Below are 113,775 nucleotides of genomic sequence, written 5' to 3' on the forward strand. Positions count from 1 at the left end.
CCGGCAGGCGCTCGAGCGCGGTGCGCACGACGATGCCCTCGTCGAGCGCCGGGTCGGACCCGGAGTCGCCGCGGGCGTCGAGCAGGTCGAGGACGGGTCGACCGCCGTCGGCCGTCGTGGCGTCGAGGGAGGCGGGGCGCAGGTTGGTAGCCGCGACCTGGGCCTCCTTGACGGCCTCGAGGGTGATGTCGAGCTCGTGGGCGAGCTCGCCGGCGTCCGGGTCGTGGCCGAGCCGCTGCTCGAGCCGTGACCGGGTGTCGGTGACGAGCTGACGTCGTTCCTGCAGCTCGCGGGGCGGCCGGACGAGCCACCCGTGGTCACGGAAGTGACGACGGAGCTCCCCGGTGATGGTGGGTGTGGCGTAGGCGCCGAACTCGGTCGGCTTGGACAGGTCGAACCGCTTGACGGCCTTGAGCAGCGCGAGGAACGCGACCTGCTCGAGGTCCTCTCGGTCGAGGCCCTTGCCCGAGTAACGATGGGCGAGAGAACGGGCGAGCGGCATGTGCAGCACGGTCACGGTCTCGAGGGCGGTGGCGCGCTCGGACGCGGAGTCCGACGTGCGCAGGGTATGGATCAGCTCTCTGGTTCGCGCATCCTTGCGCGGACCCGCGGACGGGTCGGTCATTTCAAACTCCGATGGATCGGATCCCCGATGCGGCACTGGCTTGACCGACTCCTAGTGACGCTAGGCCGTTGGCCACATATACACAAGGTGGACTTCGGCCCCTCAGAGGGGCTCCGAGGTGTATACGCGGGCGCGAGCAGCGCTCAGTGGGTGACGACCACGAGAGCCTCGAGAACCTTCCGGGCGATCTCCTCGTCACCGGTGACGGTGTAGTGGATCTCGTCGACGCCGCGACGTCCGGCGGCCCTGCGGGTCAGGGCGTCGGTCGTGAGGTGGATCGACGTGACATCGAGCTGCTCCTCGCCCTCGGGTCGGTCGATGCCGCTGAAAAGCGCTTCCCCGTAAGGCCGCCCGTCGTTCCCGGTGATGATGCGCACCCCGCCACGGGCAACGACGGGACCGCTGACGTCGAGCACGACGGCGTGTCCGGCGCCGATGCCGGCGACCCGGGACGCGATGCGCGGGAGGGCGGCGAGGATGTCGGCGGTGAAGACCGCGGCGCTCGCGGAGTCGAGGTTGCCGGGTCGGTCGAGGGCGGCCCGGAGGTCCTGCTCGTGCACCCAGGCGTCGACGATCCGGCGGTGCAGGTGGTCGCCGAACGTCGTCTCGGGGCCGAAGAAGCCGCCGATCACGGTGTCGATGTCGGCGTCGGACGCGCGCAGGTCGGCCACGCGCTGCGGGTGGAACTCGGCCAGCTCGGCCACGACCTCACGGCCGGAGAGGCTGCGTCGGGCCTCGACGTCGACCTCGACGAAGCGGGCGAAGTCGCTGTGGACATGCGGGTAGTCCGGCACCTCGACCTGGGGGCGTGGCATGCCGGCGAAGGACTTCTCAGCCCCGACGACGTGGGCGATCTGGTCCTTGACGGTCCAGCCGGGGCACTCGGTCTGGAGCTCGAAGTCCTCGTCTCGGCAGGAGTGCCCGAGGTCGATGATCGACTGCACGGAGTGGTCGAACGCGTCGATCAGTCCGTTGCGGTCGTCGGGGGCGGCCGGGTGCATGGGCATGTCATCAGACTACTTACCCTTGAGGCATGCCAACCCTGCAGCGAGACGGTCTCGCCGGTCCGCGGACGGGTCCCCGCGTGTGGGCCGAGCGTGGCTCCGGCGTGTTCAGTGCGCTGGTCCTCGCCGCCGTCGTCGTCGTCGCGCTGCTGGCGAGCGTCGTCGCCGCGCGCTACACCGGTGCGGCCGACCCGCTGCCGGGCGGCCTGTCCGACGCCGGCCCAGTCGTGCGCTGGTCGCTGCCGCTCGTCCGGGTCGTCCACGACGTCGCCGCCTCCCTCGCGATCGGCTCGCTGCTGCTCGCCGCGACGATGATCCCGGGCCGTACGCGTGCCGAGAGCGCCGCGCCCGACGAGCCGCGCCGCGCCGCCGCCTTGCGTGTCGCCACGGCCGCGGCGTTCGTCTGGGCGGTCGCCGGCGCCGTCGGGGTCGTCTTCACGTTCGCCGACGCCGCGGGCATGCCGCTCAGCGACCCGCTCTTCGGCCAGAACCTCACCGGGTCGATCTGGTCGATCGAGCCGCTCCGGGTGGGGCTCATCAGCACGGTCGTGGCGTTCGTCGTCGCGTCCGTCGCCGCCGTGGCGCGCTCCCGCGCGGTGGCGCTGGCGCTCACCGTGCTCTCGGCGTTCGCCCTCCTCGTCCTCGGCCTCGCCGGCCACGCGGGTGGCTCGGCCGACCACGAGACGGCCGTCAACGCGATCGCCGCGCACCTGCTGAGTGCGGCCGTGTGGGTGGGTGGGCTGCTCGCTCTCGTCGTCCTGCGCCGACCCCTCGGTGACGCGCTCGGCGTCGTCGCCCGCCGCTACTCGAGGGTCGCCCTGTGGTGCTTCGTCACCCTCGGTGTCTCCGGCGTCATGTCGGCGACCACCCGGCTCGGGTCGTGGTCCGACCTGGCCACGCCGTACGGCGTCCTCGTCCTCGTCAAGGTGCTCGCCTTCGTGGCCCTCGGCGTCGCCGGTGCGTGGCACCGTCGCATCACGCTCGACCGCATCGACGCGACCGGCGCCACCAGCTCAGGGGCCACCGGCTCCGGCTCGACCGGCGGCCCCCGGGGCCGGCTCTTCGTCCGTCTCGCGGTCGCCGAGTCGCTCGTCATGGCGCTCGCGTTCGGGGTCGCGACCGCGCTCGCGCGCAGCGAGCCCCCCGTCCCCGAGACCGTGGCCGACCCGAGCGCTGCGCTCTCGCTGACCGGCTATCCCGTGCCGCCCGCGCCGACCGCGCTGTCGTGGCTCACCGCCTGGCGGGTCGAGTGGCTCTTCCTCGCCACGGGGCTGCTCGCCATCGGGCTCTACGTCGCCGGTGTCGTCCGTCTCCGCCGCCGGGGGGACGCCTGGCCGGTGCTGCGCACGCTGAGCTGGGTCGTCGGCTGGCTGCTCTTCGTCTATGCCACCAACGGTGTGCTCGGCATCTACGGCCGGGTCGCCTTCTCGTGGCACATGACCCTGCACATGCTCGAGGCGATGGTCGTCCCGATCTTCCTCGTCCTCGGTGCGCCGGTGACCCTGGCGCTGCGCACCGTGCGGCCGCGTCGCGACGGCACGCTCGGCCCCCGCGAGATGCTCCTCGCGCTCGTCCACTCCCGCTTCCTCGCCGTCGTCGGCAACCCCGTCTTCGCGGCCGTGCTCTTCTTCATGAGCCTCGTCGTCTTCTACTGGACGGGCCTGTTCCAGCTGGCCCTGCAGACGCACACGGGGCACCTGCTCATGACCGCCCACTTCGTCCTCACGGGCTACCTCTTCGCGTGGGTGCTCGTCGGGGTCGACCCCGGTCCCAAGCGCTGGAGCCCGGCGCTGCGCCTCGTCGTCCTCTTCGCGACGATCTCGTTCCACGCCTTCTTCGGCGTCGCGATGATCAGCGGCACGACGCTCCTCGGCGGCGACTTCTTCCCGACGGTGGCCATTCCCTGGGTGACCGACGCCCTTGCCGACCAGCGCTACGGCGGCGGCGTCGCGTGGGCCATCGGCGAGCTGCCGAGCCTCGTGCTCGCGCTCACGGTCGCGATGCAGTGGTTCCGCACCGACAGTGCGGAGTCCGTGCGGCAGGACCGCCGGGCCGACCGTGACGGCGATGCCGAGCTGAAGGCGTACAACGAGCGGCTGGCCGCGCTCGCGCGGCGCGACGAGGGCTCCCAGCGCTGACCCGGTGCGTCCGAACCCTGCTACTACGGGCTGTAGTATTTGGGTCGGAGGAGGGAACATGCCGCAGCGAACGTCGAACCCCCGGTGCCCGATCAGGCTCGGTGAGCCGTGCACCCTGTGCTTCCCGGGGGCGAGCGGACCGCAGGACTGCGGCCTCGTCTACCTCGTCCGGAGCGACCCGGAGCTCCGCGAGGAGCTCGCGGCCCGACGCCGCGAGCGCCACGCGGCGCAGCTCAGCGCACCGGCTGCTGCAGCTCCGTGACCCACGCGTCGGCGTCGTCCGTCGGCGTCTCGAGGTAGACCTCCCGACAGGGGCCGTATGCCGTGAGCCCCGTCGCGTCGACCTGCGTCGCGAGTGCCTGCCAGGTGTCCCCGATCGTCGCCACGGACCCGCGGTGGATCACCGTGACGGCCTGCTCGACGGCCGGCAGGTCGGCCACCTCGGCGCCCTCGACGTCGACGGCCTCGAGGGTGGTCGGCACCCCGACACCCCACGTCGTGCCCTCGGTGTCGCCGTCGTACCAGGCGATCGACGGCGTGCGTGGCGGCACACCGGCCGCCGCGAGGCCCCCGAGGAGCCGGTCGAACGCCGGCCCGATCGTCATCCCCAGCTCGCTCACGTCGGCGACGCGACCCGTCACCTGCGCCAGCCGGACGCCCGGCAGCTCCTTCTTCACGTACTCCAATTCGGACATCGTGCCCTCCTTCTCGATGGTTCGGAGTCTCGCCTCGATGGCCTGCAGGCGACCGCGGTCGGCGGCCATCTGGTCCTCGATCTGGGCCCGACGCAGGGTCAGCATCCCGCGCAGCTCCTCGGCCGAGACCTGGGCGTCGAGGACGGTCCCCACCTGTTCGAGGGTGAGGCCGAGGGCCTTGAGCGCACACAGGCGGTTGAGTCGCGGCAGCTGCGTCGCCGCGTACCTGCGGTAGCCGGTCAACGGGTCCACGTGGGCCGGGACGAGCAGGCCGAGGGAGTCGTAGTGGCGCAGCATGCGCACCGTCACTCCCGCCAGGCGGGCGAACTCTCCGATGATCAACATGATGACCATGGTCTACGGCCTGACACGGTGTGAGGGTCAACACCTCGGGTCCCCGGGGTGCCCGCGTGACGGAACCGCGGGCCCGGCACCCCCGTGACCGTGTGAGAGTTGGACCATGAAGGTTGCGCTCATCCAGCTGGCCTACGGCGACGGCGAGTCGGTCGCCGACCGCACCGCCCGCGTCGCGGATCTCGTGCGAGCCCAGGCCGGCCACGACCTCGTCGTCCTCCCCGAGCTGTGGCCGGCCGGTGGCTTCGACTACACCGCGTGGGACGAGCGGGCCGAGGCCGTCGACGGGCCCGTCGCGCAGGTGCTCGCTGCCGCCGCCCGCGGCGCCCGTGTCACGCTGCACGGGGGCTCGATCGTCGAGCGGGCCGAGCCCGCCGAGCCCGGCGGCCGAGGGCTCTGGAACACGAGTCTCGTCTTCTCGCCCGACGGCGAGCTCGTCGCGACCTACCGCAAGATCCACCGTTTCGGCTTCGGCGAGGGTGAGCCGAGCCTGATGGACGCCGGCGAGGACCTCGTCGTCGTCGACGTGCCCGTGGCGGGCGGCGGGGCCGTGCCGGTGGGGCTCTCCACCTGCTACGACCTGCGCTTCCCCGAGCTCTACCGACGCCTCCTCGACCGCGGCGCCGAGGTCTTCGTCATCCCGGCCGCGTGGCCGCGCAAGCGGGTCGCCCACTGGACCCTGCTCGGCCAGGCGCGAGCCGTCGAGGACCAGTGCGTCGTGCTCCAGTGCAACACCGCTGGGACCCATGCCCGGCACGAGATGGGCGGTCACTCGCAGGTCGTCGACGCCACCGGGAAGGTTCTGGCCGCCGCGGGGCTTGACGAGGAGGTGCTGAGCATCGAGATCGACACCGCGGCGACGCCGGAGTGGCGCCGCACCTTCCCCGTCCTGTCCGACCGGAGGCTCGCGTGAGCGCCGGCGTCGACGCCGGCACGCTCCGCTCGCGCGTCAGGGTCAGGGCCCCCGAGCTCGTGGGCCGCGGCTGGCTCAACACCGGTGGCCGGTCGCTGTCCCTCGCCGACCTGCGCGGGCGCGTCACCGTCCTCGACTTCTGGACCTTCTGCTGCGTCAACTGCCTCCACGTCCTCGACGAGCTGCGGCCGGTCGAGGCACAGTTCCCCGACGCCCTGACGATCATCGGCGTGCACTCGCCGAAGTTCGAGCACGAGGCCGAGGCCGATGCGCTGGCCGCCGCCGTGGAGCGGTATGCCGTCCACCACCCGGTGCTCGACGACCCCGAGCTCGTGACGTGGAAGGCGTACGCGGCACGGGCGTGGCCCACCCTCGTCGTCCTCGACCCGGAGGGCTACGTCGTCGCGTCGATGTCCGGTGAGGGGCACGGTCCCGGTCTCGCCTCGCTCGTGGCCGAGCTCATCGAGGAGCACCGGGCCAAGGGCACGCTCCAGCCGGGCGACGACCCCTACGTCCCGCCGCCGGCCCCCGACACCGCGCTCCGCTTCCCCGGCAAGGCGGTCGCCCTGCCGGACGGCTCGTTCGTCGTCAGCGACACGGCCGACCACCAGGTCGTGCACCTCGAGGACGACCTCGAGACCGAGCGGGCCCGGTGGGGCGGCGACGGTCAGCTCAACGAGCCGCAAGGCGTCGTCCTCGCGACCACCGACGTGGCCGAGCGGCTGGGCGTCGATCTGCTCGTCGCCGACTCGGTCAACCATCAGGTCAAGGGAATCCGCTTCTCCGACGGCTCGGTCCACGTCGTCGCCGGCACCGGGTCGCAGCTCCGAGAGCGCACCGGTGGCGGTCCCGCCCTCGAGCAGCCGCTCTCGACGCCCTGGGACCTCGCGTGGCTCGGCGACCGGCTCCTCATCGCGATGGCCGGCACCCACCAGCTGTGGGCGTGGACGCCGGGCAGCACCCTCGAGGACGGGCGCGTCGAGGTCGTCGGCGGCACGTCCAACGAGGGTCTCGTCGACGGGCCGGCGACCGAGGCCTGGTTCGCGCAGCCCTCCGGGCTCGCCACCTCCGCCTCCGGCGACCGCGTGTGGGTGGCCGACTCCGAGACCTCCGCCCTGCGATCAGTGACGACGACGCCCGAGGGGGCCCTCGTCGTCGAGACCCACGTCGGCACAGGCCTGTTCGACTTCGGTCACCGCGACGGCGATGCCGTCGAGGCGCTGCTCCAGCACCCGCTGGGCGTCACCGAGCTGCCTGACGGCTCTGTCGCGGTCAGCGACACCTACAACGGCGCGATCCGCCGCTTCGACCCGGCGACCGGCCAGGTGTCGACCCTCGCGCAGGGGCTCGCCGAGCCGAGCGACGCCGTCGTCGAGCACGACCCCGAGACCGGCGAGGTGCGCCTCGTCGTCGTCGAGTCCGCAGCCCATCGACTGACCCGGGTCGCCCTGCCCGAGGCCGCCCAGCGCGTCGACGGACCCGCCCACCGCACCCAGCGTCCCGCGACGCCGCTCCCCGCCGGGGAGGTCGCGCTCGAGGTGACGTTCGTGCCGCCGACCGGGCAGAAGCTCGACCTGCGGTGGGGCGACCCGACGCGTCTCGACGTGTCTGCGACGCCCGACGCCCTCCTCGTCTCGGGAGCCGGTCGCGCCGAGGGCCTGACGCGGACTCTCGTGCTGCGCGACGGCCTCGGGTCGGGCACGCTGCACATCTCGGTGCAGGCAGCCGCGTGCGACGGCGACCCCGAGACCGGCGAGGTGCCCGAGCACGCCGCGTGCCACCTCTTCCAGCAGGACTGGGGGATCCCGGTCATCCTCGACCCGACCGCCGATGCCACACTGGCTCTCGACCTGCGCGGGGTCCAGGCCGGGAACTAGCCGGTTCGACCCGTCCGGCAGGTCGTGACGAGACCAGCGGACGACAAGGCGGCACACGTGGCACGGCAGGCATCTGGTGGCAGCGGACGTTCCGTCCTCTCGGCGGTGTGTGGGCTGCTGGCCATCGTGCTGCTGCCCGTGTCGCTCGTCGGCTTCTGGGCGTCGGTCATGCTGACGCGCACCGACGTCTTCGTCGACGAGCTGCGGCCGGTCGTGACCAAGCCCCAGGTCCAGGAGGCCCTCACCGATGGCGTCGTCCAGGGCGTCCTCGGTGCGGTCCAGCTCCAGCCGGCGATCGAGAAGGCGCTCGAGGCGCCGATCCGGACGCAGGCCGCGGCGCTGGTCGCGAGCCCTCAGGTGACCGCCGCCTGGACCACGGGCATCCGGGCGCTCCACACGCAGTTCATCGCCGTCATGGAGGGCCGGGCCGACACGAAGCTCGACGACCAGGGACGCGTCTCCGTGCGCCTGACGATCCCCGTCCCGGCCCTGACGTCGACGCTCGAGCAGGCAGGAGTGCCGGACGCGGGGTCGATCGCGCCGGTCGTGACGATCCCCCTCGTCAGGGCCACCGACCTTCAGAAGGCGCAGGCGGCATACCGCATCGCCGACGCGTGGGGCCCGTAGGGACCGCTCGTCGTGGGCGCCCTGGCGCTGCTGTCGATCGCCCTCGCCCGGCGCTGGCGCACCGCGACGACGCTCGTCGCCATCGGCTGGATCGCGACCTCCCTCGCGCTCGCCCTCGTCGTCATGGTGTCGCGCGAGCCGCTCATGCGCCGCGTCGACCCCGAGGTGGCCCGCACGATCGCCGACGCCGCCTACGGCCTCGCCGCGCGGAACCTCTACTACGAGATCGCGATCGCCGTGGGCGTCGGCGTGCTCATGCTCGTCGTCTCCGCCGTGACGCTCGCGTTCGGTCGGCGCCGGGCTCGCTGACCGAGGCCGGGGCCGGCCTGTGACTCGTCGCGCTCCGGCGGGTATGTGGCGCCCAGGCACGCGTCCAGGCGTGCCCCCAGCCAAGGAGACCTCATGGGTATCGGACTCGGGATCTTCCTGCTCGTCGTCGGAGCGATCTTCTGCTTCACCAACATCGACTCCAGCGTCCTCAACATGAGCAGCAGCACGGGCAACACCATCGGCATCATCCTCATGGTCGCCGGCGCCCTCGCCATCATCCTCGCGCTCGTCCTCAACGCCCAGCGCGCGCGCACGCAGCACACGGTCGTGACCGAGCGCCGTGGAGCGCCCGACGTCGTCGAGCGCCGGGTCGACGGCGACGAGGTCGTCGAGCGCCGCGTCGAGCACCGCGACGAGACCATCTAGAACCGTCGAAGGGCCACGAACCGGGCCCCCAACCGTCGAAAGGCCACGAACCGGACTCCGGTTCGTGGCCTTTCGACGGTTGGAGGCGGGGCGCGGGGAGCTGAGCCGCGGACGGCGGCCTGAGCAGGAGAACTCACCTGCCGGGACCGCCGTTCGTGCTTCGATGAGACGTGAGCCAGACCCGATCCGGCGCGGCGCCCCGCACGGCGGCCGAGATCGATGCCGCGACGCCTGCCGACCGGGACCGCTGGGTCGACACCCTCCGCGTCGGCTCGCTCCTCGTCGTGGTCCTCGGGCACTGGCTCATGGTCGCGATCACGACGGACGGGCAGATCACCAACGCGCTCGCGGTCGTGCCGGCCCTCCAGCCGCTGACCTGGCTGCTCCAGGTCATGCCGCTCTTCTTCCTCGTCGGTGGCGTGGCCCACGCGCACACGCTCGAGTCGCTCGAGCGGCGGCGGCCGCAGCACCGGGGGAGGTATGCCGCGTTCTTCCGGGCGCGCGCCACGCGCCTGCTGAGCCCCACCCTCGCCTTCCTCGCCGTCTGGGTCGCCCTCGGGGTCGTCGCCGACCTGTCCGGTCTGACGTCGAGGCCCGGCGACGCCGGCCGCATCGCGCGCGACGCGCTCGTGATGGTGCCCCAGCTGCTGTGGTTCGTCGGGATCTACCTCGGGGCCTGCGCCTTCGCGCCGCTCATGCGTGACCTGCACCGGCGCTGGGGCCTCGGCGTCGTCGTCGTGCTCGTCGCACTGGCGTGCGCCGTCGACGCCGTGCGGTTCGGCGGCGGACCCGAGCTCGTCGGCAACCTCAACTTCGCGTTCGTCTGGCTGGCCCTGCACCAGCTCGGGTTCGCCTGGCGTGACGGGCTGCTCACGACCGGCCGCGGGTGGGTGATGGCCGTGTTGGGCTTCGGGGCGATGGGCGTGGCCGTCGCTTTCGGGCCCTACCCCACCTCGATGGTGGGCCTGCCCGGCGAGTCGGTCTCCAACATGGCGCCGCCCACGGCAGCCCTTCTCGCCCAGGGCATCGGCATGTGCGGACTCGCGGTGGTGCTGCGGCCGGTCATGGCTCGCGTGCTCGCGCGACCCCGCGCCTGGCGGATGGTCGTCGTGGCCGGCCCGTTCGCCATGACCGCCTTCCTCTGGCACCTCACGGCGCTCATGATGGTGCTCCTCGCGATGCGGGCCCTGGGCATCGCCCAGCCGGCTGTCGCGTCGTGGCAGTGGTGGTTGACGCGGCCGATCCTCTTCGCCGTGCTCGCAGTCGTCACCGCACTTCTCGTCGCGGTGTTCGTGCGCTTCGACCGAGGACGGCGCTCGGTGGACGTGGCGTTCGACGAGCAGCGCGGCTGGGTCGACCCCGTCGCCGCCGTGTCGGCGGGCGTGCTCTTCCTCGGGATCCTCATGGTGTCGATCGTCGGGGTCGACGTGCTGGGCAACCGGCCCGTCTTCTTCCTCGTCGGCGACGTCACCCCGATCGTCGGCTTCGCGGTCCTCGCCGCCGGACTGCTCCTGCTGCGCGCGACCCGCCCGCGCCCACCCCGCACCTGACCCGCCCCCACCTCCTCGTCGAGTGAGCCCCCCGCCCCACTCGAGTGCGCGCCCCGTCCCACGGAAACTCGATGGCACGCCCTCCGCGCGGCCCCCTACCGTCGAGCCATGGAGACGACGCTCATCGACGTGCACGACGACGCGGTCTGCGCCCGTGCGTACGACGTCATCATCGCGAGCAAGGGTCACGAGCGGCCGTGGCACGAACCGCCCTCGTTGGCCGAGACGCTGGTCGAGTGGCGCCACGTCGACGAGGCCGAGCGCATGGAGATCTGGGGCGCCCACGACGGCGGAGAGCTCGTCGGGGTGGCGACGCTGTGGCTGCCGCTGACGGACAACACGACGATGACCTGGTTCGACGTCCAGGTCGACCCGGCCCACCGCGGTCGCGGCGCGGGCTCGGCGCTCGTCGAGCGGCTGGTCGCGAGGGCCCGCGAGGCGGGTCGGGTCACGATGGTCGTCGACTTCCTGGTGCCTCCCGCCTCCGAGGGCCACGGCTACCGACGCTTCGCCGAGCGGCACGGCTTCCACCTCAGCAACACCGAGATCATGCGCCACCTCCGGCTGCCCGTCGACGAGGAGCTCCTGGCCCGTCACGGCGAGCACGCCCGCCCGCGCTGGGAGGGCACCTATCGCCTCGAGACCCACGTCGGGGGAGTGCCCGAGCACCTCCAGGAGTCGCTCTGCGCCGTCATGAACCAGCTCGCCGTCGACGCGCCCACGGGTGACATCGAGTTCGAGGAGGAGTCGCTGACACCCGTCCGCTACCGCGAGTACCTCGAGGTCGCCAGGGCTCAGGGGCGCGTACGCCTCACGACCGTGGCGGTCCACGAGGACAGCGGCGACGTCGTGGCCTACACCGACCTCCTGCTGCCCTCGGGGGCGCCGGGCGTCGCCTGGCAGTGGGGGACCCTGGTCCACCGCGACCATCGGGGACGCCGGCTCGGGATGGCCCTCAAGGTCGAGAACCTCCGACGCCTGCAGGCCGACCACCCCGAGCGGCGGCGGATCGTGACCGGCAACGACGACACGAACTCGTGGATGGTCTCGATCAACGAGGACCTCGGCTTCCGGATCGTCGAGCTGTGCCCCGCCTACCAGCGGTCGCTCGCCTGACCGTCACCCGCCGGCCCACCGCCTCGACCCCTGAGTCGGGGCCGGTGGCCGGCGCCCCTCTCGTCGTTGGTGTAGCGCGGGACGAGCGCGTCGGCTCAGGTCTGCACGCGGGGCAACCATTCAGACGTCACTAACCGGTTAGCGACACCGATCTGGTTGGCATGCGGACCCGTCGATCGCCTTGATCGTCTCCTGTACACGTACGACGTCGACGGACGGGAGCTCCCGGTCCGCATCGCGGGCAACCCGACGCTCGAGCTCGTCAACACCCCCGCGGGCTGGTCGGCCGCCACCGCAGAGCAGGTCGACTACCTCGACGACTACGACGACCTCGTCGTGTGGGCCCGGGAGTGCGGCCTCGTCGACGAGGTGGCCGCCGCTCGCCTCCGGCGTACCGCCCGACGCGACCGGCTCGCCGCCGGCGCCGTCCTCCGGGAGGCCCGGCGCCTGCGCCGCGACGTCCATGACCTCGCGGTCGGCGTCGGCAGGCGCACTGCACTGACGCGGGTGTCGACGCTGGCCGTCGAGGCGCGTCAGGCTCAGATGCTCACGGCCACGAGCGATTCCGTCGCCTGGCTCTTCACCCGCGACGCCGGCGTCCACGAGCCGTTGTATGCCGCCGCGCTGGCTTGCCGCAGCCCTGCTGACCTCCGAGGGCGGCGGGCACGTCTCCGCCGGCCCGGGCGACGGGTGCGGGTGGGTCTTCCTCAACCCGTCGGGCCGTCGGCGCTGGTGCATCATGTCGGTCTGCGGCAACCGGGCCAAGGCGCGGGCCTACGCCGAGCGGCGCCAGCGCACCGGCCCGACCTCCCCGACCGCCCTGCCCTGAGCGACGGCCCCAGCCGCAACACACCGAGCAGGTCACAACGCACCCGAATCGGATCCGGGTGCGTTGTGACCTGCTCGGTGTGTTGCAGTGGAAGCGAAGGGGGTACGCGTCAGAACGCGGACTCGGGGACGTCCATGAGGTCGTTGTCGGTGGCCTCGGCGATGGCGCGCTCGGCCGCGATCTTCGGCAGGACGTTCTTGGCGAAGAACGAGGCCGCCGCGACCTTGCCACGGTAGAAGTCGGCGTCCTTGCCCGAGGCGCCGCCGTCGAGTGCAGCCTGGGCGACCTCGGCCTGGCGCAGGAGCAGCCAGCCGACGACGAGGTCGCCGGCGGCGAGGAGCAGGCGCGTCGTGTTCTGGCCGACCTTGTAGAGGTTGGCCGTTTCGCCGCCCGTGCGCGGGTCGCTCTTCATGAGGTCGCCGATCATGTGGCCGACGATGCCCTGGACGTCCTCGAGCGCCCGGCCGAGCAGCTCGCGCTCGGTGTCGAGCGAGCCACCGAGGTCCTTGGCGAACTCCTGCACCTGGCCGGCGACGTACTGCAGGGCCTGCCCCTTGTCCCGGACGATCTTGCGGAAGAAGAAGTCGAGGCCCTGGATGGCGGTCGTGCCCTCGTAGAGCGTGTCGATCTTCGCGTCGCGGACGTACTGCTCGATCGGGTAGTCCTGCAGGAAGCCGGAGCCGCCGTAGGTCTGGAGCGACTCCGTGCCGAGCAGCACCCAGGCGCGCTCCGAGCCGAGCCCCTTGACGAGCGGCAGCATGAGGTCGCTGATCCGGTTGGCGACCTCGGCGGCCGAGCCCTTCTCGAGCGGTGCGGCGGGGTTGCCGGCCTGCGCCTGGTTGACGGCGTCCTGCTGGCTCGCGGTGTAGATGACGAGCGCGCGCAGGCCCTCGGCGTACGCCTTCTGGAGCATGAGCGAGCGTCGGACGTCGGGGTGGTGCGTGATGGTGACGCGCGGCGCGGCCTTGTCGGTCATCTGCGTCAGGTCGGCGCCCTGGACGCGCTCCTTGGCGTACTCGAGCGCGTTGAGGTAGCCGGTCGAGAGCGTCGCGATCGCCTTGGTGCCGACGAACATCCGGGCGTTCTCGATGACCTTGAACATCTGCGCGATGCCGTCGTGGACGTCGCCGAGGAGGGTGCCGACGGCCGGCTCGTGCTCGCCGAAGGTGACCTCGCACGTGGTGCTGACCTTGAGGCCCATCTTGTGCTCGACGTTGGTGACGTGGGCGCCGTTGCGCTCGCCGAGCTCTCCGGTCTCGAGGTCGACGTGGAACTTGGACACGATGAAGAGGGAGAGGCCCTTGGTGCCCGGGCCGGCGCCCTCGGGGCGGGCGAGGACGAAGTGGACGACGTTGTCGACCATGTCGGACTCGGCGGAGGTGATGAAGCGCTTGACGCCGGTGATGTGCCACGTGCCGTCGGGCTGCTGGACGGCCTTGGTGCGGCCCGCACCGACGTCGGAGCCGGCGTCGGGCTCGGTGAGCACCATCGTCGTGTGCCAGGCCCGGTCGACGACGTGCTTGGCCAGCTTCTTCTGGTCGTCGGTGCCGAGGTGCCAGAGGAGGTTGGCGAAGGAGTAGCTCGCCGTGAACATGTGGATGGCCGGGTTGGCGCCGCAGACCATCTCGGCGACGGACCAGCGGAGCGAGGCCGGCACGACCATGCCGCCGAGCTCGGCGGGAACGTCGAGGTTGCCCCAGTCACCGTCGACGTAGGCCTTGAACGACTTCTTGAACGACTCGGGCATGGTCACCGACTGGCTCACCGGGTCGTAGACGGGCGGGTTGCGGTCGCTGTCGAGCAGGCTGTCGGCCAGCTCGTGCTCGGCGAGGCGCGAGACCTCCCGGAGGATGTCCTTCGCCGCGTCGACGTCGACGTCGGCGTAGATCCCCGTGCCCAGGACGTCCTGACGGTTGAAGACCTCGAAGAGGTTGAACTCGAGGTCTCGCACATTGCTCTTGTAGTGGCCCATCCGGGGACCCTCCACGTTCTGTCGCTCGTCGTGCGTCCGCACTGTCGTCGGCGGGCGCGCCAAGTTACTGGCCGGTCACTTCCATGATGCTACTGACGGGTAACGATCGCAAGGGGGAGAGGTCACGGTTGCGCCACGGGCCGGGCCGAGGGCGTATGCCGCCGGGCCGGCGCGCACCGCCGGGACCGGGCGACCTGGCATACGGCATCGGACAGCAGAAGGGCCCGGTCGCGATGACCGGGCCCTTCTCATCTGGAGCAGGCGGCACGAATTGCACGTACGTCTTCCTTCTGGAAGAAGGCTGTTCTGCTACTGAACTACGCCTGCGAGGCGACGCCAACCGTAGCAACTCCGGGCCGCCGGAGTCCAAACGGACGCGCCGGGAGCCTCGACCGAGCGCCGAGCGAAGGTCCTCCCAGTGCGGCCCACGGGCTCCGCTCGGTCCGCGCCGTGCCCGGTGGCATGGTGCGCCACACCACCGGGCCGGCGTCGCTCGAGGTCGCGGGCTGAGCCACGTCCAGCGACCGGGCGTCAGCGGACGCTCACGACCCGTCGCGCAGGCGGCGGGCGAAGGCCGACGACCTCGCCCGGAGCTCCTCGATGCGCCGCTCCACGAGCGCGAGCGGGTCGAGGCCGCCCTCCATGCCGTTCGGCAGGCGCCGGACGTGGGTCGAGCAGCTGAAGTCGGCGTGCACGAGGGTCCCGAGGCTGTTGCCCTCGCGCCCGGCGGCGCCCGCCCGGCGTGCCACGAAGAGCGTGACGTCGCTCGTCGCGAAGACGTCCTCGCACCACGCGCACATCGTGCTGGCCTTGCGGGTCCGCTCGGAGGCCCGCAGGAGCAGGCCGACGGGTTCGTCGTCGACGGGGATGACGGCATACGCCCGCTGCGGGTTGCTGCGGTCGACCCAGCCGAGGTAGTCGAGCGACTCCCAGCGGAGGCCGAGGTCGAGGTCGGCGGGAAGGTTGGCCTGCTTGGCCTCGCGCCGCGACGCGTTGACGAAGGAGGCGCGAATCTCTTTGTCTGTCAGTGGTTTCACGGTCTGTTCCTGTCAGTCGGGCAGGACCGGATGGCCCGGTCAGCCGGGGTGGGGGAGGTGGCGCGGGACCGGGACCGCTGAGCAGGCCATGACGGCCACCCACCTCTCCGCGGGCCTCCCCGCTGACGACTGACGTGCCCCGACGGAGCCGCGTCCATGGTGCGTGGTGGGGGGTGCGCCGGTCCACCCGATAACGGCGCGGGCCACCGCCGAGAGGCGTATGCCGTGGGGTCACGGCGCGCCTCACAGGCGCCCTGAATGCCCCTGATGTCCGCTTGAATACCTTTTGACTTGTCATTCATTGCCATAATCTGACGTTCCACGCACTTTTCGTGACCTGTCTGTCACCGTCGATGGATGCTCATCGCCCGGGGTCCTCCCCGAGCGGCCCACCGGACGCCGAGTCCTGTCCACCGGTGGGGCAGCCACGCAATAACGGACAGGAGTGGGGGACCCACTTTCGGGCCGGTCAGCCGGTCCTTGGGGTGAAGCCGCATCTGCGGCCGGGCATCTTCCGCCCGAACCCGACAGCTCACCTCACAGGCGTGGGAAGGAAGTCCACCATGTCCATTTCTACCCTTGCACGCCGAATTCCCTTGCAGTCCTTGGCGATCACGCCACTACTAGCAGCCGCTCTCCTCGTCGGGACCGGAGGCGCACCGACATCGTCGGTCTCGCCCCACGCGGCAACAGGCTCAGCGCAGGGTCCGGTCACCATCAAGGCCAGGTCGGTCGCCTACGTCTCCGCCTACGCGCGAGCCGTCCGAGGAAGGGCGGCGGTGAAGATCGCCGCCGCACAGCAGGGCGACCCGTACCGGTACGGCGCCGCGGGTCCGTCGGCGTTCGACTGCTCCGGCCTCGTCTACTACACCTATCGCACGCGCCTCGGTGTCGGTGTGCCGCGCACGGCCAGCGCGCAGCGGCTCGCCAGCGTCCGCATCAGCAAGTCGAACCTCCAGCAGGGAGACCTGATCTTCTTCCTGTCCGGAGGACGCGTCTACCACGTCGGGATCTACGCCGGCTACGGCAAGGTCTGGCACTCGCCCAAGCCCGGTCAACGCGTCCAGCTCTCGAGGATCTGGACGACGAGCTGGGTGGCGGGCCGCATGCCCTGACGGCTTCGGTGTCGGCCGTCGCCTGCGGCGTCGGAGTCGATCCAGACCGGGAACGAGCGTGCCACGTCGCGAACTGCGACCTGTATCACTGGTCCGGTCGTGGACCACTTGTCCGTGCGTCGCCTGACGCAAGGAACAGGGAGATCCCATGACCATGTCACTACCCGTCTTCGAGCTGGGTCGACCCGAGCTCGACCCCGGCCGCGTCGCAGCTCTCGCAGCCGACCTCTTCGAGCTCGAGGGTGAGGTCACCGAGGATGGTGAACGACTCTCTGTCTCCGACGAGAACCTGCTCCTCGAGGTGTTCGTCGCCTCGGGGGACCTCTTCGCTGCGGACCGCGCCCAGCTCTGGAACCCCTCACTGCGGCCCTCGCTGCCGAAGCCCGAGGAGGCCTACGACCGGGCCCGCGAGCTGATCCGGCGTCACGACCTGTGGCAGACGCAGGGGGACCTGGTCGAACTCGTCGAGCTCGGCGCCGGGGCCACCCATGTCGCCGCCCGAGGGCGTCGACGCGCTCGGGCGGACCGTCGAAGCCGTCAGCTCGACGTGCAGGCGCGCTTCGTCCTCGGCATCCGCAATCCGGGGGTCGACTCGGAGTCGAAGGTCCTTCCGGTCATCGGAGGTGGCGGGAAGCTCACCTTCACCTTCGGCGACGGCGGCCGGCTCATCGGCGCCAACGGAGGCTTCCGCCCGATCGGGGAGCCGCACGTCGTCGATGCCCTCGACGTGGACGAGGCCTTCGCGCGGCTCGGCGCCGACGGCGACCTCGGCGAGGTCAACCGCCGCGGCGCCTACCTCGCCTACTACATGGCTCCCGGCGATGTCGTCCAGGAGCTGCTCACACCGGTCTGGGTCTTCACGAGCGACTTCGAGGTCGAGCACGCCGGCGGCAAGGGCAGCTCGACCGTGCACGCCCGCCACACCTTCGTCGCGGCGACCGACCACGGACCGGTCTTCCCCGAGGTCGAGGTGCAGCCCGAGCGATCCGACCGCGCGCCCGCAGGACGGGCACCGCGATCCGAGCGTGCTGCGCGCGCGCTCAACCCGAGCGAGGCCGGGACGAGCTGGGTCAAGCAGATCGACCAGAGCCAGCCGCTCAACGGGAGCCCGGCGAACGCCCAGGGCTTCGTCGACGGGCTCTCGGCCGACGGCTGGCAGACGAACTTCAACTGGGGAGACCTCAACGCGTGGGAGTCCGACTGGCACTCCGACGACGACACGTGGGTCGATGCCGCCGACTTCGTCTTCTACACCGGCCACGCCAACCAGAACGGCTGGGTGCTCTGCGTGCCCGGCAAGAAGCAGTCGGTGCTCCTGACACCCAGCGCCGTCGGCGCTGCCCCGGCCTCGCCCGGGGACCTGTACGGCCAGAACGACCTCGAGTGGTTCGCCGTCGCCGCGTGCGGCCCGCTCCAGGACGACGTCATCTCTCCCGGAGGTGGCGACGTGCTGAGCCGCTGGGACGGCGCCTTCGACGGCCTGCACACGATGCTCGGCTACGGCGCCATCACCTTCGACAACACCGACGAGGGCCGCAAGCTCGCCCGCTACACGCGGGACGGGATGAGCGTCATCGACGCCTGGTTCAGGACCGCCAGGGAGGTGCAGCCCGCCACGAACAACCGGGGCGCGCCGGACGGGCCGGACATCTGGGTCGGCGCGATGTGGGTCACCAAGGCCGGCGTCGACCCCTCGAGCGACCACATCTGGGGGCACGGGTCCGTCTCCGCCGACCCGGCAGCCCCCTCCCAGCTCGTCTGCATGTGGACGACCTGCTAGCCGGAGCGGACGCACGAGGGCCCGGACCGGCACACGGTCGGGGCCCTCGCGCTGCTGCATCCTTCGTGGCGTGGAGCGAGCGACGGGAATCGAACCCGCGTATCCAGCTTGGGAAGCTGGCGCTCTACCATTGAGCTACGCTCGCACGGCCGCCCGGAGGTGCCCCGCGAAGGGTCCGCAAGGCGGCACGCGGCGTCAGTGTAGCCGACACCGCGCCAGTGCCAGGAACGCGACCCCAGGGGCCGAAACCGTCATGGATCTCGCCAAGCAGACCGCCTTCGTCGACCACGTCCGCGAGCGCGGCGGAGCGAGTGCCCAGGTGGCCGTCACCCTCGAGCAGTTCTTCGAGGGCAACGACTGCGAGTGGTGCATCGCACCCAACCGTCCCGAGGACATGCCGCTCGACACGGTGCGCCGGGTGCTCTTCGAGCTGCGCGAGCACCCGGAGGTCCACGACGTCCGGGTCGAGCTCGACGTCCTCGAGTTCCAGGACTTCCCCGACGACGAATGGCCCTACGCGAGTGGGGTGGCCGTCGTCACGACCTTGCTGCCGGAGGAGGTCGACGCGATGACGATCGACGCAGACACCGAGTCGAGCGGTGGTCCGGCCGCGAGTGCCGAGTGGCTCGTCGACGGTCCCGTCGTCCCCCAGGGCCACCACTACGTCGGCGTGTGGTGGGACTGATGGCGGCCGCACCCGGTCCCGGCCCCGTCGTCACGGGAGAGCTCGAGCAGGTCACCGCCGCCCTCTGCTACCACGGCGAGGGTCCCGTCTGGTCGCCCACGTGGGGCGGCCTGCGCTGGGTCGACCTCCTCGCCGGTGACGTCCTGACCCTGCGTCCCGACGGGTCCGTCGACCGGATGCACGTCGGCGACGTCGCCGCGTTCGTGCGGCCGCGCACCACGGGCGGGTGGGTCGTCGCGACTGAGCGCGGGCTGGCGCGCGCGGACGAGCCGGACGGCATACCCACCCCGTGGTTCGACCTCTGGGACGACCCGTCCGTCCGGATGAACGAGGGTGGCGTCGACGGCGAGGGCCGCCTCTGGGCGGGGACCATAGGCTACGACCGGGTGCCCGGCAGCGCGCTGCTCTACCGCGTCGACGCGACGGGCCACGTCACGACGCTCCTGCCCGACGTGACCATCTCCAACGGCATCGACCTCTCGCCCGACGGCCGGCTCGCCTACTACGACGACACCCCGACCGGCCGCACCGACGTCTTCACGGTCATCGACGGCGAGCTCACCGAACGGCGCCCCTTCGTCACCCACGACGTCGGTCACCCCGACGGGCTCACGGTCGACAGCGCCGGCAACGTCTGGGTCGCCCTCAACGGCGCGGGCCGGGTCCGCTGCCACTCGCCGGAGGGCGAGATGCTCGCCGAGGTCGTCCTCCCCTTGCGCCTCACGACGGCGTGCACGTTCGGCGGCGACGACCTGCGCGACCTCTACGTCACGACGTCCCGCGAGAACCTCGACGACCCCGAGCCGCAGGCCGGCGCCGTCTTCCGCGTCCGCGTCGCCGTGCCGGGCCTGCCGGTGCGCGCCTTCGCCGGTTGACGGAGCCCCCGAGGGCGTATGCCGTGTGCCCGGGTCCCGCGGTCAGCCGGAGTGGGTGACCCCGCCGTCGGGGGAGTAGCCGAAAGACGCGACCGAGCGGCTCGGCCGCGGCAGCCGGCCGGACGGCATACCTCGCAGGTCGCCGTCCGCGCCGTCGTGCGCCCCGACACCGAGGAGGCTGCGGGTCAGCGCCTGCGCGTCGGACAGGAGCTCGTCGAGTGCGACGCCGAGGTGGTCGTCCGCCGGGGGCTCGTCGGCGACCGCCGCCGCGAGCACGGCTCGGCGCACGAGCTCCTTGGCGAAGGATGCCGTCGTGCCCTCGGCCCGGGCGGCCGCCGCCGAGATCGCCTCGGCGCCGAAGAGGTGTCCGCCGTAGAGGCGGAGCAGCTCGCGCCGTCCCTCGGCGTCCGGCAGCGGGATCTCCGCAGCCAGGTCGACGCGGCCCGGCCGCTGCGACAGGGCGACCTCGAGGTCCTCGACGCGGTTCGTCGTGAGCACGAAGGCGACGTCCGAGTCCGAGTCGAGCCCGTCGAGGGCGTCGAGCACCTCGAAGAGCAGCGGCGACGCCCCCATCGGCGCGAACGACCGGTCCTCGGCAACGAGGTCGCAGTCCTCGAGGACGACGATCGCGGGCTGGTGCGCGCGGGCGACCTTCGCGGCGTCGTGGATGAAGCGGAGCGAGCCACCGCTCAGCAGCACCGCGGTGGTGCCCGGGGTGGCCGAGAGGAGGTAGCGCACCGTGTGGGTCTTGCCGGTGCCGGGCGGGCCGTAGAGCAGGACGCCGCGCTTGAGGTGCTGGCCGTGCGCGACGAGCCGCTCGCGGTGCTCACCCATCCCGATGACATGGTGCGCCACGCGGTCGAGGACGCCGTCCGGCAGCACGACGGCGGCCGCGTCGACGGTCGGACGCTCGATGAAGGTGACTCCGGCCATGCCGGGGCCGTAGGGGTCCGAGCCGAACGTCACGACCTGTCCGCGGATGACGCTCCGCTCGTCCATCAGCTCCTGGACGCGGGCCATGAGCGCGTCGGACACGTCCCGGTCCTGCGCGACGACCTCGATGGTCCCGGACTCGCGCCCGAACTGCCGGTTCATGCCCTGCTGCCGGACCGCGACCGGGTGGCCGTCGAAGTGGAAGAGGCGGATCCCGGACGTCACGACCTGCCTCTGGTCGTCCTTGCCGGGGCCGGTCGGCATCCGGTCGTAGTCGACCTGCCCGACCGACATGCCCGGGCCGTGGAAGCGCTGCACGAGGTCGCCGAGCGACATGTGGTGGCGCGCGTCGCCGGCGATCCCGATGACCGTGGCGTCCCGGTCGTCGGCCGAGACCTCGGACAGGGCGATGTCCGCGTCGACGAGCCGGTGGGGTGGCACGGGCGCCGAGACGACGGCGAGCAGGTGCGGCTCGGCGCCCAGGTGCTCCCGGAGGGCCTCGGACAGCCGCTGGCCGCTCTCGTCGGCCGGCAGCGCCTCGAGGATCCGCCGCACGACGGAGTGGAAGTCGGCGAGCAGGGCGTCGTCGGCGACCGGGGCTTCGCGGGCGAGCAGGGCGTCGGAGGCGAGCGGGGCGTCGGAGGCGCGTCGGGCGCCCGTGTCCGAGGGGTCCATGAAGCGACGATAGGTGCCCCGCGGCGCACGTAGGGCGTCCGCGGGTCAGGAGAGTCCGGGCGAAACCGGTCCGGCGTTATAGCCTCGTCCCGTGCTGCTCTCCGACAAGGACATCCGGGCCGAGATCGCCGCCGAGCGGGTCGTGCTCGACCCGTGGGACCCGCAGATGGTCCAACCGTCGAGCGTCGACGTCCGGCTGGACAAGTTCTTCCGGCTCTTCGACAACCACAAGTACCCCTACATCGACCCGGCGGCGGAGCAGCCCGACCTGACGCGTCTCGTCGAGGTCGGCCCGGAGGAGGACCGCTTCGTGCTGCACCCGGGGGAGTTCGTCCTCGGATCGACGCTCGAGACCGTCACGCTGCCCGACGACCTCGCCGCGCGGGTCGAGGGCAAGAGCTCGCTCGGCCGCCTCGGTCTGCTCACGCACGCGACCGCCGGCTTCGTCGACCCCGGCTTCTCCGGCCACGTCACGCTCGAGCTGTCCAACGTCGCGACGCTGCCGATCATGCTCTACCCGGGCATGAAGATCGGCCAGCTCTGCTTCTTCCGCCTCAGCTCGCCCGCCGAGAACCCTTACGGCTCAGCGGCGTACGGCTCGCACTACCAAGGCCAGCGCGGTCCGACCGCGAGCCGGTCGTTCGCCAACTTCCACCGCAGCCAGGTGTGAGCGCCGAGCCGGCTCCCGCAGACGAGGTCCCGCTCGCGTCGCTCGTCTGGGACGCGCAGCCCACGGACGCGACCGTCGTCGCCCTCGTCATGCACGGTGGGGCCGTCGACGGGCACGAGCCCAACCGGCCGTGGTCGCACAACGTCGCCCGCCTCGTGCCGTTCGCGCGTGCCCTCAAGAAGGTGCCCGGCCCGATGGCCGTCGCCCGGCTCCGTTTCCGCGTCCGCGGCTGGAACGGCGACGCGATGCCCGTCGAGGACGCCAGGTGGGCGCTTGAACAGGTGCGGGCGGCATACCCCGGCGTCCCGATCGCCCTCGTCGGTCACTCGATGGGCGGACGGGTCGCGATGTTCGTCGGTGACGATCCCGACGTCCGGCTCGTCGTCGGGCTGGCGCCCTGGGTCGAGCCGGGCGACCCCCGCCCCGGCGCCGGCAGGCGCACCGTCCTCGTCCACGGCGACCGTGACGTCATCTGCTCGCTGGCCCGCACTCGCCACGCCGTCGAGCAGATGCAGGCCGACGGTCTCGACGCGTCCCTGATCCGCGTCGCCCGCGCCGACCACGCCATGCTCGTGCGCGCCCGGCTCTGGACCGCCCTCGTCAGAGAGGTCGTCGAGGCCAGCTTCGCGCGCGAGCTGGGGGGCACCGGCGAGCCGCGATCCGGACCGATCGGGGCCGTCGTGGCCCGGGTCGTGCACGCCGGGGGCGTCACGGTCGACATCTGACCCTCGACGAGGTCCGAGGTGCGGTCGGCGCAGACGGGTACGTTGAGGAGCATGATCCGCTTCGAGGGCGTGACCAAGCGCTATGCCGATGCGTCCGGCACCGACGGGGGAGCCGGGTCGGTCGCCGTCGACGACCTGACCCTCGAGGCCCCGACCGGCAAGATCACCGTCCTGGTCGGGCCCTCGGGCTGTGGCAAGACGACGACCCTGCGGATGGTCAACCGGATGATCACGCCGACCTCCGGCACCATCTCCATCAATGGGCGCGACACGGCCTCGCTCGACGTCGCCGAGCTGCGTCGCGGCATCGGCTACGTCATCCAGCACGCCGGGCTGTTCCCGCACCGCACCGTCCTCGACAACGTCGCCACCGTGCCGCGCCTGCTCGGCACCGACAAGCGCACCGCGCGGTCGCGCGCGATGGAGCTCATCGAGCGCGTCGGCCTCGACCCGGCCATGGCGAAGCGCTACCCCGCCCAGCTCTCCGGCGGCCAGCAGCAGCGCGTCGGCGTGGCCCGGGCGCTTGCGGCAGACCCTCCCGTCATGCTCATGGACGAGCCGTTCTCGGCCGTCGACCCCGTGGTGCGCGAGCAGCTCCAGAACGAGTTCCTCCGCCTCCAGTCCGACCTCGGCAAGACGATCCTCTTCGTCACCCACGACATCGACGAGGCCGTCAAGCTCGGCGACCAGGTGGCGGTGCTGCGCGTGGGCGGCGTTCTCGCGCAGCTCGACTCGCCGGCCAAGCTCCTCGCCGACCCCGTCGACGACTTCGTCGCCGGCTTCGTCGGTCGCGACCGCGGCTACCGCGCCCTCTCCTTCGCCGCGGCTCCCGAGCTCTCGCTCACCGACGAGCCCACGGTGCGTCTCGGGGCCGGTGCCGACGAGGTCCGTGCGATTGGTACACCCTGGGTGCTGTGCGTCGGCGACGCGGGCGAGCCGCTCGGCTGGGTCCGTGCGGCCGCCGTCGAGTCCGAGGTGACGCGCTCCGTGCTGCACCGCGGCGGCACCGTGGCCTCGACCACCGGGTCGCTGCGGGCGCTGCTCGACGCGGCCCTGTCCTCGCCCAGCGGACGCGGCGTCGTGGCCGACGCGGACGGCCGTCTCGTCGGCACCATCCGGGCCGCCGAGGTGATCCCCGCGATCGAGGCCCGGCGCGACGCCGCCTCGTCGGGCGCCGCCGCCCCGTCAGGTGCTGGCACCGGTGCCACGACCTCGGCCGCCGACCGCCCGGCCGAGGAGGCGACCGCCCGGTGACCTGGGCCCTCGACCACATCGGCGACATCATGTTCCGCGCCGGCCAGCACGCCTGGCTCGCCGGGCTGCCGCTCGTGCTCGGCCTCGTCATCGCCCTGCCGCTCGGCTGGCTCGCCGCGCGCCGGCCCAGGCTGCGCGCCGTGCTCCTCACGACGACGGGCCTGCTCTACACGATTCCGTCGCTCGCGCTCTTCATCCTCCTGCCACCGCTGCTCGGCACGAAGATCCTCGACCCCGTCAACGTCATCGTCGCCATGACCGTCTACACCGTCGCGCTGCTGACCCGCACCGTCGCCGACGGCCTCTCCTCGGTCGACGGGTCCACGCGTCAGGCCGCCATCGCCATGGGCTACGGGTCGTTCGCCCGGTTCCGCGCCGTCGACCTCCCGCTCGCGGTGCCCGTCATCGCGGCCGGCCTGCGCGTCGCGGCGGTGAGCAACGTCAGCATCGTCAGCGTCGCCTCGCTCATCGGCATCTCGCAGCTCGGCTACTTCCTCACCGACGGCTACGCGCGCTCCTTCCCGACCGAGGTCTGGGTCGGCATCGTCGCGTGCCTGCTGCTCGCGCTCGTCTTCGACCTCGTCATCCAGGTCGTCTCGCGTTTCCTCACCCCCTGGACGAGGGTGGTGGCCGCATGAGCTTCTCGGCGATCTGGGGCTGGTTCACCGACCCGGCCAACTGGCAGGGCACCGACGGCGTGCCCAACCGCGTGCTCGAGCACCTGCTCTACACCGGGCTGACGCTGCTCATCGCGCTCGTCGTCGCTGTGCCGCTCGGCGCCTGGGTGGGCCACTCCGGGCGCCTGCGCTGGCTCGTGACCGGCGCCAACGCCGCCCGCGCCGTGCCGACCCTCGGCCTGCTCTTCGCCGTGTCGATGTTCGTCGGGCCCCTCATCCAGAGCGACCTCGCCTTCGTCATCCCGAGCATCACCGTCCTCGTGCTGCTCGCGATCCCACCGCTGCTGTCGGGCACGTATGCCGGCATCGACAGCGTCGAGCCCGCCGCGCGCGACGCGGCCCGCGGGATGGGCATGACGGGTTGGCAGGTGCTGACCAAGGTCGAGGCGCCGTGTGCGCTGCCGCTCTTCCTCAGCGGCCTGCGCAGCGCCACCCTTCAGGTCATCGCCACCGCCACCATCGCGGCCTCCGTCAGCCTCGGAGGTCTCGGCCGCTACCTCATCGACGGGCTCGCCTCGCGCGACTACGTCCAGATGGTCTGCGGGTCGATCCTCGTCGCCGCCCTCGCGCTCGTCGCCGACGGCCTCCTGGCCCTGCTCGAGAAGAGGGCCGTCTCACCGGGAATCAGCGGGCGGGCCGCGCGTGTTGCCCGTTCACGCGCACGAAACTCCGATCCCCACCCCGAACCAGACTCCGACGGTGCAGACCGCTCGGACCCCGACCCGCGGCAGGCCGCGCTCGTGGGCTCCGGCAGCACCGGCCCCGTGCAGGCGACCGCCACCACGGGCACCCCATCCGAAAGGGACCGAACATGACACGCACGCGCTTCCTGGCCGCGGGCCTGCTCCTCGCCGCCGTCGTGCCGCTCGCCGCCTGCGGGGGCGGTAGCGACCCGCTCGCCCCGGCCACGAGCGCCGGAGCCGGCTCGACCGGGGGATCGACCGGCGCCGCCGGCTCGGTCAAGATCGGCTCAGCCGACTTCCCCGAGGCCGCCCTGCTCGGCGAGATCTACGCCCAGGCGCTCGAGGCCAAGGGCATGACGGTCACCCGCCAGTTCAACATCGGCAGCCGCGAGACCTACCTCAAGGCCATCACCGGCGGCGAGGTCGACGTCCTCGCCGAGTACACCGGCTCGCTGCTCAACTTCTACGACAAGAACGCCAAGGTCACCCAGCCCGACGAGGTCTACTCCGCCCTCCAGAAGGTCGTGCCGCAGGGCCTCACGGTGCTCGACAAGTCCGCGGCCGAGGACAAGAACTCCCTCGCCGTCACCAAGGACACCGCGAGCCAGTGGTCGCTCAAGGCGATCCCCGACCTCGCCGCGCACCAGGCCGAGCTCACCATCGGCGCCCCGCCGGAGTTCAAGACCCGCCAGCAGGGCCTCGTCGGCCTCAAGTCGGTCTACAACATCACGCCCAAGGAGTTCCGCCCGCTGCAGAGCCAGGCGACGGTCGAGGCCCTGAAGAACGGCCAGGTCAAGGCGGCCAACATCTTCAGCACCGACCCGTCGATCTCGGCCAACGGCTTCGTCGTGCTCGACGACCCGGCGAGCCTCTTCGGCTCCGACAACGTCGTGCCGCTCGTCCGGTCCGAGAAGGCCGACAGCGTCAAGGCCGCCCTCAACGCGGTCTCGGCCAAGCTCGACACGACGTCGCTGGCCGACATGGTCAAGCAGGTCGTCGTCGACAAGAAGGACACCAACGAGGTCGCCAAGACGTGGCTCGCCAGCGCGGGTCTCGCCTGACCCGACCCGTCGTCCGCCCAGAGGCCCCCGCGTCGGACGCGGGGGCCTCTGGCGTGCCCCGGCCGGACTGACTCGGCCGTGGAGGGAATGTAGCACCGTCGAGAATGGTTCTCATTACGGTTGCGGAAACTCGTGACCCCGAGACCGAAGGAGCCCCCATGGCCAAGCGCACCGACCTGCGCCCCGTCGTCACCCTGCGTTCGACCGCCGGCACCGGCTACGCCTACGTGACGCGCAAGAACCGTCGCAGTAACCCCGACCGCCTGGTGCTGCGCAAGTTCGACCCCGTCGCGCGCGAGCACGTCGACTTCCGCGAGACCCGCTGACGGCAGCGGACCGTCGCGTGACCGCGACGACTCCAGTGGCCACGTCCGACCTCGGACGTGGCCACTGCCATGTGCCGTATGCCGTCCGGCGCGGTGCCGGACCGCGCGCCGGGGGGGGGGGGGGGCGGGGGGCCGGCGAAGCGGTCGAGGGCCGCGACGAGGATCCGCTCGCCCTCGCTCCCCGGTCCGTGCAGGTCGTCCTCGACCACGTGCAGCTCGGCGAGCGGCAGGGCCTGCGCCAGCTCGTGGGCGACCCGCAGGGGAGAGGCGATGTCGAGCCGGCCGCGCACGAGCACGGCGGGGACGCCCGCGATCCGGTCGAGGCGGCCCGTGATGGCGTCGTCCGACAGGAAGGCGTGGTGACCGAAGTAGTGCGTGACGAGCCTCGCGAAGCCCAGCCGGAAGCGCGGGTCCGCGTACCGCGGGCTCGGCCGCACCGGCCCCGAGAGGGTCGCGATGCGGTCCTCCCACGCGCACCAGGCGCGCGCGGCTGCGTCGGCCACGAGCGGGTCGTCGTCGAGGAGCAGCCGGTTCACGGCCAGCGGCACGTTGGCCCGGTCCGCCTCCGCGGGCAGCGACGCGAGCAGGGCGTCGAACTCGGCGGGGTAGACCGCGCCCATCGTGTGGGTCAGCCACTCGACCTCGTGGCGGCGCGTGGTGACCACGGCCCACAGCACGAGCGCGCTGACCCGCTCGGGGTGCTCGACGGCATACGCGAGGGAGAGCGTCGAGCCCCATGACCCGCCCAAGAGGACCCAGGACTCGATGCCGAGGTGCTCACGGAGCCGCTCGAAGTCGCCGATGAGGTGGCCGGTCGTGTTGTGCTGCAACGCGGCCCGCGTGTCACCGGCGTGCGGTCGGCTTCGGCCGGCGCCGCGCTGGTCGACGAGCACGACGCGGTAGCGCTCGGGGTCGCAGAACTGCGTCCACCACGGCGAGGCCCCCGACCCCGGACCGCCGTGCACGACGAGGAGCGGCGTCCCGTCGGGCCGGCCGGACTGCTCCCAGTGCACCTCGTGACCGTCGTCGGTGGGGAGGATGCCGGTCTCGTAGGGCTCGTGAGCGGCATACACGGCTGTGTCCTCCCGGGAGTAGGGCTGGTGACTGCCGCGGTCGGGTGTCGGCGGTCGGGTGTCGGCGGCCGGCGGCCGGGGGCCGGGGGCGCGGATCGGCCCCGGCGTCGGACGCCGGGGCCGGATCAGGATGCCACCGAGGTGGTCAGCGTGCGTACGTCCCGACCTGTCGGGCGCGGTCCGTCGCGACGGGTGTGGGCGGAGGGGCTGCCCAGGCGACGGGCACCGGCTCGGGCGCCAGGGGTGCGAAGGTGGCCACGACGTCGATGCCGTCGCGCAGGAGCTTGACGAGGCGCTCCTCGGGGTCGTCGACGCAGGCGCGGGCGATGCCGTCCACGGCCAGGGCGACGACCTTGGCGGCGTTCGCCGGGCGGACGGCTGCGGTGTTGAAGCCCATGCGTGCCAGGTGGATTCGTGCCCACCGCTCCGCCGCCGGCGCGGCGGTGAGGGCGGCCCGTGAGGCCTTGGACAGCTGCCCGGGGGATCGACCGTCCTGCTCGGCGAGGATGCCCTCGGCGTTGAGGATGGCGAGGGCCATGACGTTCTGCCGCTCCTCAGCGGCGACGGGCAGCGCGGCCCGGGCCGTCGTCAGCACGAGCGCCGTCGTGACCCGCGGGTCGTCCGGGTTGAGGCCGACGACCTCGGGGATCATCGTGACCAGACGCTGGCGGTGCGTCTCGTCGAGCATGTCGTTGACGCAGCGCGCGAGGGTCGCCAGCACCGGGTGGGTGCACTCCGGGTGGTCGCTCCAGCGCTCGCCGGCCAGGAACGAGGCCATCTCCATGAAGCACGCGCCCTTGCGCGAGCTGCGGTGGCGGCCGCGGGACAACACGGGCACGCCGTCGGGCACGAAGGGGGCTCGTCGAGACATCGTCGCTCCTCGGACTTCCATCAAAGATCCTGCGCGGGTTCCTTCATGGTGCGCCTGAATCGGCTGCTTGACCACCCCTTCTGTCCAACCTGCCGGGCGCGCTCGACGTTGTGGGATTGCGCGCAGTCCTGTCGCCCTGGGCGGAAGTGTGTGCACAATCGGCCCATGCCCGTCGACGCGCACCCCGAGTCCGAGAGCAGCGGGGTCCGCGCACACGTCGCCGACTCGTGGCTGCGGTCCGCCGCGGCCGGCGTCCAGGTCGACACCGTCGACGCGCCGATCACGCTGCCCGCGGACGCGCTGCGCGACCACCGCGAGGCGCACCCCTTGGCGCGCGTCTTCCCGTTGCTCGACGACGTGCTCGGCCAGGCGGCGCGCGACTGTGACGCCGTCATGGCCGTCTCGGATGCCTCGGGCCAGCTGCTGTGGGTGTGTGGGACGCCGAGCGTGCTCCGTCGTGCCGAGTCGATCGGCTTCGTCGAGGGCAGCAACTGGGACGAGCGCCTCGCCGGCACCAACGCACCGGGGATGGCCCTGCGCCTCGACCAGTCCGTCAACGTCATCGGGGCCGAGCACTTCCGGCACTCCGTCCAGCGCTGGAGCTGCGCGGCGACGACGATCCACGACCCGGCCGACCAGTCCGTCCTCGGGGTCCTCGACATCACCGGTGGCGACGACATCGTCGTGCCGCAGACCATGGCCATGGTGCGGGCGGCCGCGCGGATGGCCGAGTCCGAGCTGGCGCGCGAGCTGCTCGTGAGCGGCCGGGGCGCCCAGCCCGAGGGGACCGCGCGCGGGCTCTCGGTGCTCATGGAGTCGCTCGGCCGCAACGACACCCTCCTCACCGTCGACGACGGCAGGGGCCACCGCCGAACCGTCCGCCTCAGTCCGCGCCACAGCGAGATCCTGCTCCTGCTCGCCTCGGCGCCGCGCGGGCTCTCGGGCGACGAGCTCGCCGTCCTGCTCTACGAGGAGGACAGCAGCGCCTCGACGCTCCGGGTCGAGATGGGCCGGCTGCGCAGCCTGCTCGGTGAGGACCTGCTCGCATCACGCCCGTACCGGCTCGTCGCCGAGCTCTCCGGGGACTGGCTCGGGGTAGAGGCGCACCTGGCGGCCGGTGACGTCGCGAGCGCGATGCGCGCCTACCGCGGGCCGCTCCTGCCGCGGTCGACGGCGCCGGGGGTGGTCCGCCTGCGCGCGAGCGTCGAGGGCGACCTGCGCCGCGCGGTCATCGGGAGCGGTCGGGCCGACCTCATGTCGGCCTGGACGCGCTCGGCGTCCGGGGCCGACGACTACGAGATGTGGCAGGCGCAGGCGCACGTCCTCGGCCCCGGGTCGGCGCTCATGCCGCTCGTCCAGAACCAGATCCACCGCCTCGACCGCGAGCTCGGCCCCGCCTGACCCGCCCGGGTTGGTGGCCTCTCGACGGTTGAGACCCGGCCACAGCTGGCCCCTCGACGTTTCAAGCAACCGTCGAGAGGCCACGTCGCGCCCCGCCTCCCCCGTCGAGAGGCCACGTCGCGCCGCCCCCCACCCGTCGAGGGGCCACAAACCGGGCGTATGCCGTGACGTCGCCACCCCGCACACGGCACGCAACGTGGTTGCAACGTTGCCCTGCCTACGGTCACGCCAACCCCTGGGAGGGGCACCACCAAGGATGTTGGGAGATCAACCATGACCGTCTACGCACCGCCCGGCTCGCCCGACTCGCTCGTCACCGTCCTCGACCGCTACGGCCACTTCATCGGCGGCAACTGGGTCGACCCGAAGAAGGGCCTCTGGTTCGAGAACATCTCGCCGGTCAACGGCAAGCCGTTCTGCGAGGTCGCCCGGGGCACCGAGGAGGACATCGAGGCCGCGCTCGACGCAGCGCACGCCGCCGCCCCCGCCTGGGGCCGCACCAGCCTCGGGGAGCGCTCGCTCATCCTCAACCGGATCGCCGACCGCATCGAGGCCAACCTCGAGGCGCTCGCCGTCGCCGAGACGTGGGAGAACGGCAAGGCCGTCCGTGAGACCCTCGCCGCCGACCTCCCGCTCGCTGTCGACCACTTCCGCTACTTCGCGGGCGTCCTTCGAGGACAAGAGGGTTCGAGCAGCGAGATCGACGAGAACACCGTTGCCTACCACTTCCACGAGCCGCTCGGCGTCGTCGGCCAGATCATCCCCTGGAACTTCCCGATCCTCATGGCCGTGTGGAAGCTCGCCCCGGCCCTGGCCGCCGGCAACTGCGTCGTGCTCAAGCCGGCAGAGCAGACCCCGTGGTCGATCCTCAAGGTGGTCGAGCTCGTCGGGGACCTGCTCCCCCCGGGCGTGCTCAACGTCGTCAACGGCTTCGGCGTCGAGGCCGGCAAGCCGCTCGCCAGCAGCCCGCGCATCGCCAAGATCGCCTTCACCGGCGAGACGACGACCGGTCGCCTCATCATGCAGTACGCCTCGCAGAACATCATCCCCGTCACGCTCGAGCTCGGCGGCAAAAGCCCCAACGTCTTCTTCGAGGACGTCGCGCAGGAGCGGGATGCCTTCTACGACAAGGCTCTCGAGGGTTTCACGATGTTTGCCCTCAACCAGGGCGAGGTCTGCACGTGTCCGTCGCGCGCGCTCGTGCAGAGCTCGATCTACAGCGACTTCGTGCCCGACGCCGTGGCCCGCGTCGAGAAGATCGTGCAGGGCAACCCGCTCGACACCGCCACGACGATGGGCGCCCAGGCGAGCAACGACCAGCTCGAGAAGGTCCTGTCCTACATGGACATCGGAAGGCAGGAGGGCGCGAAGATCCTCACCGGCGGTGAGCGCAACGTGCTCGACGGCGACCTCGCCGAGGGCTACTACGTCGCGCCGACCATCTTCGAGGGCGACAACTCGATGCGGATCTTCCAGGAGGAGATCTTCGGCCCGGTCGTCTCGCTCACGAGCTTCGACGACGAGGCCGACGCCCTCTCCATCGCCAACGACACGCTCTACGGCCTCGGCGCCGGGGTGTGGACCCGCGACGGGTCACGCGCGTACCGGATGGGCCGTGGCATCAAGGCCGGTCGCGTCTGGACGAACTGCTACCACCAGTACCCGGCGCACGCCGCGTTCGGTGGCTACAAGCAGTCGGGCATCGGCCGCGAGAACCACAAGATGATGCTCGACCACTACCAGCAGACGAAGAACCTTCTCGTCTCCTACTCGCCCGACGCGCTCGGGTTCTTCTGAGCGGGTCGGCCCCCGTGGCCCACACGCCCCCAGAGACGGTCGCACCCGGTGAGCCAACGGCTTCCCCCAGCCGGGTCGACCTCACCGGTGAGGCGGCGGACCTGCTCCGTCGCCTCACCGGGATCCACGGTCCGCTGATGTTCCACCAGTCGGGTGGCTGCTGCGACGGCAGCTCTCCCATGTGCTTCCCGGCCGGCGACTTCATCACGAGCGAGGCCGACGTGCACCTGGCCGACCTCGCCGTCGACGGGGTCGAAGCACCGGTCGGCTTCTGGATGTCGGTGTCGCAGTACGAGTACTGGAAGCACACGCACCTCACCGTCGACGTCGTGAGGGGTCGCGGGAGCGGCTTCTCCGTCGAGGCGCCCGAGGGCGTGCGGTTCCTCATCCGCTCGCGCCTGCTCACCGCTGAGGAGCTGACCGCCTTCGGCATCACCGCTCGGACCGTGGGCCGGGTCGGCTGAGCCCGACCGGACCGTGGAGGTTCGCACCCCTGTGCGGGGGTGCGAACCTCCACGGTGTCGTATGCCGTCCGCCGCGCCCGTCGTATGCCGTCAGGCAGGCGGCGCGACCGCGGCGCCCGACTGCCCCGACCGCGCCAAGGCGTCGGCGACGAAGCCGCTCGCCTTCAGCTCCTCGACGAGCTCGTGCAGGAACGCGACGGTGTCGGCCGCACGCGTCCGCGTCGTGCCGACGGCCTGCTCGATCTGCATGAACGCCTCGTCGACGACCCTCACGTCGTCACGGCCGGCGGCGAAGGCGGTGACGGGCTCCCGGATGCCGGCACCGACCTCGAGGCCCTCGGCGGCGAAGACGTCGACGCCCTCGTCACCGCGCACGATGCTTGCGTGCGCCAGCGTGCGGGTGAGGAAGAGGTCGTAGGCCGAGCCGTGCTTGACCCCGACCCGGACGCCGCCGCGGTCGACGTCGGCGACCGACCGCACGGGGGAGTCGACGGGCACGACGTAGACACCCTCGATGACGACGTAGGGCGCCGTGAAGGCGACCTCAGTCGCCCGGGCCGGGTCGACGGCGAGGAAGCACAGGTCGGCCTCGCCCGTCGCCATGGCCTCGAACGACCGGCGCGCCGCGTCGAAGCAGACCAGCTCGACGGGCACGCCGAGCCGCTCCCCGACGGCATACGCGAGGTCGACGGTCACCCCGCTGGGTGCGTCCGGCGTGCCCTGGGCGAGCACGGGGTTGCCGAGGTTGATCGAGGCGCGCAGGACGCCCGTCGGCGCGAGGTCCTGGGCGATGGCGGGCGTCGGGGTCGCGGTCACCCGGTCAGGCTACGGCGTCCTTCCCGCGGGTGGGCTTGCGGTAGAAGGCGATCCCCGGCACGGGCCGCTCGGCCTCGATGACGGCCGTGTCGGTGACCGAGATGCCGGGACCGGCGACGACGGCGAAGAATACCGTCTGGCCGAGCACGACGTCGACCTCGGGGGGCTCCGCCTGGCCGTCCTTGACCATGACGAGGACGCCCTGCCGCTGCTGGCTCTGCCAGGCCCGGATGCCCTCGTCCGAGCTCGAGTCCGGCGCCGAGACGCGCACGACGCCCGTGGCGCCGGAGCCGTGGGCGTCGGCCCACTCGTAGGTCCCGGTGCACGTGAAGGCGTGGGAGTAGCCCGACTCGTTGACGAGGCGGTCGCTCGAGAAGAAGTCCTTCTCGCCCGAGACGGCGAAGGGTCGGGCGTGCGGGTCGGGGCAGTGCCACATGACCATGTCGCCGGCGTTGACGGTCACCTTCTCGACGTCCGGCACGAAGGCCTTGCCCTCGGCCCGCACGGTGACGAGCGTCTGGGCCATCTCGCCGCGCTTGGGTGAGTCACCCTCGACGACGACGACGTACGGGTGGTCCTGGGCCATGGCGGCGGTGCCGGCGTGGCCGATCGCGTAGGCGTAGGTGCCGGGCTTCATGAACCGCTGCCCGTAGCAGTCGGTCTGCCGCAGCGCCCTGCTGTCGAAGTGGTCGCTCATGGTCGTGCCCTCCTCAGGCGCTGATGTCGGCGCTGAGGACGAGCTCGTCCTCGGGCGCGTTGTGCTGGACCTCGGCGCCGATGGCGTCGATGTGGACCGAGACGGCCGGGTCGATCGCCGACGTCGCCGGCAGCACCTCGAACCACTCGGGCTGGTCGTAGATCGGGAAGCGGGTGCCCGAGATGAACGGCGTGATGATCGGCCCGAGCCAGCCGGTGAGCCCGGCGATCCCGATGGCGGCGGTGACGGCGATGGCGAGACCGGCGAGGAACGGGCCGATGAGCGGCACCCAGGCGACGGCCGCCGCGACGGCCAGCCCGATGCCGGCGACGATCGCGGCGGTCCCGGGCCCGAAGGCCAGGCTCGGCACGCCCTGGACGATGCCCTCGACCTTCCACATACCGCCGACGAGCGCGACGGACAGCCCGAGGTCGACCGTGGCCCGCACGAAGTCACCGAACGACACGGGCACCGAGACCGTGGGCCACGTGATGTCGATCCGCGGCGTGCAGACGGTCCCGACGCACGGGATGTCGATGCAGACCTGGGGGATGTGGATCTCGGGGAGGAAGTCGCCGAGGTCGAGCGACAGCGTGGCGCTCGCACTCCAGTCGAGGCGCAGGTCGGCGATCCGGATGGTGTCCGGCGGGATGAGGTCGACGGAGCCGTTGCTCAGGGTGCCGCTCACGGAGTAGCTGACCGCGAAGGGCCCGAGGCTGGACGAGCCGCTCGTCGACTGCGGGCCGAGCCCGGCGACGACGGTGTCGAGGAAGTCGTTGGCCGCGCCCTCGTCGATGGCGGCGATGATCTCGGACATGGAGGTCTCCTAGAGGTTGCCGCGCGCGAGCACGCGGTCGATGTCGATGAGCGGGCCGACCGTCGGGGTCAGGGTGAAGGCGCCGACGCGCAGCGCGGAGACGGGGATGCGGATCGTCGTGAGGACGGCGCGGAGCATCTGGCCGATGAGGCACTCGAGCACCGACTCGAGGTCGTCCGGCGAGACGTCGACGAGCTCGACGGCGTCGACGGCGAAGCCGAGGGCCGGCTGCCCGTCGAGCGTCGTCCCGACGAGGTGCCCCACGGCATACAGCTCGATGGCCGTGCACACGGGGTTCTGCGCCTTGCCCGGCTTGTCGTCCCAGCGCGGGTCGTCCGGCTCGTTCGGGTGGTCCCCGCCGTGGTCCCCGTGCGGGTCGTGCGGGTCGTCCTTCGGGTCGTGCCGGTCCTTGGGGCAGTCGACGCAGATCTGCACCTTCGTCGACACGCTGAACTGCCCCGGCCCGAGCGTGAGCTGGGGCGGCAGCAGCGCGTCCTCGTCGAAGAGGTCGAGGTGGGGCACCGAGAAGCGCACGTGCCACTGGATGCCGCCGGTGCCCGGGAAGAGGATCGGCGGCATCTGGGTGTCGCCCACGTCGGAGACCGGCACGAAGGCCGGAGACCCGTACGACAGCAGGTGTGGTCTGGCGGTGCACAGCGCCGTCACGAGGTCGTTGAGGGCCGTCTCCTCCACGGAGACGAAGACCTCGGAGGTGTCGGTCAGGCTCATGGGTTCCCCCGGTGCTCGGGCCGGCTGCGGTGCGTCGGCTGCAGGAAGTCAGTGGTGTGCGCGCGACCCGCTGATACACGCCGACGTCGCCGGACGGCATACGCAAAAGGCCCCCTCCGCGGGTGCGGAGAGGGCCTTCGACAGCGAGCGGGCGTATGCCGTCCGGCGCGGTCAGGCGACCGGTGCGGGCTCCGGGTCGGGCTGGGGCTCAGGCGTTTCCGCCTCGGCGGGCTCGCCGCCACCGTCGCCGCGGCGCACGGCCGCGAGGAGCATCTGGGCGACGTCGACGACCTCGACGGCGTCGGTGGCCTTGCCGTCCTGGATCGCGGCGTTGAGGCCGTCGGAGAGCATGACCTTGCAGAAGGGGCAGCCGACGGCGATGCGCTCGGCGCCCGTCGCGAGGGCCTCCTCGGTGCGGTTGGTGTTGATGCGCGTGCCGAGCTTCTCCTCCATCCACATGCGCGCGCCACCGGCGCCGCAGCAGAAGGACTTCTCCTTGCTGCGCTCCATCTCGGCGTACTCGACGCCGGGCAGGATCTGGAGCAGCTCGCGCGGCGGTGCGTAGACCTGGTTGTGACGACCGAGGTAGCAGGGGTCGTGGTAGGTGACCTTGGCGCCGGTCGACGCCGCTCCAGTGAGGGTGCCGGTCGCCACCGCGTCACCCGGACGCGCGACGGGGGTCAGGCGCTTCTCGCGGACGAGCCGGTTGAGCAGCTGTGTGTGGTGCAGCACCTCGTACTGCCCGCCGAGCTGGGGGTACTCGTTCTTGATGGTGTTGAAGCAGTGCGCGCAGGTGACGACGATCTTCGTCGCGCCCACCTCGTTGAGGGTCTCGACGTTCTGCTGGGCGAGCATCTGGAAGAGGAACTCGTTGCCGGCGCGGCGGGCCGAGTCGCCGGTGCAGGCCTCGCCGTCACCGAGGACGGCGAAGGAGACGCCGGCGGTGTCGAGCAGCTCCGCGACGGCGCGCGTCGTCTTCTTGGCGCGGTCCTCGTAGGCCCCGGCGCAGCCGACCCAGAAGAGGTAGTCGACCTCGGAGAGGTCCTCGACGTCCTGGCCGACCTGCTTGACCTCGAAGGGGAGGTCCTTGGCCCAGTCCATCCGCAGCCGCGGCGCGAGGCCCCAGGGGTTGGAGTTCTTCTCGAGGTTCTTGAAGAGGCCGTTGAGCTCGGCGGGGAAGGCCGACTCGATGAGGTTCTTGTAGCGGCGCAGGTCGACGATGGCGTCGACGTGCTCGATGTCGACGGGGCACTGCTCGACGCAGGCGCCGCACGTCGTGCACGACCAGAGGACGTCCTCGTCGATGACGGCGTCGGGTCCGTGCGGGTTGTAGGCCGTGAGCGGGTGCCGGATGTCGTAGCCGGTCTCGCCGACGAGCTGCTCGGTGGCGACGGCGCCCTTCGTGGCCTCGCTGAAGCCCTCGGCCGACTCGATGCCGTCCTTGAGAGCAGCCGCGCGGACCTCCTCGGAGGCGAGCAGCCACGGCGACTTGGCGTACGCGTGGTCGCGCAGCGTCATGACGAGCAGCTTGGGGGAGAGCGGCTTGTCGGTGTTCCACGCCGGGCACTGGCTCTGGCAGCGCCCGCACTCGGTGCACGTCGTGAAGTCGAGCAGGCCCTTCCACGTGAAGTCCTCGACCTTGCCGACCCCGAGTGCCGCGTCCTCGTCGAGGTCGTCGACGTTCTCGAAGTCGAGCACCTCGCCGCCGACGCGGATCGGCTGGAGCTCGCCGAGGCTGGTGCGGCCGTCGGCGTGGCGCTTGAAGAAGATGTTGAAGAAGGCGAGGAAGCGGTGCCAGGCGACGCCCATCGTGGGCTGGAGCGCGATGGTGATCATCCACGCGAACGAGATGAGGATCTTGATCGCGGCGATGACGACGATGAGGTTCTCGATGGCGCCGACCGACAGGCCGGTGAAGAAGTTGCCGATCCAGCCCGTCAGGGGGAAGTGCAGGGCGTTGTCCATGCCGGTGCCGGTCTTGCGAGCCAGGGTCCACTCGAGCGCGCGGAGCAGGCCGATGCACAGGGTGACGCCGAGGATCGTCAGCTCGACGTAGTAGGCCTGCCACCAGGTCGAGCCGAAGAAGCGGCTGCGGCGCCCGTCCTCGCCGGCGGCCGAGCGCGGGTGGTTCTTCTGCCGGATCGCCATGAGCAGCAGGATGCTGAGGAAGCCCGCGAAGGCGAAGAAGTCGGTGACCCACTCGTAGGGGAAGAAGTGGCCGATGACCGGCAGCACGAACGCCGGCTGGAAGAGCTGGCCGAACGCGTTGAGCAGCGTGAAGAAGAGGACGCCGAAGCTGACCATCGTGAACCAGTGCGCGACGGCGACGACCGGCAGGCGCGACATGCGCGTGTGACCGAGGAACTCGCGCAGCAGGGTGCGGGTGCGGGCTCCCTTGTCGTCACCGCGGTCCTCGGGCTGGCCGAGCCGGAAGGTGGCGAGGAAGAGGTTGACCGTCTTGACGAGCAGGGCGACGGCGACGGCGGTCACGCCGAGGCAGACGACGACGGCGACGATCTGGAGCGCACTCATGCCGGGAGTCTACTGACGAGTTAGCAAGCGCTTAGCGATTGTGACGGCCGTCGCGGCGTGACGCTCGTCCCCTTCGTCCCCGGCCACACGGCATACGCCCTCGGGGTGTCGTATGCCGTCCGGCAGGCCCCGCAGGACCGCCCGGATCATGGGCGACCCCTTGGCAACAGATAACAACGTGTTGGAATATGCATAACGAGAACTCGGTTGTCGCAGACAATCGAGGCGACAGACGTCCCACCGCACCCGGCCGAAAGGGCTCCAGCAATGCCGATCTACGACGACGTGACCAAGCTGATCGGCAACACGCCGCTCGTGCGCCTCAACAAGGTCACCGACGGCGCGCAGGCGACCGTCGCCGCGAAGCTCGAGTTCTACAACCCCGCCAGCTCGGTCAAGGACCGCATCGGCGTCGCGATCGTCGACGCGGCCGAGGCGAGCGGTCAGCTCGAGCCCGGCGGCACCATCGTCGAGGCCACCTCGGGCAACACCGGCATCGCGCTCGCCATGGTCGGCGCGGCCCGCGGCTACAAGGTCGTCCTGACGATGCCCGAGTCGATGAGCAAGGAGCGCCGCGCGCTGCTGCGGGCCTTCGGCGCCGAGCTCGTCCTCACCGACCCGTCGACCGGCATGAAGGGCGCGGTCGCCAAGGCCGACGAGATCGTCGCCGAGCGCGGCGGCGTGCTCGCCCGCCAGTTCGCCAACGAGGCCAACCCCGAGATCCACCGCAAGACCACCGCGGAGGAGATCTGGAAGGACACCGACGGCGAGGTCGACATCGTCGTCGCCGGCATCGGCACGGGCGGCACCATCACGGGCGTCGGCCAGGTCCTCAAGGCCCGCAAGCCAAGCATCCAGATCATCGCCGTCGAGCCCGAGGAGTCCCCGATCCTCAACGGCGGCCAGCCCGGTCCGCACAAGATCCAGGGCATCGGCGCCAACTTCGTCCCCGAGATCCTCGACACCGAGGTCTACGACGAGGTCATCGACGTCAACGCCGAGACCTCCGTGAAGTGGGCCCGCCGTGCCGCGACCGAGGAGGGCCTGCTCGTCGGGTTGTCGTCGGGCGCCGCCATCGCCGCCGCCGTGCAGGTCGCCCAGCGGCCCGAGAACGCCGGCAAGACGATCGTCGTCATCATCCCCTCGTTCGGCGAGCGCTACCTGTCCACGATCCTCTTCGAGGGCCTCGTCGACTGACGTCCCTCCGATCGCCCGCCCCACCTGCATCGCCACCAAGGAGTTGTGCATGAGCACCGCACCACAGATCGACCACGGGCCCCGGCCGGCCGAGACGCCGCTGACGCTCGTGCGCGGTGACCGCGCGGCCGAGGTGGTCAGGGTGGCCGGGGAGCCGGCGGCGACTGCGTCCTCCCACGCAGCCGCCGTCGTCCCCGGCGAGCGGTCGTATGCCGGCCCGCTCGGCTTCGCGCGCAAGGTCGCCGAGCGCGCCCGCGAGGACGTCGACGGCGCGATCGAGCGCGACCCCGCGGCCAACTCCCGGCTCGAGGTGGTGCTGACGTCGCCAGGCCTGCACGCCATCTGGGCGCACCGCGGACTGCACGAGCTGTGGAAGCGTCCGGGTGGGCGGTTGCCGGCGCGGGTGCTCGCCACGGTGGCGCGCTCGGTCACGGGCGTCGAGATCCACCCGGCGGCCCGGCTCGGACGGCGGTTCTTCATCGACCACGGCATGGGAGTCGTCATCGGCGAGACGGCCGAGGTCGGCGACGACGTCATGCTCTACCACGGCGTCACGCTGGGTGGCCGGTCGATGGAGCACGTCAAGCGCCACCCCACCGTCGGCAGCCGCGTCACGATCGGCGCCGGCGCCCGTGTGCTCGGCCCGATCCGCATCGGTGACGACGTCCAGATCGGCGCGAACTCCGTCGTGGTCAAGGACGTCCCGGCCGGTGCGGTCGCGACCGGTATCCCGGCGGTCGTCCGCTTCCCGAAGCGCGACGCCGCCAACCAGTGGCTCGACCCGGCGATGTACATCTGAGCCTCCGGCTCAGCCGTCATGACGCGCACGGTAGGGCGAGGGTCTTCGCCGTGCGGCCAGAGCCGATCGGTGGTCTGCTGACGTCCGACAGGTGTCGGCGAGCGTGGGCTCGCCCGGACGTCAGGGGAGCTCGGATGCGCAGGTATCTCGTCGCGGCAGCGGTGCTGGCGGTTCTGGTCTGGTCCGTCGTCTCGAGCGGTGGCCCGCGGCTCGCGGCCGGTGACGGCGACCTCGAGCCGTCGTTCGGCTTCGGTGCGGCCGTGTCGTCCGCCGACGAGACACGGAACGTCTTCGTCACGCCGCTGTGCCTGACCGGTGGACGGGGCGCGACCATCAGCGACGTCCGGTTGGTCGAGCCGCACGGTCTGGTCGTCCGGGACTTCGGGCTGCGGGTCTACCCGACGGCGGCGCCCGTCACGGTCGACCCCGGGACCGGAGTCCTCGCGTCGGCGGCCTTCGTGCGATCGCCCGTGACGTCTGCCTGCGGCGGGGCCGACCCGTCCATGCTCGCGGTGACCCTCCAGGTCATGGGCGCCGAGCGCGGCTGGTCTCGTGGCCTCGTCGTCGCCTACGTCATCGACGGCCGGCCGGAAAGCATGGTCATGCCGCACGTCGAACTCGCGATGTGCGTCCAGGAGACGGCCGAGGCGACCTGCCAGCCTCCGGAGCAGGACGATTCGGACGGGTGAGCCGGCCGCGGATAGACTTCCGCGGACACTGGAGGGCTCGCATAGTGGCCGAGTGCGGCGGTCTTGAAAACCGCTATGGGTTCATAGCCCATCGTGGGTTCGAATCCCACGCCCTCCGCAAACTGCTCCGTCGGTGCGGAGCGCCTTCGGATCAGCTGCGGAGGCGTGAGATGAAGGGGAGCGCTGGGCCCAGGCGAGGAACGAGCTCGGTACCAGCGCGGCGTCCCACGCCCTCCGCGCTCGCACGCCGGTATCAGCGCTTGGCCATGCCCTCCGCCACGGGTGCATCCAGATCGCGCGGCTGATCGCGCGCCTGGTGTGGCCGGGACGCACCTGTCGCACGTCCTCCAGCCCGATCTCACGCCCGAACGGCGCCGCGCGCAGCGCCTCGACCCGGATCCGGGCATGAAAAAAGGGCCTCCGGAGATCCGGAGTCCCTTTTGTCTCATGCGCCGGCTCGACGGTGAGCTCGGCGGTGCACGCGCACTCTCAGAGCAGGCCGAGCCTCTCCTCGTAGGTCGTGCTGGAGTTGTACTGACCGACCGGCATGGACGTGGACGGACGGTTCATGGCCGCGAAGAACGACACGATGTACGACATCTCTGTATTCAGTTTCCTTGATGGCAGAACCCTCGCCGACGCGTCGTCGAGAGGGCTCGGTGGTCGATCGTCATTGCGGGACGATCAGGACCGGCAGACCACCCGCGACCCGGCCGGGAGCGTGGCCGGGCCGTGGGCGATGTCTGCTCCACAATGGTAACAGTTCCGCAACCATGCCCAGTCCACTCGTTGACCTTTGTGGATCCTCGTGAGATACGACAGTGTGACCAGAGATTCCGGCTCGGATCCCGCGCCCGACACCGCCGAGATCCTGAGCCGGCTGGCCCCGCTCCAGCTCCCCGAGGCGAGCCCTCTCGTCCTGCGTGGCCGGCGCTTCGACGCGGCCGCGCCCGCGGTGATGGCGATCGTCAACCGGACCCATGACTCCTTCTTCAGCGGCAACCGGCACGCCGACCTCGAGTCCGCCAAGGCTGCCCTCGTCGAGGCCGTCGAGCTCGGCGCCGACCTCGTCGACGTCGGCGGTGTGCGTGCCGGTCAGGAGGGCGAGGTGGTCGACGCCGACGAGGAGATCCGACGCGTCGTCCCGTTCCTGCAGTGGGCGCGCACCGAGCACCCGGACGTGCTGCTGAGCCTCGACACCTGGCGGTCGGAGGTCGCCCGTGAGGCGGCCGGTGCCGTCGACCTCGTCAACGACACGTGGGCGGGTCACGACCGGGACCTGGTTAACGTCGCGTCGGACGTCGGCGCCGGCTACGTCATCTCACATACCGGCGGCCTTCCGCCCCGGACCGATCCGGTCGACGTGACCTATGGTGACGACCCCCTCGACGTCGTGCGCGACGTCGTGCGCACCCTGGCCGACGGTGCCCGCGCGGCCGAGCAGGCCGGCATACCTCGTGAGCGCATCCTCGTCGACCCGACGCTCGACTTCGGCAAGACCACTGCGCACTCGCTCGAGGTGCTGCGGCACACGGCTGACGTCGTTGCCCTGAACTACCCTGTGCTGCAGGCGATGTCGCGCAAGGACTTCGTCGGGGAGACCCTCGACCTGCCCGCCGATGAACGCCTCGAGGGGTCGCTCGCAGCCACGGCCGTCGCGGCCTGGCTCGGTGCCACCGTCTTCCGTGCCCATGACGTCCGGGCCACGCGACGGGTCCTCGACATGGTGGCCACGATCCGCGGCGACCGGCCACCACGGCTCGCGCTCCGTGGCACGCGCCGTGACGGCATGGCGAACGGTTCCTGAACGGACAAAATACGGTCCGATCCGACGGGCCGACCGGCCGGTATTCTGCTAGGTTCGTCGCGGTTGCAGTTGCAGTTCCTCGCAGTCGAGCAGGTGCCCGTCATCCGCAACGGTGACGGGTTTCTTTTCGGCTTCGGTGGGTTCGCGCCCGTCGAGTGGAGTCAAAGCGGCAGCTTGGGATGCGCGAGGTGCGTTGTCCCACACGCTAAAGAAGGAAGAGTTACCCGTATGGCACAGGGCACCGTCAAGTGGTTCAACGCTGAAAAGGGCTTTGGCTTCATCGCCCAGGACGGCGGCGGCCCCGACGTTTTCGTCCACTACTCGGCCATTCAGTCGAACGGTTACCGTTCGCTGGACGAGGCGCAGCGAGTCGAGTTCGAGGTCACGCAGGGTCCCAAGGGCCCGCAGGCCGACGCAGTTCGCCCGCTCTGATCACTCGAGATCAACAGCAACGAGCGACACCAACCTCAGTCGTTTGTGACAAAGCCCCCGGCCATCGGCCGGGGGCTTTGTTGTGTGTCGGTGGTTCTGGTCCCGCGCCTCAGCAGGTCTCGTACGAGTCGGTGCTCGACGTGGACGGCGTCTTCGTCTTCGTCGGCGTGCTGGTCGGGGAGGAGGTCGAGGACGGCTTCGGCGTCGCCTTCGGGGGCGCGATGCCCTTCTGGACCAGCTCGCGGATGAGGTCGTAGTCGGGATCGTTGGAGTAGACCCCCTGCTTCTGCGTCAGGGCGACGCTCGCGATCTTCGACTTCTGGACGCGCTCGACGAGCTCGACGAAGGCCGGGAGGTTCTGCACCGGGATGTCGGTGTAGATGTTGTCCTTGAGGATGCTCGCGACCTCGGGATACTTGGTGACCATCTGAGCCGGGTTGACCTGCTGGACGATCGCCTGGACGACGCAGCGCTGACGCATCTGGCGGAAGGTGTCGCTGTCGGCGGCGCGGGTGCGGGCGTACCAGAGGGAGTGGTAGCCGTCGAGGTGCTGGCGACCGGGCTCGAAATAGCCCTTGACCCCGACGATGCGGCCGTCGGGGGCGTGCTCGCCGCCGATGGTCAGCTTCGTGCCGTAGCCGCTGCGCTTGACGTTGATGTCGAGGCCACCCATGGCGTCGATGAGCCGCGAGAAGCCCTTGAGGTCGATGACGACCATCTGGTCGACCTCGAGGCCCGTGATCTCCTGGACGGCGCCGCGCAGCTCGACCCGACCGGGCTGGTCGCCGACGGGGTAGGCGCCGGGGTGTGCCTTGGCGTAGTTCTCGGCGTCGACGTAGAGGTTGGTCAGCATGCACTGGCCGGCGCCCTGGTCGCAGGAGCTGTCAGGGGACCCGAACTTGCCCGAGGGGTAGATGGCGCGCAGCGGGCTCTTCGGTGCGAGCGGCGCGTTGAGCAGGTTGCGGGGCATCGAGACGAGGGCGGTGCGGCCGGTCTTGGTGTCGATGCTCGCGAGGATCATCGAGTCGGTGCGGATCCCGATGCGGTCGGCGCCGGCGTCGGAGCCGAGAAGCAGGATGTTGACGCGCGCCTGGTCGGCCCACGGGTCCTCGCCCTCGGAGACCTGGGCGCCGGCCCCCGGTGTCGTGGGGGTCTTGCCGAAGACCTGCGCCACGGTGCTCTGCGTGATCGTGGCGTACTCGGCGACCTTGAACGACGAGCCGGCGACGAGGAAGACCATCAGGGTGGTGAACCCGGCGAGCAGACGCGTGCGGGTGCGGTCGAGCCTCGTGGGGCGGGACTGCACCGCCGTGAGGATGATGGAGCCGCACCAGAGGATGCCGCCGACGACGAAGGCGACGGCGAGGGACTGCAGGACGGTCGGGCGCGCGACGATGGACAGCGCGGTGTTCGTCACACCCGTCTTCATCACGTAGTAGGCGCCGACGCTCAGGCTGACGACGGCGAGCGCGATCAGCAGCCAGCCGAACTTGCGGCTACGGGTCTGGGTCAGGCCTGCTCCGGGGACGACGGTGCCGAGGGCCGTGAGCCCGACGGCGCGACGGAAGCCTGACTTGAGCTCGCGTCGCAGCGCCTCGCGGGTCGGGGGCGCAGCCGGACCTCGCGCGTTCGGGTAGGTCATGGAGTCCTCTCTGCATCGGCCCGTGCGCACGAGCCGATGCACATTGTGCCCTGCCAACCTGATATATGCCGCATCGAGATGGGTAAGGCGCTCGCGGCCGTCCACCCCCGGTTTGGGTCGGGCGCACCCGTGCCGGTAGCCTGTGCTCGCCCGTGCATCCGACGCCGCCTCGGCGGCCTCGTCGCGGGCACGGAGGCGTCGCATAGTGGCCTAGTGCGCCCGCCTGCTAAGCGGGTTGAGGATAAAACCTCTCGCGGGTTCAAATCCCGCCGCCTCCGCCAGCACAAGACAGAAGGACCCCGACACGCTTTTCGTCGGGGTCCTTCTGTCTTGTGCTGGTCGAACGCGTGGGATTTGGGAGGAGTTCAGGAGTCCCCGAGGGACGAGGGGCCTCGTGAACGACGGCTCCCGCCGCCTCCGCTCCAGGTGGGGGGGCGGCCAGAGGTGGCCTTTCGACGGGTTGGGGGCGGCCAGAGGTGGCCTTTCGACGGGTGGGGGGCGGCCAGAGGTGGCCCTTCGACGGATGGGGGGCGGCCGGACGTGGCCTTTCGACGGGTGGGGGGCGGCCAGAGGTGGCCTTTCGACGGGTGGGGGGCGGCCGGACGTGGCCTTTCGACGGTTCAGGTGGGGGAGGAGTGGGTCCCGTCCGTGCTCGCGTCGTCGTCGCGGGTCTCGAGGTTCTGGCGCGCGCTGCCCTTCTTCGACAGCGGCACGCCGACCCACAGCGCCAGCCCGAGCACGAGCAGCGCCCCGCCGAACCAGAACGCCGCGGTGTGCGACATCAGCACGTCGAGTACGAGCACGACCCCGCCGATGATGCCCAGCCCCAGCGTGAACAGGCCCACACCCATCAGCCGGTCGGTGTAGGTGACGATGAAGTCCTTGAGCCCGTCTCGGAACAGCGTGCGGTGCAGGGCGACCGGCGCCGTGAAGACGATGACGCTGACGGCGGCGGCCATCAGCGTCACGACGTAGATGTCGCGCTGGAGGTCCGTGAGGGTCGTGAAGCGCTGCTGGAACGGGATCGTCAGCAGGAAGGCGAAAAGGATCTGGACGCCCGCCTGGGCGATGCGCAGCTCCTGCAGCTGCTCGCCGAAGTTGCGATCGATCCGTTCGGCCTCGGTCTCGTCGCGGGTGTACTGGTGTGAGTTGCTCATGGGCCACCTGTACCCCACGGACGGCACCGAAGGACAGGGGACGTGTGCCGCGTGCCGGGCGACACGGCATACGCCCTCGGTCCCGGGCGGGCACGACGACCCGGCGATGACGGAGGGCCCGGCACCGTGAGGTGCCGGGCCCTGCATCACGTCGTCCTCCGCCCGCCGGCCAGCAGGCGGTGGACCGACCTCTCAGTGCTCGCTGACGCGGGCCTTGAGGCCATCGAACTCGGCCCACAGCTCCGCGGGGAGCTGGTCGCCGAACTTGTCGAACCACTCCTGGATGAGGGGCAGCTCCTTCTCCCAGTCGGCCGCGTCGACCCGGATGGCCTTGGCGACCTGCTCGGGCGTCATGTCGAGCCCGTCGATGTCGATGGCGCCCTCGGTCGGCACGAACCCGATCGGGGTCTCCACGGCATCGGCGTCGCCGTCGAGGCGCTCGATGACCCACTTGAGGACGCGGCTGTTCTCGCCGAACCCGGGCCACAGGAACGAGCCGTCCTCCTCGTCGCGACGGAACCAGTTGACGCCGAAGATGCGGGGGAGCTTGGAGGCGTCCGCGCTCTTGCCGATCTCGAGCCAGTGGTTCATGTAGTCGCCGGCGTGGTAGCCGATGAAGGGCAGCATCGCCATCGGGTCGCGGCGCACGACGCCGACGGCGCCGGTCGCGGCTGCGGTGGTCTCCGACGAGAGCGTCGCACCGATGAAGGTGCCGTGCTGCCAGTCGCGCGACTCGTAGACGAGCGGCACGGTCGTCTTGCGGCGGCCGCCGAAGAGGATCGCGTCGATCGGGACGCCGTCGGGGTTGTCGTACTCCGGGGCGATCATCGGGCACTGCGAGGCGGGGGTGCAGAAGCGGCTGTTCGGGTGGCTCGAGAGCGTCCCCGCCTTGCCGTCCTCGGGCGTCCAGTCATTGCCGTGCCAGTCGATGAGGTGGGCCGGTGCCTCGTCGGTCATGCCCTCCCACCACACGTCGCCGTCGTCGGTCAGGGCGACGTTGGTGAAGACCGAGTTGCCCTTCTCGATGGTGGCCATCGCGTTGGGGTTGGTCGACTCGCCCGTGCCGGGGGCGACGCCGAAGAGCCCGAACTCCGGGTTGACGGCGTAGAGCCGACCGTCCTCACCGAAGCGCATCCAGGCGATGTCGTCGCCGACCATCTCGGCCTTCCAGCCGGGGATGGTGGGCGTGATCATCGCGAGGTTCGTCTTGCCACAGGCCGACGGGAAGGCCGCCGCGATGTAGTGGACGGACCCCTTGGGCGAGGTGAGCTTGAGGATGAGCATGTGCTCGGCCATCCAGCCCTCGTCGCGGGCGATCGCCGAGGCGATGCGCAGCGAGTAGCACTTCTTGCCGAGCAGGGCGTTGCCGCCGTAGCCGGAGCCGTAGCTCCAGATCGTGCGCTCCTCGGGGAAGTGGACGATGTACTTCGTGTCGGAGCACGGCCACTGCACGTCGGCCTGGCCCTCGGCGAGCGGCGCACCGACCGAGTGGAGGGCGGGGACGTAGTCGGCGTTCGTCTCCTCGATCTTGTGGAGCACCTTGTCGCCGCAGCGGGCCATGACGAGCATCGAGACGACGACGTAGGCGGAGTCGGTGATCTCGACACCGAACATCGGGACCTTGGCGTCGAGGTGACCCATGACGAACGGGATGACGTACATGGTGCGGCCGTGCATGCTGCCGCGGTACAGCTCGGTCATCCGAGCCTTCATCTCGTCGGGTGCCATCCAGTTGTTGGTAGGCCCGGAGTCCTTCTCGTCGACGGAGCAGATGTAGGTCTGCCCCTCGACGCGCGCGACGTCGCTGGGGTCGGAGGCGCAGTAGAAGGAGTTCGGCTTCTTGCTCTCGTTGAGCCGGACGAACGTGCCGGCCTCGACGAGCTGGTCGGTCAGCTCCGTCCACTCCTCGGGGGAGCCGGTGATCCAGCGGATGTCGCGCGGCTGCGTCAGCTCGGCGACCTGCTCGACCCATGCGGACAGTCCCGCGTGCGTCGTGTGTGTCTGTTTTTCGTGGGTCGTAGTCAACTCGGGGCCCATCCCTTCGCGCGCGGTGCCGCCCGGCACCACGTCGTGCCGGTGTGAAGCTGTCCGTCACGTGGATCCTGGGCGAGCCCGGATCGGGCTGCAGGTGTCCACATGCTGAACAGATGACGTGATGACTTCAAGGTACGCGCAGCCACGGGCGCCGTTGACCGCATGCGGGCGCGGGGTCGGTGAGACGCCTCACATGGCCTCGTCGCCGCAAGAAAAAGGACGACCTGTTGTCGGTTTCTTGCAGGAATTTCAGTACTCCCCGGTACCCCGCAGGGCTGGATCGCAGGCTCCTGCGGAGACCGTCGCGTATGCCGTCCGCGCGCCTGCATGCGTCGGCACCGGCCGGGTGCCGGGTCGGTGCCGGGTCGGTGTCGGGTCGGTGTCGGGTCGGTGTCGGGCCGGTGCCGGGCGCATGTCGGGCGGTGTGCCCGAGCCTCGGCCTGGGCCGATTTCGTGGATGAGGACCCGAGGCGCTAAGGTAACTTTTCGTTCCTCCGAGTGACGGAACGACGCACCCGTAGCTCAACGGATAGAGCATCTGACTACGGATCAGAAGGTTAGGGGTTCGAATCCCTTCGGGTGCACTCTGTGTTGAGACAGAATACCGGCCCTGACCTGCAGCAATGCAGGTCAGGGCCGTTGTGTTTCAGGACGTTACGTCGTCCTCAGCCATCGCTTACCCATCGGAATCCCCGTACTCGGCGAAGGCGGAGAGCGAGGCTCGCGCGTCCGGTCCCTCGTGAGTTCGGGCTATGTAGTAGTACCGCTCAGTGACTCCGGAAGAGGCGTGTCCCAGCCGGGACGGGGCGGTCAGTGCGTCGAACCCCCTGGAGAGGACCGTGGCGACGGTCTTGCGGACGGTGTGAGGTGACGCCCTTCCACCGCTTGTCGCGCTCTTGGAAGTCGCGCCACTGTCGACTCACGTTCCGGGAGTCCCGAAGCATGCCGGTCGAAGAGGGGAACACCACGTCGTGCGCATTGGGTTGCTGCTCGACGCTTCTCCTCAAGAGCATCTCCACCGCGAAGGCAGGCAGCTTCAGACTGCGTTTGCTTGCGTCGGTCTTCGGATGCGCCTGCAGGACCAGGCCACGGCCTCTCAGCCGCATCACTGGTCGCCATGATGCTGACGGTCGGTACCTCGCTCTTGTCGACTTGACCCCGGGGGACCGCCAAGGCCTCGTTGATTCGGCAGCCCGTCGTAAGCATGAGGCCGACCAGATCGGGCAGTTCGGCCCTCACGGCGGCGTCTTCATTCCGTAGCGCTCGTCGCAGGCTCATTGCGTCGTCAACGGTCAACGCCACCATGTTCTTCTGCGTTGCCGGAGCGGTCGAGAAAGCGGCTCTAGCCAGTCCTCGTTTCGCTCCAGTCCCGTCCTCTACTCGGTATCGCCACGCAACGGTTGGGCCGGGCGGCTCCACGGGTTGCCGAGCGCCCGACCTCCCATGAACTTCCGCGGGATGTGCGTACCCGAGGGCTGGGCAGACGACCCGTTCTGGAGTAGGCGGTTGCCCTGAGGGCCGCACCGGGCGGCGCGGTCAGGAAGGGGGCGCCGGTTGAGACGCTCTACACGTGTGGCCTGTGGCATGACCGGGCGAGCGCAGCCGCCCCTCAACGCGGCTACATGAGCGTGCGGCGGGATCGGGACACGCCTGAGCACCGGCTCCGCCCGGACCGCCGTCCCGCTCACACCCGTTCGACGCGGTCGGCCTGTGGTCCTCGATCGCTCTGTCGCACCTGGTACCGGACCCGATCGCCCTGGTGCAGCTCCTCGGCGCCTCTGAGGACCGACACGTGCACGAACAGGTCCGCGCCTCCGGCGTCCGGGGCGATGAAGCCGAACCCCCGCTCCGCGTCGTAGCGCGCGACCACTCCCTCGCCGCCGCGCGCCGGGACGTCGGATGCCTCCAGGTGTCCCGACCGAGCGCGGGTCGTCGACGCCGCGCGTGCGCCCCGCGGTGTCGAGCTGCGTGCGAGGCGCACCTCGCGCGCCTGCGGGCCCCTCTCGCTCACGACGATGTCGTACGTCACCCGGTCCCCCTCGACCAGCTCGGGGAGCCCGTCGACCAGCGCCCGGACGTGGACGAAGACATCGGGGCCGCCCGACTCGGGGGTGATGAACCCGAAGCCTTTGTCCGCGTCGTACCAGGACACGGTGCCGTCCGCCCCGTCGGATGCCACGGCCTGCTGGGCGGCATGGGCTCCCAAGGGCAGCACATGGTCAGCCTGCGGTCCCTTCTCCCCGTCGACAACGAGGAACGCCACCCGCTGCCCCTCCGAGACCACGCCGCCCGCCACGATGGCCGAACTGTGCACGAAGATCTCGGCACCAGTGCCATCGGGCGTGATGAAGCCGTACCCCTTGGCCGGCTCGTACCAGGCGACGGTGCCGAGCACGCCCAGCGGTGTATCGGCGGCCTGGTCGGCCGTGACCCGGACTCGGCGCGCCTGCGGGCCGCGGTCCCCCTCGCCGATCTCGAACTCAACCACCTGCCCCTCCCGGAGCAGCTTCATCGCGTCGTCGCTGACGATCTCGGACGCATGCACGTACAGGTCCTCTGCCTCCTGCCCGAGGGCGATGAAGCCAAACCCCCGGTCGGCATCGAACCAGCGGACGGTTCCCTCGGTCACGGCGACTCCTTGTCGAAGCTACGGTCGGTGTTCTCCTAGTGTCCCCGACGGGACTTAGACACGCGCCCGGCGCCAGACGGTGCCCGCACTGCCGTGGCAAGGGCCCGACGGCGACATCCACGACACCCGGCGCCGCGCCGACAGCGGCATAGGAAGGCGTTAAGCGTCTTCGGTCTGGCGTGGCGAACGTCCTCCTGATGCGCTTGTCGGGCTTGGTGTCCCATCGCATCGAAGGAGGACGTTCATGTCTCACGGTAGTGGTGTTTCGCGCGGGGATCGGAACCGGAACGCGAGGTTGTCGCGGCTGCGTCAGGCGGTCCCGATCACGAACGCGATCATCGGCATCGACCTTGCCGACCGCAAACAGATGCTCGTGGTGACCGACCACGACTCGAAGGTGCTCGCTCGGCGGACGTTCCGGTGTAAGGCGTGGGACCTCGGCGCGGGATGCAGCGCCTTGCGCACTGCCCACTTCCAGTCCTCCCAGCGGGCCGGGTCCGACTGTAGGTACTGGTGGAAGAGCACCAAGCCGTCGTCCGGACTGGACTCCATGCCGACGTAAAGGTCGGTCATGAAGAAGCAGCCCGAAACGCCTCATCGAGTGTCAGGGTCTCGGGCACATTCGAGTCGTCCATCACCGTGCGATGTTCTCACTGTCGCTCCCGAGGGGCCGGCAGCAGTTGTGAAGGTCCATCTGACCGGTTGGCTGACTCCTCGCCCACCGCGGAGTCCGAGTCGGTGACGCACCTGCAAAACCTATCGGGAGCGTTCGACGCCGTCGGGCCTATCGTCAGGCTTGAGTGCCACTCCGGGTGGCGCGCACCAGCATGAGACGAGTCATTTCGATACGACCGCTCGGCGGCAGTTCAGTGCGTCGGCGGCGCTGTCGTGGGTTCGGAGACCTCAAGAACGAGGCCGGCGAGGCCGAGAGCGACGAGTAGCACCGATGGCGGCAGCAGAGGAGAGCGCCAGGGGTCGCCATAGCTTTGCACCGCGACAATCACCCCTGAGGCCAAGGCCGCTCCGGCTACCAGTTCGACGATGCTGAGGATCAGCGAGGGGCCGTGACGATCCCTTCGTCCACGCCGTAGGACCGTCGCTGCCGTGTACGTGAAGACTCCCGCGGCGAGCGCGAGCAACAGCGCCAGTGGGAGAAACACTCCGCCCAGTTCGGCGCCGGAGTCTGCACCCGCGACGATCATCACGCCGGCGAAGACCAACGCCGCCCCACCCACCAGCAGGTGGCCGACGCCGATGATGCCTCGTGCGGCGCGTGGGGACCGCTGGGCGGTTGCCATGACTCATGGAAGCACAGGGGTACGACGGCGACCATGAGCACGCGTACTTGCCGTCCGTGCGAAACGAGACGGCTACTGGCTTCCCAACGACGATGCGTCGGCACAACGGGTCGCGGACAGCGGCACGAGTGGACGTTCACCGCAGCACGTCGGCAGGTTGCACGACCGGAAACACATTGCGCTTTTGGTTCAACGCGAACCATACCCGCAAGTAGTGCGAACCGGACTTAGTGGTTCCGCTGCGCAATCGCACCATGGCGAGTATGCCGGAACGAGGGCCATCGCCGATTTGGCCCCAAAAACCACCCTCAGGAGGTGGACTCATGATCCGATCACGGGGCATGGCCCTCGCGGCGGCTATGGTGGCCGGCTTGACCCTTCCGGCGCTCGCGCTGGCGGCCCCGGCTTCCGCGGCCCCCGCCGGGAACGGCCCGTGGCACACCTGGTACGACGAACCGTTCACCGACACGATCCAGGACTTCTGTGACGTCCCTGGCCTGACGGTCGCGTACACGTTCGGGGGCGCCACCTACCAGGAACGGGATTTCCGCACCCTCGGCCCTGACGGCTTCCCCTACGGCACCTACTGGTACACCGCCGACGAGCTCTACACCAACGTCGCCACCGGGGAGACAGTCACCGATGCCCTCACAGCCGTAAGCCAGGACGTCCGCCTCATTGACAACGGAGACGGCACCTTCACCCGCTACGTCTCCAACAAGGGCCACCACGTCCTGTCCTCCGACGACGGCGTCGTGCTTGCCCGCGGAGACGGCATATTCAGCTACAACGTGGTCTACAACTACGCGGGCACCCCCTCCGACCCGTCCGACGACTTCAAGGTAGGACGGCCCTTCAACTTCAAGGACAAGGGCCTCAACATCGACTACTGCGCCGTCATCGTCGGCGCGATCGGCTGATCAGGAGGGTCACTAGGCGCGTCGGCCAGCCCACATCGGATCGCCCGATGCGCGGCGGGCACGGCGTGAAACTGATCAAGTGTCCGCTCGGGACTGAGGGGCGATGGGAGCGACGCGAACCCAACAGGTTGTTGGGGCCCACGGGCACGACCTCGACGTCCTCAATTCGGCTACTTAGAGACTGGTTGCAGGATCGACGTCCGGCCAGACTCGGTCCAGGTGCTCGACGGGACGCTCTCTCAATGCGGCTGCCCACCGGTGTCATTGGTGTGGCTCTCTCATGGCATGCGCTCTCGTCGGGCACCGCGCGAGGAGAGGCTCGAAAGGGGTTTGTTCCGCTCGAAGTAGCAATGCCCTCCCCGCTTTCACATCACTGAGTGAAGGAGGAGGTGCAGGGCGATGGGCGTGATCATCGGGATGGACCCGCACAAGCGCTCGGCCACGATCGAGGTCATCGACCAGACCGGTTGAGTTCTTGAGGTGCGGCGGTTCGACACGGACAAGGCCGGCTACGCGGCGATGCTCGCTGCCGGCCGCCGGCACGGTGTGGTCGGTGAGCGGGTGTGGGCCGTCGAGGGTTGCAACGGCATCGGCCGACACATCGCGCACCGGCTGGTTCACGACGGGGAGCGTGTGGTCGACGTGCCGCCGAAGCTGTCGGCGCAGGTACGGATCTTCGCCACCGGCAACGGGCGCAAGACCGGCCCGGTCGACGCGCACTCCGTCGCGTTGGCGGCGCTGTACGCCCCGGCCGAGCCCGGGCTGCGACCCGTGGTCGTCGAGGATGGGTTTCGAATCCCTGCGCGTGCACTCGGTGTTGAGACAGAGAACGGCAGGTCGCAGCCCCGGGTCGCCCCAGGCGACCGGGGCCGCCTGCACCCGGGTGGCCGCCGCGCATCACGCCCCGCGTCGGCCCGGATGACCTCGGCCGTCGTCCGTGGCTCGTGCGTGGGCTGAGGTGTACGTGGCGGGGTTGGGGAAGCGATGCCGACGAGCTGGTTGGTGCCGCCGTTGACGAGATCGAGGTCGCCGCTGGAGTGGCACTGGTCCTGAGACTCTGGCACGCAGATCCCTGGCAGTCCTCGTCCAAACGACGTAGTCGCCGGCGCGAGACATCCGATTTGCGAGGTCATGTCTCTCGATGCGGCTTCGCGGCCAATCGCGCCGTTACGAGGGACTTGTGCTGTGAAATCTTGCGGCGAATCCCGTGTTCTTACTGAAAACCATGCGCCGACTCGTAGCGAACATACGATGGCGACGCCGGTACAGGTCTAGTCGCCCGGGGGGCGCGACGGTGACTGTGGGGCAACAACTTCGGTGACCACGACCCGTGTTCCCGAGGCGATCCACCATGAACTCCTTGGGTAGGGGAGGGGCAAGAAATGTGCGACAACATCAAAATGGGGGGCGTCGGCACGAGCCTGGAGGTTCCAGAACCTGACACCGTTCGTGTCCTTCTTCACGACCTCAGGGGGCCGCTGTCCGCGATCCTCCTGCTGTCCGAATCCTCGAGGGGTGACGTCGAGGAAAAGCTCGAGCGGATCACTGAGCAGGCGTCGTGGCTCCTCGCTCTGGTGGAGTCCAGCCTCGAGCAGACCACCGCCGACGACGTCACCATCGTCGATGCGCTCGAGGTCGCCGAGTTCGTCGCCGGCCTGGCACGCGTGGCGGTGACGACCTCGATCGCGGTGGAGTCGTCGACTGACGTCTGGGCCCTGGCTCGTCCGATCGCACTTTCCCGTGCCCTCGGGTGCGTCGTGGACAACGCGGTGCGCGCCGCCGGTCCCGATGGTCATGTCACGATCAGCGTGCGCGACGTCGCCGGTGCGGTGCACCTGACGGTCGTCGACGACGGGCCAGGCCTGGGGCGGGTGACCGGACGAACCTCCATCGGGCTCGTGGCGACCCGCGCCATGGTGGCCTCGTGCAAGGGCAGCTTCCGGCTGGCGAACGGCCCAGACGGTGGCGCCACCGCGGACATCTCTCTGCCCAGCGGCAGAGGCGTCTCGGCCGCGTCCTGAGCTGGTGGAGTCATGAAGCTGGTGGTCTGCGATGACCACGCGCTGATCCTCGATGCCCTCGCGACGGCGCTGGGCGACCTGGGCTACGAGGTGACGACGGCGTGTCGGCCCGAAGAGGCGGTCGAGGCGGCCCGAGCGGTCCAACCCGACGTGTGCCTGCTCGACGCGAACTTTCCCGAGGGCTCGGGCCTCGACGTCATCCCCAGCATCCGGGAGGCCTCGAGCGGCACCAAGGTGGTGATCTTCTCGGGCGACTTCTCCGACGACCTGGTGAGACGAGCCATCGCCCTGGGGGCCTCCGGTTACGTGCGCAAGGACCGCGGGCTGCCGCAGCTGGTCGAGGCGATCGACCTGGCCATCAGCGGACACATGGCCATCGAGCCGAGTGCGCTGCAGAGGGCGCTTCGCTCGGGCGATCCGAGCGAGCACCCGACGTGGGTGCTGTCCTTCCTCACCGACCGGGAGTGGCAGGTCCTCAAATGCGTCAGTGACGGCCTGAGCACCGAGGAGATCGCGATCCAGCTCAACGTCCGTCGCAGCACCGCACGCACCCACGTCCAGAACGTGCTCACCAAGCTGGGGGTGCACTCGCGACTCCAGGCGGCCGCGCTCGTCTCTGCGAACTCGCTGGCCTTCAGCTGGCCGAGGCACGTTCGATAGAGGGCGTCATCCGTTTGACGTACGGTGCGGTCCCTCCGGCGTCGGGTCCGCCGTCGGGAGTCCGGCGGCAGGCTCGGGGACATGAAACAGGCAACCCGCGTCGTCATGGTGGACGGCCGCCAAGGCTTTCTCGACGCCGTTGCGCTCGTGCTCGCCCATGAGGATGCCATCGACCTCGTCGGGACGGCACGGACCGTCCGGGACGCGCTCGCCCGGCGCCTCGTTCGCGGCTGCGACGTCATCGCGGTCGGCCTCGGCGACGGCGTTCGGGTCGAGGACCTGGCCGCTGTTGGTGATGAGGCACCGGATCTCCGCATCCTGGTCATGGCCGGTCCGGGGGACGACGCGCGGTTCGCCGACGCGCTGGAGCTCGGTGTCCGCGGGTGGGTCTCTCGCAGCGACGGCGTCAACGAGCTGATCGCCGCGCTGGTCGACCTGGGCGAGGGAGAGGCCCACCTGCCGGCCGAACCGCTTCACATCCTCTTCGCGGCCATCGTCGCCCGCAGGCCACAGCTTGCCGAACGTGCCACTCGGTCACTGACCCAGCGGGAGTCGGAGGTGCTCGCCTGTCTGGCATCGGGGATGAGCCGCCAGGACATCGGTGTCGCGCTCGAGCTGTCGGACAACACCGTGCGGACCTACGTGCGGCGGATCCTCAGGAAGATGCACGTCCATTCGGCGCCGGCCGCGGTCGCCCTCGCGCGGAGCGGCGGTGAGGGCGGTGCCTGAGCTCGCGACACGCGCCCCCGCCCGGCGGCGGATGGACGACGCGCGGCCGATTGCCGTGCCTTTCACCCGGACCCGGATCTGCCCCGAGGTGAGCCAGGGGGTGCTCGACGTGCTCGCATCCGGCTGGGTGACGTCGGGCCAGCACGTCGTCGAGTTCGAACGGGAGTTCGCGGCATACCTCGGGGTCGACCATGCCGTCGCCGTGAGCTCGTGCACCGCCGCCATCGAGCTGTCCCTGCGCGCTCTCGACCTGCCACCCGGCTCCAAGGTGCTCACGTCGACGATGACCTTCTGCGGGGCGGCCTCAGCGATCAGCCATGCCGGGCACGTGGCCGTGCTCGCCGACGTCGACGAGCTGACCGCGATGCCGAGCCCCGAGACAGTCGCCGCGTCCGTCGCCGAGTGCGGCGGCGTCGACGCCCTCCTCGTCGTGCACCTCGGAGGCCTGCCCACGGACGTCAGGGAGCTCGCGGCAGCGGCAGGCGTCGACCTGGACCACGTCATCGAGGACGCCGCCCACGCGCTCGGGACCCGTTCGGGTTCGGCCGTGGTCGGCACGATCTCGCGCGCGACCTGCTTCAGCTTCTACGCGACGAAGAACCTGCCGATCGGCGAGGGGGGCATGGTGACCACGAACGACGCGCAGCTGGCCGCGCGCCTCCGCGAAACCCGCCTGCACGGCATGTCGGCCGACGCCTGGCGTCGCTATCTGCCGGGTGGCGGCTGGAGGTACGACGTCGCCGTCGACGGCCTGAAGGCCAACATGACCGATGTCCAGGCGGTGATCGGCCGGGCCCAGCTGCGGCACTTCGACGAGTACCAGGCCCGACGAGCGGAGGTGGCTGACCGCTACGACGGCGCGTTGGCCGCCATCGCCGGGATCCGGCGCCCGCCTCGGCCCACGACAGGACGTCATGCCTGGCACCTGTATGCCGTCCGGGTCCTGCCCGAGTACGGCGTGCCGCGAGACGAGCTGATCGATCTGCTGCGCGCCCGCGGGATCGCCACCTCCGTGCACTTCATCCCGGTCCATCGACTGAGCTGGTTCCGCCGGAGCTGCGTCCTGTCCGCGGGTGGGCACCCCGGTGCCGACGCGGTATTCGACCGCACCCTCTCGCTGCCGATGGATCCCGTCATCAGTGATGCCGAGGTGGACATGGTCTGCGCGGCGCTGGCCGAGCTGGGAGGAACACAGTGAGCACGTCACTGCAGTACGAGTGGACACCGGCCGATCTGGGCTTCATCCCCACGATGCAGAAGGGGCTGAGAACCCTGATCGTGGGCGCTGGGGAGGCGGGCCGTGCCCTGGCGCGCGATCTCGAGAACGTCCCGGACCTGGGTCTGGCCCCCATCGGCTTCCTCGACGACGACACGCACAAGCGGGTGGTGCGACGGCTTCCCGTCCTGGGGATGCTCTCCGACCTGCTCGCCGTGGTGACGGTGCAGCGTGTCGACGTCGTGCTCCTCGCCATACCGGGGCTCTCCTCGGCCCAGGTCCGCACCTTGGCGACGACGGCGTCGCGCGTCGGCGCGAGCGTGCGCCACCTGCCGTCGTTCGTCACCATGATGCAGCGCGACGTGGTGGGCACCGACCTGCGCTCGCTCGAGATCGGAGCCCTCATCGGTCGACCGGAGATGCACGTCGTGTCTCCCGAGGTCCAGGCGACGATCCGCGGCGCGCGGGTCCTGGTCACCGGGGCGGGTGGCTCGATCGGGAGCGAGCTCTGTCGTCAGGTGAACGGCTTCGGACCCGAGCGACTCGTCATGCTCGACCACGACGAGTCGAACCTCCACCGTCTCCAGCTCGAGCTCACCGGCGAGGGGTTGCTCGACTCAGACGACCTGGTCGTGGCCGACATCCGCGACGCGCAGCGCATGGACCAGATCATCGGGGACATGCGGCCGGACGTGATCTTCCATGCGGCGGCCCTCAAGCACCTGCCGATGCTCGAACGGCACCCGTGTGAGGGCGTCAAGTCCAACGTGCGCGGCACGCTCAACGTCGTCACGGCCGCGGTCGTCCACGAGGTCGGGCGGTTCATCCTCATCTCGACCGACAAGGCGGCCGACCCGACGTCGGTTCTCGGTGCCACGAAGCAGCTCGCGGAGCTCGTGACGAAGCATGCTGCCGCGTCACGCGCGACCACCACGGTGGCTGCTGTCCGCTTCGGCAACGTGCTGGGCAGCCGCGGGTCCCTGCTGCCGGTGCTCGCGGAGCAGCTGCGCAACGACGAGCCGTTCACGGTGACCCACCCCAACGTCACGCGCTTCTTCATGACGATCGAGGAGGCGGTCGGCCTCGTCCTGGAGGCCGCCCATCTGGCGCGCGGCGGGGAGACCTTCGTCCTCGACATGGGCAAGCCGGTTCGCATCGTCGACCTCGTCGCGAACTACGCCCGCCAGCTCGGCCTCAGCGACGTCGACATCCGGTTCACCGGACTGCGCCCCGGCGAGAAGCTCCACGAGAGTCTGTTCGCCGGCCACGAGGCCCGTGAGGCGACGACCCACCCGCGCATCTACAGCACGTCGTCCGCAGCGCCGGGCCCCCGTTTCCTGTCGGGTCTCGAGGACCTCTTCGAGGCGTCGTCGCGCAACGCGGTCGATGAGGTCACGTCGATCATGGCCGCGCTGCTAGGCAACTACGTCCGCTCCAGCCCCGCCGACAGCACATCCTGTTCGGCGCTCTACCCCGACGACTTCTGAGTCGGTCGGCCGCCTTCAAACGAACCTCCAGACGAAGCGAGGAACAGCGTGCAACTCACGGTCATCGCAGCAGGTCGCCGCGGCACCAGGCAGCAGCCGGGCCGGTCAGCGCCCTCGTCACCCCCGGCATACCCGTCACCCCCGGCAGCGAGGGCCACGGTGCTCGACGGGCCCGGGCTGCGAGCCGACGAGGCGGTGCTGCACTCGCTCGAGCTCGGCGCCGCCGGGCTCGACCTGGCCGCGCCTCCCGTGGTGTTGCCGGACTTCCACCACAAACGCAACATGGAGATGCCGTCGAGCATCGCGGTGGCCACTCGCGGGACGATACGTCCGACGTTCACCAGCTCCTCGGTGAACTGCGGCATGGCGCTCATCGCACTCGGGACCGACCGACCGGACGACCGAGCGATCCACGAGTTCTACCGGGCGGTCAAGGAGAAGTATCCCTACCCCACCCGCGGAGCCCGCGAGCTGACGTCCGGAGAGGTGGTCGCCGCCGCTGTCGACGGCGCCGGCTTCGCTGCCGACCGATGGGGGGTCGACGCGAAGGAGCTCGAGCGGATGGAGGAGGGCGGCCGGGTCGACCTCGAGCAGTGGGGAGGGGCGGAGCGGCTCCGTCGGGAGATCCCAGCGCTGGCCTGGCACCTGGCGCGCCTGCGGTTCGGGACCGTAGGCCCCACCAATCACTTCGTCGAGCTCCAGCAGGTGGAGGAGATCCTCGACCCTCACCTCGCCGAGCTGCTCGGTGTCCGCCAGGGACAGGTCACGCTCCAGTACCACGCGGGGGGAGGCGTGCTCACGGGTGAGATCGGCCACCTCTTCCAGCGACGTCGGGACACCGCTCGCGTCATGCGTGCCGTCATGTCGGTCCAGAAGCCACTGTTCCACCTCGCGACGGCGCGATCGGCGGCTCAGCTGCGAGAGCGGATGCGGCTCTACTTCGCCAAGGGATGCGCCCCCGTCGACCTCGCCAGTGACGAGGGGCAGCGCCTCATGCTCGCGAATGCCGCGGCGATGAACTACGGCTACGCGTTCCGCCTGGCGACGTACGCCGCCCTGCGAGGTCTCGCAGCCCGGGTCTTCGGAGGCGACATCGGCAGCCTCGTCGTCGACTCGCCCCACAACTCGATATACGAGGAGCAGGTCGCCGGGCGACCTGCGGTCGTGCACCGTCACAACTCGTGCAGGGCCTTCCCAGCGAGCCGTATGCCGGAGGGGACGGTCTTCGGCACGACCGGACAGGCGGTTCTTCTGCCCGGCACCAACCGGACGTCGTCGTATCTCGCCGTCGCCGGGGACCGCAGCGCGGACAGCCTCCACTCCGCGTGTCACGGCGCGGGGACGGTCATCGACCAGTTCGAGAAGGACGGGCGTTCGCTGCTCGATCCATCGGGCCGAAACACGCTGCGCTTCAGCTACTCGGACGCGGCGCCGACCACGGTCGCGCACCTGGACGACAACGGCGTGAACGCGGCGATGTCGGTGCTCACCCAGCACCGCATCGTGCGTCCCGTCGCTCGGATGCGGCCGTTCGCCGTCCTGAACTGACCCCCACCACACCACCGGATCCGGTCCACCAGGACCAGACCAGACCAACCAGCCGCCAGACCAACGAGTCGAACAGACCACACGCCGACGTGAGGAGCCGACGATGCACGCACGAGGGCTGACCGGAACACTTGCCGCCTTCACGCTCGCCCTGACCGGGCAGCTCGTCGTCGCCGGTCCCGCGTCGGCGGCAACCTCGTGGTGGGTCGACAACACGACGTCCAGCTGCGCAGACACCGGGCCCGGCACGGCCGCCACTCCCTTCTGCACCATCGGCGCCGCAGCCGGCCATGCGCTGACGGCAGGCGACACCGTCACGGTCAACCCCGGGGCGTACCCCGAACAGGTCACGGTCGGCGCCTCTGGGGTCGGCGGAGCGCCGATCCGGTTCGTGGCCTCGGGCCCCGGTGTGAACGTCGTCGGCACACGTGACCTCTCGGCGGCCACGTGGTCGAGCCAGGCGGGCGGCATCTGGAGCACCGCCTACGCCCCACCGAGCTCGCCGAAGCAGGTCTTCGTCGACGGTGCACGACTCGCGACGGGAACGAGCGCGACGGCCCTGCCGAGCGGGTCCTTCTACTACGACGCGACCGCCAAGGTGCTCTACGTCAACACGGGTGGCCAGTCGCCGACGGGCCACGCGGTCCTCGCCGGCGCCCAGACCTACGGGTTCAACGTCGTGGGTCGCAGCAACGTCAGCATCGAGGGCTTCGACACGACCGGCCAGAACCTCGCCGGTCTGCGCGTCAGCGGCAGCAGCACCGTGTCGCTGACGAACGTCTCGAGCACGTCCAGCGGCAGCTACGGCATCCTCGTCGAGTCCTCGAGCTCGGGCATCACCGTGGCGGCGTCGACGGTCACGGCATCGGTCTCCGTGGGCATCAGGCTGAGCGCCACGACGGGCTCCACGGTCTCGGGGAGCTCAGTCTCCGGCGCGGGGAACCACGGGATCTCGCTCCAGGGCTCGTCGGGCAACGTCATCGAGCACAACGAGTCGGCACAGAACCGCGTCACGTCGGGAAGCGCCACGGCGGCCGGCATCGACGTCAACGCGACGTCGACCGACAACGTGGTCAGGGCGAACGTCGTGCACGACAACCAGGACAGCGGCATCCAGATCTACAACGGCTCGGCCCGCGCCCTCGTTGTCCGCAACATCAGCTACGGCAACGGGAACCACGGCCTGGACACGCTGGGGTCGACGGGCGTCCGCTACGTGTCCAACACCGCCTACGGCAACCACGACGACGGCATCTCCGTGGAGGGGCAGAGCACCGGTGCCATGTTGCGCGACAACATCTCCGTCGACAACGGCCTCACCACCGCAAGCTCCGACCTCTACGTCGAGCAGACGTCGATGACCGGGTTCTCTGCCGACAGCGACCTCATCTGGAACAGTGTGTGGACCCCGTCGGTCCGCATCGGCCTCACCCGCTACCAGACGGTCGAGAGCTTCGCCGCAGCCACCGGGCAGGAGCAGGCCGGACTCGGGCGCGACCCGCAGTTCGTCGCCGCAAGCACCCACGACTTCCGGTTGGCGGCGCAGTCGGCGGCCATCGACGCCGCCGACACGAGCGCGAGCGGCTTCGAGCCGCTCGACCGTGCGGGCACCGCCCCGACCGACGACCCGACCGTCGTGGACCGTGGGACGGGTACGCCGGCCTACGCCGACCGAGGCGCCCTCGAACGGATGCCGCAGGCGGGGGACTCGGGCACGAACCCTCCGCACGCCGTGCTCGTGCTCTCGGCGACCAGCGGCCAGGTGCCTCCCGCCCTCAACGTGACCGCGGACGCTCGCGGCTCGAGCGACGTCGACCTCGAGGGCATCAGCACGTACACGTTCGACTTCGGGGACGGGACCGTGGTCGGTCCCCAGACCTCCGCCGTCGCGCAGCACGGCTACGTCACGAGCGGCACCCACGTCGTGACCGTCATCGTCAGGGACACCGGTGGATCGTCGGCCACGGCCGAACACCCCGTCGTGCTCACCGACCGGCCCCTCGTGACCTACCACGTCGACCGAGGCGCGGCGTCCTGCTCGGACTCCGCTGACGGCACGAGCACCCCGTTCTGCACGATCAGCCGAGGGGCGTCGGTCGCCCTGGCCGGTGACACGGTCGTCGTGGAAGCGGGGGACTATCCGGAGCAGGTGACCCCCGCCCACACCGGGATGCGGACCGCTCCGCTGACGTTCCGCGCGAACGGTGGAGTGCGGGTCATCGGGACGACAGACCTGTCCGCCGCGTCCCTGTGGACGGCGACGGGGACCAATGCCTGGCGCACACCCGTGTCATCGGCCTCGGCGGTGACCCAGGTCCTGCGCGACGGCAGTCGGCTCGCGGTCGCCACCGGCGTCACCAGCACGACCTCCGGCACGTTCTTCTACGACGCCGCCGCCGGGCTGCTCTACGTCGACGTGGGCGGCGCCAGCCCGGGATCGTCGGGAACGACCGCGGCATCCACACGAACCTACGGATTCAAGCTCTGGAGTGCGGACTCCGTCGTCGTCGACGGGTTCACGACCGTGGGGCAGAACGGCGTCGGGATCAGCATCCAGGACTCGTCGGACGTCGTCGTCTCGTCGGTCCTCGCGCAACAGGCCTCGAGCTACGGCATCTCCTCGGACCGCTCGGTCCGGACCCGCGTGTCCGGGGCGACCAGCACCGGCAACGGCTCCATCGGCATCCGCATCGCCACGAGCGCGGACGCGGTCGTGTCGTCGAACTCGGTCTACGCCAACGGATTCCACGGAATCAGTGTGCAGTCGAGCACGGGTGCAACCGTCTCCGGCAACACCGCGCACGACAACGTCCACCCGACGCAACGACTGGCCAACGGCATCGACGTGAGCGCGGGCTCCACGGGAGCCGTCGTCGAGCGCAACACCTCGTACTCCAACCAGGACTCGGGGATCGAGGTCTACACCGGCTCCGACAACGCGACCGTGCGCCGCAACATCGTCCGCGACAACGGCGACCACGGGCTCGACTGCCTGGGCTCGGTGGGCGACCGCGTGATCGGCAACACGGCCGTGGGCAACGCGACCGCGGGGATCAACCTCGAGGGTGGCTGCTCCGGTGCCGTCGTGGCGGACAACATCAGCGTCGACAACGCCATCGGCAGCACCCGGACGATCGGGGACATCCGGCTCGACGAGAAGTCGAGCCCCGGATCGACCGTCGACCGCAACCTCGTCCACATGAGCAACGGCGGCCCGCTCTACGAGTGGTTCTCCGTGGCCTACCCGACCGTCGCCGGGTTCCGTTCGGCGAGCGGTCAGGGCGCGAACGACATCGCGGCCGCAGCCGGATTCGTCGACCAACCCGGACGCGACCTCGCGCTGACGCCGCAGTCGCCCGCGATCGACAGCGCCGACCTCGGCGTGGCAGGTGCCGTCTCCGACGACCACGACGGGGTCTCGCCCGTCGACGTCCTCGGAGTCCCGGACACCGGCGCCGGCACACCGCCCTACGGTGACCGTGGAGCGCTCGAGTACCACGGCGGGGCGGCAGGTGCGAGGGGCCCGACGGCAGCAGTCACGGCGACGCCGCCGAGCGGAACCGTTCCCTTGTCCGTCACGCTCTCGGCCGCGGGTTCGTCGGCCGGTGACAACGCCATCAGCACCTACATGTTCGCGTGTGGGAACGGGACATCGGTCGGTCCGCAGACCCTCGCCACGGCGACGTGCACCTACCCGCTCGCGGGGACCTACACGGCGTCGGTGCGGGTCGTCGACACGGCCGGTCTGGCCTCGACCGCACCCGTCGCGATCGTCGCGTCGGCGCCGGCCCTTCCCCCAGCGGCCGCGCTGACCGCCACGCCCACCTCCGGAGCCGTGCCGCTGCCCGTGGCGCTCGACGCGTCCTCGTCGACCGACCCGCAGGGCAGCGCCCTCTCGTTCGTCTTCGACTGTGGCAACGGGGCGCCCAAGGTGGGTCCGCAGTCATCGCCGTCGGCGAGCTGCACGTATGCCGTAGCAGGCACGTTCACCGCATCCGTGACCGTGACCAACGCGCTCGGTCGGACGTCGCAGGCAACGAGGACCGTGACGGTGGCGGTGAACCAGCCGCCTACCGCGAAGCTGGCGCTGACGTCGCCGCCGGGGTCCCTCGCGCCCACCACCGCGCGGTTCGACGCCTCGGCCTCGTCCGACCCCGAGGGTCGCCCGCTCACCTTCACGTTCACGTGCGGCAACGGCACGAAGGTCGGACCCCAGGCGTCCGCCGCCGCCACGTGCAGCTATCCGGCCGGGGGCACTTTCAAGGCCCGGGTGACCGTGACCGACGACGCGGGCAACCAGGCGAACAGCCCGTTCACGACACTCGTCATCGCCTCCAACCAGCCGCCCGTGGCCGTGCTCACCGTGACCGTCGCGGGGAAGGTCGCCACGCTCAACGCGTCTGGTTCCAGCGATCCCGAGCACGGTGCGCTCACCTACACCTACCGGTGCGGGAACGGGGCTCCCGACATCGGCCCGACCACCTCGTCATCAGCACAGTGCACCTACTCGACGTCGGGCACGTACACCCTCCGCCTGACGGTGGCGGACGCCGGCGGCCTGTCCGCGTCGACGACGACGAAGCTCCGGATCTAGCAACCACCCAGCTCGGCGCCGCGACCGAGGACAGCAGCACGACGGCGCCGTTTAACGCGGCCGGGACGACGCTCCAGCACCCCCTCCCCCCGGGATGCAGTCGCCCCGGCCGCCCGTCGTGTCCGGTGACCGGCGTAGGCATGCAGCACGGTGGCCCGGATCCCCGCGGATCGGCAGCACTGCCTGCCACGAGGGGGTCGGTCGTTTGACGTAGTCGGGGGTCGTGTCGGCGAGCGATGTCGTGCCTCTGCGGCAGACCTAGCGTCGGTACACGAGAAGGCAGCTCGAGACACAGAGTGTGGGGACATGACGATCGACGAGGCATTCCATCGGATACTCCGGGGACACTGGCTGATCATCCTCAGCTGCATCGTCCTTCCGTTGTCTGCGGCAGTGCTGCTCGGGAGGAACGACGCCGACCTGTACGAGGCCGTGGCCCGGGTGCAGATGGGACGAGACCTGGCGGCATCCAACGTCCAGGCCGACGCGACGAGCCAGCGGGTCCTCGGCATCGCCACGAGTCCCGGGGTGGTGCGCGTCGCGCTCGACAAGGCGGGCCTGCAGGCAGACGTCGCCGGCTTCGCGGCGAACCACATCGACGTGCGCCGTGTCGGAGTGTCGCCGGTCATGGAGATCGCGGTCACCGACACGTCGCCGGGCCGGGCCGCCATCATCGCCGGCTCGCTGACCTCGGACGTCATCCAGTTCTCCAACGTCGGCGACCAGCAGACGGTCGAACAGCGCCGCAAGGAGGTGAAGTCGCAGCTCGACGGACTGACCAAGCAGCGCCAGCAGCTCGTGTCCAGGCTCTCCCACGCCTCGCCGGGCGACGTCCTCGCCATCCAGGCCCAGCTCAGCGCGCTCACCGCGAGCCAGACCGAGTACGAGCGTCAGCTCTCGGACCTCGACCTCGCCTTCCTGTCGAGCTCGAGGGCGGTCCTGCTCGACCCCGTTCGCCAACCGACGGTCGCGCTTCCCAAGGACACGCCGCAGAAGGGGATCCTCGTCGCGCTCATCGGTGCCCTCGTGGGGCTCGGCCTCGCGGCGACCCTCGAGACCTTCCGGCCGCGACTGCCCACTGCCCGCGCGATCGCCCGCGCGCTCGATGTGCCGCTCGTGGGCCACCTCCCTGCACGCGACGTCTCTCCGCGCACCGTCGCCGCTGCGGTACAGGCTGCAGACCGGCTGGCCCTGTTGGCACGAAGGTACGAGGCGGGGCACCTCTTCGTCGTGCCGGTCCTGGCGCGGGACGAGGACTGGGCGCGTCTGCTCGCGCCACACGTCGGCCCGTCGGCTGGTCCTGGCTCCCACCGCCTCGAGTGCTCCGTACTGGGGAGCGAATGGGTGGACCCTGGTGAGAACCCGGTGGCCGTCATCCTCACGCCGAAGCAGCTCCTGGCTCGTGACCTCGCCCGAACGAGCGCTCTCGTGGAGGCCCTCGGGTGGCCGGTCCTCGGTGTCGTCAGCTATGAACCCGGCAGGCGCAGGCTTCGCCGCGCACCTGCCGGCGACACCGGCCGGACCGGGTCGCATCACGCCGCCGAGCACGCCGAGCACGCCGAGCACGCCGAGCACGCCGAGCACGCCGAGCACGCCGAGCACGCCGAGCACGCCGAGCACGCCGAGCACGYCGAGCACGTCTCGAGCACGCCGAGCAGGCCGAGCAGGCCGAGCGGGCCGACGTGGGTCCCGTCGGGGGGCCGATCCCTGTCGACGACGAACGTGCTCTGGCCCGGGTCGAGACCGAGGAGGTGCTTCGACGATGAGCGAGCACATGCGTACCGCTGGGGTGGTCGTCGACGTCGACGCCGACACCGAGGACTGGTTGGAGGTCGTGCACGAGGCCTGGGGCGGCCCGGAGCCCTCCGACGCCGACAGCCGTGCACCGCGGGACGGCGGTGCGGCAGCGGCAGTCGCCGACGTTCGCGTCACCGTGGCGCGCACGGGGACGACCGAGCCCGGGCCGCACCACCGCCCGCTGACGCGGGGGGCCTGGTCCGACGGCCGGGAGGTGATCCTCCTCGACGCGTGTGCGAGTGGGCTCGACCTGACGATCCGCCCGTCCGACTCGGGGCTCGACATCGTTGCCCGGGCTCGGCCGGGGTGGCGCCACCGAGCCCTCGGTGCGCTGGCTCCCGATCGTCGCGTGCTGCTCCACCGAGCCGTCTTGGTGCAGTACCCGGCCATGTGGTGGGCCGGTGTCATGGGCCATGTGCCGTTGCACGTGTCTGCCGCCACGGTCGGCGGATCCGCCATCGTCCTGGCGGGTCCGGGTGGCGTGGGCAAGTCGACGTTGGTCGCCACCCTCGACGGAGCGTCCGACGTGCCCGTGAGCGACAACCTCTGCGTCAGCGACGGACACACGGTGCACGGCCTGCTGGAGCCGGCCCGCGCCCTCGGAGGCTCGGGACGTCGGATGCCGCACGGCCGACGCGAGTCGTCGTGGGCGCGTCGAGTCGAGTCCGTGGTGCCCGATGCCGTGGTCGTGCTGCGCCGTGGTGACCGGGCAGACCCGGTGGTCCGGCGGCTGGACGCGAGCAGCGCCGCTCGTGAGCTCGTCGGTGGCACCTACGCCGCAGGCGAGCTGCGTCGCTACTGGGCGTTCGCTGCCACGCTCGCGCTCGGGACGGCGCGCGGCCCGGCCCATCCTCCGGTCGCGGGCGTCGCCGAGTCCATGGCTCGGACGCGTCCCGCATACGAAGTCCTGCTTCCCTCGTCGCCCGGGGTCACCCTGCGGGAGATCGCTGCCCAGCTGCGCGTGACGGCGGAGCCGGCTGTCGACGGAGCACATCGCCCATGAAGCGGCGGGTCGTGCACGTGGTCACCCGGTGCGTCGCCGGCGCCGGAGGCGTGGCGGTGCGGGGCGCCACCGCCCTGGAGCCGTCGCGCTACGACAGCGTCCTCGTCACCGGAACCAGGGATGGACCCCTGCTGGACCGCGCCCGAGCCGGCGGGGTGGAGGTCGTGGTCGTCCCCGAGCTCGTCTCCCCGATCAGCCCTCGGGCCGATGCCGTGGCGCTCGACCGGCTCACCGACCTCGTGCGCACCCGCGAGGCCGACATCGTGCACACGCACAGTGCCAAGGCGGGGGCTCTGGGTCGGCTGGCGGCCCATCGGGCGGGCGTGCCCCTCATCGTCCACACGCTCCACGGATTCCCCTTCCACGAGTTCCAGAACCCCGTGTCGCGCGCCGCCTACATCGGCATCGAACGCCGGCTCTCGAGGATCACCGACGCCTACCTCGCGGTGGGCACCGGTGTGGCGGTCGAGGCGCTGCGGCGTGGACTGGCCCGGCCGGAGCAGATCCACACGATCGGCCCGGCGGTGGACGACCCGAGTGTCGTCCTCACCCCGGAGACGCGGGCGCGGGCCCGGGAACGGCTGGGTCTCGGGCCCGACGTGCCCGTGGTCGGAACCGTCGGTCGACTCGACTACCAGAAGGCTCCCGAGGTGATGCTGCGCGCGCTGAGCCGGCTCTCCACGCCGGCGACCCTCGTCTGGATCGGGGACGGCGAGCTGGCCGCGCGCGCTGCCCGTGAGGTCCAAGCGCTCGGGATCGGCGATCGGGTGCTGCTGCTCGGCAACCGCTCGGACGTCCCCGAGCTGCTGCCCGCCTTCGACGTCTTCGCGTTGGCCAGCCGTTACGAGGGGCTCCCGTGCGTCGTCGTCGAGGCCCAGCAGTGCGGCATACCCGTCGTCGCGACTGCCGTGAACGCCGTCCCGGACGTGGTCATCCCGGGTGACACGGGGCTGCTCGTCCCACCCATGCGCCCGGACCTGCTGGCCGCCGCCCTCGACCATGCCCTGACGCACCCGGTCGAGGCGCGCGAGTGGGCCACCCGCGCTCGTGAGCGCCTCGGCGCCCGATACGACCAGACCACGGCCGGGTCGGTGCTCGACCAGATCTACTCCGACGGGGCTGCGCGTCCGCGCGGTCGCCTCGTCGGGGCCGGAACGCGGGGGACGTCGTGAGCGTCCCCGATCCCGCCCACGTCCTGCTCTCCGCCGACACCCAGGTGGCATGGCCCACGCGGCCGGAGGACGTCGCGCGGGTCATGGTCCTCCCGCGCGGCGCGACGGTCGCCCTGGCGGATCGGCGGCCGGGTGGACGGGGCCGTCTCCGGCGGGCCGCCGGACGACTCGGTGTCCGGGTCGACGCGGAGTACATCGTGCTGCCGACCTGGGGGCATGCCACCTTCGTGGCGGCCGACGACCCCGCAACGGTGCGGTGGCTCCTGTCGACCTTCACCACGACTCCGCCGCGCGTGACGCGTGGCACGTACCTCATCGAGGCGCTGCAGCGCGCGACCCAGCGGGCCGGCGGCACGAGGGCGGGGGCGGTCGTCATCCTCCGGGTGACCGGTGCCCTCGTACCGGGTCGCATCCTCGTCGGGACCCGGCGATGACCACGACGTTGCTCGGGACGAGTCCCGGAGACCTGCTTCGCTCGACGCTGCGCGACCACCTCGGGACGGAGTCGCCGCCGCTCGTCGTGGTGGCGCTGTCGAGGGACGAGAACCCCAAGGCCATCATCGTCGCGTTCTCCCCGACGGACTCGACACCGCGCCTCGTCGTCAAGGCGGCGCTCACCGAGGGGTCCGTCGCTGCCGTGCGCGCCGAGGCCGCAGCGCTCCGATCCGTTGAGGCGCTCGATCCCGGCATGGTCGGTGGCACCGTGCCGCGGCTCCTCGACGAGCGCCGGGACGAGACCGGAGCCCTGCTCGTCACGGAGGTCCTTCCGGGCGTGCCGATGTCCGTGGACTACCACCGGTGGCGGCACACGGCGAAGGCTGATGTCGTCCGGGAGGACTTCGCCGGTGCGATCTCGTGGCTGCGAGAGCTCGGACGCCTTCCGGTGGACCGGGTCCCCGGCCCCTCCGGGGACTGGCAGGCGCTCGCGACGCGCCTGCGCGAGCGGTGGCCGGCGGGCGAGGCCTCCTCGGACGTCGCCTCCGATGTCGCCCCCGATGTCGCTGAGAGGGTCACGGACCTCGACTCACGACTCCTGATGCCTCCGGGGTCGCCGCTGTCGGTGGTGCACGGCGACTTCTGGTGCGGCAACGTCCTGCGCACCGGTCGTCGCGTCACCGGGGTCGTGGACTGGGAGCATGCGGTCATCGGCGGCGACCCGGTCAGGGACCTGGCCCGTTTCGTCGTGAGCTACCTGCTCTACCTCGATCGGCACACTCGGCCGGGACGCGCGGTCCGTGGACACCCCGGCCTGACGGCGGGCGGCTGGGGGGAACCGATCCGGTATGCCGCCCACGGCGTCGGGTGGCTGCCATCACTCGTCGGGCAGGTCCTCTCCGAGGCGCTCGTCGCAACAGGGCGAGACGGTCACCTGTGGCGCGACGTGCTCGCGCTCGCCACGGTCGACGTCGCGGCGCACAGCGACCACGCCGACTTCGCGGTCCAGCACCTGCTGCTTGCCGAGGAGCTGCTGCGATGGCCGTGACCACGCGTCCAGCGCCGCCCCTGACGCCGACGTCCCGTGCGGGCCGGCGACCGTCGCCTGCCCGTCGCGCGGACGCGGGCAGCACGAGCGGCGTGCCGACACGAGCCGTTACCGGGCATCCGGCCGACCGGCTCGCGCTCGACGACCCGTACTTCGCGCGCGGGCCACGCCACGTCGGATACGTCCTCGCCGCATCCGTGGTGATGCTCCCCCTCCTCGTGCCGAGCGGTCCCGGCAACACGGCACTCGCCGATGTCGGGATCCTCGCGCTCGTCGTGGTCGTCGTCCTGTGGTTGCGGCACGAGCACGTCCCCGTCGGGGTGCCGTACCTGCTGCCCATGGGCCTGCTCGTGACGGCGGGCGCCACGTCGGCCTTTCAGTCCGGTGCCGAGTCGGCGGTCCTGGCGGTCCTCCAGGACATCTTCTGCCTGCTGTGGGCTGCTGCGATCGCGAATGCCGTCCGTCGCCGGCGGTGGCTGCTCGACGTGCTGCTCCGCGCCTGGGTGTGGTCCGGCGTCTTCTGGGCCGGCGTGCTCTGTGCCGGTCGCATCGCCGGCATCTCGTGGATGGCCGGTCTCAGCGCCAAGGACGGCGGGCGTGCCTCGCTCACGTTCGACGACCCCAACCTCGCGGCCAACTACTTCCTCGTGTGCATCGCCCTCATCCTCGCGACGTCCGTCATCCAACACCGGGTGGCCCGGGGCCTCGCCGTCCTCCTGGTCCTCCTGGCCATCGTCTTCACGGGGTCGAACGGCGCCGCCGTCGGCCTCGCGGTGATGGCCGGTGTGGGAGTGCTTCTGCGACTCCGACGACGGCAAGGCGTCCTGGCGGCCCTGGCAGCCGCGTTCCTGGCCGCGGCCGGTGTGGCCCTCGTCGCCCCGCAGGTGAACCTCTCCGCGATCGGGCAGAAGGCCGCCGACAGCGTCCAGATCCTCAAGGACTCCCTGGGTCGGTCGGACGAGTCGAGTGGATCGCGCGAGGCACTGGCCTCGGAGACCCTCGGCCTCTACCTCGGCGGGGACCTCGTGGGCGTGGGGCCGGGGCGGACCAAGGCCGCCCTGAAGGGGGAGGCCGCTCCGTACGTCAAGGAGGCCCACAACGACTACCTCGCCACGCTCGTCGAACGAGGCGCGCTCGGAGGGCTCGGGCTGGTCGCCCTCATCGCGGTGACCGCCGTCAGGCTCGGGCGGGTCGCGACGTGGACCCAGTCCCGCTGGGTGAGCCACGTCGTGCCGCGCCCCGAGTTCCTGCTCGCGCTCGGCTGCGCTCTCGCCGCGGCTGCCCTGTTCTACGAGGTGCTGCACTTCCGTCACATCTGGGCCCTGCTGGGCCTCGTCGCCGGGATCGACCCAGCGGCGTGGGGCTTCGAGCGCCGAAACCCGGGGCCGGTCCGATGAACCGGGGTCGGCCCGGCGTCCTGCGCCGTAGGGCGTTCCGGGGCACGGCGGCGCGATCCGTGGTGGGCAACATCGGCGCCCGGCTCGTGGCGCTGGTCTCGGTGGCGCTGGTGACCGTGCTCGTGGCCAGGTCGGGCGGCGCCGAGGACGTCGGGCTGCTCGCCCTGATGCGTGTCCTCCCAGGCCTTGTCGGCGTCGTCGCGGCATGTGGGTTGCCCGGGTCGATGGGGTTCTTCGTGGCGGGCCCCGAGGCGGCACACCCACGGCTGTGGCCGACGATTCACGCCGCGCTGCTTGCCGGCGCTCTCGTCGGCACGGCCGTGTGGCTCGTGCTGACGCCCGTCATCCACGACCACCTCATGAGCTCGACCTCGTATGCCGTCGTCGCCGTCACCGGCATCACCGTGGCCACCCAGCTCCCTGTCGCTGTCGGGAAGGCATGCCTCCAGGCCCTCGACGACTCACGCGGTTCGAACATCGTCACCGCCGCGGAAGAGGCCGCCTTCGTACCCGTCTACCTGCTCCTCTGGGTCTGGGGAGTGCGCGGTGGATGGCTGCTGCTCCTGTCCCTGCTGGTCGCAGACGTCGTCGTCGCGGCACACGCCTGGGTGCGCATCGGTCGCAGGGTGCACCTGCGAGGAGCCGCGCTCATCGGGCGCCCGGACCTGGCGCTCGGCCGGCGGATGGCTGCCTTCGGGCTCCGCAGCCAGGTGGGCGGCATCCTCAACCTGCTCAACCTGCGTCTCGACGTCGTCGTCCTCGGGGCGATGGCCGGCCCTGCCCAGGTCGGTGTCTACGTCGTGGCCTCGAAGTACGCGGAGCTGTTGCGCCTGCCGGGTCTGGCGCTGACGTGGGTCACGTATCCGAACTTCTCTCGCCGAGCCGCATCGGTCGCGTCGGCTGGCTCTGTGGCTCCGGCGGCTCGGGCGCCAGCCCCTCCGGCGCGGCGGCCGTTCCCGACCGTCGGCCAGCTCCTCGCGTTCGGCGTGCTCGCCGGGGTGCTCCTGGCCGCCAGTGCCTTCGTGGTGCTGCCGGCCGTCTACGGGGAGCAGTTCAGTGCCGCCGCGTTGCCGGCGGCCGTCATCTCGCTCGGCCTCGTGGCCGAGCCCGCGGCAGGAGTCGCGTCCGGGTTCCTGCTCGGGTCGGGTCGACCTGGGCTCAACTCCGTCATCCTCGGCGGCGGCTTCGCGGTCACGCTGGTGCTGGACCTTCTGCTCATCCCGCGCCACGGCTCGTTGGGTGCGGCCTGGGCAAGCGCCGTGGCCTATCTGACGACGGACGTGCTCCTCATCCGGGCCTGGAGACGACTTTCACAGGAGCAGCCATGAGCAGCAGGATCCCGCGCTCCCTCCGCGCCGCTCTGCGCGGGGGCCTGCTCGTCCTCGTCGTGTCCTCGGCCGCCTGCACGACAGCCGGGGGCCAGGCCGGTCCGGCCGCCCCGATCCCCGCACCGTCCACCGTGCGACCTCAGTACGTCGCCCTGGCGCAGGCCGTGGTCGCCCAGCACGCCACCGCCTGGGTCGAGACCGACCTGCTCGCGGCCTGGGTCAAGGGACCCTCGCGCTACGAGGCGGTGCTCGCCACGGTCATCCAGCTCGCCGACCGCCCGGGCGTGGCCGGAGTCAAGATCGCGGACGAGCTGGGCTACGACGACGGGACGGACCCGGCCACTGCACTCGCCTTCCTCAAGGCGACGACCGCTGCGCTGCACGCGCGGCTGCCCGGCCGCAAGGTGCTCATCGACGTCATCGTGCCGCAGCTCGGCTGCCTCGGGTGGCAGCGCGACACCGTGCCTTCGGTGTCCACCGAGTGCGCCGCTCGGGAGGTATCGAAGAACCCGGCGACCTCGCTCGCGGCCGTCGACTCGTACGTCGCACAGGGTGGCCTCGACGTCATCGACCTGAGCCCGGGCCTGCGGTCGAGCGCGGAGTATGCGGCCTGGGGCACGACGCGGGACGAGGCGATGGCCGCGGTGTGGGACGAGGCGACGCGTCGTTGGGGCGGCACGGTGCGGTTGCAGGCGCGCAAGGCGCTGGCCCATCCCGGGCGCTATGACGGCACCGCTGCCGATGCCGCCGCGGACGTCCACACCTTCGTGGACATCCCGCTCGCGCACGGGGCGAAGGCCGTCGACATCTGGGCGTGGAGCCAGCCCTACAAGGGTGGCACCTACACGATCACGGACCCCGGCCTCCGGACGAACCCGCTCGTGGAGGCCCTTCGCGCCCGTCGTGCTCGTGGAGCCCAGCTGTGGACCCACATGACCCCGTCGTCGCTCCAGGTGGGGCTCGAGGCGGACGTCGCGTCGATGCGGACCATGTTCGGCACCGTCTTCGTCGCGTCAGGGACGGGGTGACTTGTGACTGGATTGACCCGGCACGCCGCGCTGCGGACGCCGCGGGTGGGAGCCATCTCGACGGGACGACGAGCGCTCGACCTCGTCGTGGCCCTGACCGCTCTCGTCCTGCTGTGGCCGGTTCTTCTCGGTCTCGCCCTCGTCGTGCGTCTGTCGAGCCCGGGGCCCGTCATCTTCCGCCAGCAGCGACTCACGAGGGGGCACGCGGCCTTCACCATGTACAAGTTCCGCACGATGCGGGTGGGTGTCGGCGGCCCTGAGGTCACGAGGGCCGGCGACTCACGAGTGACCGGGCCGGGTCGTCTCATGAGGCGCACCAGCCTCGACGAGCTCCCGCAGCTCATCAACGTCCTTCGTGGTCAGATGACCCTCGTCGGGCCGCGTCCGGAGACGCCGGCGCTCGCGGCCAAGTACCCCGCCGCGCTCCAATGGGTCCTCGACGAGACGCCCGGCCTGACCGGTCCGGCCCAGATCACCCTGCGTGACGACGTGACCATCTCGGGGTCGGCGGACGACGTCGAGCAGTGGTACATCGAGCGCCTGGTGCCCCGACGGGTCGCGGCCGACCTGACCTTCCTGTGCCGCCCGACGCTGCTGGCGACGCTGCACGTCATCGCGATGACGGTCCGCTACCTGCTCAGGGGACGACGGCCGGGGATCCGAGCGGGCGCGTGACGAGGGGATCGCAGCGGGCGTTGAGACACTCGCCCGTCGCGAGGTCGAAGTCGAAGTTGTGACCCAGACACCGCAGCACACCGTCGCGGATGACCGCGCCGTGCGTGAGGTCCTCTCCTGCATGCGGGCAGTACCTGCTGACCTGCCACCCGTGGTCGCCGTCGGTGAGGACGACGCTGTCGTTCGGGTTCCGCTCGGCCTCGAACGACTCCACGGCCGCGAGGGCGCCGGCATCCGCGTGCTTGAGCAACCCGACCAGGTAGTCGTTGTAGCGGTCCGGATCGCGCCACGCGGAGATGCGGAGGGAGAGGAACAGGTCCTCCCAGCGCACCCGGCCCATCAGCACCGCGTCGAGCCAGCGGGCCTCGACCGTGATCTGGTAGCCGGGGTGCGACGTGCTGCCGGTCAGGTCGACCCGGCACTCCGACGGTCCGAGCTCGACGTCCCACGTCCCGCCGTCGTCGCCCGTGACGACGAAACGGACCGTCATCCCGATGCGGTGCAGGAAGTAGTCAGAGAGCGTCCCGAGCTCGGTGAAGTGGTCGGCGAAGCGTTGCGAGAGCCCACTGCCCCGGGGCGGATCGGGGTTGGCGGCATACACCGCGGCCACCTCGTGCGCCCGCCGCTCCGCATACTCACGCAGGTAGTCCCGCAGGGGGTCGGGCAGCCCCGCGTCGAGCGTGCCGTCGAGCGTGCCGTCGTGAGCGCCGCCCGCGAGGCTGAAACCGTCCCAGCGCGGGTCTCGGTCGACCACGCCGGTGCCCACGTCGATCCGGTCGCCGGGCATGAGCGGCTCGACGGCCATTCCGGGGAGCCTCGACCGGAGGAAGGCGGCGGCCTGGGCGGTGTCGGGGAAGATGCCGGGCGGTGCCATGCGCTCGTTGTGGTGGACGAGCACGGGATCGAGGAAGCAGGGCGGCCCGGCATACGGCATCACGGTCCGGGGCGGTGCCGCCCGCAGGAGCCGACTGACGGCCTTGAACTTGCCCATGCGCTTGTCCGCGCTGATCGAGGCGACGACCTCGGGTGGGTACTCGTAGCAGATGGGGTGCCACGACGCGCCCGACATCTGCACGCCCATGAGGTCGAGGGGGCGTCCAGCCTCCTGGGCGGCCCGCCGCAGCTGCGCCACCGAGAGGCGCGCGTCGTTCGTGTGGAGGATCGCGTGGCCGGCCGCGACGACGAGGATCGCCGAGTCGTGGCACATCGGCGACAGCTCCTGGATGACGGTGACCCAGTCCCCGCGGTCGTTGAGCGCCAGCCGCTCCCAGCTGCGGAGCTCGATGAGGACGTTGCGGATGCCGGCCGCGCGGATGCGTTGGACCATCTCCGGCGCGGGATAGCGAGGGACGACGATGCGCACACGCTCGGGAAGCTCCCGGAGGAGGTCGAGATCGAGGTGGTCGAGGTGCTCGTGCGAGATGGCCACCCAGTCGGCGTTCAGCACATCCGCTCGTCGCAGGTGCGAGTTGTCGGGGAACGGGAACCATGAGCCGAGGAAGGCCCCTCCGGGCGACATCCACGGATCACACAGCATGGTGAGGTGGGGAGCGTCGATCCGCAGCCCAGCGTGCCCGAGAGAAGTGACAACAGGTGCGACCACGCGGCCATCGTCACGGACGGCGGGTGCAGCGGCCACCGTCCCCTGTGTGACTCGCTTCTACGGCAGGTGCTGTACGCGACGCCTCGACACCTGTGCCCACGCCCGAGCCCGCTGGCGGGTAGGCACCGGCGTGGGTCACCCGGTCACGTGGTCACCCGGGTGACCCGGGTGACCCGGGTGACCAGGGAACGGTCGGAGGAGCACTCGGGTGCGCGCGGCGGGTGGTCGAGGGCAGTCGCTCGGTCGCGAGCAGGCCGATGGCGAGCGAGATCGCGACGGACGCCATCTGGACGAGGAAGTCACGCAGGTCGCCGAACCCGGAGACGACGTCGTCGCCGAGGAGCGCGGTGGCGCCGCGCAGGCCCAGGCCCCCGACGGTGAGCACGAAGAAGCCACCGAGGAGCAGCACGAGACGCGGTGGCCGGCCGGCCGGCCGCGACGCGATCCCCGCGAAGGTGCCGAGGGCGATACCGGCCAGGAGGGTGCCGGTGATGTCTCCCACGAGCCGCGTGGCGCCCTGCTGGACCAGGTAGGTGCCGATGATGGTCGGGACGAGCCAGGGCAGCGTCGAGAGCGGGGCGAAGGCGCCGCCGAAACCACGCGAGTCCGGGAAATCTCGGTGTCTATGCCCTGGATTCCCACGCTGGTCGATAGCGTGCGAGGCACCCTGAGGTGAGGAGAGTCCATGTCGAACCAGTCGCATACGGACCGGCACGGGCACGGTTCTCGTGTTGATCGCCCGTTGACGGCCGGCGCGCCGTTCTCCACGGCGCGCGGGGAGGTGTGACGCGGTGACCACCTCCGGGCTGGCCGAGCGATGGACGTCCAACGACGGCGTCAAGGTCTTCTACCGCGAGTCGTCGGGGCCGCCGGGTGCGGCCCCGATGATGCACCTGCACGGCTTCGGGCTCTCAGGTCGTTACCTGCTCCCGACGGCCGAGCTGCTCGCCGGCGAGTTCCGGACGCTCGTGCCCGACCTCCCGGGCTTCGGGCGCAGCGGACGGCCGCGTCAGCCCCTAGACGTGCCCGAGCTGGCCCAGGCGGCAGCGGAGTTCCTCGACGACCGGGGCATCGAGAAGGTGACGCTCGTCGGCAACTCGATGGGCTGCGCCGTCATCTGCGAGTTCGCGCACCTCTACCCGGAGCGGCTCGAGCGGGCCGTGCTCGTCGCGCCTGCGGGTGGGCTCCACAACCAGCCGCTGCCCCGGGCGCTCCGACAGCTCGCGCGGGACGGCATACGCGAGCCGTTGGGGCTCATGCAGGTGGCGGTGCCGGACTACTTGAGGTTCGGGGTGCCGAGCACGCTGCGGATGTTCCGCGCCCTGACCCGCTACCCGGCGCTCGACCGGCTGCTGCAGCTGCACATCCCGACCCTCGTCGTGCTCGGGAGCGCCGATCCGCTCATGCCCGCGCCGCCGAGGGTCAAGGAGGTGGCTGGGCAGATCGACAACTCGGTCCTGCTCGTCGTCATCCACGGAGCCGCCCACGCCATCAACTTCAGCCACCCGGGCGAGCTGGCCAACGTCATCCGGCAGTTCATGTCCGACGAGCCGATCGTCGACGACCCGGACTCACCGGGGCAGGCCCGCGTCTACGAGATCCACCGGGGTGTCCACCTGCCCGGCCCGACGGACGGGCAGGTGGACGACGGCTCGGCGTGACTCAGGCGCGCGGCCTGCGCAGGCGGAACGAGTCCGAGTCGGTCGCCTGGACCTGCTGACCGGTGAAGGCGTCGTTGGCCGTCGCCGTCGTGCTCACCGTGACGCTGCCGGCCTGGAACCGCTCGGCGCCGACGTAGACGGGGAAGTCCCAGGTATACGTCCGCCCCACCCAGCAGTCGACGTACACCGAGGCGGAGCCGGCCACGGTCGTCTTGCGGACGGTCTGCGAGACGACCCCACCGACGACGGTCGGTGCGTCGGAGGAGCACGTCAGCGTGCCGGTGACGACGACGCCGCCCTCCTGGGTGAGGGTGGCCTCGGTGTTCGCGACGGTGAGCTGCAGCAGCGGCGCGGCGGTGGCCAGCCCGACGTCGATCTGGCCGCGGGCCGCCGGCGTCTGGTCGTCGCAGTGCTGCTCGAAGGTGGCCGCGAACCGCGTCACCGCGCCCGAGGTGTCGGTGGTGATCGTCTGGACCGTGAAGGTCGAGGACGACGTGTTGCACCCACGGCCGTTGCCGCCGTAGTCGAACCCGGCCACCCCGACGTCGTTGAACGGGTATCGGGTGGCCGTATAGGTCGTGCCGGACGTCAGCGCCTGGCCGGTGGGTGCGGCGGCGTCGATGGTCCAGCCGTCGCCGTTCGCGGCCTGGATCGTGACGGCGACGTGCTGGGCGTCGCCGGACAGTGAGATCCGGTCACCGGGGGTGCTGTACGCGTACGACAGCCCTTCGGTGATGTAGTCGCCGGCATCCCCCTGGATGGCGACGGTGCCCGCCCCCGGAGCGGCGTGGACCGGAGCGGCCAGCGTGACCGCTGCGACGACGGCGAGGCTGAGTGCGGATGTGAGTGTGCGCAGCAAGAGGTGCTCCCCTGCTCGGTGCCCGTTGGGGCTGATCCGTCCGACCCCTGCTTGATCGGTGGACGAACGCTATGCCTGTGACGGGTCTCCGTGGGGCCTTGTGGGGTCGCCGTCTTCGAACGGCCCGCGTGTCGTCCGGGTCGGCTCACGCGTCGTCGCGGTAGGGGTCGGTGATCTCGCGCAGGAGGGTGAGCGCGTCGCGCAGCTCCCGCATGCGCCTCGGGCCGAGGTGGCGCTCCCACTCCTGCTCGATGCGTCGCTCCTCGGCGCGGGCGATCGGCAACAGGGCCTCGGCCTTCCCGGTGAGCCGGACGAGGCGGGCCCGGCCGTCCGTCGGGTCAGGCACCCGCTCGACGTAGCCGGCGTGCTCGAGCCGGTCGACGATCGCGGTGGCCGTCTGCTTCGTGACCTGTGCCTGCTCGGCGAGGTCCGTGAGGCGGGTCCCGTGTGGTCCGATGCGCGCGGCGACGCGCGCCTGGGCCAGGGTGATGTCGTCGATGCCGGCGCGGCGCATCGCCGCGACGACTCGCGTCTCGACGTCGCGCGACGCGATGAACATGAGGAGGCCGACGAACGGCTCGGATGTCATGACACCTCTTGAAACTAGTCATATAGTCGAACTATATTGGTCAGGCTATCGAACTAGATGATAGCGAGAGGAGTAGAGCGATGAGCGCTCGACCTGCCGTCGTCGACCTGTGGTTCGACCCCGTGTGCCCGTACTCGTGGACCGCGTCTCGCTGGCTCGAGGAGGTCCGGGCGCGCCTGCCCCTCGAGGTCCACCACCACGTCATGAGCCTCTACCTGCTCAACGAGCGCCGCACCGACGTCGCTCCGGAGTACCGCCGGAACGTGGAGGACTCGCGAGGGCCGTCACGCGTCGCCACCGCGCTGGTGGAACGCTGCGGCGAGGAGGCCCTGGGTGCCTTCTACACCGCGTTCGGCACCCTGGTCTTCGACGTGTGGCGCCGCCCCACGAGTGCGGAGTACCACGTCGCGGTGCGGTCGACGCTCGCCTCGCTCGGTCTCTCCGCCGACCTCGAGGACGCCATGGAGACCGACGAGCACGACGAGGCCATGCGCCGCAGCCACGACGCGGGACTCGCCCGGGTCGGTGGAGAGGTCGGCACTCCGACGATCCACCTCGACGGCACGGCCTTCTACGGGCCCGTGCTCAACGCGATCCCGCGCGGCGACGACGCGCTGCGTGTCTTCGAGGGTGCTCGGCTGCTCGCCGGCTACCCCGAGTTCTTCGAGCTGAAGCGGACCCGGTCGCGGCCGCCCGTCTTCACCTGATCCAGACCATGCCGCGCGCGCAGCTGCGCCACGATGACAGACAGGAGGGATCGACATGGGACCTGACGTCACACGACCGGACCTCGACGAGATCTGGACCGCGATCGACGACCAACGCGTCCGCACCGTGGAGATGCTCGAGGAGCTCACCGACGAGCAGTGGGAGCATCCGTCGCTCTGCGAGGGCTGGACGGTGCGGCACGTCGCGGCGCACCTGACCCTCCAGCGCCAGCACCTGTCGGACGTCGTCCGTCTCCTGGTCGAGCACCCGCGCCTGCTGCGCAGCGTCGGTCTCAACCGCATGATCCGCGACTCGGCCGTGGTCCGGGCCGCGCTGCCGACCGACGAGATCGTCGCGCGCATCCGGGCCGGCATCGGGTCACGACGGCACAACTCCTTCGTGACGCCACGCGAGACCCTGACCGACAGTCTCGTCCACGCCCAGGACATGGCGATCCCGCTCGGCATCGACCTCGAGATGCAGACGGGCGGCGCGCTGATCGCCCTCGACCGCACGTGGGCGACCCGACACACCTGGCTCGGCATGGTGGTCCGACAGCTGCCGATCGACGGCTACCGACTCGTGGCCACCGACGCGGACTGGACGGCAGGCAGTGGTCCACCGGTCATCGGACCCGTCGCCGCGCTCCTACTGCTCGTCACCGGTCGTCCGGTCGCGCTCGCGCGACTCGAGGGGGACGGCGCCGCCCAGCTGAAGATGCAGGCGCAGCCCGCCTGACGGCATACCTCCGGGGGTGGCGACGGCCACGGCGGACATCCCTTGCGCCCGCGGGGACGCGGGCGGTTGGGTGTGGTGAGACCGTCCACCGCCGCACGCCGGGAGGCCACCGATGACCGCCGCACCGCCCGCCACGCTCGACCCGAGCCTCTCGCACACGCGGGGCGAGACCGACACCCCACTGCTCGAGACGACGATCGGCGACAGCTTCGACGCCACGGTCGAGCGATTCGGCGAGCGTGACGCCCTCGTCGACGTCACGCAGGGCCGTCGCTGGACGTACGCCGAGCTGCGGGGCGACGTGGACCGGCTGGCTCGCGCGCTGCTCGCCGTGGGCGTCGTCACGGGGGACCGCGTCGGCATCTGGGCCCCCAACTGCTCCGAGTGGACGCTCGTGCAGTACGCGACCGCGAAGATCGGCGCCATCCTCGTCAACATCAACCCGGCCTACCGGTCCCACGAGCTGCAGTACGTCCTCGGCCAGGCCGGCATCTCGACGCTCGTCGCGGCCGAGTCGTTCAAGACGAGCAACTACCGGCAGATGATCGACGAGGTGCGCGACGAGGTCGGCGGCCTCGAGCGGGTCGTCTACATCGGCACCTCGGACTGGGACGAGCTCGTCGCCCGCGCCGACGAGGTGGCGCCCGAGGAGCTCGCGCGCGTGCAGGCCGGGCTCGCGAACACCGACCCGATCAACATCCAGTACACCTCCGGCACAACGGGATTCCCCAAAGGCGCGACGCTGAGCCACCGCAACATCCTCAACAACGGCTACTTCGTCGGCGAGCTGTGCGACTACACCGAGGCCGACCGGGTCTGCATCCCCGTGCCCTTCTACCACTGCTTCGGGATGGTCATGGGCAACCTCGCCTGCACGACGCACGGCGCCTGCATGGTCATCCCGGCACCCGGCTTCGACCCCGCCCTGACCCTGCAGGCGACCCAGGACGAGAAGGTCACCTCGCTCTACGGCGTGCCGACGATGTTCATCGCGGAGTGGAACCTGCCGTCGTTCGCCGACTTCGACCTGTCCACCGTGCGCACCGGCATCATGGCCGGATCTCCTTGTCCCGCAGAGCTGATGAAGAAGCTCATCGCGGCCGGCATCGAGGAGATGACGATCTGCTACGGCATGACGGAGACGTCGCCGGTGTCGACGCAGAACCGCACCGACGACTCGTTCGAGCAGAAGGTCGGCACGGTCGGCCGCGTCGGACCGCACCTCGAGATCAAGATCGTGGATCCCGTGACGGGAGAGACCCTTCCGCGGGGCACGGCCGGCGAGTTCCTGACCAAGGGCTACTCGGTCATGCTCGGCTACTGGGAGCAGCCGGACAAGACGGCCGAGGCCATCGAGGACGGGTGGATGCACACCGGCGACATCGGCGTCATGCACGACGACGGCTACGTCGAGATCACCGGCCGCATCAAGGACATGGTCATCCGCGGCGGCGAGAACGTCTATCCCCGAGAGATCGAAGAGTTCCTCTACACGCACCCTGACATCCTCGACGCCCAGGTCATCGGCGTCCCGGACGAGAAGTACGGCGAGGAGCTCTGCGCGTGGGTGCGGATGAAGGACGGTGCGACGCCGCTCACCGCCGAGTCGCTGCGCGAGTTCTGCACGGGTCAGCTCGCCCACTACAAGATCCCGCGCTACGTCGAGATCGTCGACGAGTTCCCGATGACGGTGACCGGCAAGATCCGCAAGGTCGAGATGCGTGAGACCACCGCCAAGAAGCTCGGCCTCGGCTGAGTGCCGGGGTCGGCCTGCGGGCGCGTCCGTGGAGCAAGCGGATTCGCGGACGCAGGCGTCTCGGGAGGTCGTGCCGCCCGGCGATGGCGTATGCCGTCGGGCCGGCCGGACGGCATACGCCCGCTCGCGAGGGAGCGAACCCGGGCAGCCGCGCGCGGCGGATCGGGGTAAGTCCGTGACGAGGGCGGCGCGCTGGGTGCCACCGGGGTCCCTCAGCGCAGTAGGTTTCGGGGGAAGCGGTCGTGAGGGCCCGTAATCCGTAAGGGGATGGCATGTCCGACTCAGGCAAGACGATTCTGTGGATCGTGGTGGCGATCGTCGTCATTGCAGTGATCATCTGGTTGTTCGTCTCGGCAGGACGGCGCCGCGAGGTCGAGGCGCGCCGCTTCGAGGCCGGCGAGCTCCGGGCCAAGGTCGAGGAGCGCCTGCCCGAGGTGCAGGACACCGAGGACCGCGCGTCGGTGACGGCGGCCATGGCCGCCGACGCGCGCGCCGAGGCCGAGCGGCAGGCCGCCGAGGCGAGGCGCCTCGAGGAGCAGGCCCAGGCGCACCGGGCCACCGCCGAGTCCGCGCGTGTCGAGCACGCGGGCCTCGAGCGCGAGGCCGACCGCGTCGACCCCGACGTCCCGACCGACGACGAGGGCTACCGCGTCGACGACGCCGGCAACCGCCTGCCCGGCCAGGAGCCGCCACGCGCTGCCGGGGTCGCTGCTGGTGCCGCCGGCGCTGCAGCCGTCGGTGCGGCGGCATTCACGCACGACGACGACGAGGACGACCTCGCCGACGCCGAGAACCCCTTTGCGCCCAGCGGTGCGGTCACCGACGACGAGCAGGCCGACGAGACCGCGGACACCGAGCCCGTCGCGTCCGAGGACTCTGAGCCGCCGCTCGTCGAGGGCACGGACCTCGCGAGCGACGCCGACCGCCAGGCCGACGTCGAGCAGTCGTCCTACGCCGCCGAGGAGTCCGACGTGGCGGGCGAGCCGTCGACGACCGCGGTGTCCACCGGTGCCGATGCCGATGCTGGTGCCGATGCTGGCGCGATCGCGTCAGAGGAGACGGGCGACCACGACTGGTCCACGACCGACGCTGACGCCGACGCTGACTCGGGCGCTGACGCCGGTGCCGACGGTGGTGCCCACGTCGGCGAGGAGACCGGCGACCACGACTGGTCCGCGACCGACGCGGATGCCGGTGCCGACGCGGGAGCGGATGCGGGTGCCGATGCCGGTGCCGGTGCGGGCACCGATGACCGTGGCGAGGCACCCGAGCCCGGGAGCCCAGCGCTCGGCGGGGCCGCGGCCGGAGCGGCCGCCGTGGGTGCGGCGGCGTCGCACCACGACGACGATGACGAGACGGCGGACGGTGGCGCGCCTGCCGACGCGTCGACCGACGACCTGCCGGGTACGGGGGCTGCGACGCACGAGCCCTCGGACGAAAGGCCCACGACGGTGGACGACACGCAGACGGACGACACGACCGACGCCGCTGGAACCGCCGACACGTCGGAGGTGCAGGAGACGACGCCGCCCGTGGCGGACGAGCATGAACCGCACGACGTCGCCGTGCCCGCCCTCGACGAGCGCGACGAGGTGGTGACGGACGGAGGCACGCCGACCGAGGACCCCGGCGACCACCGCGGCCAGCCGTGGGCGACCACGCCGGGCGAGCCCGGACCCGATGAGGGCACTGACCTCGACGACGACACCGTCGACGACGGCCTCGACGTCGACATGGCTCCGCACTCGCACGCCAGCGAGCAGGACGACGAGCTCGCGGAGCCGGCGCACGAGCCCGACACCGAGCCCGAGACGGCGACCGCCACCGACACCGAGCCCGAAACCGCGACCGCCACCGACACCGAGACCGAGACCGAGACGGCGACCGCCACCGACACCGAGACCCCGGACTCCGCGGACGAGGAGGAGCCGGCCACCTCGGGTCGACGGGTCTCCGGCTTCGACGAGGTCGTCGACGGCGGCTTCGGACTGGGCTCGGCTGCCCCCATCGAGGACGGCGCGCAACCGCTCGGCCACGCCGTCAAGGGCACGCGTGAGGGGACGGCCTTCGTCCGTCCCGACGACGCCGGCTACGACGACGTCGAGCCCGACGTGTGGTTCTACAGCGAGGAGGCGGCCCGCCGAGCGGGTTTCCACCGACACGGGGAGTGACCGCTCCCTGACGGACAGTGGCCACGTGCACAACGGTGTGCGCGTGGCCACGCTCCTGTCCGGGGGCTCGTCGCCGCCGGCGCACACCGGCGCCGGCGCGCGGTCCGGGGCACACGGCATACGCCCTCGGTCGGCCCCGGACGAAACGGTGGCGCGGGCACCCGGTCGGCGCAAATAGACTTGCCGGCATGGTTTCCCCGCTCGTCGCGCTCACGCCCAAGGTCCAGTCCGCGATCGCCACCGCCCTCGGTGACGACTTCCGCGAGGCCGACCCGGTGCTGCGTCCGTCGCAGTTCGCCGACGTGCAGGTCAACGCCGCGCTCGCGCTGGCCAAGAAGGTCGGGCTGCCGCCGCGCGAGGTCGCCGCCAAGATCGTCGACGCCCTCGAGCTCGACGGCGTGTGCGACGCCGTCGAGGTGAGCGGGCCCGGCTTCATCAACCTCACCTTCTCCGACGCCTGGATCGCCGGCCTGCTGCAGGACGTCGAGGCCGACGAGCGGGGCGGTGTCGCGCTCCAGCCGACGCAGAACATCCCGATCGACTACTCCGCGCCCAACGTCGCCAAGGAGATGCACGTCGGCCACCTGCGCACGACCGTCGTCGGCGACTCGCTGGCCCGCACGCTCGAGCACCTCGGGCACCAGGTCATCCGCCAGAACCACATCGGTGACTGGGGCACGCCCTTCGGCATGCTCATCGAGCACCTGCTCGACGTCGGCCGCGACTCCGAGGAGGCCGACCTCCTCGTCACCGACCCCAACGCCTTCTACCAGGCGGCCCGTGTCAAGTTCGACCGCGCCGACAAGGCCGAGCCGGCCGGCAGCGAGGGCGACTTCAACGTGCGGGCGCGCACCCGCGTCGTCAAGCTCCAGGCCGGCGACCCCGACACGCTCGCCCTGTGGCGTGAGCTCGTCGACCTGTCGAAGATCTACTTCAACAAGATCTACTCGACGCTCGGCATCACGCTCACCGACGACGACCTCGCCGGTGAGTCCACCTACAACGACGTGCTCGCCGACCTCTGCGCCGAGCTCGAGGCCAAGGGCATCGCGACCGTGTCGGACGGAGCGCTCTGCGTGTTCCTCGACGGCTACACCGGCCGTGAGGGCAAGCCCGTGCCGCTCATCATCCGCAAGAGCGACGGCGGCTACAACTACGGCACGACCGATCTCGCGACGATCCGGCACCGCGTCGAGGACCTCAAGGCGCACCGCGTGCTCTACGTCATCGGCGCCCCGCAGGCCCTGCACCTCAACATGGTGTGGGACACCGCCCGCAAGGCCGGCTGGCTGCCCGACGACGTCGTGCCCGTCCACGTCCAGATCGGCAACGTGCTGGGCGACGACCGCAAGATCCTCAAGACCCGCTCCGGCAAGCCGCTGCGGCTCATGGCCCTGCTCGACGAGGCCGTCGAGAAGGCCCGCACCGTCATCGACGGCACGCGCCCCGACCTCGACGACACCGTGCGCGCGACGATCGCCCGCCAGATCGGCATCGGCGCCGTGAAGTACGCCGACCTGTCCGTGGCGCACGACAGCGAGTACGTCTTCGACCTCGACCGCATGGTGGCGCTCACCGGCAACACGGGCCCGTACCTCCAGTACGTCGTCGCGCGCATCCGGTCGATCTTCCGTCAGGTCGGGCTCGAGCCGGTGGCGCAGCACGCGCCGATCCTGCTCGGCGAGCCCCACGAGCGCGCCCTCGCGATGCACCTGCTCGGGTTCGGCGACGTCGTCGCCGAGGTCGGCGACACCTACGAGCCGCACCGGCTCGCCGGCTACCTCTTCGAGCTGGCGCAGGCGTTCTCGGCGTTCTACGAGAACTGCCCCGTGCTCAAGGCCGAGCTCGACGAGGTCAGGGAGTCGCGGCTGACGCTGTGCGCGTTGGTCTTCCGGGTCATGACCACGGGCCTCGACCTGCTCGGACTGGAGTCCCCCGAGCAGATGTGACCGCTCGCGGGGAGCGACGACCCCGCGACCGGGCCGGAGCCTGCGACAATCGAGCGTGCGGTTCACGTTCGGGGAGCACGTCCTCGACACCGACAGGTACCTGCTCGAGCGGGGCGGCGAGTCGTTGCACGTCCAGCCGCAGGTCTTCGACGTCCTCAGCCACCTCGTCCTGAACCGCGAGCGGGTCGTCCCGAAGACCGAGCTGCTCGACACGGTCTGGGGTGACCGCTTCGTCAGCGAGTCCACGCTGACGAGTCGCATCAAGGCCGCCCGGCAGTCGGTCGGAGACGACGGCATCCTGCAGACCGTCATCCAGACCGTGCACGGCCGTGGCTACCGCTGGGTGGCCGCCGTCGACGTCGACACCGACCAGCCCGCGACCACACGCGAGGCCGCGGGCGCCGGCTCGGCAGCCCCACTGCTCGAGCAGAAGATCCACTTCTGCCGGACACCGGACGGCGCGCGCCTCGCGTACGCCACCGTCGGCGACGGGCCCCCACTCGTCCGGGCCGCGCACTGGGTGACCCATCTCGACTACGAGTGGGAGAGCCCCGTGTGGAGGCACTGGATGGAGGGGCTGTCGCGCGGCCGGATGCTCGTGCGCTACGACGAGCGCGGCTGCGGTCTCTCCGAGGCCGACCCCGAGGACATCTCGTTCGAGGCGTTCGTCCGTGACCTGGAGACGGTCGTCGACGAGCTCGGCCTCGATCGCTTCCCGCTCATGGGCCTGTCGCAGGGTGGCCCGGTGGCGATCGAGTATACCGTTCGCTACCCCGAGCGGGTGAGCCGCCTCGTGCTCGTGGGCGCCTTCATGCAGGGCCGGATCGTGCGCGCCCGCACGGAGGAGGAGAGCCGCGAGGCCGAGCTGCAGCGCGACCTCATCCGGATGGGTTGGGGGCGCGACGACCCGTCGTTCCGGCTCTACTTCTCGTCGACGTTCATGCCCGACGCGCCGCCCCAGCTGTGGAGCGACTTCGCCGAGCTCATGCGGCGCACCACCTCGGCCGAGAACGCCCTGAGACTCAATGACGTCTCCGTCCGGTTGGACGTGTCGGAGTCGGCGACCCGAGTCGACGTGCCGACGCTGATCCTGCACGGGCGCCACGACACCCGCATCCCGTTCAGTCAGGGCGTCGAGCTCGCGACCCGGATCCGGGGCAGCCGACTCGTGCCCCTCGACACGCGCAACCACCTGCTCCAGCCCGACGAGCCGGCCTGGCACGACCTCCTCCGCGAGCTGGAGACGTTCCTCGCCGAGGATGAGTAGCCGCTGTCCCACTTTGTCCATGTCACCCGGCGGGGCGGCCCTGTCACAATCCGTCGTATGCGGTTCACGTTCGGGGACGTGGTCCTCGACACCGACCGGTTCCTGCTCGAGCGGGACGGGCAGCCGGTGCACGTCCAGCCGCAGGTCTTCGACGTGCTGAGCCACCTCGTGGCGAACCGGGAGCGCGTCGTCCCGAAGACGGAGCTGCTCGACTGCGTCTGGGGCGACCGCTTCGTCAGCGAGTCGACCCTGACGAGCCGGATCAAGGCCGCGCGCCGGGTCGTCGGTGACGACGGTGTGCTGCAGCGGGTGATCCAGACGGTGCACGGGCGTGGGTACCGATGGGTGGCGACCGTTGCCACGGAGCCCGGCCCGACCGAGCGGGCAGGCTCCTCCGCATCCGCACCGGCATCCGCGGCGGACGGCCGGCTGGAGCAGCGCCTCCACTTCTGCCGTACTCCCGACGGGTCGCGGATCGCCTATGCGACGGTGGGCGAGGGACCGCCGCTCGTGCGGGCCGCGCACTGGCTCACACACCTGGTCTACGAGTGGGACAGCCCCGTCTGGCGGCACTGGATGGAGGGTCTGTCGCGCGGCCGGATGCTCGTGCGCTACGACGAGCGCGGGTGCGGACTGTCCGACCAGGATCCGACGGAGGTCACGCTGAACGCCTTCGTCGAGGACCTTGAGACCGTGGTCGACGACCTGGGCCTGGAACGCTTTCCCCTCATGGGAGTTTCGCAAGGTGGCGCCGTGGCCGTCGCGTACGCGCACCGTCACCCCGAGCGGGTCAGCCGCCTCGTGCTGGTGGGCGCCTTCGTCAAGGGAGGCCGGCTCGCCACGTCACCCGAGAAGCGCGCCGAGTTCGAGATGGAGCGGGACCTGATCAACGTGGGGTGGGGACGCGACGAGCCTTACTTCCGGCTGTTCTTCTCGTCGCTGTTCATGCCCGACGTGCCACCCCAGCTGTGGTCGGACTTCGCCGAGCTGATGCGCCGCACGACCTCCAGCGAGAACGCGGTGAGGATCTTCGACGCCCACCTCGCGATGGACGTCCGCGAAGCCGCTGCCGAGCTCGATGTGCCGACCCTCATCCTCCACGCGAGGGACGACCAGCGCGTGCCCTTCAGCCAAGGGGTCGCGTACGCCTCGCTCATCCGCGGCAGTCGGCTCGTTCCGCTCGACACGCGCAACCACCTCATGCGCCCCGACGAGCCGGCGTGGGGCCAGTTCCTCCACGAGGTGGACAGCTTCCTCGGCGAGGACGTGTCCACGCAGGGTCCACGGGAAGTCCACGACTAGTCCAAGGTCAGCTCGCCGCCCGGGGCGATCGTGGTCCTCACAACTCATCTGTGAGGAGGACGACCGTGCCTGGGACCGCCACGACACGTGAGACCCACCGACCCGACGGGAGGATGCAGACACACGACGTCGACGTCGTCGTCGTCGGAGCCCGCTGCGCCGGGGCCGGGACGGCCCTGCTGCTCGCGCGAGCGGGTCACGACGTGCTCCTCCTCGACCGGGCGACGTTTCCCAGCGACACCGTCTCGACGCACGTCATCGCCCGGTCCGGCATGGTGCAGCTGCACCGTTGGGGTCTTCTCGAGGCCGTCGTCGCCAGTGGGGCACCGCGACTGTGCCGGGTCGAGTTCACGAGCGAGCTCGGCTTCATGGCGCGTGAGGTGAAGGACCGCTACGGCGTCGACTTCCTGCTCGCGCCGCGCCGCGTCGTGCTCGACGAGATCCTGCTCGAGGCGGCGCGTGCTGCAGGAGTCCACGTGCGCACAGGAGTGTCGGTCGACGGCGTCGTCCGTGACGGCGAGGGCCGGGTCACCGGCGTGCACGCGCATGACGTCCACGGTCCCGTGGAGGCACGAGCGCGATACGTCGTGGGCGCGGACGGGCTCGGTTCACGGGTGGCACGTGCGGTGGGAGCGCCGCTGCTCCTCGTGCGGCCGTCATCGGGAGCAGCGCAGTACGCGTACCACGCCGGCAACTGGCCGGCCATCGAGCACCACCTCGCCGATGACGCCTTTGCGGGCATCTTCCCGACGCACGGGGGCCAGGCGTGCGTCTGGGTCTGCGCCCCCGAGCAGGTGGTTCGCGCGCACCGACGGAAGGCGGGCCGGGCCGGGGACCCGCTGCTGCAGATGCTGGAGGTCGCAGCGCCGGGGATCGCGGCGCGGGTCGACGCGACGACCCGCCGCTCTCCGGTGCGCGGGATGCTCCGCATGCCCAACCACATTCGCCTGGCGTCCGGTCCCGGCTGGGCACTCGTCGGCGACGCCGGCTGCCACCGCGACGCGATCACCGGTCACGGCATCAGTGACGCCTTCCGTGACGCCGAGCTGCTCGCCACCGCCCTCGGCACGGCACTGCGCGACCCCGCCTGCGAGACGGACGCCCTCACGGCATACGGGCTCGAGCGCGACCGCATGGCGCGCGACGTGTTCGACCTGACGTGCGAGCTCTCGACGTTCCCGCGGCAGGCTCGCTTCCTCGAGCTGCAGAAGCGGCTCGCACTCGCGATCGACGTGATGGCCGGCGAGCTGAGCGGCCGCCGGCTGCCCGGTGCCGCGACGGCCGCGGCCTGACCCACGACCTCCTCGAACCCGAGGACCGCCGGATCCCGGCACCACCACCATGAAGGAAAGAGACCACCATGAGCACGGACACCGCCCACCGCAACGGCGTGGACACCGCGACCCTCTTCGCGACCCTCGACGCCGTCAAGCAGATGCCCGCAGCAGCCAGCTTCCAGTTCCGCGCCCACAACGACTGGGTGGACGGCACCAGCAGCAGAACCACGATCTCCGACTTCTTCGGCGTCGGTGAGGAGCGCTCGCACGCAAGGGAGTTCGTCTTCGACGCCGACCACCCGGCCGTGCTCGTCGGACAGGACCGCGGTCCCACGCCGGTCGAGTTCCTGCTCCACGCCCTCGCGGCCTGCCTCACCGCCGGCATCGCCAACATCGCCTCGGCGCGCAAGGTCACCCTGACCGAGGTGCGGTCGACGGTGACCGGCGACATCGACCTCAACGGCATCCTCGGACTCCAGGACGTCCGCAACGGCTACCAGCAGGTCAGCGTCAGCTTCGTCATCAAGGGCGACGCACCCGAGGACGTGCTCCGTCAGATCGTCGAGCAGTCCCGGCAGCGGTCGGCCGTCTTCGACGTCCTGACGAACGGCGTCCCGGTCGACATCGAGGTCGAGGTCGCCTGACGTCGACGTCACGACTTCGTCAGCGGTTCGTCATCTCCGAACCCGTTGTGGGGCCGCGAGCGGGAGGACAGTCGTCGCATGAGCGACTGGGACTTCAGCGGCCTCAAGGCCACGTACGTCAACTGCACCCTCAAGAAGAGCCCCGAGATGAGCCACACGCAGGGGCTCGTCGACGCGAGCGCCGCCATCATGCGTGAGCACGGGGTCACCGTCGACGAGATCCGCTTCGTCGACCACGACGTCGCCGCCGGCGTCCATCCCGACATGCGCGAGCACGGCTGGGAGACCGACGCGTGGCCCGACCTCTACCCCGGGATCCTCGACAGCCAGATCCTCGTCGTCGCCGGACCCATCTGGCTCGGCGACAACTCGAGTGTCACGAAGCGTTTCATCGAGCGCATCTACTCCCTCAGCGGGCTGCTCAACGACCGGGGCCAGTACCTCTTCTACGGCAGGGTCGCCGGCTGCCTCATCACCGGCAACGAGGACGGCATCAAGCACTGCGCGCAGAACGTGCTCTACAGCCTCCAGCACGTGGGCTACACGATCCCGCCCAACGCCGACGCGGGCTGGATCGGCGAAGCCGGCCCCGGACCGAGCTACCTCGACGCCGGGAGCGGCGGCCCCGAGAACGACTTCACCAACCGCAACACGACGTTCATGACGTGGAACCTCATGCACCTCGGGAGGATGCTCCACGACGCGGGCGGCGTGCCGGCATACGGCAACCTGCGCTCCGCCTGGAACGCCGGCGAGCACTTCGGCTGGCACAACCCGGAGTACCGCTGAGTCGCCCCGAGTGGGCAGTCACCCCGTGCGGATGATGCCGAGGGCGACGGCGGGTGGCGACCATGGAGCGAGCACCGATGAGGTGCTGCCCTCCGAGAAAGGTCGCCCCATGTCGTTCTGGGACATCGTCTGGTTCATCATCATCTTCTTCGCGTTCGCGTCCTACCTCCTGGTTCTGTTCTCGATCGTCGCCGACCTGTTCCGCGACCCCGAGGTCTCGGGCGGGATGAAGGCCGTCTGGGTCGTGTGTCTCATCTTCTTCAGCTTCATCACCGCGATCGTCTACCTCATCGTCCGCGGTCGCGGCATGAACGAGCGCTCGGCGAAGAAGTACGCCGAGGCCCGCCAGGCGCAGGACGAGTACGTCCGAGATGTCGCGGGGGGCTCGACCATCTCGGCACCCGAGCAGATCGCCAAGGCGAAGGAGCTGCTCGACGCGGGCACCATCACCTCCGACGAGTTCACCGCCCTCAAGGCGAAGGCCCTGGCCTGACCGCTGGGCCCGCCGCTCGTTGACGGCACCACTCGCAGGCGCCCTCCCGGAGGACTCGGCCGAACGCGCCGAGCGCCTCCGGGAGGCAGAGGGCGTATGCCGCCCGCTTCCCGGTGCGCCTCGCTCAGACTCCGTGGCTCGCGGCGACGAGGGCCTGGTAGCGCGCCACGACGTCGGTGCGCGCCTGCTCGTCCCCGGGCGGGACGGCATACTCCGAGTCGATCTCGAGGGCCCACGTCGGCGGGTCCTGCTCTCCCGACAGGGCCCACGCCGCCTGGCGGGCAGCCCCGACCCCCACGTACTCGGCCGGCGCCGGCACGACGACCGGCGCGCGGAAGAGGCCCGGTGCGATCTCGCGGACGGCGCGTGAGGCGGCCGCTCCGCCGATGAGCATGACGCGTCCGACCTCGACGTCGTGGTCGCGGAGGGCGTCGACGCCGGCGACGAGGTTGCACAGCATCCCCTCGACCGCGGCACGGGCGAGGTTCTCCGGCGTCGCGTTCGAGCGGGTGAGCCCGCTCAGCGTGCCCGTCGCGTCGGGCAGGTCGGGGGTGCGCTCACCGTCGAGGTAGGGCAGGAGGGTGAGGCCGCCGGCACCCGGGCTCGCCTGCAGGGCAAGGCGATCGAGCTCGGCCAGGTCGACGCCGAGCATCGAGGCGGCTGCCGTCAGCACCCGGGCCGCGTTGAGCGTGCACATGAGTGGGAGGTGGTGGCCGGTCGCGTCGGCGAAGCCCGCGATGGCACCGGTCTCGTCGCGGATCGCCGAGCGGTGCGGCGTGAAGACCGTGCCGCTCGTGCCGACCGAGACGACGACGTCACCGGGATGGAGCGTCAGGCCGAGGGCAGCGCCCATGTTGTCGCCCGTGCCGGCGGCCACGAGCAGGCCTTCTGAGGTGCGACCGGCGGCCTGGTTGGGCGCGAGGACCTCGGGCACCTCGAGGGACCGGCCGAAGGCCCGCTCGAGCAGGTCGAGCCGGTAGTCGCCGTCGGCGGCCGACCAGTATCCGGTGCCCGACGCGTCCCCACGGTCGGTGCTCCATCGCTCGAAACCCTTGCCCTGCTGGAGGATCCGACCGGTCATCCAGTCGTGGGGGAGGACGACACGGGCCACGCGTGCGGCGTGGTCGGGCTCGTGCTCGGCGAGCCACCGCAGCTTCGTCACGGTGAAGCTCGCGACGGGGACGAGGCCCACGGCGTCGACCCAGGCGCCGACACCGCCGAGCTCGGCCGTGAGGTCCGCGGCCGCGCCGGCGCTGCGGGTGTCGTTCCAGAGCAGGGCGTCTCGCACGACGGTGTCGTCCTCGTCGAGCGTGACCATGCCGTGCTGCTGGCCACCGACGGCGAGCGCCGAGACCCCGTCGAGGATGCCGTCGCCGGCGGCCTGCGCGTAGGCCTCCCACCAGCGGTCGGGGTGCACCTCGGTGCGGTCGGGGTGTGGGGCCCGGGCCGTGCGCACGACCTGCCCCGTCTCGGCGTCGCAGACGACGATCTTCGTCGACTGGGTCGAGCTGTCGACCCCCGCGACGAGCGTCCGGCCTTCGGTCACGAGGTGCTGCTCCGCCCGGTCCATGACTGCAGCGTCTCCCGGGAGCCCCTGCTGCGCAAGGCCCCCAGCGCTCTCGTGAACACGGAGGTGAAGCGTGCGTCGTCGACCAGCGCCCCGAAGAGGTCGCGGTCGCGCAGGAAGGCGAGCGGGTCGTCCCCCTGTCTGGCCGCAGCGGCCATGACGCGTTCCTTGATGCGGTCGACGACCTCGATCGGCTCGCCCTGCTCGTCGACGCCTTCCGCGTAGCGTGCCCACGAGGCGACGACGAGAGCCGACCGGTCGATCTCGCCGCCCGTCTCGAGGTTGCGGTTGATGACGGGCACGAGCCATTTGGGGATGCGGTCCGAGCTCTCGGCGCAGAGCCGGGCCAGGGTGTCGCGCACCTCGGGGTTGGCGAAGCGAGAGACGAGCTCGTGACGGTACGCATCGAGGTCTACCCCCGGTACCTCCGGCAGCGTCGGGCTGCCCTCGTGCTCCATGTAGCCGAGGAGGAAGTCGACGAAGAGCGGGTCCTGGCACACCTCGTGCGCGTAGCGGTAGCCGGCGAGGTAGCCGAGGTAGCACAGCGCCTGGTGGCTCGCATTGAGCAGGCGCAGCTTCATCAGCTCGTAGGGCACGACGTCGTCGACGACCTGCACGCCGGCGTCCTCGAAGCGTGGCCGCCCGTCGGTGAAGTGGTCCTCGAGGACCCACTGCGTGAAGGGCTCGGACACCACGGGCCAGCCGTCCACGACCCCGACCTCCTCGGCCAGCCGGTCGACGTCGTCCTGGGAGGTGACCGGTGTGATGCGGTCGACCATGCCGTTCGGGAACGACACGTGCTGCGCCATCCAGTCGGCGAGGTCGGGATCCTTGAGCCGGGCGAAGGCCGTCATCATCCTCCGCGCGACGTCACCGTTGCCGGGCAGGTTGTCGCACGACATGACCGTGAAGGGCCGCTCGCCGGCCGCCCGCCTCGCCGCGAGACCCGCGACGACGTAGCCGAAGACGGTGCGCGGGACGGCACCCTCCTCGAGGTCGGCCCGGATCGACGGGTCGTCGGCGTCGAACTCGCCCGTCACCTGGTTGACGAGGTAGCCGCCCTCGGTGATCGTCAGCGACACGATGCGGGTGCGCGGGTCGGCCAGGCGGTCGACGACGGCCTGCGGGTCGTCCGGCGCGAACATCATCTCGACGATGCTCCCGATGACGCGTGGCTCCCGGTGACCGTCCGGGTGCTTGACGACGAGCGTGTAGAGGCCGTCCTGCGCCGTCAGGGTGTCGACGATCCGCCGGTCGTGGGGCAGGGCGCCGACGCCGCAGATGCCCCAGCCGAGTGCCCCGTCGACGCCCTGCTCCATCAGCCGGTCGACGTACATCGCCTGGTGGGCCCGGTGGAAGCCGCCCACGCCGAAGTGCACGATGCCCGCCGTGACGGCCGCGCGGTCGTAGGTGGGCCGGCCCACCCCGTCGGGGAGGTCGTCGAGGGTCGCGCCGTTGAGGGCGGTGGGCCGCGGGGGCGAGGGGGCGGGCGTGGTGGTCATGGTCGTCTGGTCCTCTCGGAGGTGTCTGAGGCGTCGGCGCCGGGGCGGCCGGTCATCGGGGTGGTGCCGGTCGTCGTCGACGCGCGGCTGACCGTGGTCAGTGCGTCTCGGACAGGCTCCACATCGTCCACAGCTCGGTCCGCATGCGTCGTGGCTGTCGCAGGGTGTAGGTGACGGCCTGCGCGATGTCCTCCGGCTCCATGAAGTCGCCCTCGGACGGGTCCCGGTCGCCGAAGCGGCCGTCGGCGGCGGCAAAGGGGGTGTTGACGCCGGCCGGAGCGATCGTCGTCGTGCGGATCCCCTCGGACCGCAGCTCGCGGTCGAGGGCGTAGCCGAGGTTGATCTGGGCCGCCTTGGTCGCGGAGTAGACCGCCTCCTTGCCGCCCCCGATGAGGAGACCGGCGACCGAGCCGATGATGACGATGTCGCCACCGTCGCCCTGGGCGCGGAACTGGCGCACGGCGGCCCGCGCGAGCCACACGGTCCCCTTGACGTTGACGTCGACCATGAGCGAGACCTCGTCGGCCGAGTAGTCGAGGACGCCGCCGTAGAAGCCGACGGCGGCGTTGGCCACGACGGAGTCGATCCGGCCGAAGGCCTGCACGCCCGCGGCGACGAGCGCATCGGCCGTGGCCTCGTCCCGGACGTCGCCGAGGCCGGTGGCCAGCCGGTCCTCGCCCCAGGCGTCGCGCAGCGGGGCCAGGGCCTCGGGCCGGACGTCACCCGCGACGACGCGGCCGCCCGCCTCGAGGACGAGCCTGGCGATCGCGCCACCGATGCCACCCCCGGCACCGGTGACGACGACGACCGTGTCCTCGAGGCTCCGTCCGCGGTCGACGGTACGGAGGGTGGTCGGACCCGGCGCGGAAACGATGCCGGTCACTTGATGGCTCCCATCGACAGGCCGCGGACGAGCTGCTTCTGGGCGGCCCAGCCGGCGAGGATGACAGGGAGGGCGGCGATGGTCGCTGCGGCGGACAGGACCGCGAGGAACTGGCCTCTGCCGTCGACGAAGCTGCCGAGGAAGGGTGGTGTGGTGCGGGCGGCGGAGCTGGTCAGCAGCAGTGCGAGGAAGTACTCGTTCCAGGCGAAGATGAAGCTGATGAGCGCCGCGGCCGCGACTCCGGGCAGCACGAGCGGCAGGACGATCCGCACGATCTCGCGGAACATGCCGGCCCCGTCGACCCGGGCCGCCTCGATGATCTCGTAGGGGACCTCGAGGAAGAACGAGCGCATCATCCACACCGTGACGGGCAGGTTCATCGCGCCGTAGACGATGCCGAGCATGTAGATGTTGTCGAGCAGCCCGATGGTCTTGAAGATCATGAAGAGCGGCAGCACGATCGCGGCGAGCGGCATGAACCGGGTCGAGATGAAGAAGGACAGGGAGTTCTCGACGTTCTTGACCCGGCGGATCGACAGCGCGTACGCGGCGGGGATGGCGAGCGTCACCGAGATGATCGTCGCGATGACCGCGGCGGTCAGCGAGTTCTGGAGATAGCCGGCCATCCCGCGGTCCATCGCGAGCTGGTAGCCCTCCGTGACGGGCTTGAAGATGAACGTCGGGTCGACCGACGACGCGAGGGACTCCGGCTTGAACCCGTTGAGGACCATCCAGAAGACCGGGAAGAAGAAGATGAGCACGAGGATCCACGTGACGAGGGTCGTGAGGGCCCCCCGGGCCGACCGGGTCGACCGGGTCGAGCTGGTGGTGTCGTTACGGCTGTTCATCGGCTTCCTCCTGCCATGAAGACCTTGAAGACGCTCTTGAGAGCGATGGTCGCGACGATGATCGTGAGGACGACGGTCACGACGCCGTATGCCGCTGCCTGCCCGACGTCGAGGCCGATGAAGGCTCGCTCGTAGAGGAGGTACGCCAGGGTCTTCGTGCCGCCGGTTCCCTTGGTGAGGATGGCGATCGGGTCGAAGACCTGCAGGATGATGACCGAGCCGAGGAGCACCCCGATCTCGATGTACATCCGCAGGTGGGGCAGCGTGATCCACGTGAAGGTCCGCCACGTGCCGGCCCCGTCGACCTGGGCCGCCTCGAGGATGCCCTTGTCCTGGCCCTGCAGCCCGGCCAGCAGGATCAGCATCATGAACGGCGTGAACTGCCAGGTCAGCACGATGACGACCGTGGCCATCGGGTGCTCGGTGCTCCACGCCACGACCGGCAGGTGCAGGGACCGGAAGACCCAGTTGATCATCCCGATGTTGGTGTCGAACATCGAGTACTTCCAGATGAGCGAGGCGGCCGCCGGCATGATGAGGAACGGCGTGATCATCAGGGTGCGGGCGAGGGCGCGACCGCGGAACTGGCGGTCGAGCAGGACGGCGAAGAGCAGGCCGAACAGGACGGCCAGGGTGACCGAGAAGGCCGTGATGAGCACCGTGGCCCGGATCGAGGGCCACAGGTCACCGGAGGTCAGCGCACTGGTGTAGTTGTCGAACCCCGCGAAGGCGCGGTCGTTGGGGTAGAGCAGGTTCCACTTCGTCAGCGAGAACCCGATCGTCGTCAGGAACGGGATCTGCGTCAGCAGGATGAGGAAGACGACGGCCGGCAGCAGCAGGCCCCGGTTGCGCCAGAGCTCCTTCTTCTGCACGCGCCGCTTGTCCGTCGCTGTGGCGGCTCGGACGTCCTCGAGCTCGATGGGTTGTGTGGTGGTGGTGGTCATGTCGGCACTCCCTCGTGCGACTGGTGCGACTGGTGCGACTGCAGGGTGGAGAAGGTGGGTGGTGCCGGGTCCGGGGCGTGCCGGACCCGGCACCACCTGTCATCGGGGCTTCATCGGGGCGTCACTTCTTGTGCTTGTCCCCGGCCGTCTGGGCGATGGTCTGGCACTTGCCGAGCGCGTCGTCGATCGTGCCGCGGTTGGCCAGGTAGTCCGCGACGAGCTGGGCGCACTGGTTGCCGACGTCCTGGAACTCGGGGATCGAGACGTACTGGATGCCGACCCAGGGCTGCGGGTTCACGCCCGGCTGCTTCGGGTTGACCGAGCTCATGACGTCGAGGGTGATCGGCGCGTACGCCTTGGCGGCGTCCTTGTACTCGGGCAGCTCGTAGGTCGAGGTGCGCGAGCCCGGCGGGACGTTGGACCAGCCGATCTTCGTGCCGACGAGCTTGATGTACTCCTTGCTCGTGGCCCACTTGACGAACTTGACCGCCGCGTCCTTCTGCTTGGTCGAGGTCGGGATGGCCAGGTTCCAGCTCCAGAGCCAGCCGGACTCCTTCGTCTTGTCGACCGGCATGTGGGCGTAGCCCATCTTGCCCTTCACGGGCGAGTCGGCTGCCTCGAGCATCGAGGCGGCGACGGAGGCGTCGGCCCACATCGCGGCCTTGCCCTCCTTGAGCGCGGTGAGGCACTCGTTGAAGCTGTAGGAGACGGGGTCCTTCTCACCGGACTCGTCGAGCATCGTCTTGTAGAAGGTGACGGCTTCCTTCCACTCCGGGGTGTTGACGGTGGCCTTCCAGCTGCTGTCGTACCAGTTGCCCCCGAAGGTCTGCACGACCGTGGTGAGCGGAGCGAAGAGGTCACCCCAGCCGGGCTTGCCGCGCATGCAGATGCCGGCCATGTCGGCGGTGTTGACCTTCTTGGCCGCGGCCGCGACCTCCTGCCACGTGGGGGTCTGCGAGATCGTGACGCCGGCCTTGTCCAGGACCTCCTTGTTGTACATGAGGATCGAGGACTCGCCGTAGAACGGGACGGCGAAGAGCTTGTTGTCGAAGGTGTTGACGTCGCGCACCGGAGGGAGCAGGTCGTTGACGTCGTACGACGCGTCGGACTGCAGCTCGGGGGTGAGGTCGACGAGCCACCCGTTGGCGCCCCACTGGGGAGTCTCGTAGGCGCCGATGGTGACGATGTCGTACTGCCCGGCCCCGCTCGCGACGTCGGCGGTCACCGCCGCACGGAGGTCGCCCTCCTCCATGACCTGGAAGTTGACCGTGACGCCGGGGTTCGCCGACTCGTACTCGGTCTTGAGCTTCTCCATGTCCTTCATCTGGCCGTTGTTCACGGTGGCCACCTTGAGGGTGACGGCCCCGCCGGCGGCGCCGGTCGAGCCGCTGCCGGACTGCACCGCCCCGGAGGAGCAGGCAGTCACCGTCATGGCGACCGCGACCGCCCCCGTCCCCAGCGCGAGCATGCGCTTGTTCGCAAGCATTCCCAACTCCTTTGGTAGGCATATCTCGTTCCGTCGGCCCGGTTCGACCGGCCCTCGCGGTGTGATCTCCGCTTGGTTCTCTTGACGGGAACTTGCCGGAACGGTATTGAGCCCGGAGCCGGGCCAACAAGCACCATCAGCCCTCTGTCGTTGATACGATCTTGCGCAGGGGATGGTGTCGGCAAAGACATTTCGGGCACCGCCCCGCATGAACTGGTGACGATGAGGTCCCGCGCGGCAAAGGAGACGAAGATTTCGTATCGATCCGGCCAGTCTTCCGATGGCGAGCCACGCACGCCCGACCACGAGTCGGCGCGCTCGGTACCGTCCAGCCTCATGCTGGGGCAGCCGGTGCGGCGCGAGTACATCCCGCACCACCCGCAGGCCTCCGTGCGCGTCCTCACCCATGACTTCCCGAGCGAGATCTGCGGTTGGGGGTCGCATCCCGAGTACGAGATCCACCTCATCACCAAGACGCGTGGCAGCTTCATCGCGGGCGACCACATCGGCACGTTCGCGCCGGGCCACGTCAGCCTGATCGGGCCCAACCTCCCGCACGACTGGGTCAGCGACCTCGCCGAGGGGCAGGTGGCGGTCGACCGTGACGCCGTCATCCAGTTCAGTGACGAGTGGATCCGGGCGGCCATGGAGCACCTGCCCGAGCTCGCCGAGGTCTCCGAGGTGCTCGCGCGCTCGACCCGGGGCATCGTCTTCTCGGGGGCGACTGCCTGGCGCGCGGCCGAGACGATCATCGCGTGCGTCCACAGCCAGGGGGTCGAGCAGCTCGGCCACCTCTTCAAGCTCCTCGCTCTCTTCGCCCACGCCCAGACCGACGAGTACGAGCTCGTGGCGAGCGAGTGGATGGGGCGTCCCACCGACGCCGCGTCACGCGACGCCGGCGAGGCCGGGCTCAGCTACATCTTCGACAACCTGACGGGCGACATCCGCCTGTCGACCGCTGCACGGCTGGCATACATGTCCGAGCCGACGTTCTCGAAGTACTTCAAGACCGCCACGGGCATGACCTTCTCGAGCATGGTCAAGAAGCTGCGGATCGCCTACGCCCGTCGCCTGCTCGACACGACCGAGCACTCCGTGGCCCAGGTCGCCGAGATGAGCGGCTACCACAACATGGCGAACTTCAACCGTCAGTTCCTCGCCGAGGTGGGGACGACGCCGACCGCCTACCGCCGGCTCGAGTCCGACCAGAAGCCGCCGCCCGAGCTCTTCAGCCTGGGTCGACGGGCGCCGTCGCACTGACCGCACCCACCCGTTGCCCACGATCAGAGACGTTCGGGTCCGGTCGCGCGTCATTTGTGTGACGTGCCCGGCAGAGCCGCCGCTACCCGCGGGTCGTGCCCTAGGTTCGTGAACCAGTGCCCACACCCCTCCGTGCGAAGGAGCCCAGCGTGCAGATCGGTGTCCCCCGTGAGACCCGCGCCCGCGAGACGCGCATCGCCGCGACGCCCAAGACCGTCGAGCAGCTGATCGGGCTCGGCTACGACGTCGCCGTCGAGAGCGGTGCGGGGGAGCGGGCCAGCTTCTCCGACGAGGCGTATGCCGCCGCGGGGGCTCGTGTCGTCACCGCCGAGGACGCGTGGGGCTCGCCGATCGTCCACCAGGTCAACGCGCCCTCCGACGAGGACATCGCGCGGCTCCGCCCCGGCACCGTCCTCGTCTCGCTCCTGGCGCCGGCGATCAGCCCCGACCTCGTCGAGAAGCTGCGTGCCGCGGGTGTCACCGCGATGGCGATGGACGCCGTCCCGCGCATCAGCCGGGCCCAGTCGCTCGACGTCCTGTCGTCGATGGCCAACATCGCCGGCTACCGCGCCGTCGTCGAGGCTGCCCACGAGTTCGGTTCCTTCTTCACCGGCCAGGTCACGGCGGCCGGCAAGGTGCCGCCGGCGAAGGTGCTCGTCGCCGGGGCCGGCGTGGCCGGCCTCGCCGCGATCGGCACGGCCCGTTCGCTCGGGGCCATCGTCCGCGCGACCGATGCCCGAGCCGAGGTGGCCGAGCAGGTCGAGTCGATGGGCGCCGACTTCCTGGCCGTGCAGCTGCCCGAGGTCGATGCCGCCGCTGCGTCGAGCGACGGCTACGCCAAGGAGATGGGCGAGGAGTACAACCGGCGGGCCGCCGAGCTGTATGCCGCCCAGGCTCCTGACGTCGACATCATCGTCACGACCGCGCTCATCCCCGGACGCCCCGCGCCGCGACTCATCACCGGCGAGATGGTCGCCTCGATGAAGCCGGGCTCGGTCATCGTCGACATGGCGGCGGCCAACGGCGGCAACGTCGAGGGCTCCGTGGCCGACGAGCTCGTCGTCACCGACCACGGCGTCACGATCATCGGCTACACCGATCTCGCGGCCCGGCTGCCCACGCAGGCGTCGCAGCTCTACGGCACGAACCTCGTCAACCTCATGAAGCTGCTGACGCCGGGCAAGGACGGCCAGCTCGTCCTCGACTTCGACGACGTCGTGCAGCGCAACATGACCGTGGCGCGTGACGGCGAGCTGCTCTGGCCCCCGCCCGCCATCCCGGTGAGCGCGGCTCCCGTCGCGCAGACGGCGGTCGGCACCAAGGTCGTCAAAGAGCCTGAGCCACCGAAGGATCCACGACGAAGGTATGCCGCGATGGTGATCGGCGCGGGCGTGTTCGCCGCGGTGGCGGCCGTCTCGCCACCGAGCTTCCTCGGGCACTTCACGGTGTTCGCGCTCGCCGTGGTCATCGGCTACTACGTCATCGGCAACGTCCACCACGCGCTGCACACGCCGCTGATGTCGGTCACCAACGCGATCAGCGGCATCATCGTCGTCGGCGCCCTGCTCCAGCTCGGTGCGGCCGGGTCGATCGGCGGCACCAAGGGCGTGGTCATCATGGTGCTCGGCTTCGTGGCCGCGCTCCTGGCGAGCATCAACATCTTCGGTGGCTTCACCGTGACCCGCCGCATGCTGACGATGTTCCGGAAGGGCTGACCGCACATGGACATCGCACTCATCCAGGCGGCATACATCGTCGCGGCGCTGCTCTTCATCATGTCGCTCGCCGGGCTGTCGAAGCACGAGACCGCCCGCGACGGCAATGTCCTCGGCATGGTCGGCATGGGCATCGCCCTCGTCGCCACGCTCTGGCTCTCCCTGCGCGATGCCGCGTGGTCGGCCTGGCTGCTCATCGGTGTGGCGATGGTCATCGGTGCCGCGATCGGCATCGCCCGGGCCCGCAAGGTCGAGATGACCGGGATGCCGGAGCTCATCGCGATGCTCCACTCCTTCGTCGGCGCGGCGGCGGTGCTCGTCGGCATCAACACGTTCGTCGCCACGTCCGATCTCGTCGGCGTCGAGGGCGAGGCGGTCCACCTCGTCGAGATCTTCCTCGGCGTCTTCATCGGAGCCGTGACCTTCACCGGGTCGATCGTGGCGTTCCTCAAGCTGTCGGCCCGCATCTCGAGCAAGCCGCTGATGCTGCCGGCGCGCCACTGGCTCAACCTCGCTGCGCTCGTCGTCTCCGCGGGCCTGCTCGTGTGGTTCGTGGCGGCGCACTCGATCGTGCCGCTGCTCGTCATGACCGCTATCGCGCTCGCCTTCGGCTGGCACCTCGTCGCCTCGATCGGCGGCGGTGACATGCCCGTCGTCGTGTCGATGCTCAACAGCTACTCGGGTTGGGCGGCTGCCGCGGCGGGCTTCATGCTCGGCAACGACCTGCTCATCGTCACCGGCGCGCTCGTCGGCTCGTCGGGTGCCTACCTCTCGTACATCATGTGCAAGGCCATGAACCGGTCGTTCGTCTCGGTCATCGCCGGGGGGTTCGGCTCCGACGGCGCGGTCTTCGACTCGGACGTCGACTACGGCGACCACCGCGAGACGAACGCATCAGAGGTCGCCGACCTGCTCAAGAACGCGTCGTCGGTCGTCATCACGCCCGGCTACGGCATGGCGGTCGCACAGGCGCAGTACCCCGTCGCCGAGCTGACGGCCAAGCTCCGGGAGCGCGGCGTGGACGTCCGGTTCGGCATCCACCCGGTGGCCGGCCGCCTCCCCGGCCACATGAACGTGCTCCTCGCGGAGGCTCGCGTACCCTACGACATCGTCCTCGAGATGGACGAGGTCAATGACGACTTCCCCGCCACGGACGTGGTGCTCGTCATCGGCGCCAACGACACCGTCAACCCGGCGGCCGCAGAGGACCCGACGTCGCCGATCGCCGGCATGCCGGTCCTGCAGGTGTGGAACGCCAAGGACGTCGTCGTCTTCAAGCGCTCGATGAACGCCGGCTACGCGGGCGTCCAGAACCCGCTCTTCTTCCGCGACAACTCCGCGATGCTCTTCGGCGACGCCAAGGAACGCGTCGAGGACATCATCAAGGCCCTCTGACCAACGCCGAGCTCTGCGCGACCCCGATCCCCGCGACCATCGGATCCTGCTCCGTTTTCGGGAGCAGCTTCCGAGTCGCGCGGGGATTGGTCCGGGACGTTGCGTATCGGATCCTGCTCCGTTTTCGGGAGCAGCTTCCGAGGCGCCCACTGTCACCGGTCACTGTCAGCATCCCCGGATGGAGGAGGTGGGGTCGATGGGCGACACGCAGCGAGAGACTCCGGCCGCCGACGTCGGTGGCGGTGACCTGGACGAGGTCTTCGACGGAGCGCGCTACATCGTGCGGGCACGTCGCCTCGCTGATCTCAGCCAGCGCGAGCTGGCCGACTCGATCGGCGTGTCGAGGGCGACCGTCGGCCGGCTCGAGTCAGGGGCAGCCCGGGTCGACACGGGCACGCTCTCGGTCATTCTCGCGAGAGCCGGTCTCCGTCTCGCAGTCCTGGATCGCAAGGGGCGTGAGATCGCGCCGTTCCCAGTCGATGTCCTGCGAGACCATGCCGATCGGCGTTTTCCCGGGCATCTCGACGCCAGGCCCCCACAGGATGCGCCAGCCGACCGCGTCCACCCTCGGCGCGGTGCACCGGAGCCGTTGGGCTGGTACCAGCAGCGCCCGTCTCGGGCCCGTCGACGCGTCCGGTTGGGGATCCCCGCCGACCATCCGACGGTCAGCGGGCTGCGCGAGAGCCGACAGGCGGCGTACTGGAAGGGCGTGGCGAGGGCGGAGGCCCGTCGAGCTGCCGACCCCGAGCCCGAGTGCTCGTGCTTCGACGGCTGCTTCGAACGCGCGTGCCTGACCAACTGCCCGTGCCAGTGCGAGCCGGACCACCGGTCTAGCCTCCGACCGGTGCGCCCGACGGACCCGGACTAGGCCACAGCGGACAGCCGACAGCCCGCCCGTGACGTCACGAGCGGGCTGTGCAGGCGTACGTGCCGCCCGGTCAGCGTTCGCTGAGGACCTCGGGGGCTTCTCGGCTGCCTGCTTCCTCCTCGCCCGTCGCCAGCTTGCTGTGCTGGCGGGAGTAGAGGAAGTAGATGAGGAAGCCCAGCAGCATCCAGATGACGAACCGGATCCACGTCTCGACCGAGAGGTTGAGCACGAGGTAGAAGCAGGCGGCCGCGGACAGCCACGGCACGACCGGGTTGCCCGGCACCTTGAACGAACGCTTGAGGTCGGGACGCCGCTTGCGCAGGATCGGGACGGCGAGCGAGACGAGCATGAACGCCGTCAGGGTGCCGATGTTGACCATCTCCTCGAGCTTGCCGATGGGGGTCAACGAGGCGATGAGGGCGACGACCGTGCCGATGATGAGCGTGAGCCTGACCGGGGTGCTCGTGCGCGGGTTGGTCCGGCCCAGTCCGGCCGGGATCAGGCGGTCACGGCTCATCGCGAACGTGACGCGGGTCGCGCCGATGATGAGGGTCATGACCACTGTGGTGAGGCCGGCGACGGCGCCGGCCGAGATGAGCGTGGCGTAGCCCTCCTTGCCCACGGACTTGAACGCCGTGGCGAGCGCCGCATCGGGGTCGATGTCCTTGTAGTTCTGCATGCCGGTGATGACGAGCGTGACGGCCACGTAGAGCAGGGTGCAGATGGCGAGCGAGCCGAGGATGCCACGGGGCAGGTCACGCTGCGGGTTCTTGGCCTCTTCGGCCGTCGTCGCGACGACGTCGAAGCCGATGTAGGCGAAGAAGACGATGGCGGCGCCGGCCATGATGCCCATGACGCCGTACGTCGCGGGAGTCATGCCGGTGATGACCTGGAGCAGCGGCGTCGTCAGGCCCTCTGCGGCCTTGCCCGGCTGGGACGGCGGGATGAACGGCGACCAGTTGTCGCGGTTGATGAACTGGATGCCCGCGAAGATGACGAAGAGCACGATGAAGAGCTTGACGCCGACGAGCACGAGGTTGACGCGCAGCGACTCCTTGATGCCCCAGGCGATGAGCAGCGTCAGGCCGGCGATGAGCAGGAACGCCGGCAGGTCGAAGTGCGACCCCGGCCCGACCGATTCCGGCCAGGTCACTCCCAGCTGCTCCAGGAAGGTGACGAAGTACTGTGACCACCCCTGGGCGACCACGCTCGCGCCGAGCATGAGCTCGAGCAGCAGGTCCCAGCCGATGATCCACGCGATGAGCTCGCCCAGCGTCGCGTAGGAGAACGTGTAGGCCGACCCGGAGACGGGGACCGTCGACGCGAACTCGGCGTAGCAGAGAGCTGCCAGACCGCAGACGATCGCACCGATGACGAACGACAGTGCGATGGACGGACCGGCGTAGTCCTTGGCGGCTCTGCCGGTCAGCGTGAAGATGCCGGCGCCGATGATGACACCGATGCCGAAGACCGTGAGGTCAAGGGCGCTGAGTGTCCTCTTCAGCTTGTGGTCGGCCTCTTCGGACGAGGCCATCGAGGCCTCGACCGACTTGGTGCGGAACACGCTCATGCTGTCCTCCGAGCGGTCGGTGACGGGCGGATCATCACAAACTAGCGGTGAGCGCGACCGCCTGCGAGTCCTGCCCGGGCGTCGTGGGCCGCGCGGCGCGGGGAGGCCGCGGCTACCCAGTGGTACCCGCCCGGCCCACATCTGTGTCACCCGGAGCCGGGACCCCGGAGGACCGGTCAGTCGTCGGAGCGCGGCGAGATCGGGCCGGTGTCGGCCCCGCGGCGGCGGCGCTTGAGGTCGTCGCTCTCGTAGACCGTCTCGGACCGGTCGGACGGCCGCTGGATCGGGACGGCCCGGGAGTAGGAGTCGAGGCGGTCCTGGATCGGGTTGTGGGTGCGGTGGACATCGGGGTACGCCGAGCCACCGCTGGGAGCGATCGGGCTGACGGGCGGCGTCGGCCCGCCGGGTTGCCCTGTGTCGTCGGGGAACTCGCCGTCGAGCTCCTCGAAGTCCTCATCGCCGGGGGGCGGCACGATGTGGAAGATCTCGGCGCAGATGTCGCGGTAGGTCTGGTCGGGGTTGGGCACCCACTTGACCTCGCGCAGGGCCTGGTCCTGGCCGGCGCTCTCGAGGACGAACTTGCCGTAGCCGAGGAACTGGCCCGGGATGGAGCGGACGTAGCTCATGTCGGTGACCTTGAGCAGCGGCATCATCGCGACCTTGTGCGAGATGAGGCCGTAGCGCAGCAGCAGCCGCTTGTCGGTGGCCACGAACCAGTTGTGGCTCCAGTCGAGCAGGCACCAGAGGAGCCGGGCGAGCAGGGCGAAGAAGAGCCACCAGAAGATCGTGCCGAGGGCCTGCGTGGCCTTGGTGACGTTGGAGTCGACCCACACCGCCGCGATGAGACCGAGCAGGGTCGTGGCCACGGGCTCGGCGAGCTTGCCCCAGTGGGCCCGCACGGCGGTGACCAGCTTCTCGCCCGGGAGCAGGATCGGCGCCAGTCCCGCCGGTACCTCCGTGCTCCGCATGAACGCCATGAGCTCAGTGTGCTCGCATCATCGGTTGAGCAGGGACCCGAAGAACTCGAGGATCGCGTTGAAGCCGTCGACGAGGACACCCCAGATGTTGGTGACGATGTCGGCAGCCTTGTCGGGGGACGTGAACACGGCGTAGGCGAAGAACGCGAGCACGATGATCAGGATGATCTTCTTGGCCTTGGGGCCCATGGTGTGTCGCTCCTTGGAGGGAAGGTGCTGGGGCTGCCTGACAGCCCCACGGCACAGGGGTGGGACCAGTGTGCCGTACGTGGCTGGTGGGGTGCGTCACCGGCGTCCGCGTGTCGGTCCGGTCGGTCCGGTGGGTCCGGTCGGTCCGGTGGGTCCGGCCGCGCCGCTATCCTCCTCGCGTGTCGCGAACGCCAGCGTATGCCGCCGAGCTGCGCACCGCGCTGACCCGCGCCGTGCGCGGGATCGACGAGCGTGACCTGACCCGCGCGACCGAGTCCCTCGTGTCGCGCTACCGGTCCGTGGCGCCCGCCTCGGCGCCGATCCTCGCATCGCGGGTGCACGTGGCGGCCTATGCCGCCTACCGGATGCCGGCGACGCACGCCGCCCTGTCGAGGGTCCTCGTCGACGTCGCAGGTCGGGGTCTGGAGCCGCGCTCGATGCTCGACCTCGGAGGGGGCACCGGCGCGGCGGCGTGGGCGGCGGCGGGCGCCTTCGAGTCGCTCGAGACGATCATGGTGCTCGACCAGGTCGAGGACGCGCTGGACCTCGGGCGCGAGCTCGTTGCCGACGCGTCGTCGCCCGCGCTCGCGAGCGCGACGTTCCGGCGCGCCGTCGCCGGCTCCTGGCCTGAGCTCGACGCCGACCTCGTGACGGTGTCCTACGTGCTCAGCGAGCTCGACGAGGCGCAGCAGGACGCCCTCGTCGCCGATGCGATGCGTCGGGGCCGTGCCGTCGTGGTCGCCGAGCCTGGGACGCCCGACGGGTACGCCCGCATGCTCCGCGTCCGGTCGGTCCTGCTCCGAGCCGGCTGGGCCCTGCTGGGACCGTGCCCACACTCCGCGGACTGCCCTCTCGCGCGAGGCGACTGGTGCCACTTCGCGGCACGCGTGAGCCGCTCCGCCGAGCACCGTCGCCTCAAGGGAGGGGAGCTGTCCTACGAGGACGAGAAGTTCTCATGGGTCGCAGCTGCCGCACCCGGGGTCCTCGACACCCTTACCGCAGAGGTGAGTTCGGGTCGCATCCTCCGACATCCCTTGAAGCGCAAGGGGTTCGTCGAGTTCCAGGTGTGCCGGCCCGACGGGACCGCGGGCCGCGAGGTGGTCTCGAAGAAGGCAGGGGAGCGCTACCGGGGGGCGCGCGACGCCGACTGGGGCGACGCGCTGCCCTGACCCGGCGGCATACGCCAACGGTGGGGTGGGCTCAGACGACACCGTAGAGGCGGTCGCCGGCGTCACCGAGACCGGGGACGATGTAGCCCTTCTCGTTGAGCTTCTCGTCGATGGTGCCGAGGACGACCTTGACGGGGATGTCGGAGTCGGCGAGCTCGTCCTCGAGGTGCTTGATGCCCTCGGGAGCGGCGAGCAGGCAGACGGCCGTGATGTCGCGGGCGCCCTTGGCGGTGAGGTAGTCGATCGCCATGACGAGCGTGCCACCGGTGGCGAGCATCGGGTCGAGGATGAACACCTGTCGGCCGTTGAGGTCGTCGGGCAGGCGGTTCGCGTAGGTCGAGACCTCGAGCGTCTCCTCGTTGCGGATCATCCCGAGGAAGCCGACCTCGGCGCTGGGGAGCAGCTTGACCATGCCGTCGAGCATGCCGAGGCCGGCCCGCAGGATCGGGACGATGATCGGCTTGGGGTTGGAGAGCTTGATGCCGGTCGTCGGCGCGACCGGTGTCTCGATCTCGAACGGCTCGACGCGGACGTCGCGCGTCGCCTCGTAGGCGAGCAGCGTGACGAGCTCCTCGGCGAGGCGCCGGAAGGTGGGACTGTCGGTCCGCTTGTCGCGCAGGTAGGTCAGCTTGTGGGCGATGAGCGGGTGGTCTGCGACATGGACGTCCATGGGTGGAAACTTAGCGCGTGGCGAAGAGATCCGAGACCCCCGGCAAGAGCTCCGTCCCGACACCGGAGACGTATGCCGCGTGGGTCGGCCAGGCGCTCGACCTCGCGGCGGCGACCGTGCGCTCGCAGGACGTGCCCGTCGGGGCGCTCGTCGTCGACCCCGAGGGAGGCGTGGTCGGCCGCGGGCGCAACGTGCGCGAGGAGCGGGGCGACCCGACGGGGCACGCCGAGGTGGTCGCGCTGCGCGAGGCCGCGCAGGCGGTGGGCTCGTGGCGGCTGGACGGCTGCACGCTCGTGGTCACGCTCGAACCGTGCGTCATGTGCGCGGGTGCGGCGATGGCGGCGCGGGTCGAACGGGTCGTGTTCGGCGCCTGGGACCCGAAGGCGGGGGCGTGCGGATCGGTCTGGGACCTGACGCGGGACCCCCTCGCGACGCACATCGTGGACGTCGTCGGTGGGGTGCGGGCGGAGGAGTCGGCGGCCCTGCTGGTCGATTTCTTCGAGGGCCGGAGGCTCGGCGACTGAGACCAGCGGTGCTCGTAGAGCGGCCGCGTGTCGTCAGCGTCCCGGTGGCCGCTTCTTGAGCGCCGTCACGGTCATGCCGGGTGGACCGGCGACCGGCAGCGAGGTGTACGACGAGGCGCTCCAGCCGTCAGCCGGGTTGGCCCAGTGAATCGTCCACGAGCGTCCCCGGTCGGTCGAGACGGCAACTTGGGCGAAGCCCCACTGGCTCGAGAACCAGACCGCGACCGACCCGTCCTGCCCGTTCGCGGCGTACGGAAGGGCACCGTCCTCGCTCGGGGACTTGACCGTGACGTCGACGGTGGCGAACGTCTCGTCGTCCTGCTGGATGAACACGCGCGCGGACCCGCTGGAGTTGTCGAGGTGCTGAGTGCCCACCCAGCCCTTGGTCGTGTTCGAGTCCCACTGGACGTCGCCCGGGAGATCGAGTGCGTGCACCGTCCCGTGGAGGTCGACGAGGCAGGGCCCCGAGGCGCAGGTGCTGAACTGCTGCCCCGGTCGGGCTCGAGCACCGGTCTTGACCTCGAACGGCTGTGGTTCCTTCATGGTCGGTGAGATCAAGGCGTAGTCGTCGCCGGCCCACGCGGCGATGATGGCGAAGTTGCCGGCGAAGGCTGGCCTCACGACCTGCTCGCTCTGCAGCAGGTGGGTCAGGCGGTGGCCCTTGCCGTCCACCACCTCGACGGCCAGCGCTGCGTTCTCCTGGTCACACGTGGGGGAGCTGCCGGAACCGGGGCGGCACCGTTGCCAGACGATCGCTCGCCGGGACGCGACCTGTGGTGACGTCACCACATAAGCCTGCCGGGCGTCGGGGTGGCCGACGACCGCTTGAGGGGTCACGGGCGGCCATGGCTCCGGTGCCGACGTCGAGGGTGACGGGATGGCGTGGGTCGGGATGAGGGGCGGTGAGCTGCGGACCCGCGACGGGGTGGGGGAGGTCGTCGGTAGCGCGCTCGTCGGCGCCCACGGTGAGACGGACGTGGCGGCGAACAGGGCGACCACGGCAAGCACGGTGCCGGCCGCGCCCAGACCCACTCGGCGCGCCATGTGCCGTCGGTGCGCGCGCGCGGCCCGGCTCAGGCTGCCCGAGAGCGAGGGCCGCTCGAAGCTTGCCGCGGCCGGGAGACCCCGACTGCCGTCGAGGTCGTCGCGGCGGAAGGAACGCCGCACGACCTGGTTGCGGGCGGTCACGCGCAGCCAGTCGAGCGGGCGCCCGATCTCGGCGAAGTCGGGCAGTGCGGCGGCCCGGCGGAAGGCCTCGTCGACCGCGGCCTCGGCGGCCCCCGCGCTCCCGCAGATCGCGGTGAGCTCGCCGACGAGCTCCGCGTGGTACCGGTCGAAGGCCTCCTGCACGGCGACCGGCGCCGGGCTCGGCATCAGTGGCGAGGCGTCAGCCATGGTTTCCAGCCTTCTGCGGTCTCCGTCGTGATTTCCGTGGCCCTCTGATCGTGACCCGTCGGCGGGGTCTCGCGTGGGGGATTGGCTATGTCCGGGCTGCTCGGGGACGCCACTGGTCGATTTCTTGGAGGGCCGGAGGCTCGGGTAAGGTCTCCTCTCGGTGGCGTGTCCGAGCGGCCTAAGGAGCACGCCTCGAAAGCGTGTGTGGGGGTAACTCCACCGTGGGTTCAAATCCCACCGCCACCGCCAGTCACCTGCAGAAACGCCGGTCCGAGCCTCACGGCCCGGACCGGCGTTTCTCGTGGTGGTCTCAGTTGTGGTCTCATTCGAGGTCCGCCGGGCTCTCGAGCCCCGGCCACAGGAGCTCGTCGACCTGACGTGCGACGTCGTCCCGGATCGGTGCGACAACGTGGGCGTAGCGCTGGGCCATGGCGGGGTTGGACCAGCCCATGATGCTCATCATCGTGGTTTGGCTCACCCCGAGCATGAGCAGCACGGTCGCTGCGGTGTGGCGAGCGTCGTGAAGTCGTCCATCACGGATGCCTGCCCGCCGGAGCAGGACCTTCCAGTGAGACCAGTCGGTGCGGGGGTTGATGGGGTCGCCCGTCTCGGTGGTGAACACCCACCCGTCCTCATGCCATGCGTTGCCGGCGTGGACGTGCTCTTCCTGTTGGACGTGCAAGTGGTGCTGGAGAAGGGTGACGAGCTGCGGTGGTAAACCGACCTGCCGGTTGCCGGCGCGGGACTTCGTCGTGTCTGTCTCCGGGTTGATGCGGACACGCTCTGGGCAGTGGCCGGCCTGCGCCTTGCCGCACGTGCCTCCGCAGCCGTGGGCGTACTTGGGGCGCAGGAGTGAGCGGCGAGCGGTCAGGACCCCGTCGTCGAGGTCGATGTCGGTCCACTTGAGGCCAAGTACCTCGCCCTGGCGCAGGCCAAGGGCGAGGGCCATGACCCAGCGGACGCCGTTGCGTGACTCAGCGGCCGCGACGAACAGTCTGCGGATCTCATCAACGGTGAACGGCTCGATGTCGGGTGGGACGACCCGGGGTGCTCGGGCGATGGTGGCCGGATTCCGAGGTAGATGGCCACGGCGGACGGCTTCATTGAGCGCGGCTCGGATGGTGCGGTGAACCTGGTGGACGGTTGCGGGCTTCGTCTCGGCGCTGAACTTGGTGGGCTGGGTCAGGATCCGGCGATAGAGGGATTCGAGGTGCTCGGGCTCGAGGAGCTCGAGACGGTGTGCGCCTATCCCGGGGATGAGGTGGTGACGTACGGCGACGCGGTACGCCGACAGCGTCGTGGCTTTGACGTGCCCGGTCACGACGTTGTCGAGCCAGTGCGTGAGCCAACTCTCAACCGTCCACCGGGTGCCGGCTGTCGGAACCGTGCGCTGCTCACGGTGCTTCTCGAGCCTACGCACCTTCTCGGTCACGCCAGCCTTCGTCGCGGACCGGACGTGGCGACGGTCAGGTCTTCCATCGTCGCGAATGCCGACGGTCACACGTCCATGCCATGATCCGTCGCTGCCCTTGTAGATAGACGAGCGGCCATTTGGCTGTCGTGACATTGACGAGGTCATCGTCAATGTCATCCGATGCCGGAGTCGCCACTGTCGCCGGGCGAAGAAGCAAGCGCGCGAAGGCGGGCCACGAAGTCGTCGAGGGCGTCGCACGGGATGCGACGCAGGCGACCGATGGCGATGGACTCGATGTCGCCGCTGCGCACGAGCGCGTAGACAAGGGTGCGCCCGACGCCGAGCCTCTCTGCGGCTTCTTCCACCGTGTAGACGATGCGCTCCGTCTGAACGGACATGGTGACTCCTGAACGTTGGCGTGCTGATAGAACCAAGACCGATCCGAGCGGGGCACCACGCGTTTCGTGTGCATCCTGATCTATGTGACGCGCCATCCCGACCATCGGTTGATGAGCGGGCCGGGCTCTGTCCAGGAGAGGGTGCCTCTCTGCTCAACACAGCCCGCGGATGGAGGAGCAGAAAGCGTTGTCGTCCGCATGCGTCGCCTCCCACTCGCGACGAAGTAGCCAGCTGCACATTGCGTGTGCTTCGATGCTGCCGCAGGGATTCATCAAACAGTTGGAGAACCCAAGGCATGGCACAGCGAATTCAGACGATTCTGGACGATGACATCGACGGTGGCCCCGCCGATTCCACGATTCA

General features: G+C 70.5%; 101 protein-coding genes, 6 tRNA genes, 2 pseudogenes and 1 riboswitch (2 of these 110 cut by a window edge). Of the genes and pseudogenes, 70 read left to right on the plus strand and 39 right to left on the minus strand.

Translation table 11 applies throughout. The features are described 5' to 3' along the window. Together ASD90_RS11250 and ASD90_RS11255 are read right to left on the minus strand one after the other, a co-directional pair. Positions 1-625, minus strand: the 5' portion of a protein-coding gene (locus ASD90_RS11250) for a sigma-70 family RNA polymerase sigma factor (protein ID WP_056755966.1). Its footprint begins 164 nt before the window's first position; only the first 625 of its 789 coding nucleotides appear in the window; it begins with the start codon at positions 623-625; the stop codon falls past the left edge of the window. A 143-nt stretch (positions 626-768) separates the two neighbouring features. Beyond that, positions 769-1,632, minus strand: a complete 864-nt coding sequence (locus tag ASD90_RS11255) for a maleylpyruvate isomerase family mycothiol-dependent enzyme (RefSeq protein ID WP_235506565.1) — start codon at positions 1,630-1,632, stop codon at positions 769-771. 26 nt (positions 1,633-1,658) lie between these two features. On the opposite strand from ASD90_RS11255, the gene ASD90_RS11260 reads away from it, so the two are divergent. Next, positions 1,659-3,767 (plus strand): cytochrome c oxidase assembly protein, encoded by a 2,109-nt coding sequence (locus ASD90_RS11260; RefSeq protein ID WP_056755971.1) that lies wholly within the window; start codon positions 1,659-1,661, stop codon positions 3,765-3,767. A 58-nt stretch (positions 3,768-3,825) separates the two neighbouring features. Then, positions 3,826-4,029, plus strand: coding sequence for a DUF6767 domain-containing protein (locus ASD90_RS11265; protein WP_056755974.1), 204 nt, complete (start codon positions 3,826-3,828; stop codon positions 4,027-4,029). Here the strand turns inward: ASD90_RS11265 and ASD90_RS11270 are convergent. After that, positions 4,001-4,807 (minus strand): MerR family transcriptional regulator, encoded by an 807-nt coding sequence (locus tag ASD90_RS11270; RefSeq protein WP_056756441.1) that lies wholly within the window; start codon positions 4,805-4,807, stop codon positions 4,001-4,003. The genes ASD90_RS11265 and ASD90_RS11270 overlap by 29 nt on opposite strands. 115 nt (positions 4,808-4,922) lie before the next feature. Here ASD90_RS11270 and ASD90_RS11275 point away from each other — a divergent pair, with 115 nt between their 5' ends. The 9 genes and pseudogenes from ASD90_RS11275 to ASD90_RS11315 all read left to right on the plus strand — a co-directional run bounded on the left by ASD90_RS11275 (position 4,923) and on the right by ASD90_RS11315 (position 12,424). Next, on the plus strand, positions 4,923-5,729 hold the full coding sequence (locus ASD90_RS11275; protein WP_056755977.1) for a carbon-nitrogen family hydrolase: 807 nt from the start codon (positions 4,923-4,925) through the stop codon (positions 5,727-5,729). After that, entirely contained in the window at positions 5,726-7,606 is a 1,881-nt protein-coding gene (locus tag ASD90_RS11280) for an NHL domain-containing thioredoxin family protein (protein ID WP_056755980.1), read from the plus strand. The genes ASD90_RS11275 and ASD90_RS11280 overlap by 4 nt, the downstream gene beginning before the upstream one ends. A gap of 105 nt (positions 7,607-7,711) precedes the next feature. Next, the gene (locus ASD90_RS11285; protein WP_056755983.1) at positions 7,712-8,233 is read left to right on the plus strand and encodes a hypothetical protein; all 522 of its coding nucleotides are present in this window, start codon (positions 7,712-7,714) and stop codon (positions 8,231-8,233) included. A 12-nt stretch (positions 8,234-8,245) separates the two neighbouring features. Next, a complete protein-coding gene (locus ASD90_RS11290) occupies positions 8,246-8,542 on the plus strand; it encodes a hypothetical protein (RefSeq protein WP_056755986.1) in 297 nt (98 codons plus the stop codon). A gap of 93 nt (positions 8,543-8,635) precedes the next feature. After that, complete coding sequence (locus tag ASD90_RS11295; RefSeq protein ID WP_056755988.1) at positions 8,636-8,929, plus strand: DUF6458 family protein; 294 nt, start codon at positions 8,636-8,638, stop codon at positions 8,927-8,929. 170 nt (positions 8,930-9,099) lie between these two features. Continuing rightward, positions 9,100-10,479 (plus strand): acyltransferase, encoded by a 1,380-nt coding sequence (locus ASD90_RS11300; RefSeq protein ID WP_056755991.1) that lies wholly within the window; start codon positions 9,100-9,102, stop codon positions 10,477-10,479. 108 nt (positions 10,480-10,587) lie between these two features. Next, on the plus strand, positions 10,588-11,595 hold the full coding sequence (locus ASD90_RS11305) for a GNAT family N-acetyltransferase (RefSeq protein WP_056755994.1): 1,008 nt from the start codon (positions 10,588-10,590) through the stop codon (positions 11,593-11,595). A 156-nt stretch (positions 11,596-11,751) separates the two neighbouring features. Next, positions 11,752-12,165, plus strand: a pseudogene (locus ASD90_RS24700) (ABATE domain-containing protein); the annotation flags it as partial. 43 nt (positions 12,166-12,208) lie between these two features. Further along, the gene (locus ASD90_RS11315) at positions 12,209-12,424 is read left to right on the plus strand and encodes a CGNR zinc finger domain-containing protein (RefSeq protein WP_056755999.1); all 216 of its coding nucleotides are present in this window, start codon (positions 12,209-12,211) and stop codon (positions 12,422-12,424) included. A 109-nt stretch (positions 12,425-12,533) separates the two neighbouring features. Here ASD90_RS11315 and ASD90_RS11320 read toward each other — a convergent pair whose 3' ends face one another. From ASD90_RS11320 to ASD90_RS11325, 3 genes are all read right to left on the minus strand, one after another. Further along, a complete protein-coding gene (locus ASD90_RS11320; protein ID WP_056756006.1) occupies positions 12,534-14,396 on the minus strand; it encodes an acyl-CoA dehydrogenase in 1,863 nt (620 codons plus the stop codon). 253 nt (positions 14,397-14,649) lie between these two features. Further along, positions 14,650-14,723 (minus strand) — tRNA-Gly (locus ASD90_RS23545). Between the two features lie 215 nt (positions 14,724-14,938). Next, positions 14,939-15,433: an FBP domain-containing protein gene (locus ASD90_RS11325; protein ID WP_056756009.1), complete on the minus strand. Its 495-nt coding sequence runs from the start codon at positions 15,431-15,433 to the stop codon at positions 14,939-14,941. Between the two features lie 387 nt (positions 15,434-15,820). Continuing rightward, positions 15,821-15,994, plus strand: a riboswitch (cyclic di-AMP (ydaO/yuaA leader). A 218-nt stretch (positions 15,995-16,212) separates the two neighbouring features. Between ASD90_RS11325 and ASD90_RS24315 the strand changes: the two genes are divergently transcribed. Both ASD90_RS24315 and ASD90_RS11335 read left to right on the plus strand, forming a co-directional pair. Further along, positions 16,213-16,548 (plus strand): C40 family peptidase, encoded by a 336-nt coding sequence (locus tag ASD90_RS24315; protein ID WP_235506570.1) that lies wholly within the window; start codon positions 16,213-16,215, stop codon positions 16,546-16,548. A 148-nt stretch (positions 16,549-16,696) separates the two neighbouring features. Further along, positions 16,697-18,328, plus strand: coding sequence for a DUF6345 domain-containing protein (locus ASD90_RS11335; protein ID WP_056756011.1), 1,632 nt, complete (start codon positions 16,697-16,699; stop codon positions 18,326-18,328). A 71-nt stretch (positions 18,329-18,399) separates the two neighbouring features. On the opposite strand, the gene ASD90_RS11340 is transcribed toward ASD90_RS11335, so the two are convergent. Next, a tRNA-Gly gene (locus tag ASD90_RS11340) sits at positions 18,400-18,473 on the minus strand. Between the two features lie 108 nt (positions 18,474-18,581). On the opposite strand from ASD90_RS11340, the gene ASD90_RS11345 reads away from it, so the two are divergent. Continuing rightward, positions 18,582-19,013, plus strand: a complete 432-nt coding sequence (locus ASD90_RS11345; RefSeq protein ID WP_056756014.1) for a hypothetical protein — start codon at positions 18,582-18,584, stop codon at positions 19,011-19,013. Beyond that, positions 19,013-19,888, plus strand: a complete 876-nt coding sequence (locus ASD90_RS11350) for an SMP-30/gluconolactonase/LRE family protein (RefSeq protein ID WP_056756017.1) — start codon at positions 19,013-19,015, stop codon at positions 19,886-19,888. Before ASD90_RS11345 ends, ASD90_RS11350 begins: the two co-directional genes overlap by 1 nt. A 42-nt stretch (positions 19,889-19,930) precedes the next feature. Here the strand turns inward: ASD90_RS11350 and ASD90_RS11355 are convergent, their stop codons facing one another. Further along, positions 19,931-21,496, minus strand: coding sequence for an ATP-binding protein (locus ASD90_RS11355; protein ID WP_235506572.1), 1,566 nt, complete (start codon positions 21,494-21,496; stop codon positions 19,931-19,933). Positions 21,497-21,587: 91 nt separating this feature from the next. On the opposite strand from ASD90_RS11355, the gene dcd reads away from it, so the two are divergent. The 7 genes from dcd to rpmG all read left to right on the plus strand — a co-directional run bounded on the left by dcd (position 21,588) and on the right by rpmG (position 26,892). Next, positions 21,588-22,166 carry a dCTP deaminase gene (gene dcd / locus ASD90_RS11360; protein WP_056756021.1) on the plus strand — a complete coding sequence of 193 codons (579 nt, stop codon included), beginning with the start codon at positions 21,588-21,590 and terminating at the stop codon, positions 22,164-22,166. Beyond that, complete coding sequence (locus ASD90_RS11365; protein WP_056756025.1) at positions 22,163-22,891, plus strand: serine aminopeptidase domain-containing protein; 729 nt, start codon at positions 22,163-22,165, stop codon at positions 22,889-22,891. Before dcd ends, ASD90_RS11365 begins: the two co-directional genes overlap by 4 nt. 51 nt (positions 22,892-22,942) lie before the next feature. Next, positions 22,943-24,145: an ABC transporter ATP-binding protein gene (locus ASD90_RS11370; protein WP_082588647.1), complete on the plus strand. Its 1,203-nt coding sequence runs from the start codon at positions 22,943-22,945 to the stop codon at positions 24,143-24,145. Further along, positions 24,142-24,783 (plus strand): ABC transporter permease, encoded by a 642-nt coding sequence (locus ASD90_RS11375; RefSeq protein WP_056756030.1) that lies wholly within the window; start codon positions 24,142-24,144, stop codon positions 24,781-24,783. The genes ASD90_RS11370 and ASD90_RS11375 overlap by 4 nt, the downstream gene beginning before the upstream one ends. Continuing rightward, positions 24,780-25,637: an ABC transporter permease gene (locus ASD90_RS11380; RefSeq protein ID WP_056756033.1), complete on the plus strand. Its 858-nt coding sequence runs from the start codon at positions 24,780-24,782 to the stop codon at positions 25,635-25,637. Before ASD90_RS11375 ends, ASD90_RS11380 begins: the two co-directional genes overlap by 4 nt. Next, positions 25,634-26,566 (plus strand): ABC transporter substrate-binding protein, encoded by a 933-nt coding sequence (locus ASD90_RS11385; RefSeq protein WP_056756035.1) that lies wholly within the window; start codon positions 25,634-25,636, stop codon positions 26,564-26,566. The genes ASD90_RS11380 and ASD90_RS11385 overlap by 4 nt, the downstream gene beginning before the upstream one ends. A gap of 158 nt (positions 26,567-26,724) precedes the next feature. Further along, the gene (gene rpmG, locus ASD90_RS24320; RefSeq protein ID WP_057585977.1) at positions 26,725-26,892 is read left to right on the plus strand and encodes a 50S ribosomal protein L33; all 168 of its coding nucleotides are present in this window, start codon (positions 26,725-26,727) and stop codon (positions 26,890-26,892) included. Positions 26,893-27,089: 197 nt separating this feature from the next. Here rpmG and pip read toward each other — a convergent pair. Further along, positions 27,090-27,965, minus strand: a pseudogene (gene pip / locus ASD90_RS11390) (prolyl aminopeptidase); the annotation flags it as partial. A 145-nt stretch (positions 27,966-28,110) separates the two neighbouring features. Continuing rightward, a complete protein-coding gene (locus tag ASD90_RS11395; RefSeq protein WP_056756038.1) occupies positions 28,111-28,836 on the minus strand; it encodes a hypothetical protein in 726 nt (241 codons plus the stop codon). Positions 28,837-29,001: 165 nt separating this feature from the next. Here ASD90_RS11395 and ASD90_RS11400 point away from each other — a divergent pair, with 165 nt between their 5' ends. The 3 genes from ASD90_RS11400 to ASD90_RS11410 all read left to right on the plus strand — a co-directional run bounded on the left by ASD90_RS11400 (position 29,002) and on the right by ASD90_RS11410 (position 32,498). Continuing rightward, the gene (locus ASD90_RS11400; RefSeq protein ID WP_056756041.1) at positions 29,002-30,237 is read left to right on the plus strand and encodes a GAF domain-containing protein; all 1,236 of its coding nucleotides are present in this window, start codon (positions 29,002-29,004) and stop codon (positions 30,235-30,237) included. Positions 30,238-30,510: 273 nt separating this feature from the next. Next, positions 30,511-32,034, plus strand: coding sequence for an aldehyde dehydrogenase family protein (locus tag ASD90_RS11405; protein WP_056756044.1), 1,524 nt, complete (start codon positions 30,511-30,513; stop codon positions 32,032-32,034). Between the two features lie 14 nt (positions 32,035-32,048). Further along, positions 32,049-32,498 (plus strand): DUF779 domain-containing protein, encoded by a 450-nt coding sequence (locus ASD90_RS11410; RefSeq protein WP_056756048.1) that lies wholly within the window; start codon positions 32,049-32,051, stop codon positions 32,496-32,498. A gap of 90 nt (positions 32,499-32,588) precedes the next feature. On the opposite strand, the gene ASD90_RS11415 is transcribed toward ASD90_RS11410, so the two are convergent. From ASD90_RS11415 to ASD90_RS11435, 5 genes are all read right to left on the minus strand, one after another. Then, entirely contained in the window at positions 32,589-33,314 is a 726-nt protein-coding gene (locus tag ASD90_RS11415) for a transporter substrate-binding domain-containing protein (RefSeq protein WP_056756049.1), read from the minus strand. 4 nt (positions 33,315-33,318) lie between these two features. Then, a complete protein-coding gene (locus tag ASD90_RS11420; RefSeq protein WP_056756052.1) occupies positions 33,319-34,011 on the minus strand; it encodes a hypothetical protein in 693 nt (230 codons plus the stop codon). Between the two features lie 13 nt (positions 34,012-34,024). Next, entirely contained in the window at positions 34,025-34,828 is an 804-nt protein-coding gene (locus ASD90_RS11425) for a hypothetical protein (RefSeq protein ID WP_056756055.1), read from the minus strand. A gap of 9 nt (positions 34,829-34,837) precedes the next feature. After that, on the minus strand, positions 34,838-35,557 hold the full coding sequence (locus tag ASD90_RS11430; protein ID WP_056756057.1) for a hypothetical protein: 720 nt from the start codon (positions 35,555-35,557) through the stop codon (positions 34,838-34,840). A 171-nt stretch (positions 35,558-35,728) separates the two neighbouring features. Further along, entirely contained in the window at positions 35,729-38,089 is a 2,361-nt protein-coding gene (locus ASD90_RS11435; protein ID WP_056756061.1) for a (Fe-S)-binding protein, read from the minus strand. 267 nt (positions 38,090-38,356) lie between these two features. Between ASD90_RS11435 and cysK the strand changes: the two genes are divergently transcribed. The 6 genes from cysK (at position 38,357) to ASD90_RS11465 (ending at position 43,013) form a co-directional block, all read left to right on the plus strand. Then, on the plus strand, positions 38,357-39,286 hold the full coding sequence (gene cysK, locus ASD90_RS11440) for a cysteine synthase A (protein ID WP_056756064.1): 930 nt from the start codon (positions 38,357-38,359) through the stop codon (positions 39,284-39,286). A gap of 49 nt (positions 39,287-39,335) precedes the next feature. After that, on the plus strand, positions 39,336-40,085 hold the full coding sequence (cysE, locus tag ASD90_RS11445) for a serine O-acetyltransferase (RefSeq protein ID WP_056756069.1): 750 nt from the start codon (positions 39,336-39,338) through the stop codon (positions 40,083-40,085). A 134-nt stretch (positions 40,086-40,219) separates the two neighbouring features. Further along, positions 40,220-40,774, plus strand: coding sequence for a hypothetical protein (locus ASD90_RS11450; RefSeq protein WP_056756072.1), 555 nt, complete (start codon positions 40,220-40,222; stop codon positions 40,772-40,774). A gap of 30 nt (positions 40,775-40,804) precedes the next feature. Next, positions 40,805-40,892, plus strand: a tRNA-Ser gene (locus ASD90_RS11455). Between the two features lie 753 nt (positions 40,893-41,645). Further along, positions 41,646-42,581 carry a dihydropteroate synthase gene (folP, locus tag ASD90_RS11460; RefSeq protein WP_056756449.1) on the plus strand — a complete coding sequence of 312 codons (936 nt, stop codon included), beginning with the start codon at positions 41,646-41,648 and terminating at the stop codon, positions 42,579-42,581. Between the two features lie 228 nt (positions 42,582-42,809). Beyond that, the gene (locus ASD90_RS11465; RefSeq protein ID WP_013491183.1) at positions 42,810-43,013 is read left to right on the plus strand and encodes a cold-shock protein; all 204 of its coding nucleotides are present in this window, start codon (positions 42,810-42,812) and stop codon (positions 43,011-43,013) included. A 109-nt stretch (positions 43,014-43,122) separates the two neighbouring features. Here ASD90_RS11465 and ASD90_RS11470 read toward each other — a convergent pair whose 3' ends face one another. After that, positions 43,123-44,655 (minus strand): LCP family protein, encoded by a 1,533-nt coding sequence (locus ASD90_RS11470; RefSeq protein ID WP_056756075.1) that lies wholly within the window; start codon positions 44,653-44,655, stop codon positions 43,123-43,125. Positions 44,656-44,846: 191 nt separating this feature from the next. On the opposite strand from ASD90_RS11470, the gene ASD90_RS11475 reads away from it, so the two are divergent. Beyond that, positions 44,847-44,936: transfer RNA gene (locus tag ASD90_RS11475), tRNA-Ser, on the plus strand. A gap of 339 nt (positions 44,937-45,275) precedes the next feature. Here ASD90_RS11475 and ASD90_RS11480 read toward each other — a convergent pair. Further along, positions 45,276-45,812 carry a DUF6328 family protein gene (locus tag ASD90_RS11480; protein WP_056756079.1) on the minus strand — a complete coding sequence of 179 codons (537 nt, stop codon included), beginning with the start codon at positions 45,810-45,812 and terminating at the stop codon, positions 45,276-45,278. Between the two features lie 192 nt (positions 45,813-46,004). After that, positions 46,005-47,849: a phosphoenolpyruvate carboxykinase (GTP) gene (locus tag ASD90_RS11485; RefSeq protein ID WP_056756082.1), complete on the minus strand. Its 1,845-nt coding sequence runs from the start codon at positions 47,847-47,849 to the stop codon at positions 46,005-46,007. 508 nt (positions 47,850-48,357) lie between these two features. Between ASD90_RS11485 and ASD90_RS11490 the strand changes: the two genes are divergently transcribed. After that, positions 48,358-48,430: transfer RNA gene (locus ASD90_RS11490), tRNA-Arg, on the plus strand. A 1,100-nt stretch (positions 48,431-49,530) separates the two neighbouring features. Here ASD90_RS11490 and ASD90_RS24630 read toward each other — a convergent pair. From ASD90_RS24630 to ASD90_RS11505, 3 genes are all read right to left on the minus strand, one after another. After that, a complete protein-coding gene (locus ASD90_RS24630; RefSeq protein WP_056756085.1) occupies positions 49,531-50,475 on the minus strand; it encodes a cold-shock protein in 945 nt (314 codons plus the stop codon). A 309-nt stretch (positions 50,476-50,784) separates the two neighbouring features. After that, positions 50,785-51,048: a hypothetical protein gene (locus ASD90_RS23800; RefSeq protein WP_056756088.1), complete on the minus strand. Its 264-nt coding sequence runs from the start codon at positions 51,046-51,048 to the stop codon at positions 50,785-50,787. Positions 51,049-51,341: 293 nt separating this feature from the next. Beyond that, entirely contained in the window at positions 51,342-51,773 is a 432-nt protein-coding gene (locus ASD90_RS11505; RefSeq protein WP_056756089.1) for a hypothetical protein, read from the minus strand. 323 nt (positions 51,774-52,096) lie between these two features. On the opposite strand from ASD90_RS11505, the gene ASD90_RS11510 reads away from it, so the two are divergent. The 9 genes from ASD90_RS11510 to ASD90_RS11550 all read left to right on the plus strand — a co-directional run bounded on the left by ASD90_RS11510 (position 52,097) and on the right by ASD90_RS11550 (position 64,948). After that, positions 52,097-52,693, plus strand: a complete 597-nt coding sequence (locus tag ASD90_RS11510) for a hypothetical protein (protein WP_157610581.1) — start codon at positions 52,097-52,099, stop codon at positions 52,691-52,693. A 480-nt stretch (positions 52,694-53,173) separates the two neighbouring features. Continuing rightward, positions 53,174-53,650, plus strand: a complete 477-nt coding sequence (locus ASD90_RS24705) for a hypothetical protein (RefSeq protein ID WP_056756096.1) — start codon at positions 53,174-53,176, stop codon at positions 53,648-53,650. Positions 53,651-54,075: 425 nt separating this feature from the next. Next, positions 54,076-54,714 carry a sensor histidine kinase KdpD gene (locus ASD90_RS11520; protein WP_157610582.1) on the plus strand — a complete coding sequence of 213 codons (639 nt, stop codon included), beginning with the start codon at positions 54,076-54,078 and terminating at the stop codon, positions 54,712-54,714. 12 nt (positions 54,715-54,726) lie between these two features. Next, the gene (locus tag ASD90_RS11525; RefSeq protein ID WP_056756100.1) at positions 54,727-55,374 is read left to right on the plus strand and encodes a response regulator transcription factor; all 648 of its coding nucleotides are present in this window, start codon (positions 54,727-54,729) and stop codon (positions 55,372-55,374) included. 105 nt (positions 55,375-55,479) lie between these two features. Next, a complete protein-coding gene (locus ASD90_RS11530) occupies positions 55,480-56,103 on the plus strand; it encodes a response regulator transcription factor (RefSeq protein ID WP_056756104.1) in 624 nt (207 codons plus the stop codon). Next, positions 56,087-57,301 carry a DegT/DnrJ/EryC1/StrS aminotransferase family protein gene (locus ASD90_RS11535; RefSeq protein WP_235506577.1) on the plus strand — a complete coding sequence of 405 codons (1,215 nt, stop codon included), beginning with the start codon at positions 56,087-56,089 and terminating at the stop codon, positions 57,299-57,301. The genes ASD90_RS11530 and ASD90_RS11535 overlap by 17 nt, the downstream gene beginning before the upstream one ends. Next, positions 57,298-58,806 (plus strand): nucleoside-diphosphate sugar epimerase/dehydratase, encoded by a 1,509-nt coding sequence (locus ASD90_RS11540; protein WP_235506580.1) that lies wholly within the window; start codon positions 57,298-57,300, stop codon positions 58,804-58,806. The genes ASD90_RS11535 and ASD90_RS11540 overlap by 4 nt, the downstream gene beginning before the upstream one ends. A gap of 48 nt (positions 58,807-58,854) precedes the next feature. Continuing rightward, on the plus strand, positions 58,855-60,354 hold the full coding sequence (locus tag ASD90_RS11545; RefSeq protein WP_235506582.1) for an RtcB family protein: 1,500 nt from the start codon (positions 58,855-58,857) through the stop codon (positions 60,352-60,354). A 103-nt stretch (positions 60,355-60,457) separates the two neighbouring features. Next, positions 60,458-64,948, plus strand: a complete 4,491-nt coding sequence (locus ASD90_RS11550) for a right-handed parallel beta-helix repeat-containing protein (RefSeq protein WP_056756110.1) — start codon at positions 60,458-60,460, stop codon at positions 64,946-64,948. Between the two features lie 258 nt (positions 64,949-65,206). Here the strand turns inward: ASD90_RS11550 and ASD90_RS11555 are convergent, their stop codons facing one another. Then, positions 65,207-66,577, minus strand: a complete 1,371-nt coding sequence (locus ASD90_RS11555) for a hypothetical protein (RefSeq protein WP_157623157.1) — start codon at positions 66,575-66,577, stop codon at positions 65,207-65,209. A 133-nt stretch (positions 66,578-66,710) separates the two neighbouring features. Here ASD90_RS11555 and ASD90_RS11560 point away from each other — a divergent pair, with 133 nt between their 5' ends. The 8 genes from ASD90_RS11560 to ASD90_RS11595 all read left to right on the plus strand — a co-directional run bounded on the left by ASD90_RS11560 (position 66,711) and on the right by ASD90_RS11595 (position 74,831). Further along, complete coding sequence (locus ASD90_RS11560; RefSeq protein ID WP_157610584.1) at positions 66,711-67,748, plus strand: hypothetical protein; 1,038 nt, start codon at positions 66,711-66,713, stop codon at positions 67,746-67,748. After that, positions 67,745-68,920: a glycosyltransferase gene (locus tag ASD90_RS11565; protein WP_056756119.1), complete on the plus strand. Its 1,176-nt coding sequence runs from the start codon at positions 67,745-67,747 to the stop codon at positions 68,918-68,920. The genes ASD90_RS11560 and ASD90_RS11565 overlap by 4 nt, the downstream gene beginning before the upstream one ends. Then, positions 68,917-69,354, plus strand: coding sequence for a hypothetical protein (locus ASD90_RS23805; RefSeq protein ID WP_056756122.1), 438 nt, complete (start codon positions 68,917-68,919; stop codon positions 69,352-69,354). Before ASD90_RS11565 ends, ASD90_RS23805 begins: the two co-directional genes overlap by 4 nt. Then, positions 69,351-70,403 (plus strand): phosphotransferase family protein, encoded by a 1,053-nt coding sequence (locus ASD90_RS11575; RefSeq protein ID WP_056756125.1) that lies wholly within the window; start codon positions 69,351-69,353, stop codon positions 70,401-70,403. Before ASD90_RS23805 ends, ASD90_RS11575 begins: the two co-directional genes overlap by 4 nt. 92 nt (positions 70,404-70,495) lie before the next feature. Further along, on the plus strand, positions 70,496-71,800 hold the full coding sequence (locus ASD90_RS11580) for an O-antigen ligase (protein ID WP_162260198.1): 1,305 nt from the start codon (positions 70,496-70,498) through the stop codon (positions 71,798-71,800). A gap of 59 nt (positions 71,801-71,859) precedes the next feature. Continuing rightward, positions 71,860-73,128, plus strand: coding sequence for a polysaccharide biosynthesis C-terminal domain-containing protein (locus tag ASD90_RS11585; RefSeq protein ID WP_162260199.1), 1,269 nt, complete (start codon positions 71,860-71,862; stop codon positions 73,126-73,128). Then, positions 73,125-74,156 carry a hypothetical protein gene (locus tag ASD90_RS11590; RefSeq protein ID WP_056756133.1) on the plus strand — a complete coding sequence of 344 codons (1,032 nt, stop codon included), beginning with the start codon at positions 73,125-73,127 and terminating at the stop codon, positions 74,154-74,156. Before ASD90_RS11585 ends, ASD90_RS11590 begins: the two co-directional genes overlap by 4 nt. A 45-nt stretch (positions 74,157-74,201) precedes the next feature. Continuing rightward, the gene (locus tag ASD90_RS11595) at positions 74,202-74,831 is read left to right on the plus strand and encodes a sugar transferase (RefSeq protein WP_056756136.1); all 630 of its coding nucleotides are present in this window, start codon (positions 74,202-74,204) and stop codon (positions 74,829-74,831) included. Here the strand turns inward: ASD90_RS11595 and ASD90_RS11600 are convergent. Both ASD90_RS11600 and ASD90_RS11605 read right to left on the minus strand, forming a co-directional pair. Beyond that, positions 74,794-76,470: an MBL fold metallo-hydrolase gene (locus tag ASD90_RS11600; protein ID WP_369793594.1), complete on the minus strand. Its 1,677-nt coding sequence runs from the start codon at positions 76,468-76,470 to the stop codon at positions 74,794-74,796. The two genes, ASD90_RS11595 and ASD90_RS11600, sit on opposite strands and share 38 nt — an antisense overlap. 115 nt (positions 76,471-76,585) lie before the next feature. Beyond that, the gene (locus tag ASD90_RS11605; RefSeq protein WP_056756142.1) at positions 76,586-76,936 is read right to left on the minus strand and encodes a hypothetical protein; all 351 of its coding nucleotides are present in this window, start codon (positions 76,934-76,936) and stop codon (positions 76,586-76,588) included. Between the two features lie 289 nt (positions 76,937-77,225). On the opposite strand from ASD90_RS11605, the gene ASD90_RS11610 reads away from it, so the two are divergent. Further along, positions 77,226-78,095: an alpha/beta fold hydrolase gene (locus ASD90_RS11610; protein WP_056756146.1), complete on the plus strand. Its 870-nt coding sequence runs from the start codon at positions 77,226-77,228 to the stop codon at positions 78,093-78,095. 1 nt (position 78,096) lies between these two features. Here ASD90_RS11610 and ASD90_RS11615 read toward each other — a convergent pair whose 3' ends face one another. Next, entirely contained in the window at positions 78,097-78,954 is an 858-nt protein-coding gene (locus tag ASD90_RS11615; RefSeq protein ID WP_056756149.1) for a hypothetical protein, read from the minus strand. Between the two features lie 145 nt (positions 78,955-79,099). Beyond that, positions 79,100-79,543 (minus strand): MarR family winged helix-turn-helix transcriptional regulator, encoded by a 444-nt coding sequence (locus tag ASD90_RS11620; protein WP_056756150.1) that lies wholly within the window; start codon positions 79,541-79,543, stop codon positions 79,100-79,102. Positions 79,544-79,623: 80 nt separating this feature from the next. On the opposite strand from ASD90_RS11620, the gene ASD90_RS11625 reads away from it, so the two are divergent. From ASD90_RS11625 to ASD90_RS11675, 11 genes are all read left to right on the plus strand, one after another. Then, on the plus strand, positions 79,624-80,250 hold the full coding sequence (locus ASD90_RS11625) for a DsbA family protein (RefSeq protein ID WP_056756153.1): 627 nt from the start codon (positions 79,624-79,626) through the stop codon (positions 80,248-80,250). Between the two features lie 55 nt (positions 80,251-80,305). After that, positions 80,306-80,989: a maleylpyruvate isomerase family mycothiol-dependent enzyme gene (locus ASD90_RS11630; RefSeq protein WP_056756156.1), complete on the plus strand. Its 684-nt coding sequence runs from the start codon at positions 80,306-80,308 to the stop codon at positions 80,987-80,989. A gap of 112 nt (positions 80,990-81,101) precedes the next feature. After that, entirely contained in the window at positions 81,102-82,745 is a 1,644-nt protein-coding gene (locus ASD90_RS11635) for an AMP-binding protein (protein WP_056756159.1), read from the plus strand. A 272-nt stretch (positions 82,746-83,017) separates the two neighbouring features. Continuing rightward, complete coding sequence (locus tag ASD90_RS11640; protein ID WP_056756161.1) at positions 83,018-84,916, plus strand: hypothetical protein; 1,899 nt, start codon at positions 83,018-83,020, stop codon at positions 84,914-84,916. A gap of 188 nt (positions 84,917-85,104) precedes the next feature. After that, positions 85,105-86,865, plus strand: coding sequence for an arginine--tRNA ligase (gene argS / locus ASD90_RS11645; protein ID WP_056756164.1), 1,761 nt, complete (start codon positions 85,105-85,107; stop codon positions 86,863-86,865). A gap of 55 nt (positions 86,866-86,920) precedes the next feature. Beyond that, positions 86,921-88,132, plus strand: a complete 1,212-nt coding sequence (locus ASD90_RS11650; protein ID WP_056756167.1) for an alpha/beta fold hydrolase — start codon at positions 86,921-86,923, stop codon at positions 88,130-88,132. 57 nt (positions 88,133-88,189) lie between these two features. Further along, the gene (locus ASD90_RS11655) at positions 88,190-89,434 is read left to right on the plus strand and encodes an alpha/beta fold hydrolase (protein WP_082588655.1); all 1,245 of its coding nucleotides are present in this window, start codon (positions 88,190-88,192) and stop codon (positions 89,432-89,434) included. Positions 89,435-89,547: 113 nt separating this feature from the next. Then, positions 89,548-90,726, plus strand: a complete 1,179-nt coding sequence (locus tag ASD90_RS11660) for an NAD(P)/FAD-dependent oxidoreductase (protein ID WP_056756174.1) — start codon at positions 89,548-89,550, stop codon at positions 90,724-90,726. 68 nt (positions 90,727-90,794) lie between these two features. Then, positions 90,795-91,355, plus strand: a complete 561-nt coding sequence (locus ASD90_RS11665; protein WP_056756177.1) for an OsmC family protein — start codon at positions 90,795-90,797, stop codon at positions 91,353-91,355. Positions 91,356-91,433: 78 nt separating this feature from the next. Beyond that, on the plus strand, positions 91,434-92,144 hold the full coding sequence (locus ASD90_RS11670; protein WP_056756180.1) for a flavodoxin family protein: 711 nt from the start codon (positions 91,434-91,436) through the stop codon (positions 92,142-92,144). Positions 92,145-92,253: 109 nt separating this feature from the next. Next, positions 92,254-92,637 carry an SHOCT domain-containing protein gene (locus tag ASD90_RS11675; protein WP_056756183.1) on the plus strand — a complete coding sequence of 128 codons (384 nt, stop codon included), beginning with the start codon at positions 92,254-92,256 and terminating at the stop codon, positions 92,635-92,637. A 124-nt stretch (positions 92,638-92,761) separates the two neighbouring features. On the opposite strand, the gene xylB is transcribed toward ASD90_RS11675, so the two are convergent. From xylB to ASD90_RS11705, 6 genes are all read right to left on the minus strand, one after another. Beyond that, positions 92,762-94,207, minus strand: coding sequence for a xylulokinase (gene xylB, locus ASD90_RS11680; RefSeq protein WP_056756186.1), 1,446 nt, complete (start codon positions 94,205-94,207; stop codon positions 92,762-92,764). After that, positions 94,180-95,706, minus strand: coding sequence for a mannitol dehydrogenase family protein (locus ASD90_RS11685; protein WP_056756189.1), 1,527 nt, complete (start codon positions 95,704-95,706; stop codon positions 94,180-94,182). Before ASD90_RS11685 ends, xylB begins: the two co-directional genes overlap by 28 nt. A gap of 97 nt (positions 95,707-95,803) precedes the next feature. Then, a complete protein-coding gene (locus ASD90_RS11690) occupies positions 95,804-96,589 on the minus strand; it encodes an SDR family oxidoreductase (protein WP_056756193.1) in 786 nt (261 codons plus the stop codon). Next, positions 96,586-97,437 (minus strand): carbohydrate ABC transporter permease, encoded by an 852-nt coding sequence (locus ASD90_RS11695; RefSeq protein WP_056756195.1) that lies wholly within the window; start codon positions 97,435-97,437, stop codon positions 96,586-96,588. The genes ASD90_RS11690 and ASD90_RS11695 overlap by 4 nt, the downstream gene beginning before the upstream one ends. Continuing rightward, on the minus strand, positions 97,434-98,381 hold the full coding sequence (locus tag ASD90_RS11700; protein ID WP_056756197.1) for a carbohydrate ABC transporter permease: 948 nt from the start codon (positions 98,379-98,381) through the stop codon (positions 97,434-97,436). Before ASD90_RS11700 ends, ASD90_RS11695 begins: the two co-directional genes overlap by 4 nt. A 121-nt stretch (positions 98,382-98,502) precedes the next feature. Next, positions 98,503-99,867: an ABC transporter substrate-binding protein gene (locus ASD90_RS11705; protein ID WP_056756200.1), complete on the minus strand. Its 1,365-nt coding sequence runs from the start codon at positions 99,865-99,867 to the stop codon at positions 98,503-98,505. 336 nt (positions 99,868-100,203) lie between these two features. Between ASD90_RS11705 and ASD90_RS11710 the strand changes: the two genes are divergently transcribed. From ASD90_RS11710 to ASD90_RS24710, 4 genes are all read left to right on the plus strand, one after another. After that, the gene (locus tag ASD90_RS11710) at positions 100,204-101,127 is read left to right on the plus strand and encodes an AraC family transcriptional regulator (protein ID WP_056756204.1); all 924 of its coding nucleotides are present in this window, start codon (positions 100,204-100,206) and stop codon (positions 101,125-101,127) included. 149 nt (positions 101,128-101,276) lie between these two features. After that, on the plus strand, positions 101,277-102,842 hold the full coding sequence (locus ASD90_RS11715; RefSeq protein ID WP_056756206.1) for a Re/Si-specific NAD(P)(+) transhydrogenase subunit alpha: 1,566 nt from the start codon (positions 101,277-101,279) through the stop codon (positions 102,840-102,842). Between the two features lie 6 nt (positions 102,843-102,848). Then, positions 102,849-104,237 carry a Re/Si-specific NAD(P)(+) transhydrogenase subunit beta gene (gene pntB / locus ASD90_RS11720; RefSeq protein ID WP_056756209.1) on the plus strand — a complete coding sequence of 463 codons (1,389 nt, stop codon included), beginning with the start codon at positions 102,849-102,851 and terminating at the stop codon, positions 104,235-104,237. Positions 104,238-104,433: 196 nt separating this feature from the next. Then, the gene (locus tag ASD90_RS24710) at positions 104,434-105,105 is read left to right on the plus strand and encodes a helix-turn-helix transcriptional regulator (RefSeq protein ID WP_162260200.1); all 672 of its coding nucleotides are present in this window, start codon (positions 104,434-104,436) and stop codon (positions 105,103-105,105) included. A gap of 70 nt (positions 105,106-105,175) precedes the next feature. Here ASD90_RS24710 and ASD90_RS11730 read toward each other — a convergent pair whose 3' ends face one another. The 3 genes from ASD90_RS11730 to ASD90_RS23990 form a co-directional block, all read right to left on the minus strand. Continuing rightward, positions 105,176-106,675: an APC family permease gene (locus tag ASD90_RS11730; protein WP_056756215.1), complete on the minus strand. Its 1,500-nt coding sequence runs from the start codon at positions 106,673-106,675 to the stop codon at positions 105,176-105,178. Positions 106,676-106,851: 176 nt separating this feature from the next. After that, entirely contained in the window at positions 106,852-107,652 is an 801-nt protein-coding gene (locus ASD90_RS11735) for a PH domain-containing protein (RefSeq protein ID WP_056756219.1), read from the minus strand. 18 nt (positions 107,653-107,670) lie between these two features. Beyond that, entirely contained in the window at positions 107,671-107,841 is a 171-nt protein-coding gene (locus tag ASD90_RS23990; protein ID WP_200958604.1) for a hypothetical protein, read from the minus strand. Positions 107,842-108,020: 179 nt separating this feature from the next. On the opposite strand from ASD90_RS23990, the gene ASD90_RS11740 reads away from it, so the two are divergent. Further along, the gene (locus ASD90_RS11740; RefSeq protein ID WP_235506584.1) at positions 108,021-109,010 is read left to right on the plus strand and encodes a small ribosomal subunit Rsm22 family protein; all 990 of its coding nucleotides are present in this window, start codon (positions 108,021-108,023) and stop codon (positions 109,008-109,010) included. Between the two features lie 31 nt (positions 109,011-109,041). Here the strand turns inward: ASD90_RS11740 and upp are convergent, their stop codons facing one another. Then, entirely contained in the window at positions 109,042-109,680 is a 639-nt protein-coding gene (upp, locus tag ASD90_RS11745; protein WP_056756223.1) for a uracil phosphoribosyltransferase, read from the minus strand. Positions 109,681-109,697: 17 nt separating this feature from the next. On the opposite strand from upp, the gene ASD90_RS11750 reads away from it, so the two are divergent. Then, on the plus strand, positions 109,698-110,204 hold the full coding sequence (locus ASD90_RS11750; RefSeq protein WP_056756226.1) for a nucleoside deaminase: 507 nt from the start codon (positions 109,698-109,700) through the stop codon (positions 110,202-110,204). A gap of 33 nt (positions 110,205-110,237) precedes the next feature. Here the strand turns inward: ASD90_RS11750 and ASD90_RS11755 are convergent, their stop codons facing one another. Next, on the minus strand, positions 110,238-111,599 hold the full coding sequence (locus tag ASD90_RS11755; RefSeq protein WP_056756230.1) for an RNA polymerase sigma factor: 1,362 nt from the start codon (positions 111,597-111,599) through the stop codon (positions 110,238-110,240). 159 nt (positions 111,600-111,758) lie between these two features. Between ASD90_RS11755 and ASD90_RS11760 the strand changes: the two genes are divergently transcribed. Next, positions 111,759-111,848 (plus strand) — tRNA-Ser (locus ASD90_RS11760). A gap of 73 nt (positions 111,849-111,921) precedes the next feature. Here the strand turns inward: ASD90_RS11760 and xerC are convergent. Together xerC and ASD90_RS11770 are read right to left on the minus strand one after the other, a co-directional pair. Next, positions 111,922-113,031, minus strand: coding sequence for a tyrosine recombinase XerC (gene xerC, locus ASD90_RS11765; RefSeq protein ID WP_235506586.1), 1,110 nt, complete (start codon positions 113,029-113,031; stop codon positions 111,922-111,924). 155 nt (positions 113,032-113,186) lie between these two features. After that, a complete protein-coding gene (locus tag ASD90_RS11770; RefSeq protein ID WP_056756236.1) occupies positions 113,187-113,411 on the minus strand; it encodes a helix-turn-helix domain-containing protein in 225 nt (74 codons plus the stop codon). Between the two features lie 296 nt (positions 113,412-113,707). Here ASD90_RS11770 and ASD90_RS11775 point away from each other — a divergent pair, with 296 nt between their 5' ends. Next, positions 113,708-113,775, plus strand: the start of a protein-coding gene (locus tag ASD90_RS11775; protein WP_056756240.1) for an Lsr2 family protein. Its footprint extends 262 nt past the window's final position; the window shows 68 of its 330 coding nt (coding positions 1-68); the start codon lies at positions 113,708-113,710; its stop codon lies beyond the right edge, outside the window.

The sequence above is a fragment of the Terrabacter sp. Root181 genome, assembly GCF_001428505.1.
GTDB lineage: Bacteria > Actinomycetota > Actinomycetes > Actinomycetales > Dermatophilaceae > Terrabacter.

Excerpts from the sequence above, each read along its gene's own strand:
- ASD90_RS11550 (WP_056756110.1), top strand. The coding sequence starts at position 60,458 with ATGCACGCACGAGGGCTGACCGGAACACTTGCCGCCTTCACGCTCGCC.
- rpmG (WP_057585977.1), top strand. The coding sequence starts at position 26,725 with ATGGCCAAGCGCACCGACCTGCGCCCCGTCGTCACCCTGCGTTCGACC.
- ASD90_RS11430 (WP_056756057.1), bottom strand. The coding sequence starts at position 35,557 with ATGAGCCTGACCGACACCTCCGAGGTCTTCGTCTCCGTGGAGGAGACG.
- ASD90_RS11700 (WP_056756197.1), bottom strand. The coding sequence starts at position 98,381 with ATGACCACCACCACCACACAACCCATCGAGCTCGAGGACGTCCGAGCC.
- ASD90_RS11265 (WP_056755974.1), top strand. The coding sequence starts at position 3,826 with ATGCCGCAGCGAACGTCGAACCCCCGGTGCCCGATCAGGCTCGGTGAG.
- ASD90_RS11425 (WP_056756055.1), bottom strand. The coding sequence starts at position 34,828 with ATGTCCGAGATCATCGCCGCCATCGACGAGGGCGCGGCCAACGACTTC.
- ASD90_RS11710 (WP_056756204.1), top strand. The coding sequence starts at position 100,204 with ATGCTGGGGCAGCCGGTGCGGCGCGAGTACATCCCGCACCACCCGCAG.
- ASD90_RS11520 (WP_157610582.1), top strand. The coding sequence starts at position 54,076 with ATGTGCGACAACATCAAAATGGGGGGCGTCGGCACGAGCCTGGAGGTT.
- ASD90_RS11735 (WP_056756219.1), bottom strand. The coding sequence starts at position 107,652 with ATGGCGTTCATGCGGAGCACGGAGGTACCGGCGGGACTGGCGCCGATC.
- ASD90_RS11575 (WP_056756125.1), top strand. The coding sequence starts at position 69,351 with ATGACCACGACGTTGCTCGGGACGAGTCCCGGAGACCTGCTTCGCTCG.
- ASD90_RS11730 (WP_056756215.1), bottom strand. The coding sequence starts at position 106,675 with ATGAGCGTGTTCCGCACCAAGTCGGTCGAGGCCTCGATGGCCTCGTCC.
- ASD90_RS24710 (WP_162260200.1), top strand. The coding sequence starts at position 104,434 with ATGGGCGACACGCAGCGAGAGACTCCGGCCGCCGACGTCGGTGGCGGT.
- ASD90_RS11685 (WP_056756189.1), bottom strand. The coding sequence starts at position 95,706 with ATGACCACCACGCCCGCCCCCTCGCCCCCGCGGCCCACCGCCCTCAAC.
- ASD90_RS11420 (WP_056756052.1), bottom strand. The coding sequence starts at position 34,011 with ATGAGCGACCACTTCGACAGCAGGGCGCTGCGGCAGACCGACTGCTAC.
- ASD90_RS11665 (WP_056756177.1), top strand. The coding sequence starts at position 90,795 with ATGAGCACGGACACCGCCCACCGCAACGGCGTGGACACCGCGACCCTC.
- ASD90_RS11295 (WP_056755988.1), top strand. The coding sequence starts at position 8,636 with ATGGGTATCGGACTCGGGATCTTCCTGCTCGTCGTCGGAGCGATCTTC.
- ASD90_RS11335 (WP_056756011.1), top strand. The coding sequence starts at position 16,697 with ATGACCATGTCACTACCCGTCTTCGAGCTGGGTCGACCCGAGCTCGAC.
- ASD90_RS11380 (WP_056756033.1), top strand. The coding sequence starts at position 24,780 with ATGAGCTTCTCGGCGATCTGGGGCTGGTTCACCGACCCGGCCAACTGG.
- upp (WP_056756223.1), bottom strand. The coding sequence starts at position 109,680 with ATGGACGTCCATGTCGCAGACCACCCGCTCATCGCCCACAAGCTGACC.
- ASD90_RS11705 (WP_056756200.1), bottom strand. The coding sequence starts at position 99,867 with ATGCTTGCGAACAAGCGCATGCTCGCGCTGGGGACGGGGGCGGTCGCG.
- ASD90_RS11435 (WP_056756061.1), bottom strand. The coding sequence starts at position 38,089 with ATGAGTGCGCTCCAGATCGTCGCCGTCGTCGTCTGCCTCGGCGTGACC.
- ASD90_RS11755 (WP_056756230.1), bottom strand. The coding sequence starts at position 111,599 with ATGGCTGACGCCTCGCCACTGATGCCGAGCCCGGCGCCGGTCGCCGTG.
- ASD90_RS11670 (WP_056756180.1), top strand. The coding sequence starts at position 91,434 with ATGAGCGACTGGGACTTCAGCGGCCTCAAGGCCACGTACGTCAACTGC.
- ASD90_RS11320 (WP_056756006.1), bottom strand. The coding sequence starts at position 14,396 with ATGGGCCACTACAAGAGCAATGTGCGAGACCTCGAGTTCAACCTCTTC.
- ASD90_RS11640 (WP_056756161.1), top strand. The coding sequence starts at position 83,018 with ATGTCCGACTCAGGCAAGACGATTCTGTGGATCGTGGTGGCGATCGTC.
- ASD90_RS11485 (WP_056756082.1), bottom strand. The coding sequence starts at position 47,849 with ATGGGCCCCGAGTTGACTACGACCCACGAAAAACAGACACACACGACG.
- argS (WP_056756164.1), top strand. The coding sequence starts at position 85,105 with ATGGTTTCCCCGCTCGTCGCGCTCACGCCCAAGGTCCAGTCCGCGATC.
- xylB (WP_056756186.1), bottom strand. The coding sequence starts at position 94,207 with ATGGACCGGGCGGAGCAGCACCTCGTGACCGAAGGCCGGACGCTCGTC.
- ASD90_RS11370 (WP_082588647.1), top strand. The coding sequence starts at position 22,943 with ATGATCCGCTTCGAGGGCGTGACCAAGCGCTATGCCGATGCGTCCGGC.
- ASD90_RS11480 (WP_056756079.1), bottom strand. The coding sequence starts at position 45,812 with ATGAGCAACTCACACCAGTACACCCGCGACGAGACCGAGGCCGAACGG.
- ASD90_RS11305 (WP_056755994.1), top strand. The coding sequence starts at position 10,588 with ATGGAGACGACGCTCATCGACGTGCACGACGACGCGGTCTGCGCCCGT.
- ASD90_RS11770 (WP_056756236.1), bottom strand. The coding sequence starts at position 113,411 with ATGTCCGTTCAGACGGAGCGCATCGTCTACACGGTGGAAGAAGCCGCA.
- ASD90_RS11505 (WP_056756089.1), bottom strand. The coding sequence starts at position 51,773 with ATGGCAACCGCCCAGCGGTCCCCACGCGCCGCACGAGGCATCATCGGC.
- ASD90_RS11660 (WP_056756174.1), top strand. The coding sequence starts at position 89,548 with ATGCAGACACACGACGTCGACGTCGTCGTCGTCGGAGCCCGCTGCGCC.
- ASD90_RS11315 (WP_056755999.1), top strand. The coding sequence starts at position 12,209 with ATGCCGCCGCGCTGGCTTGCCGCAGCCCTGCTGACCTCCGAGGGCGGC.
- ASD90_RS11625 (WP_056756153.1), top strand. The coding sequence starts at position 79,624 with ATGAGCGCTCGACCTGCCGTCGTCGACCTGTGGTTCGACCCCGTGTGC.
- ASD90_RS11405 (WP_056756044.1), top strand. The coding sequence starts at position 30,511 with ATGACCGTCTACGCACCGCCCGGCTCGCCCGACTCGCTCGTCACCGTC.
- ASD90_RS11510 (WP_157610581.1), top strand. The coding sequence starts at position 52,097 with ATGATCCGATCACGGGGCATGGCCCTCGCGGCGGCTATGGTGGCCGGC.
- ASD90_RS11560 (WP_157610584.1), top strand. The coding sequence starts at position 66,711 with ATGAGCGAGCACATGCGTACCGCTGGGGTGGTCGTCGACGTCGACGCC.
- ASD90_RS11675 (WP_056756183.1), top strand. The coding sequence starts at position 92,254 with ATGTCGTTCTGGGACATCGTCTGGTTCATCATCATCTTCTTCGCGTTC.
- cysE (WP_056756069.1), top strand. The coding sequence starts at position 39,336 with ATGAGCACCGCACCACAGATCGACCACGGGCCCCGGCCGGCCGAGACG.
- ASD90_RS11395 (WP_056756038.1), bottom strand. The coding sequence starts at position 28,836 with ATGTCTCGACGAGCCCCCTTCGTGCCCGACGGCGTGCCCGTGTTGTCC.
- ASD90_RS11590 (WP_056756133.1), top strand. The coding sequence starts at position 73,125 with ATGAGCAGCAGGATCCCGCGCTCCCTCCGCGCCGCTCTGCGCGGGGGC.
- ASD90_RS11345 (WP_056756014.1), top strand. The coding sequence starts at position 18,582 with ATGGATCTCGCCAAGCAGACCGCCTTCGTCGACCACGTCCGCGAGCGC.
- ASD90_RS11350 (WP_056756017.1), top strand. The coding sequence starts at position 19,013 with ATGGCGGCCGCACCCGGTCCCGGCCCCGTCGTCACGGGAGAGCTCGAG.
- ASD90_RS11385 (WP_056756035.1), top strand. The coding sequence starts at position 25,634 with ATGACACGCACGCGCTTCCTGGCCGCGGGCCTGCTCCTCGCCGCCGTC.
- ASD90_RS23800 (WP_056756088.1), bottom strand. The coding sequence starts at position 51,048 with ATGACCGACCTTTACGTCGGCATGGAGTCCAGTCCGGACGACGGCTTG.
- ASD90_RS11275 (WP_056755977.1), top strand. The coding sequence starts at position 4,923 with ATGAAGGTTGCGCTCATCCAGCTGGCCTACGGCGACGGCGAGTCGGTC.
- pntB (WP_056756209.1), top strand. The coding sequence starts at position 102,849 with ATGGACATCGCACTCATCCAGGCGGCATACATCGTCGCGGCGCTGCTC.
- ASD90_RS11450 (WP_056756072.1), top strand. The coding sequence starts at position 40,220 with ATGCGCAGGTATCTCGTCGCGGCAGCGGTGCTGGCGGTTCTGGTCTGG.
- ASD90_RS11530 (WP_056756104.1), top strand. The coding sequence starts at position 55,480 with ATGGTGGACGGCCGCCAAGGCTTTCTCGACGCCGTTGCGCTCGTGCTC.
- ASD90_RS11565 (WP_056756119.1), top strand. The coding sequence starts at position 67,745 with ATGAAGCGGCGGGTCGTGCACGTGGTCACCCGGTGCGTCGCCGGCGCC.
- ASD90_RS11655 (WP_082588655.1), top strand. The coding sequence starts at position 88,190 with ATGCGGTTCACGTTCGGGGACGTGGTCCTCGACACCGACCGGTTCCTG.
- ASD90_RS11260 (WP_056755971.1), top strand. The coding sequence starts at position 1,659 with ATGCCAACCCTGCAGCGAGACGGTCTCGCCGGTCCGCGGACGGGTCCC.
- ASD90_RS11630 (WP_056756156.1), top strand. The coding sequence starts at position 80,306 with ATGGGACCTGACGTCACACGACCGGACCTCGACGAGATCTGGACCGCG.
- ASD90_RS11635 (WP_056756159.1), top strand. The coding sequence starts at position 81,102 with ATGACCGCCGCACCGCCCGCCACGCTCGACCCGAGCCTCTCGCACACG.
- ASD90_RS11255 (WP_235506565.1), bottom strand. The coding sequence starts at position 1,632 with ATGCCCATGCACCCGGCCGCCCCCGACGACCGCAACGGACTGATCGAC.
- ASD90_RS11270 (WP_056756441.1), bottom strand. The coding sequence starts at position 4,807 with ATGTTGATCATCGGAGAGTTCGCCCGCCTGGCGGGAGTGACGGTGCGC.
- ASD90_RS11355 (WP_235506572.1), bottom strand. The coding sequence starts at position 21,496 with ATGGACCCCTCGGACACGGGCGCCCGACGCGCCTCCGACGCCCCGCTC.
- ASD90_RS11620 (WP_056756150.1), bottom strand. The coding sequence starts at position 79,543 with ATGACATCCGAGCCGTTCGTCGGCCTCCTCATGTTCATCGCGTCGCGC.
- cysK (WP_056756064.1), top strand. The coding sequence starts at position 38,357 with ATGCCGATCTACGACGACGTGACCAAGCTGATCGGCAACACGCCGCTC.
- ASD90_RS23990 (WP_200958604.1), bottom strand. The coding sequence starts at position 107,841 with ATGGGCCCCAAGGCCAAGAAGATCATCCTGATCATCGTGCTCGCGTTC.
- ASD90_RS11470 (WP_056756075.1), bottom strand. The coding sequence starts at position 44,655 with ATGACCTACCCGAACGCGCGAGGTCCGGCTGCGCCCCCGACCCGCGAG.
- ASD90_RS11465 (WP_013491183.1), top strand. The coding sequence starts at position 42,810 with ATGGCACAGGGCACCGTCAAGTGGTTCAACGCTGAAAAGGGCTTTGGC.
- ASD90_RS11400 (WP_056756041.1), top strand. The coding sequence starts at position 29,002 with ATGCCCGTCGACGCGCACCCCGAGTCCGAGAGCAGCGGGGTCCGCGCA.
- ASD90_RS11695 (WP_056756195.1), bottom strand. The coding sequence starts at position 97,437 with ATGAACAGCCGTAACGACACCACCAGCTCGACCCGGTCGACCCGGTCG.
- ASD90_RS11525 (WP_056756100.1), top strand. The coding sequence starts at position 54,727 with ATGAAGCTGGTGGTCTGCGATGACCACGCGCTGATCCTCGATGCCCTC.